The organism is Bacillus cereus group sp. TH152-1LC (assembly GCF_027710505.1).
GTDB lineage: Bacteria > Bacillota > Bacilli > Bacillales > Bacillaceae_G > Bacillus_A > Bacillus_A mobilis.
In genome coordinates, this window is the sequence record NZ_JAQFNK010000004.1 from 287,716 (window position 1) to 403,058 (window position 115,343).

Sequence of the window (115,343 nt, forward strand, 5' to 3'; positions counted from 1 at the left end):
TACCGAAACCTGCTAAAGCTTGTACTTTATTTTCCTCACAAACCGCTTTTAGCGATTCCATATCAACAACACCAAGTTCTTTATATAACTTAGCTACCTTTTTACCACCAAGGCCTGGCAATTTTAATAACGGCAATAAGCTACTTGGCACTTCTTGTTCAAGCTCTTGCAACACTTCAGATGTTCCCGATTCTATATATTCTTGAATCACTGCTGCTGTTCCTTTTCCAATGCCCGGAATCTTCGTGAAATCTTCAATCTCAGAAAGACTACGATCGTCACTTTCTAATGCTGCTGCCGCTTTACGAAATGCAGATATTTTAAATGGATTCGCGCCCTTTAGTTCCATAAACAGGCCGATTGTCTCTAATAATTTAATAACTTGTTTTTTATTTACTTTCATTATTACCCCGCCTTTCTTTCATAGAAAAAAACTCCTCTTTCCGAAAAAAGAGAAGTTATACTCTGCTACCTGTCTGCCATAGTTCCTTCACCTTTTCAGAGAGAATCGGTGTATCGTCTACAATTATTTTGCTAATTGATGATTTTTGTAATGGTGTTTGTATTTGCTCAATCGGAAGGATGTTTCCAACGATAATTAAAACAAACAAAATAATATATACTTCTAAAAATCCGAGGATTGCCCCCGCAAACGCATTGATTTGCTTTAAAACCGGTATTTCTGCAAACATATTTAACAAATTACCAAGTAATGAAAGTGCAATTTTTGTAATAATAAACAATATGATAAACGCAAGCGCTTGATAAAATACTGTCTCAATATTATTTGCATCAATCCATTCTGGAACAGATACGTTTTTATCAAATGGATACGGAATAAATTTCGCAAGTGCTGGCGCTAAATCTTTACAGTACCAGTATGCAACAAGGTATGCGATAATAAAGCTTGTTAACTTTACAAGTTGCAGAATAAACCCTCTGCGTAAGCCGAGGAAAAATCCCATAACAAGCAGTAAAATGATAATAATATCAATCATGTTATTCCATTCCTTTTTTTGTCATACTTTCTTTCAATTTCTCATGTTCTTCTTTTAATTTTATGTAATCGTGTATGACGTTTACCGCCGTCAATACCGCTAGTCTACTCGTGTCAAGCGAAGGATTCTTGGCATTGAGTTCGCGCATTTTATCATCCACAATCGCTGCTACCATGCGGATATGACTTGTACTTTCATCGCCAACAACTGAATATTGTTGACCATAGATTTCTACATTAATTCGACTTTTCTTTCCCTTTTGTTGTGACAACTCACCGGCCTCCAATCACGTACAGAATCCTAAAGTTTATCATACCATGAACCATCATATTATGGAAACAGAAAGAACAATCCGATATGATAAAAATAACAATATAAAAAAGGAGCGACCATCTTGTCAAATTCTATCGTAATACAAACAAGTTCTACAGTAATTGAAGACATGAAACAACAATATAAACAAGCGCTTAGCCCAAAAACCCCACAAGGCGGAATATTCATGGCAAAGGTGCCATCTTGCACGATTACAGCTTATAAATCTGGAAAAGTAATGTTCCAGGGCGGCCGTGCTGAGGCAGAAGCTTCTCGTTGGCAATCTGTCTCTCAAACACCGAAAACAACTGTAAAAAAATCTGTCGATTCACACCGTTATGCACCGCCTGCTTCCATCGGTACAATGTCTATCGTAGGGTCAGATGAAGTTGGTACTGGTGATTTCTTCGGACCGATGACAGTAGTTGCTGTATATGTGGACGCTAAGCAAATTCCACTTTTAAAAGAACTTGGTGTAAAAGACTCTAAAAACTTAAATGACGATCAAATTTCTGCCATTGCGAAACAACTTCTACACGTTGTTCCTTACAGCTCTCTTGTCCTTCATAACGAAAAATATAATGAGCTATTTGATAAAGGAAACAACCAAGGTAAGTTAAAAGCTTTACTACATAATAAAGCTATTACAAACTTATTAGCAAAAATCGCACCTACAAAACCTGAAGGTGTATTAATCGATCAATTCACACAACCTGATACATACTACAAATATTTAGCAAAACAAAAACAGGTACAGCGTGAAAATGTTTACTTCGCAACGAAAGGTGAGAGCGTTCATTTAGCAGTAGCCGCTGCTTCTATTTTAGCTCGTTACTCATTCGTAAAACAGTTTGACGAGCTAAGCAAAAAAGCTGGTATGCCACTTCCAAAAGGTGCTGGTAAACAAGTTGATATCGCCGCTGCTAAATTAATTCAAAAACTTGGTGAAGAACGATTACCTGAGTTTGTGAAAATGCATTTCGCTAATAGGGAGAAGGCGCTTCGCTTATTGAAAAAATAACTACTTTTTAGTATCGACATGATTTGCATGAACTAAACAAGGCGAAAAGAATTGGATTCTTTTCGCCTTCTATGGATGATATATTATTTTTGGCAACCCCTTCTCCATACAGTCACGCCAATTTCTTTTTAAAAATGGGATAATCCATAATAACCCGACTCCTAAAAAGAGCACTGCTGCGATAATTCCAATCGTTATACTCATAGGAGCAGTAGATGCACTGGTAGATTCAGATGGATTAGTAATACTAATAACATCTTTCGTTACTATTAATATGTTCTGTATCATATGTACGATAATTGGTAGGACAAGACTTCTAGATTTTATATACAATAAACACATAACCACTCCAAAAAGAATAGCACTAAATGTTGCTTGCAAATGCAACATACCAAATATAATCGAGGAGATTATTACACTCGTTTTCATATTAAATTTTAAATGTAACTTACGCAATAAATATCCACGGAACAGTATTTCTTCAGCGATAGGTGCAAAAAATGCCACTCCAATACACCGAATCCACACTTGTAATACATCTGCTGTTTCTTTCGTTTTTGCAATACTTGAAGTAGCTAATTCTCCGGAACTAAAACTTAATATTAGGACACCAAGCGCCATAAGGCAACCTAGTTGAAATACTAATAACATGACAACTGGCATAACAACCATTCTAGTAGATATTACAGATGGTTTTGTGAAAAACGTCCTCTGAAAATTTATACTATGCTTTCTGCAATATTTATAAAACAATAAAACTGGTATAACATACAAAACACTGAGCAAACCAATTTCTTGCTTTAACGCCATAGATGCTCCATGAAACAATGGCAATCTAATTAAGCATTCCATAAGGAAAAATCCAACTAATAAGTATAGTAATATATAACGAAATTTCAATCTAAACAATGCATTGTTTGTCAAAGTATTACTCCCTCTCCTCAATCATATAAACATCCTCAAACCTCTTTTTACTTCATCATAACATATAAAATTTACAAAAAAACCCTATTTTTGTTATAATCTAAATATACAGAATTAAGTTACAACAGCGGAGGAGATTCCCATTGCTACTTCTACAAATGATTCTAAATATTTTACTAGGTGATCCACACGAAAGACAGTTTGAAATTAGAGAAAACATTCAGCTACTAAGTGAGCAACGAGAGTTCAACGATTTAATAGAGCGTTATGGCCGGTCTTTCTTATTAAACTTTCGGATTCGAAGGTTTATCCCGCTTTAATGGGCAGTAAGACCCCCACCTCAAAATTCAGTGAAGGCAAAGAAGTTAGGTGTGGGGATCAACTGCCCATAAAAGTCCGATTGGTTCAACTAATAATCAGTGGTGGATGAAGAAAACCCCCACTGATTAAAGTTTCACTTTATCAGGAAACACGATGCCCGCTTGTTAATACATAATCCAGCAAAACTACAACACTTCTGTGAGGAACTTGAATGTATGATTAGAAGAAAAAGATTATTTACATAGGAAGGGAATTCATATGAACGCTTTAAAGGTTAAAAAGTTATTATATGTTTTCGTACATCTCGTTGGCCCGCTTTCGTACCTCACTATTTCTACCATTTGGGGAGCTTTTTTCACTACTAAATCCACATTCGAAAATATATCTGATAATCTTGGTGTGATGGCCATCTACTACGTGCTCATGAGCTTACTATGGGTTTTCTATTTAGATCGATTAGACAAGGATGTAGATAACATTACAAAAGAGATTAATGATAATAAGATATAATACATAAAAAAGGAGAGCCGCCAAGACTCTCCTTTTTATGTTAGCTTCGTTTCTGTTTCTTATTTGATGAAGATACTTTATGAGAACCCGTTTCATGTGTCGTCGTTCCTTGTCCTTCTACTTCTGGAGAACCAAGGCTTGATCTTGAATGGTCTGTTTTCACTTTTTTACTCATTGCACTCACCCCCAAGATTACTTTTTACTTAAGGGTAAAAAACTATTCAACATATTAGTCTGAACAGACGCTCACTACTCTGTTACTCTCGTGTCTGTTTTTCACTAATGTCCCATAGACGTTTTGAAACACCCTTATCCAAGGCGGCTTCAGACATTTTTCCTATTTGCTTATCAGCATAGTAACAGCCACTATGGTCAATAATTCCATTTGATTCTGCTAGCCATATCAAAGTTTCAGCACCTTCCTCGGGCGTACGAGAGAAAGGTTTCATTGCCGCCATAGTTAAGCGAGCAACCAGACCATTGTCCTGGTTAAAATTCGTATTCACTAGCCCCGGATCAAAGCTATAAGCACTAACACCCGTTCCCTCCAATCGCTGTGCCAATTCAGAGGTGAATAAAATGTTAGCTAGTTTTGTTTGCGCATAACGCATTGTAGGACCGCCCATGAACTTCTTAACACCGCGATACAGTTGTTCTGCATCTAGGTCACCGAAATCAATTCCCTTTTTAGCCATTTTGTGACCGTGAGATGCAGTGGTAATGACACGAGCAGGAGCACTTTCTTTTAAACGCTCCAACAACAAATCTGTGAGCAAAAATGGGCCTAAATGGTTTACCGCCCAGGTCATCTCCAAACCGTCCTCCGTAATTTTCCTTGTTTGAAATAAAGCTCCAGCATTATTCACTAATATATCAATTCTCGGACACCTTTCTAAAATGTCAGTGGCTACCCGGCGTATAGATTGTTGGGAAGCCATATCAGCGAAAAATATATCTACCACTGTATTCCCATTCGTTAGATGTTCAAGTTGAGTCATAACATCATTCGCTTTTGCTTCATTGCGTGCAATGATTCCTAGCTTAGCACCGCGTTCTGCAAATACCTTAGCTGCCGCTAATCCAATACCACTTGTTGCACCAGTGATTACTATATACTTGTCACGCAATGACCACTTTGTATGATTTAAAATTTCTCCCATTGCATCAAAACCCCTTCCCTATAAATGTCGCATTCGCTTTACTTATATATGAAGTGGGCAGAAAACTATGAACAACATCTTTTCCAATTGTGAAATACTTAATAAAATTTGGGTTGTAGTTACACCCTTTCCCAATAAAAAAAGCGAGAGCAGCTGCTCTCGCTTTTTTATATTTTAGAATTCAGAAGAACCTGGAGTTCTTGGGAATGGAATTACGTCACGGATGTTAGCCATGCCAGTGATGTACATTAGGAAGCGCTCGAAACCTAGGCCGAATCCAGCGTGTTTTGTACCGCCGTATTTTCTAAGTTCTAAGTACCACCAGTAGTCCTCTTCGTTCATGCCTAGTTCTTTAATTCTATCTACTAAAACGTCCATTCTTTCTTCACGTTGACTTCCGCCGATTAATTCGCCGATGCCAGGAACTAGAAGGTCAGTAGCAGCTACTGTTTTCCCATCTTCATTCATACGCATGTAGAACGCTTTAATGTCTTTTGGATAGTCAGTTACGAATACAGGGCGTTTGAAGATTTCTTCTGATAAGTATCTTTCGTGCTCTGTTTGTAAGTCAATACCCCATTCTACTGGGTATTTGAAGTCAGCACCTGACTCTTGAAGCACTTTAATTGCTTCTGTATATGTGATACGACCGAAGTCAGAGTTGATTACGTTGTTCATGCGCTCTAGAACTGTTTTATCAACGAAGCTGTTGAAGAATTCCATTTCTTCTGGTGCATGCTCTAGTACGTATTTCATTGCATATTTCAGCATATCTTCTGTAAGATCCATTACATCGTCTAATTCAGCGAATGCAATCTCCGGCTCAACCATCCAGAACTCAGCAGCGTGGCGAGTTGTGTTAGAGTTTTCTGCACGGAATGTAGGTCCGAATGTGTATACGTCACGGAATGCTAATGCATAAGCTTCAGCGTTCAGCTGTCCACTTACTGTTAAGTTTGTTTCTTTGCCGAAGAAGTCTTTTGATTCATCAACTTGTCCGTCTTCGCCTTTTGATACGTTGTTTAAATCTTGCGTTGTTACGCGGAACATTTCGCCTGCACCTTCTGTATCACTACCAGTGATGATTGGTGTGTGAACATGTACGAATCCACGCTCTTGGAAGAACTGGTGAATCGCAAATGCTGCGACAGAACGTACACGGAACGTTGCAGAGAATGCATTTGTTCTTGGACGTAAGTGAGCGATTGTACGTAAGTATTCAAACGTGTGACGTTTCTTTTGAAGTGGGTAATCAGAATCTGATAAGCCCTCGATATCAATTTTTTCTGCTTTAATTTCAAATGGTTGCTTCGCTCCAGGCGTTGCAATTACTTTACCTTCTACTTTAACTGAAGAGCTAAGTGGAAGTTTTGCAATTTCTTTGAAGTTTTCTAGCTCTGTATCGAAAACGATTTGAACGCTTTTGAAGAAGCTACCGTCGTTTAATTCGATGAAACCAAATGCTTTTGAATCACGTAAGTTACGAATCCACCCTGATACTTGTACTGTTTGACCTGCGTATTTATCTGTATCTCTATACAGACTTTTTACTAATGTGTTTTCCATAGTGAAATTCTCCTTTGCTGATATATTTAAATACAAAAAAACCTTTCATCCATAAAGGGACGAAAGGTTAAACTTCGCGGTACCACCCAATTTGTCATAAAGACCAACTTTAACTCGTATGTAATACATACTTCCCGGTTTGTAACAGGCCGGATTCCCGTCTAAGTCTACTCTTGAATATAAGATTCAATTTCGGTTAGCAACTCCAAGGTGTTCTTCACATATACCGCCTCATCAGGCTCTCACCGTCCCTGACTCGCTTTGGATTATAGTATATACTACTTTTCCTTATCATCGTCTTTCATTTTGTTAAACTAAAATTAATGTACTACATTCGAGAGAAAGATGCAAGATGCCTTAATATTTATCGGCGATTTTTATCATATATCGACAATCATGCCATAAAAAAATTGCCGGAATTAATCCGGCAATTTCTCATTACTTACGTAACTCCGCACCAAATTTCTCTTCTACCGTTGTTAATACACGGTTATGTGCTTCTGTTACTTCTTCATCTGTTAACGTACGTTCTGCATCGAAGTAAGTCATAGAGAATGCAAGTGATTTCTTGCCTTCTTCCATTTTTTCACCTTCGTATAAGTCGAATAGTGTTACGTCTTTCAGAAGTTCTCCACCAGCTTTAGCAATGACTTGCTTCATTTCGCCAGCTTTTGTTTCTTTCGTTACAACAACAGCCATATCACGTGTCATAGATGGGAAACGTGGAATTGCTGCGTAGTAAGTTCCTTCTGCGTCTGCACCGAATACTTTTACAAGAGATAGTTCGAATACGAATGTATTTTTCACATCTAATTGTTTTTCTGCTTCTGGGTGCAATTGACCGATGAAACCAATTACTTCGCCATCTAATACGATGTCAGCTGTACGACCTGGGTGCATACCTTCACGTTTTGCTGGTGCATAAGTGATTTGGTTTGAAACGCCAAGTACGTCAAATAATCCTTCTAGTACACCCTTCACAACGAAGAAGTCTACTACTTTTTTCTCACCTTGCCATGCATGGTGAAGAGCAAGACCTGTCATAACACCTGCAAGATGTTGTTCTTCTTTCGGAAGTTCTCCTGCTTCTGTTGGTAAGAAGATAGAACCTACTTCGTATAAAGCAACGCTATCGTTTTTACGTGCAACATTGTATGAAACTGCTTCTAACAACTGTGGCACTAAGCTTAAACGAAGTTGGCTACGCTCTTCACTCATTGGAAGTGCAAGATTTACAGGCGCCTTTTCGTTTGGCTCAACCATATATTGTTTCGCTTTGTCAGCACTTGTTAATGAATACGTGATTGCTTCATATAAACCAGCACCTTCTAAGAAGCGACGTACTTTACGACGTTTCGTTTGTGCTGATGTTAATTTACCACGAGTCATTGTTCCAGAAGGTAATGTAACTGGAATGTGGTCATACCCGTATAGGCGACCCACTTCTTCTACTAAGTCTTCTGAAATTGTAATATCCGGACGACGTGCTGGTACATTCACATGGAATGTTCCTTCTACTTCTGTGAATGGGAATTTTAAGTTTGTAAACATTGTACCCATTTCACTTGCAGAAATATTTGTACCTAATACACGGTTTACTTTTTCAGCAGTAACAGATACTGTACGCTCTTGTACTTGTAAGTTATCAGCTTCTACTACACCTTCAAGTGCTTCTCCGCCAGCGTATTTCGCCATTAAAGCAGCTGCGTGTTGAATTGCTTCAAATGTACGTGTTGGATCGATTCCTTTTTCAAAACGTGCACTTGATTCACTACGAAGACCTAAGTCTTTTGATGTACGGCGTACTGTTTGACCTGCAAAGTATGCAGACTCGATTAAAACGTTCACTGTCTCATTTGTAACTTCAGAATCCGCTCCGCCCATTACACCAGCAACAGCTAAAGCTTTTGTTCCGTTTGTAATTACAAGGTGGTGTTCTTGTAATGTACGCTCTTGATCATCTAACGTTTCAATTTTTTCGCCTTCTTTTGCAAGACGAACAACGATTTCTTTTGAACCTAATTTATCGTAATCGAATGCATGTAACGGTTGACCGTATTCCATTAAAATGTAGTTTGTAATATCAACTACATTGCTAATTGGACGAATGCCAGCTGCCATAAGGCGCGTTTGCATCCACATTGGTGATGGACCAATCTTTACGTTCTTCACCATTTTTGCAATATATAATGGGTTTTCTTCTTTCGCTTCTACACTTACAGAAATGTAATCAGAAGTTTTTTCTTCTGCTTCTTGTAGGCTGATAGCTGGAAGTTTTACTTCACGGCCATAAATAGCAGCGACTTCATATGCAACACCTAACATGTTTAAGCAATCTGCACGGTTTGGTGTTAAACCAAGCTCAAGTACTTCATCGTGTAAGTTTAAAATTTCAAGTGCATCTGCACCAACTTCAGCGTCACTTGGGAAGATGAAGATACCATCTGCATATTCTTTTGAAACTAACTTTCCATCAATACCAAGCTCTTGAAGAGCACAAACCATACCGTGAGAAGCTTCACCACGTAGTTTTGCTTTTTTAATTTTAAAGTTACCAGGAAGTACAGCGCCAACTTTTGCAACTGGTACTTTTAAACCTTTTGCAATATTAGCAGCTCCACAAATAATTTGAACTGGCTCTTCTTCACCGATATCGATTAAGCATTTGCTTAATTTATCAGCTTCTGGGTGTTTTTCACATTCTAATACGTGACCAACTACAACACCTTTTACACCTTTATTTAATACTTCAACGCCTTCTACTTCAATACCACTTTTCGTGATTTTGTCTGCTAGTTCTTGTGCTGTTACATCTTTAATATCTACATACTCTTGTAACCAACGATATGATACGAACATACTTATCCTCTCCTTCCCTTACGCTCGTTTGAATTGTTGTAAGAAACGTACATCATTTGTATAGAAATGACGAATGTCATCTACGCCGTATTTCAACATTGCGATACGCTCTGCGCCCATACCGAATGCGAAACCTTGATATTCTTTTGAATCATAACCAGCCATTTCAAGTACGTTCGGGTGAACCATACCTGCGCCTAGAATTTCGATCCAGCCAGTTCCTTTACAAGTGCCGCAACCTTTGCCGTGACACATCATACAAGAAATATCCATCTCTACAGATGGCTCTGTGAATGGGAAGAAACTTGGACGAAGACGGATTTCACGATCTTCACCGAACATCTTTTTCACGAATACTTGCAGTGTACCTTTTAAGTCACTCATGCGAATGTTTTTATCAATTACAAGACCTTCAATTTGCATGAACTGGTGTGAATGCGTCGCATCATCGTCATCGCGGCGATACACTTTACCAGGACAAATAATTTTAATCGGGCCTTTTTCTTTATTATTTTCCATCGTACGTGCTTGCACAGAAGATGTATGTGTACGTAGTAACGTTTCTTCTGTAATGTAGAATGTATCTTGCATATCACGCGCTGGGTGATCTTTCGGTAAGTTCAATGCTTCGAAGTTGTAGTAGTCTTTTTCTACTTCTGTTCCTTCAGCTACTTCATAACCCATACCGATGAATACATCTTCAATTTGTTCAACAACAGCTGTTAACGGATGGTGACAACCTGTTTCAACAGGGCGACCTGGTAGTGTAACATCAATTGTTTCAGTAGCTAATTTCGCTTCAATGACTGCTTTTTCTAAGTTACCAATTTTGTCTTCTAGACGCGTTTGAATCGCTTCACGTACTTCATTTACTAATGCTCCCATACGTGGACGCTCTTCTGCTGATAATTTTCCCATGCCGCGTAATACTTCTGTAATTGGACCTTTTTTTCCTAAGTACGCTACGCGTACGTCGTTTAAGCCTTTTAGCTCTTTCGCTTCTTCAATAAGCTCTAACGCTTTTTGCTTTAGCTCTTTTAAACGTGCTTCCATTTGGAACCCTCCTAATTTTAAAAATAAAAAAACCTCGCTCCCAAAAAGGGACGAGGTAAATTCGCGGTACCACCCTAAATTGACAGAACAAGTCTGCCCACTCATTAGTTATAACGATCAATTCTGACCGGAACGCCTTTACATATATATGGTCCTGGCGTCAACTCCAGAGGTGAATTCACTTCCGTCTACCATAAGAATGCTTTCAGTCTAAGGCATTCTCTCCCTATATGGCGATTTTGTAAGTTACTCTTCTCTATCAACGTTTTTCGTTATTTAACTTTTAATATAATATACTTCAACTTATTATAAGAAGTTTTTTATTTGTTCGCAACTGGGCTTTGCAAATAATACGTTAAAATCCCCGCTGCAACCGCAACATTTAATGATTCTGCCCCGCCGTAAATCGGAATATACAAGTTTTGATCCGTTTTCGCAAGAATTTCTTGGCTTACGCCGCTTCCTTCATTTCCTACAATTAATGCAAAACTACCGACCGGTGTTACTTCACCATACGGAACTCCATTTTCAAGAGCTGTTCCATATACAGGAACGTTTTGTTCTTTTAGCTTGTCTACCCATTCTTCTAAGTTCCCTTTTACAACTGGTAAATGGAAAATAGACCCTTGTGTAGAGCGAAGCACTTTACTATTATATGCATCAACGCATCCTTCTCCAAGCACAACGGCATGAATACCAGCTGCATCAGCTATACGAATAATTGTCCCTAGGTTACCTGGGTCTTGAAGGCCATCTAATAAAAGAAACTTCCCATCAGCAAGAGCTACTTCACTCTCATGTTTCTCACAAACAGCAAATACGCCTTGCGTCGTTTCTGTTTCACGAAGTATTTTTACGATTGCTTCAGGTACGATATACATTTCCACATCATTAACTGTCCAATCTTTCGGAAGATCTGTCTGATCAGAAACGATAAGTTCTGTTACAACTCCTGCTTTTAAAGCTTCCTCGACTAAGTGGAATCCTTCTACAAAAAATAAACCTTTTTTATCGCGCTCTTTTTTCGTCTGCAGTTTTTTCCACTGTTTCACACGCGGGTTTTGTACTGAATCAATGTTTTTCATAATATGTATTTCCCTCTCTTCTTGTCTTATCATTATAGCCTATTTTTCATACATATTTACATAAAAAAGAACAAAAACTAACGTCAGTTTCAATTCTGAAGAAGAGGTGAAAGCAATGAGTTTTAATTTACGTGGTGCTGTATTAGCAAATGTATCTGGAAATTCACAAGACCAATTGCAAGAAACAATTGTCGATGCAATTCAAAGCGGTGAAGAAAAAATGCTTCCAGGTCTTGGTGTTTTATTCGAAGTCATTTGGAAAAACGCTGATGAAAATGAAAAGCACGAAATGTTAGAAACATTAGAGCAGGGACTAAAAAAATAAGCAATTTAAAAATCACCTTCGCATAAGCTAAGGTGATTTTTTCTTCTCCTAAACATTTCTACTTTACTAACGCTACCCCAATGGAGTACAATGTTCAAAATACATTTAAACCGATCGATTTTCTTATAGACACCATTAGATAAAGTGAAACTTTAATTAGTGGGAAAGGGTATTCATCCCCACTAATTATTAGTTGAACCAATCGGGCTTTTACGGGCAGTTGATTCCCCACCTAACTTCCTCGTATTCGCCGAATTTTGAAGTAGGAATCTTACTGCCCGTTAAAGCGGGATAAAAAGGAGTGAATGTTTTATGCAACGTATTACGCTTGAACAAGTTTTTAAACACCACATTACCCAAAAATATGTGAACCGTTCTGGAATGGTCCACGCGATTGCTGTCGCTTACCATGCGTTTCACTTAGCGAAAAAGCATCATGCCTCAGTCGATGCTGCAACAAAAGCTGGTTTCCTTCATGATATCGGACATCACACATGGTACAGTGAGGGAGAATGGGACTATGACTTGTATAAAAAGAATGATATCCATGCGATTAAAGGAGCAGAAAGAGCTCATAAATTGCTTATTAGATTAGGAGAACATCCGAAACTAGCAAAAGAAATTTCTATCGCGATTCTTCTTCATACAGATTCTTTCTTAGTACAGCAAGAAATTGAAAGAACATCTCTTCAAAACATTATTAAATGGGCAGACGAAGCAGATGAAGAACCGGGCGGAGCGCACCATTATAGAACGATTTCTTATGAAAAAGCATTAAAAGCTATTCAACAGTTAGACCGATTGGTAGAACGTGAATTGCAAATAGAGCAATCGAAATCGAATAACACGGCAGAACATAGTTATCAATGAGAAAGAGGAATCACTATAGGGTGATACCTCTTTTATTATTTTATGGAAAATACACCTTTATATTTAAATATTTAAATATTACATATAAAAACAAAATACTTTATAATTAAATATACAAATATAAAGAGGTGATTTTATAAATGCAACCCGCTACACAACTTTCTAATGAACAAAAATACTCTATGTCATGGGGACAATTTATTAGCTCCGTTTTATTCGCTTTTTTCGGAACCGGACTTATTACTGTGTTCCTCGCAATGCCCTTAACAATTTATACAGCCGGTCTTACAGATAAAAAACAAATTGCTCTGTATGAATCGATCGTAAACACTGCAAGCATCGTATTACAACTAGCCGTGTTGTTATTCTTCATTTTTAAATTCGAACCCGCAAAAAAATTACTACTACAATCATTTAACTTTAAAGCACTTAAAGAATGGCGTACATACGTATACTTACTTCTTTTCTTCGCTATAAACATTATACTCAATTACATCTTGTTAAATTATGTGTTCCAAGACGCAACAAAGCAGCAATCTTCCGCATTAAACTTAGATGTTTTTAAGCAGTATCAAATATTATTACTTCTCGGTTTCGCAATACTTACACCAATTTTTGAAGAGCTTATTTTCCGTGGCTTTATACTTCACTTCTTCTCAGAGCGCTTTCCATTTTGGATTGCAGCCATCATAACAATTTTCTTCTTCGGTATCGCTCATACATACTCACTTGGAGTCATGGTAATTACTTTCTTCATGGGATTATTAATGGCTATTTTATGCAAAAAAACAAAATCCATTATTCCAGCTATGCTATTTCATATTATGAATAATATGTTAGCTTTCTTGAGTTAGAAAGAGGTATCATTGCGATACCTCTTTCTACTCTTTTATCACAACTTCAAACTCTTCTTCCGTTAATACTTTTCGATAATCCGTTTTCCTTTCTCCCTCTTCACCAGAAGTAACAACAGGTGTCAGCACAATTTTCGTTACACTATCCTCTAGTTTTTCAAATCGCCAATAACTATTTTCCGATAATGTAAGACCTGAATGTGGTATTAACTCTTTTCCATCTTGATCTTTCGCGATAAATTTCACCTCTAATTTCGTTCCATTCAACATTTTATAGTCCAACTTCGCAGATATAGGAGAAACTTTTAAATCTTCCACTTCTATTTTTTGACCATTTTCTAATTTAAAATGCTTATGGATTGGGATTGTTTTCGTTTCAGCTTTTATTTTGTCTCCAGACGCTTTGAAGGAAAAGCCCCATTCTCCTTTCCATGTTGAATTGCCCTCTTTTAAAGAAATATCCCTATATACAACTTGTACATCACATTCTCCACGAATTTCTAGAGGATTCATTTCATCATCTTTTAAATCTATATTTGAGAAAAATGTATACGTGTACTCATTTATTTTCTTGTCTCCACCACTACCACTGCCATTTAACTGTTTTCCATTTATATAAATATCAGGACTAGGATAAGAACCCTCTAAATTGATTCGACTAGACTTAAACGTACTATTAACAATAATCTGCCCTTCATCTATCATCACTTCATCTAACCGCACTTCTACACCGTTATCATAAACTGTTTGCCCTATTGTCGTTTTATATTCTTTTAAAGGTTCTCCTCTACTGTTTACGTAGTCTTCCATTTTACTTCCGATTAACGGTATATCCGCAATCATCCTTCTCATATCTACAGTCATCATCATAATAAATAATGCCGCAGCCGATGTTACAATCGCTACATTCCGTTTCGTATGAACTTTGTTCTTGTTTATTTTTTTATGAACTCGCTTTTTTATTTTCTGTTTCTCTATGTGAGTTAAGTTAACCTCTTCATATTCATTCTCATCCATTTTTATATCATTTAACATTTCATATGGATCTTTCATTTTCTTCACCTCTTTTCTTATTTATTTCATCCGATTATGTAAAAATAATGACCTTAACTTCTTCCGTCCTCTCGATAGACGATTGTATATAAAAGAAGTTTTCACTCCCATTTTCTCTGCAATATTTTCTACACTATCTTCTTCCACGTAATGCTTCATAAAGATTTCTTTATCATTCTTCTTTAAATGATCTAATATATGTTCCATATCATTACTAATTTCATTTTTAATCGTATCGGTATGCATCGCGATTTCACCTATTTGATCTAACCCTTTTTCATTTACTGTTTTCGCATATTTCCTCGCATAATCGATAGATTTGTATTTTGTAATAGCCGCGATCCAATTTTTTAAAGTATTTTTCTCTTCATCATACTTTTCAATATGATTCCAAATCGCTAATAACACATCATCCATACATTCCTCTTGTACATCTTGAAACGAAGCTAAATGCTTCTGAATAATACTTTTTATAAGTCCACCGTACTGGTCGATAATAAAGTATAATGCTTTTTCATTCCTTTTCCTTAGCTGCATTGCAACGTTCTCTTCTGTAATTTTCATATACACCCTCCTCTCTAACGTTCTCTATATCTATTAATTCGTATCATCACTTCTCATTTCTATCAATTTATACATATTTATTAATAATATCCAAAATAAACCTCATGTAGTAAAATATAACTGATTACATAGAAGGAGATTATATATGTTGAGCTTACTTTGGGTTGTTTATATGCCACTCCTTGTGTTATGTGGATTTTTAGGTGGTATTTTCTTAATGATTACTAGCATGAAACATCGTAAATTATTTGTCGGTTTAATGGGGTTACTTAGCTTCTCCTTTGTCACACTACCTTTTGTTTTTTGGGGCATGGGAGTGGAGAGTAATACAATCCTCCCTATTTCAACTACTTTATATTGGATTCTGTTTTCTTTAACTGGATTATTGGCAGGATTAAGTGGATTACAAGCAAAAATTAAAAGTATACGTAATATGGGATTCATTATTTTTATCGCTGGAATATTAGGGGTTATCTTCTGGTTACTCATGACTGTAGGTGATTCATACTATATATAATATTTTTTTAGAAACCCATAAATCGGAGGTAATACAGAAGTGTTTGGAATATTAACTTGGATGATTTTAGCTCTTACTTTGATGCTATGCGCATTTATCATTGGCATTTTTTTAATTATTGCTGGTATTAAATATCGTAAGTCACTTACTATTATAGCTGGTTTAATTAGCATATCTCTTATCGTTGTTCCTATCATTTGTATAGGTTCTGGAATAGATTTAGAGGAGATCGTTCCAATTTCAGGAACTTTATATTGGAGTTTCTTCTCTTTAGCTGGACTATTAGCTATTATAACCGGAAGGCAAATATCAAGTATTCGTTCTATGGGGACAATTTTGTTTATAACAGGGCTGTGCTCTGTAACTGGTTATCATTTTTTATATCTCACTCTTTAAAAAGACAAAAAAGCAGGGAAATTAATTCCCTGCTTTTCTATTTGGTTTATTGCCTGATGGTAAGAAGAACGATAATACCCAAGCAATCCCTGCGAGTATCGTTGCAATTAAGAAGGCATCGTTAATACCGTTAATTGCAGATAACTTCGAAATTTGTCCAAATAATAGCTGCGTGCTCATCACATCTCCTGCTTGAGCCGATCCAGCTAAGGCTGCTAAACTTTGCCCCATACCGTGTACTTTATCAACTAAAATTGGATTTGACGTTGTTAACATGTTGCCGTAATCTGCTACGTGAGCAGTCGTTTGTTGCGTCATAAGTGTAATTAATATCGCTGTTCCAATTGAACCAGCTACTTGTCTTGACGTATTTTGCGTTGCTGTACCGTGAGAAATTAATTTCATCGGCAATGCATTCATACCAGCTGTCATAATTGGCATCATAATGAATGACATACCAATTGAACGTATAATATAATCCGTCATAATAACGCTATATGGTGTATCCATCGATAACGTTGTGAATTTATATGTCGCAAACGTTGTAATGGCTAATCCAACAATCGCTAACGGACGAATACCATATTTATCAAATAGTTTACCTGCAATAGGTCCCATGATACCCATAATTAATGATCCTGGTAGTAATAATAAACCTGATTCAATCGGCGTAAAGCCGCGAATGTTTTGCAGATATACTGGAAGTAATAACATACCTCCGAATAATGCCATCGTAACGATCGCGTTAATTACTAAAGTAAAAGTAAATACCGGATATTTAAATACTTGTAAATCAAGCATTTTATTGTCTGTTGTTAACTCTCTCCAAATAAATAACGCTAAACCAATTACACCGATAACAAGTGAAATAACAACTTCGGCACTAGTCCAACTATTATTTCCAGCTTCACTAAATCCATACAGTAAGCTACCTAGTCCAATACTTGAACTAATTACACCAAATACATCTAATTTCGTATTAGACACTGGCTGAGCTAGTGTAAAGAATTTTAAAGATAGGAACGTAATAATTAAACCAATTACAAACATTCCGTAGAACATTAAGTTCCAGCTGTAGTTTTCAATAACCCAGCCCGTTACAGTTGGCCCGATAGCTGGTGCTAAAATCATTGCAACGCCTAGTAATCCCATCGCCGCTCCGCGCTTATTAGGCGGGAATAATGTCATAAAGATATTCATACCAACCGGCATTAAAATACCTGCACCGACCGCTTGAATAATACGACCTGTCATCATCATTGTGAAGTTTCCTGATATAGCACAAATGATAGATCCTACCGTGAAGAATAACATGGCTGCTACAAATAATTTACGGTACGTAAATCGTGAAACTAAAAAGGCACTAATCGGTACTAAAATACCATTTACAAGCATGAATCCTGTAATTAACCATTGGGCTGTTGATGTTGACACATTAAATTCATTCATTAGCGGTGGCAACGCAACGTTAATGATTGTTTGGTTTAAAATAGAAACGAACATACCAAGAATTAATACTGTTACAACTGCTTTTACATTTACATTCTCTATAGGCATAGACGTTTGTTTTTTCGGTACTTCTTTTTCTTGTTTTACTTCTTCTTGCTTGCTTGTTTCTAATTCAACTACATTAGAAATTTCTACTTCTTGCTTTTGTTCTATTTCTTTCTCTTCTGTTTCTACTTTACTTACTTCTATTTTACTTACGGCTGGGACTTGTTCTTCTCCCACGTTCGTTTTTTTCTTTCGTAAAAGACGATTTACAAGGAAGAAGACGATTATACAAAATAGTGCATATCCTACAATTGCAATTGAGGACATCTCATCTCCCCCTTACTTATGAATACGAACTGACACATTCATTCCAGGAACAATATTTACTGATTTACTATGATCTAAAGAAATTTTAACTGGTACAACTTGCTTTACTTTCGTATAGTTCGCTGTTGCGTTACTTGATGGTAACATTGAGAATGTATTTGCTGTTGTTAATCCAACTTGTTCTACTTTCCCTGTTAACGTTGTATCTGGGTATGCATCTACATATACATCTACTGTTTGACCTTTTTGAACATCGTCAATCACTGTTTCTTCAATGTTTGCTGTTACCCATAAATTGTTCATATCAAATGCATAAGCAATTGGGCTACCTGCTCCAACGAAAGCATTTGTCGTTGCGTTTGATTGTACAACTGTTGCATTTTGCGGAATTGTTACGTCTACTGTTTGTTCTCCATTTGCTGCCGCTACAGTAACCGCACCTAATTTATCGTTTTCATTGTAGTTCTTACCTACTTCAGCTTTCCAGTCAGTTAATTTACCTGCTACTGGTGAAGCAACCGGAATTACCTTTCCATCAATTTTTGCATTGTCTGTTTTTAAGTAATTTTCCGTTTGGTTGTAATAGTAGTAACCGCCAATACCGCCGCCAACTAGTACAATTAATGTGATAATGTTGATAATTACCATTCTTCGAAACTGATTCATTGCATTCCTCTCCTTATATCGCATATAATTTTTTTCTAAACTATTTACGTCCTTATTGTTTAGACTGTTTAATTGTTAATTATATTAACTTTTAAACAAAAAAATCACACCATCTGCGGTGTAAATCGAAATTTATCTACCTGCGAGCGGTGCTGATTTCTGAAGGACTATCGTTTATAATTATAAATAATTATTTCGAATCTACAACCGACAATTTACGTATGAAATGTCGCTTAAACAACAATATAATACCATCGTGTTGTTTAAGTATGAAAAATTAAACGAGGAGAAGCAAAAATGTCTATTAAAAATACAAATGATCCACGTGTAAAGCGGACGAGACAACTCATACAGGATGCTTTTGTCGCTTTAGTAGGCGAAAAAGGATTTGACGATGTAACTGTTCAACATATCGCAGAACGCGCTCCTGTAAATCGTGCTACATTTTATAGCCATTACCACGATAAATATGACTTATTAGACAAAAGCATTGAAGAAATGTTAGAAAAATTAACAGAAGTTATTAAACCAAAAAATAGAAATAAAGAAGAGTTTCAACTTACATTTGATTCACCACATCCAACCTTTTTAGCTTTATTCGAACATATTGCAGAAAATGTGAACTTCTATAACGTTATGCTTGGCGATAAAGCTGCCGGAAACTACTCTTATAAAATGATGAAAACAATACAAACTCATTTAACGTTAAGCTTATCTATTTCACAACCAGATGATAAAGATCTTATGGTTCCTCGTGATATTTTGATTAGCTATGTGACAGGGGCTCATATCGGGATGATTATGTCATGGTTAAAAAGAGGGATGATATATACTCCGCATTTTATGGCCATGCAATTAACTCGTTTAATTATTTTAGGAGCTCATACTGCCGCTGGATTAGAGAGACCTTTTTAAAACATAAAAAAGCGAAGGAGAGACTCCTTCGCTTTTTCTATTAATTAAATGTAATGTTATGTACAGCCTCTTTATCAAGACGTTTAATAACTTCTACAATTAACTTCACTGCGTTTTCATAGTCATCACGGTGTAACATTGCCGCATGAGAATGAATGTAGCGCGTCGCAATCGTAATTGCCATAGACGGAATACCATTTACAGCAATGTGAATTGCACCTGCATCCGTTCCACCGCCCGCTACTGAATCATATTGATATGGAATTTCTAATTCGTCAGCAACATCTACTACAAAGTCACGTAAACCAGTATGACCAATAACAGACGCATCATATAATATAATCTGTGGCCCATCACCCATTTTACTTTGCGCTTCTTTTGCCGTTACACCAGGCGTGTCACCAGCGATACCAACATCTACTGCGAACGCGATATCTGGTTTAATATAATTTGCAGATGTTTTCGCACCACGAAGACCGACTTCTTCTTGTACAGTCCCTACGCCATATACAACGTTTGGATGCTTTTCATCTTTTAATTGTTTTAATACATCAATTGCAATTGCACAACCAATTCGGTTATCCCATGCTTTTGCCAGTAACATTTTTTCATTCTTCATCACTTGGAATTCAAAGTAAGGTACAACTTGATCTCCTGGTCGTACGCCCCACTCCATTGCCTCCTCTTGGCTAGAAGCACCAATATCGATGAACATGCCTTTAATATCTACTGGCTTTTTACGCGCTTCTGGAGGTAAGATGTGCGGTGGTTTTGAACCAATTACACCTGTTACATCTCCTTTACGCGTTACAATTGTCACGCGCTGTGCAAGCATAACTTGTGACCACCAGCCACCAACTGTTTGGAAACGAAGGAAACCTTTGTCATCAATTTGCGTAATCATAAAGCCAACTTCATCTAAATGACCTGCAACCATAATTTTCGGGCCGTTTTCTTCCCCTACTTTTTTCGCAACTAAACTTCCTAAATTATCAGTAGAAAGTTCGTCCGCAAACGGCTCAATATATTTCTTCATTACTTCACGTGGTTCACGCTCGTTACCCGCAATACCACGTGCATCTGTTAATTCTTTTAGCATTGTCAATGTCGCGTCTAATTTTGTCATTGCCAACACCCTCCTTTTTCTTCAGTCACTTCATTATACAAAAGGAAATTGAAATATTCAAAAATTAAATCAGTATCCTTGTGTTTGGCGCTGATGATTTACTTCGTTTTTATCTAAATATGCCTTTTCAATCTCTTCTTGCTCAAACTCTAGCGCTTGTCCAAGTCGAAGATAGCTTGTAAATAATTCAATATAGTTCGTAATAGATGGTTGATCTGTAAAACGAATCACCTTCGCATATGTGTCTAAGAAAATTTCTACTTGTGTTTTATTCGTTTGTGCACATTTATAGAATAGGAAGTTTTTATCAATACCTAAATCAATTCCGATTGATAAAATAAAATGCAAGCCATCTACGTATTCTTCTAATATTACTTCACGTTCTGATGCTGGTTTGTTGCTCCAATATTTAAAACAACGTGTTTCATTTGCAAGTTCTCCAATTTCTACAAGAAGAGCTAACATTTTTTCTTTTAACAACTTTTTCGGTTGTAAGTCATGCTCTTTCACAATACGGTCATCTAATTCTTTTTGTAATTTAAATAGTTGTAGTAAGTCCATTCTATTGTCCTCCTCCAACATCGCATTTTACGCAACAATGTTGTTTCATCTCAAAGTTCATTATTATTTTTCATTTCTTATTAATAAGTCAGCCATTTATCTCTTTACAAAATAGCTTGTCCTTAATTTACAAATACGTTTCAATCATCACGATTAGATTGTTCACTCCGATTGGTGATAGTTAGTCATTATCCGGGGATTATCCACTGATAAAAAAAATTATTTTATCTGATGAAAGTTCCATATCATCTTTCCATTATAGCAGTGTCGTTTCAGGTAGGAAAGATACTCTTCTTTCCAAAGGGAGATAATTGAAAAAAGCCAGGAGAATCCTCCTGGCTTCATATGTATATTCTTCTATATCGCTATAACTTTTATATTGATTTTGTCATATCGATAACGACATACTTCTCTTTGCATACAAATAAAAAAACCTTAGAAGAAAAATCTTCTAAGGTTTCAACTAATTAATTAGTTAATGTTGTTTTTTGCAACTGTTGCTAATTCAGCGAAAGCTTTTTCGTCATGAACAGCTAAGTCAGCAAGCATCTTGCGGTTAACTTCGATGCCAGCATTTTTAAGACCGTGCATTAAGCGGCTGTAAGAAAGACCATTCATACGAGCTGCTGCGTTGATACGTGTAATCCATAATTTACGGAAGTCACGTTTCTTTTGACGACGGTCACGGAATGCATACATTAGAGATTTCATAACCTGTTGGTTAGCAACCTTGAATAATGTACTCTTAGAACCGTAGTAACCTTTTGCTAATTTTATAACTTTTTTACGACGTTGACGAGTAACTGTACCACCTTTTACTCTTGGCATAATATTACCTCCTAATTGTTCTATATATCAGCCGAACTTATTTTAAGTTGTCAAGCATTTGACGAATGCGTTTGAAGTCACCAGCGCTTACTACACCAGCTTTACGTAGTTTACGTTTAGCTTTTGTAGATTTGTTAGCGAATAAATGGCTTGTGTAAGCGTGAGAACGTTTCAGTTTACCTGATCCAGTCTTTTTGAAACGCTTTGCAGAGCCGCGATGAGTTTTTTGTTTAGGCATAGGTATTTCCTCCTCTATCTATTACTTATCGTTTTTCGGTGCTAAAACTAAGAACATACTACGTCCTTCCATTTTAGGCTTAGATTCAATTGTACTAACTTCAGCACAAGCTTCTGAGAAGCGATCTAAAACACGTTGACCGATTTCTTTATGAGTAATGGCACGTCCTTTAAAGCGAATTGACGCTTTAACCTTGTCGCCTTTCTCTAAAAACTTGATAGCATTACGAAGTTTTGTGTTAAAGTCGTGTTCATCAATTGTTGGACTTAAACGAACTTCTTTCATGCTAATTACTTTTTGATTTTTGCGCTGTTCTTTTTCTTTCTTCTGTTGCTCAAAGCGGAATTTACCGTAGTCCATAATGCGGCATACTGGCGGTTTCGCATTTGGAGCAACTAATACTAAATCAAGATTAAGATTTGCAGCTAAGTCTAAAGCGTCATTACGAGACTTGATTCCAAGTTGATCGCCATTGGCACCAACTAAACGTACTTCACGTGCACGAATTTGCTCGTTAATCATCATATCCTTGCTAATAGTAAGCCACCTCCAAGGTTTTCTCAGAACATATTTTGTAGTCATAGAACCCGACAAAAAAAGTGCGGGCATACGACACCCACACTTGTAAATTCTTAAGTAAGAAATACATTTACCTGTAAACTGCGAATGCGTCCATCAGGTGAGAAGCGGGTGCTTCTACTTGTTCCACAAAACAATATTCTATTATCCTTGATGAGTTTATCATAGGACATGACGTCTGTCAAGAAGACGCGATGTGTTTTACTAACAACAAGAAATATTGTAACAAACAACTAACATACTTGCAATACTTTTTTATGATAAGTATTGTTTGGTTATTTTTTCTAGTTTTTCTCTTTTATAATACATAAGAAAGCCGCGGTATACCGCGGCTCTGCCTTATCGTTTTCCTTCTACTTTAATCATATCAACAAAAGCATCTAATGCGATTGTTTCTGATTTTTGTTCACCGTATTTACGTACGTTTACGCCGTTTTCAGTTACTTCATTGTCACCTACTACAAGCATGTACGGAATTTTTTGCATTTGTGCTTCACGGATTTTGTAACCAATTTTCTCTTCACGAGTATCTAATTCAACACGGATACCAGCACGGCGTAGTTCATCTTGCACTTTCTTCGCATAGTCTAAATGTACTTGCGGAGAAACTGGAATTACTTGCGCTTGAACTGGAGCTAACCAAGTTGGGAATGCACCTTTGTATTCTTCAATTAAGAAGGCTACGAAACGTTCCATAGTTGATACAACACCACGGTGAATTACAACTGGACGATGTTGTTTACCGTCTTCACCAACGTAAGCTAATTCAAAGCGTTCTGGAAGTAAGAAGTCTAATTGTACAGTTGAAAGTGTTTCGTCTTTTCCAAGAGCAGTACGAACTTGAACGTCAAGTTTTGGACCGTAGAATGCCGCTTCACCTTCAGCTTCATAGTAATCAAGACCCATTTCATCCATAGCTTCTTTTAACATACCTTGTGCTTTTTCCCACATCTCGTCATCAGCATAGTACTTTTTAGTATCAGCTGGGTCACGGTAAGATAGGCGGAATGAATAGTTCTCTAAACCGAAATCTTTGTACACTTCTAGAGTTAAGTTTACAACACGTTTTAACTCTTCTTTAATTTGATCTGGGCGAACGAAAATGTGCGCATCGTTTAAAGTCATTCCGCGTACACGTTGTAATCCAGATAACGCACCTGACATTTCATAGCGGTGCATCGTTCCAAGTTCCGCAATACGGATTGGTAATTCACGGTAGCTGTGAATGTCATTTTTATAAACCATCATGTGGTGAGGGCAGTTCATTGGACGAAGAACTAACTCTTCATTATCCATTTCCATTGATGGGAACATACCATCACGGTAGTGATTCCAGTGACCAGAAGTTTCATAAAGCTCTCTGCTTCCTAGTACTGGAGTGTATACGTGATCATAGCCTAAACTTGCTTCTTTATCAACGATGTAACGCTCGATAATACGGCGAATAGTTGCACCTTTTGGTAACCAAAGTGGTAAACCTTGTCCTACTTTTTGGCTATTAGTAAATAATTTTAATTCTTTACCTAATTTACGGTGATCGCGCTCTTTCGCTTCTTCAAGCATACGTAAGTGCTCATCTAATTCTGCTTTCTTAACGAATGCAGTACCGTAAATACGTTGTAACATTTTATTATTGCTATCGCCGCGCCAGTAAGCACCTGCAACGCTTAATAATTTAAATACTTTAATTTTCCCTGTAGATGGAAGGTGAACACCACGACAAAGGTCGAAGAATTCGCCTTGCTCATAGATTGAAATAACCGCATCTTCTGGAAGATCGTTAATTAAATCTAATTTTAACTCATCGCCGATTTCTTCAAAGCGACGAAGTGCTTCTGCACGTGGTACTTCATGACGAACGATTTCTAAGTTCTCGTTCACAATTTTTTGCATTTCTTTTTCGATTTTCTTGAAGTCTTCAACTGTAATTGCTTCTTCCATATCAATATCGTAGTAGAAGCCATTTTCGATTACTGGACCAATACCAAGCTCAAGCTTAGCATCTTTATATAAACGTTTTAACGCTTGTGCTAAAAGGTGGGCTGTTGAATGGCGTAAAATGTATAAGCCATCTTCAGAATCTAATGTAATAATAGAAACTGCACCATCTTCTTCGATTGGTGTAACAAGATCGATCATCTCATCGTTTAATTTTCCAGCCACAGCTTTTTTCTTTAAGCCTGGGCTAATAGAAGCTGCGATTTCTTCAGTTGTTACGCCTTTTGGAAACTCCTTCACAGCTCCATCAGGGAAAGTAATTTTAACTACATCTGCCATCACTGGTCACTCCTCTTTTTTTCAAAATAAAAAACACTCATCCCGTAAAAAGGGACGAGTGTTGAATTCGTGGTTCCACCCTTGTTCCAATTAACCTTATCGTTAATTGCTCAAGTTCAACATAACGGTGTTGTCCGTTAGCAATTACTAGAAAAACCGTTCACTGCTAAAGTTTAGAGGTGGTAAGTAATAATCCCGTACTAGGAAGCTCACACCCTAAGGCTTCCCTCTCTGAAAATCGTAGAAAACTACTCATGTCCTCATCATGACATTTCAATATATTTCATTTATGTAGGTAATTATATGCTCAAAAACTTAGAAAATCAAGGGCGTTACCTTTATTTTTTAAATTTTTCACATTGCGCTCAAACTCATGTAATCCATGTAATTGGACCCGTTCTTGAAATACATTTCGCAAAGTAATAATCATATTATGGTCTTGTTCTTTCGTATATAAATAAATTTTTTTCGGCGAGATAGAAAGAAGTGGTGCAATTACTTTCGTATCAATATATACATCCTTTTGCTTTAATAATTCCTCATCTATATATTGAACCAATTTCTCCTGTTTTAAACGTCTACCTTTATCGTCATAGAAAATAAAGCTTTCATCAAAAATAAGATGCACACAGGACAAACGTGATTTTCGGCTACGCACTTGTTGCCTTAGCGTCTCAATAAACATTTGATATTCTTGTTCCAACTTATACTCATCAATCGACACTTCAGCAAGCTTAGCTACCATTTCCCTATATGTACGAAGGCGAAAACGAACATATGATGAAAACGAGAACGAAAGCGGATCACAAAGCCAGTTATTTAAAGAAGATTTAATATATGATTCAAATGTATGACGTGTTAATTCTTGAGCAATCCCTTTTCTTCTTCCCTTTAAAATCTCTTGTGCCATATGCAATATTTGATGACACTCTTCCTCTTCTTCATAAAAAAACTTTTCTTTTAAGATCGTATAAATCCACTCATTTTGCTTTACATTCACAATGAAATATACCATGACTGGCAATAAAATCTTTTCAATATAATTCGATTCACATACTGGTATGTGAATCACCACTTTTTGTTCCTGTAAATACACACTCGTTTCCTTATATAACAGTTCAGCCCTTTTCAATAGTTGTCTATATACATGCATAGCATCATTTTTTTCTTCGAAGCAAATTTCAATCACTTTTGTCCCCCCTTTTATCCCTGCTCTAAAGGATTGTATCTATACGTTACAAATCCTATAAGAGTCCGTTCCGCGTGAAGTTCACTCTTAGTAGAATTACATTTCCTATCGTTAGAGAATCCACTCGATATGGCTTGCTAATTTTATATATATTAAGGGAGGGAGAAAAAAATGATACAAGCTACAATGAATTTTCCATAAGAACTTTTCGTTTTACAATTCACCTAGTCTAAAAAGTGTTCAAAACGAAAAAAGAGCAAGCTTTTCGGCTTACTCTTTACTTATGACGTCGGTTTTTCCCGCCAATTGGAATTGGCTTCGCTAAATATTTAATTCGTTCCATAATACGTGCTGCTTTCATTTGTTCTGCTTCACCACGCTGTGTATACGTTAAATGATGTTCCAATTCCTTGAAATCAAAGTTAGACGTAAAGAACGTCGGTAAGTTTTCTAACATACGGAATTGCAAAATCGCACCAAGTACATCGTCACGTACAAAGCTTGACATCGCTTCTGCTCCGATATCATCTAGCATTAAAACTTGTACGCGTTTCACCGCATCAATCTTTTCCCCAATCGAATTATCTTGAATCGAACTTTTAATTTCACGTAGAAATTCAGGGAAGTATACGAGCATCGAACTTATTTTCTTTTGAGCAAGCTCATTCGCCATTGCTCCTAACAAATACGTTTTCCCTACACCAAATTTACCGTACAAATATAAACCTTGTACTTTTTTACCAGGTTCATATGTACTTAAAAATTCATTGGCTGCACCAATTGCATCAATACGCGCATCTAAATCTGAAGGATCTAAGTTTTCCATCGTTGCCTGTAAAATGTCATTTGGCATATATACACTTTGAACGAGTTTTTCATATTTCTTTCTCTCGTCATATGCTACTTTTCTCACGCAACGATCGTATTGAATATCAATCATCTTCCCTTGGATACCGAGCTTTGGCTCATATCCTTGCAGCATGTTTTTACACGAACCTAGATCCGGACAATCTGCGCAACCTACACTTTGTCCAATATATTCGTATAACTTCACAAGGCTGCGCTCAATCATAGAAGTTGTTACTTCACCTTGATGTTCGTCTATAAATTCTTTCACACGCGGATGTGCCATTACTTCCGCTTTTAATACTTCATATCTATTTTTAAAATTTTTATTTTCCATTAACTTTGCAAATGAATTTTGAATATGCTCCATTTTCTCACCTCAAAGAGCGTTCATTCTCTTCTATTAATCACGCTTATATTTTTTTAACACTTCTTCTAGTCGTTTTCGTTCATCATCTAACGTACTTGCATCTTTTTTCTTACTTACATCTTTCTTCACTGTTTCTTTCTCTTGTTCTTTCGGCTCTTCTTTCAGCCAATCTGGTACCATTTCTTTTCTTATCGTTTTCTTCGACGTACGGCCTTTTTTCTTTGTCTCAGCCCATTCTTGATATTGACGATTTTCTTCTTTCGCTAACGCCATCGCTTCAGCTACTGTACCGACCTTTTTACGTGCCCAATGCCCAGCAATTTTCTCTACATACGTTTTTGCAAGTTTCATATCTGAGCGTAGCATAACGTAATAAATAAGTACATTCACAACACCTGGCGTTAATTTTTGATTGATCATTACATCTTCAACGATCTGCAAGTCAGCCTTTGTCGCCTCTGCACCACCAGAGATTTCTTTCAATAGTTGTTTTGGTGAGATTTCCTCTAACTGTTTTATTAACATCTCTTCTTGCGTAGAAGGCTCTTTCCCTTCCATCATACGTGCAGCGTGAGGTTGTACTCTTTCACTTAATACAGGTAACGCTTGACCGTTTTCGAACTGATACCAATCACGTGCTCCTTTTCTAAGCCTTTCGATATCAATTGTCTGCATCTCTGTCACCGTACCAAGAACGATATTTTGCATCGATAACACATCTACATCGTACACGTAAGCAAGTGTAATGACACATTCTCGCACTTGATCTGTAATCGCCTTTTTAGGGACAAGAGCGGACAAGCCATCTACAAATAAGGAGAAATCAAAGAAATCATTCCAAACTTTTGGAGCGTCTCCCTTCTCGTTACTTGGCATAGCTGTCGTTTTGGGAATACGAAGATCTTCTTGCGCATGCTCAAGCTGTCCTGGATTAAACGAACCAAACACATCATTGAAAGAACGCGTAACATTTTCATACGAAGCAAAATCAAATTCTTCTTCTAAGAAATATTGCTTTACTTGATTATATTTTGTCCGACTCAATCGATTGTATAAAAAGATGCTTAACACAATATCATCAAAAAATTGTTTCGGAGATAGAGGTGGTTGCAATTCGTATATAAACATTCGAATATCTTTTTCTTTCTTAATATATACCTTCAAAAGCCCAATTGCCTCTAACTTTACTCGTTCCTCATATATTTCGGGAAGGTGCATTTGCATGGTCACCATAAGGGAATGATGTGTATTCTCTTTTCCAAACACACGATCTTGCTCTAACTCTCCCCATAGCGTCATGTACAAGCTAAAAGCTCTACTACCTACTAACGGCTGATACAACATCGTTAACACTTTTCGGTCGTAATTATGCAGTAACCCTTTCGCACTTACTTTATAACGATCAATTGGCAATAGCTCCATCCATGACTGTTTTTCCATTCTTGCTTTTCCTTTCTCTCATCTAATCTATCCTCTACTTCATTCGTTCTATCTTCATTATATAATTTCTTAGCGAAAAAGAGCTATTAGCTTTCGCTTCTAGCTCTCTTATCTCATTCCTTACGGTATGTAAAGAGAATAAAATACAACTTCTACTCTCTTTCTTTTTGCAGTATATCTTTTAATTCTTCAATAAATACATTTAAATCTTTAAATTGGCGATATACAGAAGCAAAACGCACGTAAGCAACATCATCAATATCACGCAGTTCTTCCATAACAATTTCACCAATCATATCACTTTTCACTTCAGATATACCTAAATTACGAAGTTCACGTTCCACACTTTGAGTTACTTCTTCTAATTGTCTTAAAGATACTGGTCTTTTTTCGCACGCTTTAATTAAGCCGCGCAAAATCTTTTCTTTATTAAACTCTTCACGTGTGCCTTCTTTTTTTACAACGATAAGAGGTGACTCTTCTACTCTTTCAAATGTCGTAAAGCGACTTAAACAACTTTCACACTCTCTCCTTCTTCGAATAGAGCGCCCCTCGTCTACCGGACGCGAATCTAACACTCTTGTACCATTATGAGAACAGGATGGACAACGCAATATATTCACTCCTTTACACTATACTCTTTATTTTCCCTCTACTTACTTCATCTGACAATATATATACAATATTATATAACTCATTCTAACTCTCTTACCACTTTAAGTTTACGCACATTATTTTATCATCTCGTTTTCAAAAATAAGATGTGAGACGGGGCGTTAACTTATTCATAAGAGCTCAATTTATCTAACTAACGAGTACGTTATATTTTTCCTTTTTTATAAACTAAAAAAGAGGTGCATTATACACCTCTTTACATTTTAAATCAATTATGTTCTTTTTTAAAGAGCTTTTGTTTCTCTCTGCTTAATTTCGAAGCTACCAGTGCCTCGAGGAAGCTCGATGCTCTCACGCGTTTTCGCGTTTAAACCTTCTGCAATATATTCTGCAGCAACATTTGGATCAATACGATCCCCACAAGTATAAACATCGATACTTGCGTAACCGTGCTCCGGAAAGCTATGAATTGTTAAATGTGATTCCGAGATAATTACTACTCCACTTACACCTTGTGGTGCAAATTTATGGAAAGCCACCTCACGCACTTCAGCACCAGCTCTCAGTGCTGCATCCACAAATAATTGTTCAATATACGGCATGTCATTAAGCTTGTCGAAATCGCAATCCCAAAGTTCAGCAATCACGTGACGACCCATCGTATCCATAGTATCCATTCTACAGTTCCCCCTTGTAAATTTATTCTAACTGTTCGAATTGAAAACTAATTTGCAATTTGGCTTGCTCCACTACCACGGGGGAAAGTTAGTCCAGAGAGGTCCTAACCCTTTAAGTAGTGACTACGTACCTCAGCTCTTAAGTTTACGAGTGTTAGTATACTTTGTTTATTTTCATTTTGCAACAACAGTTTTTTCGATTTTCTGTCATATTTTCCTCTTTACTTTTCCCTAAAAAAAATAAATGATTCACAAATACAGTAATCACAACGTTTCGTGGTATGTCCACTTTCAAAAATATACTTATATAATTTTTTTCCTTTTCAGAAAAAAATAAAAAAAAGAGGGCAAATATTCACTTGCCCTCTCCCTTATTCACTTAAATATGTTGCACATTTTCTTGTTTCGCTAATTCGTCAACAACTAACGTTACAAGATCCACAACACGACGAGAGTAGCCCCACTCGTTATCATACCAAGCAAGTACTTTGACTTTACGATCACCCATTACCATTGTAGATAAACCATCAATAATAGCTGAGTGTGTATTTGTATTGAAGTCAATAGATACTAAAGGCTCTTCGCTGAATTCTACAATACCTTTTAATGCACCGTTTGCAACAGTTTTGAATGCTTCATTAATAGCTTCAACTGTCACATCACGTTTTACATCTACTACTAAGTCAACAAGAGACACGTTTGGTGTTGGTACACGAAGTGCCATACCATGAAGTTTTCCGTTTAAGTGCGGAAGAACTTTTGCAAGCGCTTTCGCAGCGCCTGTCGTTGTCGGAATGATTGATTGTCCGCAAGCACGCGCTCTTCTTAAATCTTTATGTGGGTTATCAATATTTTTTTGGTCATTTGTATAAGCGTGAACAGTTGTCATTAAACCGTTTTCAATTCCAAACTGCTCATCTAACACCTTAACAACAGGCGCTAAACAGTTTGTTGTGCAAGATGCATTTGAAATAACAGTATGTTTTGTAATATCTAATTGGTCTTCGTTCACACCAACTACAATTGTTACATCTTCATTTTTACCAGGCGCTGTTAAAATAACTTTTTTCGCTCCAGCTTCAACATGAAGAATTGCTTTTTCTTTTGAATTAAATTTACCAGTTGCTTCAATTACAACTTCAACACCTAGATCTGTCCAAGGCAATTCCTTTGGATCGCGGTTGTTTAAAAGGCGAATCATTTTCCCATCAACTAATAAATGATCTTCAAATGCTTCTACTGTTCCGTCAAACTTGCCGTGAACTGTATCATATTTAATTAAATGTGCTAACGTTTCAGATGGATAGCTTGCATTGATTGCTACAATTTCGAATGCGCTTTCTTTTATTGCCTGACGAAATACCATTCTCCCAATACGTCCAAATCCATTAATTGCCACACGAGTCATAATATGTTATCCCCCTTGAATGCGTTATACTATTTATCTCCAATCCCAATAATAGTATAACACAAAAAGGGGATATGTCACTAAGCATTTTCATTAATTTCACAATTTTTTAGTCAATAATGTTCCAATTCTTTAAAATCACCTGTAATTGTGTTTTCGTTCCCATAATTGTGCCATCATTATTTATCACTTCATCTGCATTCTTCACTTTTTCTTCTAACGGCATTTGAGATTGAATACGAGCCGTTGCTTCTTCTTCTGAAAAATTATTTCGTTTCATTAAACGTTCTAATTGCGTATGTGGCTTAACTGCTACAACTAAAACACGATCAACGAGACTGGTTAATTTCCCCTCAAACAGAAGAGGAATATCTAACACAACCGCTTGTATACCTTCCTTTATGTACATTTCCTTTTGCGTATTCATTTCCTCACGCACTGCAGGATGAACGATTTTATTTAACTGCAATCGTTTTTCTTCATTATAGAAAACGACACTTCCTAATTTCGGCCGGTCCAGTTCTCCATCTTCTTGTAATACTTCCGTTCCAAACACTTCTACTATTTTGTTATATGCTGGTTTTCCTCGCTCTACAACTTCTCTCGCAATAATATCCGCATCAATAACTGGTATACTCAGTTCACGAAACATTTCTGATACCGTACTTTTCCCGCTTGCAATGCCTCCCGTTAATCCAATTACTACCGTCATCATAATCCTCCTCACAATATAAAAGGCGCGAAACTAATGTTCCACGCCCATACTTACATTTTCCAAATTCCAATAATAATGAGTAATACCCCAGGCAGGAATGTAAATTTTTGTAACCATTTCATATTTGATAAAACCGTTCCAAGTTTCATTCCAATAAATAAAAACAAAGAACTCATAACCGCAACTAATATCGCCATCATAGCAGGTGCATACCCTAATAAAGATGCACCAATTCCAGCACCGAACGAATCTATAGAAAGAGCGATACCAAGAAGTAACGCTTCTCCTGCAGAAATGGTGCCTGATTTATCAAAATCTGCAACAGTCGGTTTCCGTAAAATTTGAATCACTAGCCCGAGCGAAGCAATTTCTAATTTCCAAACCTTTTCCTCTTGCTTCGGTTCTTCTTTCTTCTCACTTCGAAAAAATTGGTATAATACCCAAATTCCTATTCCAATAAGAACAAGCCCACCGATACGCGTTGCGATAACAGGTGAAAATACTTTCGCGATCATATGTCCAATTCCCATTGAAACAAGCATAACAGCCGCTGAACACATTCCGATAATTATAATAGATCTTAGTGGAATTCTTACGCTTCTTAAACCATATGTTAGCCCTACACTACAGCTATCTAAGCTTAATGTAAAAGCTAATAAAATAAGAGATAAATAAAGGTACATCGGTAAGCTCCTCCCTTATACATAGCCCTGCTGTATGTATATGACAAATGCCTATCCGATGTTATCTCTTTTCTATATTCTTGGTTGACAAATTGGGCAGTAATGCGTCCCTCTTCCGCCAACAACTGTTTTTTCTAATATCGTACCGCAAGTTACACACGGTTCTCCCTTTTTTCCGTATACATTTAGAAGTTCTTGGAACGAACCAATTTGCCCTTGCGAGTTGATATACGTTCGAATTGTACTTCCGCCACGCTTCACTGCTTCGCCTAGCGTTGTGACAGTCGCCTCGTAAATTCGTTCAATTTCTTCTGCTGTTAAAGACGACGCTTCTCGTTCCGGATGAATTTGAGAGCGGAATAAAACTTCATCTACATATATATTTCCAAGCCCTACTAAAAGACGCTGGTCTAATAATACAACTTTTATTTTACGATTGGTCTTTTGCAATTTTTCTTGTAAATACTGCGGTGTCAATTCAGCATCAAACGGCTCCGGACCTAGGTCAGCAAGAGGCATTTGATTCAACTCTTCACCTTTCCTAAAGAGATGCATCGTACCAAACTTTCTCACATCTTTATAATGTAATTCAGTTCCATCTGTAAATAAGAAACGGACGTGCGTATGCTTATCAATTGGTTCACCCTCTTGATGCAATAAAAACTTACCTTCCATACGCAAGTGTGAAACAATAACATAATTCGTTACATATAAAAGCAAAAACTTTCCTCTTCGCTTTATACTTTCAATCTTCTCGCCTCTTAGCATTTCTTTAAAGATTTCTGCATCATCCGGTCGTTTTACTATTTTCGGATACGTAACAATGACATCTTCAATCGTTTTTCCTGTTACAAGATTTTCAAGTGTCCGTCTGACGTTTTCAACCTCTGGTAATTCAGGCATTTCATCACTTCCTTATTTTGCGTCGTACCAAGTTGGACCGTAAGAAGAATCAACTTTCAGCGGAACTACAAGTTCAATTGCATGCTCCATTACTTCTGGTACAAGCTTCTCTAATTTTTCAATTTCTTCTTGTGGTGCTTCAAATATCAATTCATCGTGTACTTGCAGAAGAAGACGAGCTTGTAATCCTTCTTCTTCTAAACGATCTGCCATAATAATCATCGCTTTTTTAATAATATCTGCTGCAGTACCTTGAATTGGTGTATTCATAGCTGTACGCTCAGCAAAACTACGTAAATTGAAATTACGACTCGTAATTTCCGGAATATAACGGCGGCGATTTAATAATGTAGCCACATATCCTTTTTGTTTCGCATCTTTTACGATGTCGTCCATGTATTCTTGTACACCAGGGAAGCTTTCTAAATACTTTTCAATAAATTCCGCTGCTGCTTTTCTTGTAATTCCTAAGTTTTGTGAAAGACCATAATCACTAATACCATACACAATTCCGAAGTTAACAGCTTTCGCTTGTCGTCTCATATTTGAAGTTACTTCATCTTTTTCAACGCCAAATACATCCATAGCTGTTTTCGTATGAATATCCATGTCATGTTGGAACGCGTCAACTAGCCCTTTATCATTTGCAATATGAGCTAATACACGAAGTTCAATTTGTGAATAATCTGCCGCGTACATAATCCATCCTTCTTCTGATGGAACAAATGCCTGACGAATCTTTCTTCCTTCTTCTAATCGAATCGGGATATTTTGCAAGTTCGGATCCGTTGAACTCAATCGACCTGTTTGCGTTAATACTTGATTGAAACGAGTATGGATTTTAGACGAATCTTCATGCACAACTTTTAATAAACCTTCAATATAAGTTGAATTTAGTTTCCCTAATTGACGATAATGTAAAATGTTTGGAATGATTTCATGGCGATCCATAAGCTTTTCTAGTACATCAGCTGACGTAGAATAACCTGTTTTCGTCTTTTTAATAACTGGTAAGTTTAAGTTCTCAAACAGAATAACACCAAGCTGCTTCGGTGAATTAATATTAAATTCTGTTCCCGCAAGCTTATAAATTTCCTGTTCCATTTCCTTTAATCTACCTGCAAGTTCTTCTCCCATATTACGAAGACGCTCCGTATCAACTTTTACACCTTTTACTTCCATATCAGCTAATACACGCGCAAGTGGTAATTCTAACTCTGTAAACAGTTCATATTGCTCATTCTTTTGTAACTCTTCTACGAATGTTTGCTTTACATCATATAATACGTGCACTTTACGAGCTACATGCTCCGCTACTACTTCTAGCTCTGGAACAGCACGCTTTGTACCTTTTCCGTAAACTTCTTCATCGGATTTCACGGCATGCGTTTCTTTCATTTTCGCTACAGTACGGAAATCTTTATCCGTATCAGCTGGGTCAAGTAAATAAGCAGCGATTAATAGATCAAAGTCAATCCCTTGCATATCTATATCATTCCATTTAAGTGCCACGATCGCACGCTTCGCATCAAATGTATGCTTTCTCATTTCTCCATCTGCAAGCCACTCTTTAAAAGCATCTGACTTAAGAGCAATGTCTGTCTGAATAAAGTAACAACCATTTTCATTTTGAATACCAAAACCTTGAATGTCCGCTTTATGATAGTTATCTTCTTGTACTTCAACAATAAGCGCACTATCTTGCTGAAGCATTTCTTCTGTAACTTCTTCCACAATATCAAATGTAATATCATCTAATTCAGCTGGAGCCGTTTCTTCTGGCGTAACACCTAATTTATTTAAAAGAGATGTAAATCCTAAATTCTCGAACATTGGAATGACATCACTTGCTTCATATCCTTTATACTCCATATCATCCACATGCACTGTAATCGGCGCATCTGTAATAATAGTTGCAAGATCTTTACTCATAAGAGCTTGGTCTTTATTTGCTTCTAGCTTTTCTTTTAATTTTTTCCCGCTTACTTGCTCTATATTTTCATACACTTCTTCAACCGTTCCAAACTGTGTTAACAATTTAATCGCAGTTTTTTCACCAACTCCTGGTACCCCTGGAATATTATCTGATTGGTCTCCCATTAAACCTTTCATATCGATAATTTGCTTTGGTGATAAGCTGTATTTCTCAAATAAAGCTTCTGTCGTATATTCATCTACTTCCGTAATCCCTTTTCGAGGAATGCATACAAGCGTGTTATCAGAAACAAGCTGAAGTAAATCTTTATCTCCTGAAATAACTTTTACATTTGCTCCTTGTTCACTTGCTTCTTTCGCTAGCGTTCCCATAATGTCGTCCGCTTCATAATTTTCTAATTCATAACGCGGTACGTTGAATGCATCAAGCATCTCACGAATAAACGGGAATTGCTCTGACAATTCAGGTGGAGTCTTTTGACGTCCTCCTTTATAATCACTATACGTTTTATGACGGAACGTTGTTTTACCTGCATCAAACGCTACTAACATATGCGTCGGTTTTTCTTCCTCTAATATTCTCATTAACATCATTGTAAAACCGTAAATTGCGTTCGTATGTATACCTTTGTCGTTATTTAAAAGCGGTAGTGCAAAGAAAGCACGATACGCGATATTATTACCATCTACTAATACGACCTTTTTTTCCAAAGCATAAACCTCCCCATACAAATTTGAAATGATTTTTTTCACAGAAAAAAACCGTTCCTTTCCTCTCTCTATATTAACATGACTAATAGAGAGAAGAAAAATAACGGCTATTTTCTATCATATATACAAACGTTCATTAACATAAAAGGGAAGTGACGAGAACAGCATAACTATTCTCGTCCAAAATTACTCCTTGGATGAAGGGGTTTTCATGTATTATATTAACAGAGCTTTATTAATATTTAATTAAGCCATTGTTAATATATTGTAAACATCCTTCATCCTATTTTTCGGTTGCTGATTTTGGTAAAACAACTGTAAATGTTGTCCCTTCCCCAACTTCACTATCCACTGTAATCGTACCGTGATGTGCCTCAACTAAATGCTTTACAATCGATAATCCAAGGCCTGTACCACCAGTATTCCTACTTCTCGCTTTATCCACTCGATAAAAGCGTTCAAAAATACGCGGAATTTCATCTTTACTAATACCAATTCCCGTATCCGATACCTTTATATAAGCATTATATTTATCTTCTGCTAATTCTACAGAAACAACGCCTCCAGCCGGCGTATATACGATTGCGTTATTCATTAAATTAATAAAGATTTGCTTCAAACGACTTGGATCTCCAATGACCGAGACTCCTTTTAGCGCATTTACTTGTAAAGAAATTTCTTTTTCTCCTGCTTTATTATCAAGCACCATATGAATGTCTTCAAGAAGTCCCTTCATATCAACGGTCCCCATATTCAATTTAAATCCTTGTTGCTCAATCTTTGATAAATCTAATAAATCTTCAATTAACCCTTGCATGCGTTCACTTTCTTTTAAAATAATGTGCAAGAAATGTTCGCAGAATTTTTTATTATCCATAGCACCGTCCAAGAGAGTTTCTGAAAAACCTTTAATAGAAGTAATCGGTGTCTTTAGTTCATGAGAAACATTCGCTAAAAAGTCTTTTCTCATTTGTTCTAATTTCTTTAGCTCAGTAATGTCATGGAATACAAGGACAATCCCTTTCCATTCATGGTTCGTCCCGATAATTGGTGCTCCATATACTTCGAAATGCTTTCGTTCAATTCCAAGCGGCAATAACATTTGTTTACGCACTTTCACTTCTGTCATAAAGATTTCTTCCACGAGCTCTATAATTTCTGTATGATGAAACGACTCATAATATAAACGATCTAAATATTCTTCATCTGTTACGTGGAAAGTCTCCTTATACGAACGGTTTACAAGGTTTATATAACCGCGGCTATCAATTAAAATCATTCCGCTGCCCATATTTTCAATTAACGTATGCAGACGATCTTGTTGCATTTCTTGCTCAAGTGTCATCTCTTGTAAATTACGGGCTAAAATATTAATCGCTTTACTCAGCATTCCTGTTTCATCTGAATGACTTTCATAAGCGCGTGCTTTATAATTTCCCTTCGCTAATTCGATAGCCACTTTCGTAACGGATTCAATTGGTCTAATATATTGCCCTGTAATTTTCATACCTAAAAATACGACTACGAGACAAGCGATCACAAATCCGATAATTAATAATCCCCACGTTTTTTGATGAACAGCTTTCAAAGGCTCAATTGTACTTTTCACCAAAATATACCCTTGTTTCCCTGCTACATCTTGAACGAATACCGCATGGTAAAATTCATTATTCTGATCTGTTTCTTTCGTAATGACTTTATTTCTTTGTTTCGCTGTTTCAGAAGTAAGTTCTTTCATTATCCCTTGGCTAAATGCAGACTGTTCTCCGCCGCTATATTGCACTTTCTTTTTTTCATCTACAAATGCAATAGAAGCCTGGATTTTTTCTTCTAACTTTTCAAATACATATGGATTTTTTAAAACCTCATCAAAACCTTGTTCTTCTGCTAATACTGCAACATACTCTGTCTCTTTTACCATTCTCTCTTTGGCATGTTCTATATAGTAGTTTTCAAACACAGTTTCCAGCAATAAACCTAGTCCAACTAAAATAAAAACAATAAGAGAAACAAATGTAAAAAGAAGCCTGGAACGAAATTTATTCATCCCCTTTTGGCTCCTCTAATTTATATCCTAAACCACGTATCGTTTTAATGTACGTCGGTTTTTTCGTATTTTTTTCAATTTTATCGCGCAAATGGCTAATATGAACGTCAACAATTCGTGTATCACCAGCAAAATCATAGTTCCATACAGCACTTAATAATTGATCACGTGTCAACACGCGACTTTTATTTTTCGCAAGATAAACGAGTAGTTCAAATTCTTTTGGTGTTAATTCAAGCTTTCTTCCTTGGAAATAAGCCTCATAAAATTCCGGCAAAATTTTAAGTTCAGCAATTGTGATGCTCTCTTCATCTGATGTTTCTTTAACTTGTTCTTCTTGTTGCAATTTCGTGCGGCGCAAAATTGCCTTCACACGCGCAACAACTTCCCTTGGGCTAAATGGCTTCGTCATATAATCATCTGCCCCAAGTTCAAGACCTAGCACCTTATCAAATTCATCATCTTTTGCTGTTAACATTAAAATCGGCGTCATAACGCGCTGCAATCGTAATTCTTTACACACTTCCATACCATCCATTTTCGGAAGCATTAAATCTAATATAATTAAATCTGGGCGTTCTGTTGTCGCTTTTTGAAGCGCCATTTCTCCATCCATCGCTGTTATTACTTCAAACCCAGCTTGTTGTAGATTAAATTCAATTAAAGTTAAGATAAACTCCTCATCATCAACTACTAAAATACGATTGTTCATTCTTTTCCTCCAAGTTATAGACTTGAAACCTTCTTCATCCTAGTATTTTCCCCGTTATTCTCATCATACTAGAAAACAAGGTCCCTCTCAATATAATTGTCTATACATGAAGCTCATTTGTACTATCATTATTCCTAAAAACAATTACACTTGGCTTAATTAACTTATTGTTATCCATACTTTATATACTTCTATAGTTTCATTACATTCTACTTCCGTATAAAGTGAAACTTTAATCAGTGGGGGTTTTCTTCATCCCCCACTGATTATTAGCCCTCACCAATCGGACTTTTATGGGCAGTTGATCCCCCACCTAACTTCTTTGCTTTCGCTGAACTTTGAGGTGGGGGTCTTACTGCCCATTAAAGCGGGATGAATATTAAATTCTCGATTTTGCGCTAACAAAAACGCAAGAGCATACGCTACTTTATAGTCTAGCGTTTCATATCCATCAAATACTCTTCCATACATTTCATTCGCGACCCCGTCTGCCCACACTTCAGCTTCTCTTATCGTTTCAAAGATAACGTCTTCTTTTTTCCACTTCACCTTAAAAACCACACCTTTCATTGACTTCGATTACCAATAAATATATTATTAATTTAAATATATAAATAAACAACATACAGAGAGGTCTATTATGCGAATATTACTACCTATTTTAACTTTAGTAGTTACATGTTTCCTTACCTTTAACGTACCGAGCTGGGACACGATTAAAACAGGTTGTTCCGATTTCGCCGAAGGATTCACACAAGGATTCTTCAACTAAAAATAGCGCTAGCCCCCTTATAGAAAGGTATGCTAGCGCTATTCATATTTTCATGTTTTAAAAATTATCTAATGCTTTTTCCATAATAGAAACTGATTTAAAAGGCGGCGTTACTGTTAAAGAGCCCTTTACAACCGTTTCTCCTTTTTCATCATGGGCAGATACAAGCATATCAATTGTATGTTCCTCCTCGGAAACAGCCACAACTTCAAAGTGGATTTGTAACGTTTCATAATGGTGAACATGCTTCACGAACGTAAGGTCCTTCCTTGTAATATGACTACCTGGACCTGGTAAATATTTCGTAACTGCCGTTGTAATCATTCCCGTTAGCATAATGCTTGGTACAATCGGCTTTTCATACGGAGTTTGGGATGCGTAATCATGCTGAATATATAATGGATTGGCATCATTTGTTAACCCTAAGTACAATAACAAATCTTTATCCTCAATTTTTTCAGTGATAGATAATTTCTCTCCTACTGTAATTTCATCCATTCTACGACCAATTTGAACTTTTTTCTTTAACATGTTACAACCCCCTCCGATTTTTTCACCTTATTATCCTACTAAAACCGATACCTAATCCGAAATTTACTATGATGAGGGCAATGTATAGTATAAATCTATAGTTTCATTATAGGATACACCAAATGATAGCGTTTTCATATTATTTCAAAAAAACATTTGAAATAAATAGTAGAAAAAGATTCGGGGCCCCGAATCTTTTTCCGCTTATATTTAATTATTAAACAAGAACCTTCATAACATTACGTACAGATTCTACAGAGCGATCTAACGCTTCTCTTTCATCTCCAAGAAGTTCTAATTCAATAATTTTTTCAATTCCGTTACCACCTAGAATTACTGGTACCCCTAAGTAAAGGTCGCTATAACCATATTCACCTTCAAGGTACGCAATAGCCGGTAATACACGGCGTTGATCTTTTAAAATTGCTTCTGTCATTTCAACTAAAGAAGCAGCCGGTGCGTAATATGCACTACCGTTTCCTAATAAGCCTACAATCTCGCCGCCACCTTTACGGGTACGTTCTACGATTGCTTCTAAACGCTCTTTCGGAATTAACGTTTCTAACGGAATGCCACCTGCATAAGAATAACGTACAAGAGGTACCATATCGTCGCCGTGGCCACCAAGAACAAATCCTGTAATGTCTTTCACAGAAAGATTTAATTCTTGTGCAATAAATGTACGGAAACGAGCTGTATCTAATACGCCCGATTGACCGATAACACGCTCTTTCGGGAATCCTGCTTCTTTAAATACAGAATATGTCATTGCATCAACTGGATTTGTTAATACAACAATAATCGCATTTGGTGAATGTTTTGCAATGTCGCGCGTAATACTTTTCATAATTTTAGAGTTTGTTGCTACTAAGTCATCACGGCTCATACCAGGCTTACGTGCAATACCTGCTGTAATAACGACAACGTCAGAATCAGCAGTATCTGCGTAATCAGATGTTCCAATAATGTTAGCATCAAAACCTTGTACTGGGCTCGCTTCTAACATATCTAACGCTTTCCCTTTTGTTGGATTTTCCAGTTGTGGAATGTCCACTAATACAACATCTGCAAGTTCTTTTTGTGCTAATAAGAATGCTGTTGTTGCTCCTGTAAATCCTGCACCGATGACTGAAACTTTCTTGCGTTTGATTGTCATAATTTACCCCCCGCTTTAATTATGCGTTTTTGATTATCGCTACATCCATGTTTTTAATAAGTTCATTAGCGAACTCAGAACATTTTACTTCTGTTGCACCTTCCATTAAGCGTGCGAAATCATAAGTTACTACTTTTGAAGCGATTGTGTTCTCAACAGAAGCAGTTACTAATTTCGCAGCTTCGTTCCATCCTAAGTGCTCTAATAATAATACACCAGAAAGAAGAACTGAAGATGGATTTACTTTGTCTAAACCTGCATATTTTGGAGCTGTACCGTGTGTAGCTTCAAAGATAGCATGTCCAGTCACATAGTTAATGTTTGCACCAGGTGCAATACCAATTCCACCTACTTGCGCAGCAAGTGCATCAGAGATATAGTCTCCGTTTAAGTTCATTGTTGCAACAACATCGAACTCACGTGGACGAGTTAAAATTTGTTGTAAGAAGATGTCCGCAATAGAATCTTTTACGATGATTTTTCCAGCCACTTCAGCATCTGCCATCGCTTTATTCGCTGCATCTTTACCATCTTTCTCAACGATACGGTCATATTCAGCCCAAGTAAATACTTTGTCGCCGAATTCTTGTTCCGCTACTTCGTAACCCCAGTTTTTGAAAGCACCTTCTGTAAATTTCATAATGTTTCCTTTATGAACTAATGTAACAGAAGAACGTTTTTCGTTAATTGCATATTGAATTGCAGCACGAACAAGACGCTTTGTCCCTTCTTCTGAGATTGGTTTAATACCAATACCAGATGTTTCTGGGAAGCGGATTTTATTAACACCCATTGCTTCTTTTAAGAAAGCAAGAACTTTTTCTGCTTCTGGAGATCCTTGTGCATATTCAATTCCAGCATAAATGTCTTCTGTATTCTCACGGAAAATAACCATATCAGTATCTTCCGGACGTTTTACAGGTGAAGGAACACCTTCAAAATAACGTACTGGACGTAGACATACATATAAATCTAATTCTTGACGAAGTGCTACGTTTAGAGAACGAATACCACCGCCAACTGGAGTTGTAAGTGGACCTTTAATCGCGATTAAATATTCACGGATTAAATTTAAAGTTTCTTCTGGTAACCACTCGCCTGTTTGGTTGAATGCTTTTTCCCCTGCAAGCACTTCTTTCCAAACGATTTTCTTCTCACCATCATAAGCTTTTTCAACTGCTGCTTCTAGTACACGAGATGCAGCTGCCCAAATATCAGGACCAATTCCATCTCCTTCGATAAATGGAATAATCGGATTGTTTGGTACATTCATAACACCGTTAGTTACAGTAATTTTTTCACCTGTTGTCAATGTGATAACCCCCATGTTTGAAATTTCATATGTATGAAACTGAGGGAATAACCCCTCAGTTCAAACCGTTATTCAAATTAAAATATTCTAATCATTACGTCTTTCCGAAAAAATCAGACTTTTGAAAGCGTATTTTCACTATCAAAATAGTGTTTTTCGCTTATCGTTGTGCAATTGGAACATACACTTGATGTGTTGGTCCATTATAATCAGCACGCGGACGGATTAAACGGTTGTTTTCATATTGTTCTAGAATATGAGCTAACCAGCCTGACATACGGCTAATTGCAAAAATAGGTGTAAATAAGTCATGGTCAATTCCTAAACAATGGTATACAGAAGCTGAATAGAAATCAACATTTGGTGGAAGACCTTTTTCTTTTGTTACAATGTCTTCAATTTTGATAGACATATTATACCATTTGTTCTCTCCTAAAAGCACGCATAATCTCTTGGACATTTCGCGTAAATGTTTCGCACGTGGATCACCCTGCTCATATACACGGTGGCCAAAGCCCATGATTTTCACTTTATTTTGAAGAGCATTATGAATATATGATTCTACATTTTCTTCTTCGCCAATTTCAGTTAACATCTTCATTACATTTTCATTTGCCCCGCCGTGAAGAGGACCTTTTAACGCACCGATCGCTGCCGTAATACCAGAATATACATCTGACAGTGTAGCTACACAAACACGTGCAGTAAATGTAGAAGCGTTTAACTCATGATCTGCATGAAGTACAAGCGCCTTATCAAAAGCTTCAATTTCAACTTCATTTGGCTCGCGATCATTTAACATATACAAGAAGTTTGCAGCTAATGATAAATCGTTTCTAGGCTCAACAACATCTAAACCTTTACGAATTCTTGCATAAGCAGCAACTAAAGTTCCTACTTGAGCCTGCAATTTAACCGCTTTCAAATAATTGGAGTTTTCATCCATAATTTCAGCGCTCTCATCGTATAATGATAGCATGGAAATTGCAGTTCGTAAAACAGACATCGGATGTGCGATTTTTAAATCTACTTGTTTCAAATATGTTAAAATCTCACCTGGGACTTTATAGTATTCCGATACAGTCTCTTTAAATTTCGCTAGTTCTTGTTCATTAGGAAGCTTGCGATGCCATAATAAGTACACTACTTCTTCAAATGTAGCATTCTCCGCTAAATCATCAATATTATACCCAACATACGTTAATGTATCATCAATAATAGAGCTCACAGATGATGTTGTTGCTACTACCCCTTCTAAACCTCGAATAACAGTCATGACATTCTCTCCTTTTCCTGAAAATTCTCCCAACCTTGCTCCTTATATCTATTTGCTCCCCTTTTGAATTATGAACGCCCGTTCACTCTTTAGGCAAGCAAAATGCACGATCATGCAAATTTGTTGCGATGTTCCCCTCTTATGTCCATTGTTTACATGGAAAGCATGAGCGTGAATGTCTCCCCGAATCCTCACGCTCAAAACAACAAGTTAGTGAGGAAAATGAATTCCGAAGAGTTTTATGATAAAAACAACATAAAACAATATCATTATAAAATTGTTTTATGTTGTTTTTATTTTATCTGGTGTAAAGTCTCTGCTGTTATGTAACTTTTCAAAGTTTCTAATCCTATTATAAACAATTATCTGACTTTTGTGAACAGAAAGAATTCAAAAATTTTATATTACTATAAAATTCCTTATTTAAACATCTGTATAATACTCATAATTGCATAGGCAATTCCAGCCCCAATTAATGGACCTACAGCAACCCCATTAAATAAAGCAACCGCTATAATTGTACCGAAAACGAGCGCAGTTGTAATATGAGGATCCGTCGTCAATAATTGTACGCCGCCTTTCGCTAACAAAGCAACCGCTACCCCTGAAGCTAACGCAATCCATGCATAATACGATTTCGCCGCTTCTCCAAGTTGTTTAAAACCTATTTCCCCAGTCGCAATCGGTACGAGTACTGCTATTGTAATAATCGTTACACCGAGGTTAATCCCTTTCGTTTGTAGATAAGGAAAGACTTTATCTCCTAGAAACGTAAATTTCAATAAAAATAACACGCCAATGGCTACAGTAAGCGATTGGTTTTTCGCAATAAGTCCTATAATAAGTAGTATGAATAAAAATAACGTTGACTGACTAATCATGTTTGCACTTCCTTTCTGAAAATAATGAACTCATTTCCAAACAAAAATACCTTTAAACCTATCGTTATACATGCTATATCGATGTATATGCAACAATAACCACTTCATTTTTTCATATTTTAAAATGACAAATTGAAACGCTAACCATCAAAAATTTAAGCATGTATACATTTTTAAAAACGGTCGTCTCTCCTTTCTTTTCTAATAAGAAACAGGTAAAATAAAAAGAAGAGAAAATGAAGTTTTTACCATATAGTAGAAGCATCAACACCAAGCTTTTCCGGTCACTCATATACTGAAAAAGCAGGAAAAATCCATCATTCCACTATAACATAAAGTGAAACTTTAATCAGTGGGGCATTTTCCACTGATTATTAGTTGAACCAATCGGGCTTTTACGGGCAGTTTATCTCCATCTAACTCCTTTGATTCAACCGCACTTTGGGTAGGAGATTTACTTGCCCGCAAATAGCGGGGTAAAGTGAAACTTTAATCAGTGGAGCACACTCGTTATAAGTTGAACGAACTAGGATAATCCAAATTGGAATGGGAGGTATACATCTTTGAACCGAAACTTACTATATATGATATTGCGACTCATATTTGTCATTGTAGCAACGGTAGCCGGGTTCTATGCATTACTATATATGTCAGGACTTATCTACCCTTTTATTATCGCTTTCGCATTTGCTTATTTGATTAATCCTGTCGTCAATTTCCTTAATCAAAAACTACAATTTCCCCGCGCACTAGCAGTACTCGTTAGCTTAATTCTCGTATTCGGAGCTATCGTCGGACTCGTTACATATCTTGTAACAGAAGCAATATCTGCCACAACATACTTACTACAACTTGTTACAGTAAAGTTTCCAGATATCGTTGCATTCGCGCAACAATTTGCACTTAATCATATTATGCCTCTCTATGATGATTTAATTTCTAAATTTAATCATCTTGGGGAACCACAGCGCTATACGATTACACAAAACATTCAAAACTTAGGAACCGAAGCAACGACGCAAATGAAAGAACTTTTAACGGCTATTATAAGCGGGTTAACAAATTTCATTAGTGCATTACCAACAACTTTAACTGTACTTGTATTCGTTTTATTAGCCACTTTCTTCATTAGTTACGATTGGCACCGTCTTGCTCAGAAAGTAAGAAAATTTTTGCCCAATCGTGTTCATGGCTATGGAAAAACTATTTTTGTTGATTTAAGAAAAGCTTTATTTGGTTTTTTTAAAGCTCAACTTACACTCGTATCTATGACAACTGTTATTGTACTAATCGGACTGTTAATATTACGCGTACCATACGCCATTACTATCGCGATTATTACAGGGGTTGTAGATTTACTCCCGTATCTAGGAACAGGCGCCGTCTTCGTCCCTTGGGTTATATACGTATTTTTCACTGGCGACACTGCTTTCGCCATCGGTCTTCTCATCTTATACATCGTCGTGATTGTCCAAAGACAAATTATGGAGCCTAAAGTACTTTCATCTAATATCGGCCTCGATCCATTAGCAACACTAATTGCTCTATTTGTCGGCTTTAAACTCTTTGGCTTTTTAGGATTAATCATCGGTCCAGTCACCTTAGTACTACTTAATACATTGCACAAAGCTCGTGTATTCCATGATTTATGGAAATATATTAAAGGCTCACCTTCAAAATAATAGTTTCTAATTCATATACAACAAAACTTACATGTAATCAGTGGGAAATTCCCACTGATTATTCCTTGTACTTATTTTTCATACTTATTACATCCAACAAGAGAATTGCACCCAAAAAGGATCATTCTCTTGTTTTTTTGTATAAAAAACGCATATTTCGAGGTCTTTTTACATATTTATTCCGTTATTTTCATAATTATTACTTACATTTATTACTTTTTATGTAAATGAATAAATATACAAAATAGCGTAAAACGAGACTTAACCTACTAACTCCCCTGCTCTTATTTAACTTTTCCATACCAATTAATTCTTTTTATATACAAAAACAAGTTGGAGTCCACAAAAACTTTCTTGTAGCACACTCATTAAGAGCTACCAACTCCCCAAATCACATATCCAATCAAAAAACACACAACTAATAAGGATTTTGCCCACCACCGATTATGAACTTTCATGGGCAATCCGACTTCCACTTAACTCCTTCGCACCACCAAATTTTAAAACATGATACAACAAAACTTTAATTAACAGAGCTCCATCCCCCTTCCTTTTGCGGGCAAAAAAATAGTGCTTAGATCGCTATAATCTAAGCACTATTTCTGAACGATAATAGTAGAGTTCTTTCTAAACTTCCATTCCATCCATTTCATAACAAATGGCTTCAATAAAGCCCTTGTCACAGGGATAACAAAGATCAAACCTATTATATCCGTTACATATCCAGGAAGCACCAAAAGAATACCTCCTACAAAGATAAAAATACCATCGAGTACTGCCGCCCCTGGCATTTCTCCTCTATTCAACTTAGATTGAATCTCTCCAAGTACTTTAAATCCTTGCCTTTTCGCCAAATAGACACCTACAACACCCGTAAATACAATCATAGCGAACGTAGACCATAAACCTATTACATGACTCGATCCAATTAAGACTGTAATCTCAATCGCCGGTATTAAAATAAACAAGAATAGTAACCACTTCATAGTTCTACACTCCTCTCTCACACCATCACTTTAAACGCCTCACAACGCCCATACACACCATATAAAAGCCGAATACATTTCACATATCAAACCTCATAATAAATAGCTTTTAAAAGCAATTTCAGACGTCTCAAGCTAGTTATACCTCATTTTTGTGTAAAAAAAAAGAGAAGGACTCCGATCCTTCTCTCCGTATTACTTATAGCACTTCCGCATGTCCATTATAAACAATTCCGCGTGCTGCATCAACTGTTACTTCTTGGCCATTTTTTAAAGTTGCTGTTACGCCGTTTACACCAACGATAACAGGAATACCGATTGATACACCTACAACAGCCGCGTGGCTTGTTAGACCGCCTTCTTCTACAACTAGAGCAGCAGCTTTTTCGATTGCAGGAATCATATCTTTATCAGTGCTTGTTGTAACAAGGATATCACCTTTGTTTACGTTCGCTACAGCTTCAGCAGCTGTTTTCGCTACAACTACTTTACCTTTTGCAGCTTTACGACCGATTCCTTGTCCTTTCGCAACTTCTTCACCAACAACGTGGATTTTCATTAAGTTTGTTGTACCTGTTTCAGCAACTGGTACACCAGCAGTGATTACTACAGTGTCTCCAAGTCCAATTAGACCTGCATCCATACCTGTTTGAATTGCAGTATCTAACATTTCGTCAGTAGACGCTGCACGTTTTCCAGCCATAAATGCTTGTACACCCCAAACAAGTGCAAGACGACGTCCTACTTGCTCGTCAGATGTTACAGCTACGATTGGAGATTTCGGACGGTATTTAGAGATCATTTTCGCAGTATATCCACTTTCTGTTGGAGCTACGATTGCAGCTACATCAAGAGCAAGTGCTGTATGCGCAACAGATTGGCTAATTGCATCTGTAATTGTTGGAGTGAACTCTTTAATACGTTTTTTGAACATATCTTCATACTGTAATGATTTTTCAACACGTACTGCAATGTTAGCCATCATTGTTACTGCTTCTACTGGGTATTGACCAGCAGCTGTTTCACCTGAAAGCATGATTGCATCTGTACCATCGAAGATCGCATTAGCTACGTCACTTGCTTCCGCACGAGTTGGACGTGGGTTACGTTGCATAGAATCTAACATTTGTGTTGCAGTAATAACTGGCTTACCTAACACGTTACATTTTTTGATTAGACGTTTTTGTACTAATGGCACTTCTTCTGGTGGAATTTCTACACCCATATCACCACGAGCTACCATTAAACCGTCAGAAACTTCTAAGATTGAATCGATGTTATCGATACCCTCTTGGTTTTCGATTTTTGGTACGATTTGGATGTATTGAGCTTTATGTTCTTCTAATAATTCACGGATTTCTAATACGTCAGATGCTTTACGTACGAATGAAGCTGCGATGAAATCAACTTTTTGTTCGATACCGAAAACGATATCTTTTACGTCTTTTTCAGTGATACCAGGAAGCTTAATGCTTACGTTTGGTACGTTAACACCTTTTTTATTTTTTACAGTTCCGCTGTTAAGAACTTTTGTACGGATGTTTCCGTCAGCTTTTTCGATTACTTCTAGTTCGATAAGGCCGTCATCGATTAGAATACGAGAACCTGGGTCTACATCATCATAAAGACCAGCATAAGATACAGAGAACTTCTCTGCAGTACCTAATACTTGCTCAGTAGAAAGAACTACTTCTGCACCTGTTACAAGCTCAGCTTGTCCGTCTACGAAGTCGTGAGTACGGATTTCTGGACCTTTTGTATCAAGTAAGATACCAACTGTTTTACCAGTTTTCTTTGAAGCTTCACGAATGTTTTTAATACGAGCGCCGTGCTCTTCATGGCTACCATGAGAGAAGTTTAAACGAGCAACGTTCATACCCGCTTCGATTAATTGTTCTAATTTCTCAATACTTTCACTAGCAGGACCTATAGTACATACAATTTTAGTTTTACGCATATTGCACCTCCGAAAATTATGAAACCGTTCCCAAATATCCGACATTAAGCCGATTAGATGGATAATTCTTTAGATAATTGATACATATCTTTATCGATTGTATGCTTTTGAGCTAACGCTTCGATAATATCATGATCAACAAGTTTATTATCTTGAATACCTACACAACGTCCACCTCTACCAGCAATTAACAATTCAACTGCTCTTGCGCCAAGACGACTTGCTAATACACGGTCTTGTGCACTTGGTGATCCACCACGCTGTACGTGACCTAACACAGTTACACGAGTATCAAAGTTTGTTGCTTCTTCAATATGCTTACCGATGTCAATTGCACTTCCAACACCTTCAGCCACAATGATAATACTGTGTTTTTTACCACGTTCACTACCACGCTTCAGACGAGCAATAACATCTTCCATGTCATACTCTTCTTCTGGAATTAAAATTGTTTCAGCACCATCAGCTAAACCAGCCCATAATGCGATATCTCCAGCATGACGTCCCATTACTTCGATAACATATGTACGTTCATGAGATGTAGCTGTGTCACGAATTTTATCAATTGCATCAATAACAGTATTTAAAGCTGTATCGAAACCAATTGTGAAATCTGTTCCAGGAATATCATTGTCGATTGTACCTGGTACACCAACACATGGGAATCCTTGTTCAGTTAATTTTTTAGCACCTTGGTAAGAACCATCTCCACCAATAACAACAAGTCCTTCGATACCGTGCTTCTTTAATTGCTCGATACCTTTTAGTCGTACTTCTGGATCTTTAAACTCAGGACATCTTGCTGTATATAATTTTGTACCACCACGGTGGATAATATCGCCAACAGAACCAAGTTCTAATTTTTCAATATGACCAGAAATTAAACCAGCGTATCCATGGTAAATACCATATACTTCAATATCATGGAAAATCGCTTTACGAACAACTGCACGAATGGCAGCATTCATACCAGGTGAATCTCCACCACTTGTTAATACACCAATACGTTTCATTTGTACTCACCTCATAAAGATTATTTGCCTTATAATAAAATAACACGAAAAAATATAAAAACACAATGGAGAAGATGTGTCTTTTCATAATAAAAACGTGCATTCGCGAAGAGGAACGCACGCTTTTATTATTTTATCCCAATGGAAGCGTTTGAAAACGAAACTTGCCCAATTTTCATATATTTTTCATAACGTTTTTCGATTAATTCATCTTTCGAAATTCCGCTTAATTGTTCAAATGTTTTCTTAAGCATTAAATCTATATTTTCTGATTGTTTTAAAATATTACGATGCGCTCCGCCTTTCGCCTCTGGAATGATTTCGTCAATTACACCTAATTCTTTCAAATCTAATGCTGTAATTTTCATCGCTTCTGCAGCTTCTTTTGCTTTACCAGCGTCTTTCCAAAGAATTGCCGCCGCACCCTCTGGTGTAATAACAGAATACGTAGAATTTTCCAGCATATGAATGTAATCTCCTACTCCAAGTCCTAACGCACCACCACTACCACCTTCACCGATAACAATACAAATAACAGGTACAGTTAAACCCGCCATTTCAAATAAATTACGGGCGATTGCTTCACTTTGTCCACGTTCTTCAGCTGCTTTACCAGGATAAGCTCCCTTCGTATCAATGAAACAAATAATAGGACGATTAAACTTTTCCGCTTGTTTCATTAGACGCAGTGCTTTTCGATATCCTTCTGGATGAGGCATCCCAAAATTACGACGAATATTTTCTTTCGTATCTTTTCCGCGTTGGTGCCCAATTACAGTTACTGGCATCCCCTTATATTTCGCAATGCCGCCGACAATCGCTGCATCGTCGCCAAATAGGCGATCTCCATGACATTCAAAAAAATTAGTAAATAAGTGCTCAATATAATCGAGCGTTGTCGGTCGTTCTGCATGACGAGCAATTTGAACACGGTCCCATACTTTCATATTGCCGTATATATCTTCCTCTAATTTTTCTAACTTGTCTTCCAAAATACGAATCTCCTCACTGAAGTCCATCTGGCTGTTTTTCGTATAGTCTTTCAGTTCACGAATCTTATTTCTTAGCTCAACAACTGGTTTCTCAAATTCTAGCTCTGCCATACAGCCATTTCCCCTCCTTGATGAACTTCTAAAATCTTACGGAGCGATTCTCTCATATCATCACGATGCACCACCGCATCTAATTGACCGTGCTCTAATAAAAATTCTGCCGTTTGGAAGTCTTCCGGTAGTTTCTCACGCACTGTTTGTTCAATTACACGTCTACCAGCAAATCCGATAAGTGCACCTGGCTCTGCAAGATTGTAATCACCAAGTGAAGCGAAACTCGCTGAAACCCCGCCCGTCGTTGGGTGAGTCATAACAGAAATAAATAACCCTCCTGCATTACTATGCTTTTTCAAAGCTACGCTTGTTTTTGCCATTTGCATTAAACTTAATATCCCTTCTTGCATACGGGCACCACCCGACGCAGTAAAGATAATAAATGGAACTTGTAAGTCGTATGCTTTTTCAACTGCACGGGCGATTTTCTCTCCTACAACAGAGCCCATGCTGCCCATTCGAAAACGAGAATCCATTACTGCAACAACAACAAGCATGTCATCAATTGTTCCTTCACCAGTTACAACCGCTTCGTTCAATTCAGTCTTCTTACGATCGCTCTCGAGTTTCTCTTCATACCCCGGAAACTCGAGTGGATTTAATGAAACCATTTCTTTGTCATACTCACGGAATGACCCTTCGTCCAATATACTATCAAGACGTTCCCATGCATTCATAGGATGATGATATCCACAATTCACACATACTTTTAAATTTTTTAGAACCTCTTTCGTATACATGATTTTTTTACATTTCGGACATTTTGTCATAACGCCATCCGGCACATCTTTTCGTACTTGTTCTGAAGGTATTGCAGCGTACTTTTTCTTTTTCACGAATAAATCTCTTAGCACAATTTGACCCCCTTCGTTGAGAGCTAAGGTTAGCGCAAGAAGAAAATTGGGCTAACACCAAAGTTTGATGTTAGCCTTATCTTCTCAATCTGTCTAATAACCTCACTCTTTACGTTTAACTTTAACCGCTACGCGATAGAATGTTTGTCATAACGTGTCATGGTCATTTCGACAAATTTTATACATTACGAGTGAAACTGTATATTCTCTACTAATTCATCGTAAATTTTTAGTGCATCACTTTCTTGTTTTTCTTCCAAAGTAGCATAAAGCTTTCTATACATATCGATAGAATCTCCTGAAACTTTACAAGAAAGAGTTGATACGTAATCATTTACGATCATCCAAATGCGATAAAGTAAATAATTATCGACTTGTTCAATAAGTGTTTTAAAGAACGTTTGATGAAGCATTGGAATTGAGTTTTCATTTTCTTCAAGTACTTTGTTTAATTTACTTAGCACTTTAGAAAATGTTTCTTTCGGTAAATTACATCCAATTCGAATCATATCTTTCTCAAGCAATCGTTTTGTTTGTAATAAATCACGAATTGTTTTCTCATCTTGCAGCAAGAACGGCGCAATCAATTGTACAAGACCGTTATCGTAAAAGTTTCGAATAAACGTCCCTTCACCACGTCTCGTTTCAATCAATCCTACCAGTTCTAAAGCACGCAATGCCTCTCTTACAGAGGAACGCCCTACGTTTAAACGTGAACTTAACTCACGCTCAGACGGCAAACGATCCCCCGCCACCAATCCATCTTCTTCCATAATGGAACGGATTTTTTTTACAATTTCGAGATATACTTTTGTATTTGATGATGTCAATGGAAATTCCTCGCTTATTCTTTACCAATCAGCGCTAATTGTTTTGTTTTCTCAGCAATCTCATTTGGATCTACTTGACGGCGAGCTACTCCTGTCTCCATTGCAGCTTTCGCAACATAAGCTGCCACTTGAGGCGCTACACGCGCGTCAAACGGTGCAGGAATGATATAGTCTGCATTCAACTCATCTTCTGCTACAAGCTCAGCAATAGCCTGTACAGCTGCCATCTTCATTTCTTCGTTAATTTGTGTCGCATGTACGTCAAGTGCACCGCGGAAAATACCAGGGAACGCTAGTACATTATTTACTTGGTTTGCGAAGTCAGAACGACCCGTTCCAACAACAGCTGCGCCCGCTGCTTTTGCCAATTCTGGCATAATTTCTGGAACTGGATTCGCCATTGCAAAAATAATTGCATCGTCATTCATTGTACGAACCATCTCTTCTGTTAATGCACCTTCTGCAGATACACCAATGAATACGTCCGCACCTTGTACAACATCAGCTAAAGAACCTTCGATACGATTCTTATTTGTATATTTTGCAACTTCATCCTTCACAGGATTCATACCTGTAGGACGCCCCTCATAGATCGCACCTTTACGGTCACACATAATAATGTCGCGTACACCATAGCGATATAAAAGTTTAATAATTGCAATACCTGCTGCACCTGCACCATTTGCGACAACTTTAATGTCAGACATTTTCTTTCCAACTAATTTTAGCGCGTTCACAAGACCTGCTACTGTTACGATAGCTGTTCCGTGTTGATCATCATGGAAGATAGGAATATTTGTTTCTTTTTTCAAACGCTCTTCAATAATGAAGCAGTTTGGTGCTGCGATATCCTCTAAGTTAACGCCGCCAAAAGTTGGCTCCATTAATTTTACAGTTTCAACAATTTTATCCACATCGTTTGTATTTAAGGCAATCGGGAATGCATCTACACCAGCAAAGCTCTTGAATAATACAGCTTTACCTTCCATTACTGGAAGAGATGCTTCAGGTCCAATGTTACCAAGACCAAGTACAGCCGTTCCATCAGTCACAACTGCTACCATATTTCCCTTCATCGTATATTCATATACCTTACTTTTATCGTCATAAATTTCTTTACAAGGCTCTGCAACCCCTGGAGAATATGCAAGACTTAAATCTTTTGCATTTTCTACTTTTACTTTTGATACAGTTTCTAATTTTCCTTGATGCACTTTATGCATGTGAAGTGCTTCTTCACGAAGTGTTGACAAACTATCCACTCTCCTCAAATTATTCTAGCTGATATCAATTTCTCCAAGTGGTCTGACCACGAACACTACTACTATAATAATCGAAGTGTAGGGAAATTGTCCATTATATTTTCACAACCACATTTTCTTCCCCGACAATTTCACGAAGTGCTCCTAAACATTCTTCACTTGGATGAATCGATAAACTTCGTGATAATTGTACCATTTTATGTTCCTTTTCATAATAAATTAGTACTTTCGCAAAACCCGAATAGTCAAACAATATTTTAGTAACCTGATTTAACAACTTTTTCTCATACTGAGACGGCAATTTCACGTAAACAGATGCGTCTTTCTTTTCTTCATACACATCCATTTCTTCTAACGGATATAGCCCATTTACAATCCATTGCAACTTATGATTTCTAAGCTCAATCATGCCGTCAACTAATACAATTGCGCCTTCTTGTAACTTATCTGAGAAATGTATATACGTTTCTGGGAAAAGAACTGCTTCCATTTCATCATTTTGATCACAAAATGTAATAAACGCCATCTTTTGAAACTTTTTCGTACGAATTACTCTCACGCTTGTTATATACACGATCGCTCTTTGTACTTTTTTCTTATGCCGCATCGCCTGAGCAAGAGATGGAATTTCTAATTCTTTCGCTAGCTTTACATACTGTGCTGTCGGATAGCTTGATAAATAAAAGCCTAATGCTTCCTTTTCTTTATTTAACTGTTCAATAAAAGGGAGCTCTTCTCCTTGTACGTATTTTGATTTCGGAACAGCATCTCCTAAATCACGTGCAAGATTTGCGTACTCTAACGCTCCTTTAAGACTTTTCCATAAATTCGTTCTCGAAACACCAAAATCATCAAAACATCCAGACCAGACGAACGCCTCTAAATTTCGCTCTGTTACAAACTTTGATGGCATGCGAAGACAAAATTCAAATAAATCTTCAAACATTTTTTTCTCTCGTTCTTCGAGTAATGCTGTCACTGTAGCCATTCCGATGTTTCGAATGGAAAGTAAGCTGTAACGTATCGCATTGCCTTCTATTTGGAAATTGTAACCACTTCTCTGAAGAGACGGCGGCAAAACGTGAAAACCTTTCCGTTTCGTTTCTCTTATATACTGCACAATCTTATCTTCATTTCCAATTGCACTTGATAATAATGCTGTCATAAATTCCAGCGTATAATTCGCTTTTAAGTAAGCAAGCTGATATCCAATCATACTGTAGGCTACCGCGTGACTTCGGTTAAAACCGTAATTCGCAAATCTTACAATTAAGTCGTAAATTTTCTCCGCGGATGTCTCGTCATAACCATTTTGTAAACAACCTTGCACAAAATGCTTACGTTCCTGATCTAAAATATCACGATTTTTTTTACTCACTGCACGGCGTAATAAATCTGCTTCTCCGAGCGAGAATCCCGCTAATTTCGACGCAATTTGCATAATTTGTTCTTGGTATACAATTACACCGTACGTTCTTTCTAAAATCGGCTTTAAGTCCGGATGTAAATATTCAATTTTTCTTTTTCCATGCTTTGATTCAATAAAGGTCGGAATTTGTTCCATTGGTCCTGGTCTATATAACGAGTTAACAGCGACAATATCTTCAAATTCATTCGGTTTTAACCCGCGAAGTACATTTCGCATACCACCTGATTCAAGCTGAAATACACCTGTTGTATCCCCTCTACCTAACAATTGGAACGTCTTTTCATCTTGAAGTGGTAAATTTCTTATATCAATTTGTGTCCCCGTTTTTTTCACGATAAACTTTATAATATTTTCAAGTAACGTTAAATTACGTAATCCTAAAAAGTCCATCTTTAACAAACCAAGTTCTTCTAATGCATCAGCTGGATATTGCGTTACATACACATCGTTATGCCCTTCTTGAATTGCAACACTTCCTGTTAACGGTTCTTGGCTCATAATAACGCCAGCTGCATGAATAGACGTATGACGTGGTAAGCCTTCTACACGTTTTGCAATTTCAAACACACGCTCATGTAACAGATTCCCTTGTATGAACTCACGGAGTGATTGCGATTCCTCATATGCATCTTTTAACGTTATACCAAGCTTTGATGGGATAAGTTTTGAGAATATGTCAATATCTCGCGGCGGAAGTCCCATTACACGCGCAATATCTCTAATTGCCGCTTTTGCTGCAAGCGTCCCAAACGTTACGATTTGTGCAACACGAAGCTGACCATATTTATCTTTCACATATCGAATCATCTCATCACGTCTTATATCCGGAAAATCGATATCAATATCTGGAAGTGTCACACGTTCGGGGTTTAAAAATCTTTCAAATAATAGATCATATTCAATCGGATCAATATCTGTAATTTCTAATACATAAGAAACAAGTGAGCCAGCTGCCGATCCACGTCCTGGTCCTGTTAAAATATGATTTTCATGCGCATACTTCATAAAATCCCATACGATGAGGAAATAATCACTAAACCCCATACTAGAAATAACGTTTAATTCATGATTTAAACGCTCGATATGTACTTCTTTCGGCGTACCATAACGTTTCTGCAACCCCTCTTCACAAACGCGGCGTAAATACATATCATTCGTCTCGTTAGCTGGAACAGGAAATTTCGGTAATTGATTTACATGAAACGGTATTTCTACTCTGCAACGTTCTGCAATTTCTACTGTATTGTAAATCGCCTCTTCTACGTGAGAAAATAGTGCTTCCATTTCATCTGATGATTTTAAATAATATTGATCTGTTTTCAACCTCGGTCTATCTGGATCCGTCATTTTCGATCCACTTTCAACAGATAATAAGCACTCATGAACAAGTGCGTCACTTTGATTGATGTAGCGTACATCGTTTGTTGCAACGACCGGAACATTTATCCTACTCATAAATGCAGGTAATTTCTCTTGCAAAAGCAGTTCATCTTGAATCGCATGATGCTGCAAACTCATATAAAAATTGCTGAACATACTTTGGTACATGCGAGCTACTTCTTCAGCTTCACTCTCTTTGTCTTCTAATAATAATTGTTCGATTTCCCCATCTTTACCTGGTGAAATAGCAATTAATCCTTTCGCATAATGGGCAAGCCACTTTTTCGGAATACCTTCTTTTGACTTCGTCATAATGCTACTAGAAATCTTTAATAAATTTTGATAGCCTATTTCATTTTCAGCAAGTAAAACAAGCGGATAAGATTTCTCATCCTCTTCACTAAAAATAGAAGCTGTTAAGCCGATAATAGGCTGTATACCATGTTTCTTACATGCTTTATAAAACGGAATAACACCATACATAACATTTTCATCCGTAATAGCCAGTGATGAAAAACCAAGTTCTTTCGCCCTGACTACAAGCTCATCAATTTTACAAGCACTTTTTAACAAACTAAAAACGGTTTGACATTGTAAATGCACAAACTTCACTGTTGTACCCTCTCTTTACCAATTTGACTACTTTTATTATAGGTGATGAGGAAAGCGGAAATCAAAACATACTTCTTATACTTTGTCCATATATATGAAGAAGAAAGGGGAATGACGATGGATGTAAGAGAACACACTTTTTTCTCTCTGCTTATTATTAGTTATTTTATTGCCTTTGGGGTTATACTCGGTGGTTCATTAATTGGCGGCTTTGGTGCATTTCTTATCGGAAAACCAACTCTAACCTACATTAATCAATTCGCCCAAAATTTAAGGATTTGGGCACTCGTTGCAGCAATTGGCGGAACATTTGATACTTTTTATAGCTTTGAAAGAAGTTTCTTTGGCGGAGATATGAAAGATATCGTAAAACAAATTCTCCTTATTTTTTTCGCAACGGGTGGTATGCAAACAGGTCTTACTATTATTAAATGGCTGACGCAGGAACATGTATGAGAGTACCAAGTGCCAATACAGCAAAAAAATGGTATTTAGTTTTAGCTGGTGCTGCTGTTGGAGGCGTGTTGAGCTGGTTTATTTTTTTGTACATATACGGTGTTTTTCAAGAAGAACAAGCTAGTAAAATAGCAGAACAACGAGAAATTATAGAAAAACAAGAAGCAAAGCTCCACGTCCTTCTCGAAGATCAAGAAAAATTGAATACAGAAAATAAACGACTCTTAACTATTCAAGAGATTAAAATAAAAATAATTAATCGAGAAAAATACGATTTAGACAATCTTACACTCGAAAACATGACCACTTCTATTCATAATGACCTCCAGCACCTTTTAACGAAAAACATACAAAGTATCGCAAAAAATAAAGACCTGCTCAAAAAAGCAATCGAAAATAAAACGTATAAACATTACGATCGTCTATACCGCTTTAAAGTCAATACAATATCTTTTGATACCGTGCTTGAAATTAGCATTACTATAGAGAAAGAAAAATAAAGAAGGAGGGCTTTAGCGCCGCTCCTTCTTTTTGTCCTACTATATAATCTCTTATCTACACAGCTCACGTAAATCAGCAAAAAGACGATCCGCTTCTTCCCAAGAAGATGCTTTTGCACCAGAAGCCATCGGATGCCCTCCGCCATTATATTGCATTGCTAATTTATTTATCACTGGTCCTTTTGAACGAAGACGAACACGAATCACATCGTCTTCCTCTAAAAATAGAACCCACGACTTTAATCCATCAATATTACCAAGTGCTCCAACAACGCCAGATGCCTCAGAAGGAAGTACATCAAACTTTTCTAATACTTCTTTCGTTAATTTAATGTAAGCTGCCCCTTCTTCTACCATCGTAAAGTTTTGTAAAATGTAGCCGTTCAAACGAGCAATCTTTTCTTTCGTCTTATACATTTCATTGTATAAATCTGTGAATTTCACATCCATATCAACAAGCTCACTTACATAACGAAGTGTTTTCGCTGTTGTATTCGGGAATAAGAAACGACCTGTATCCCCAACAATACCCGCTAAAATAAGACGAGCTGCTTCTTTTGTTATCTGTAATCCTTTATCTTTTCCATAACTGTAAAACTCATAAATCATTTCACTTGTAGAACTTGCTGTCGTATCTACCCACGTAATATCTCCATACGGATCTTCATTCGGATGATGGTCAATTTTAATTAACATCTTCCCTTTTGCGTAGCGTTGATCGTCAACACGTTCTTGGTTCGCAGTATCACATACGATAACAAGTGCATTTTCATATACACTATCTTCAACATCATCCATTACTCGTAAATATTCTAGTGACGGTTCATTGTACCCAACCGTATAAATATTTTTCTCTGGAAACGATTCTTGTAGAATGGTACCAAGACCGCCCTGTGAACCTAACGCATCTGGATCTGGACGTACATGACGATGAATAATAATTGTATCAAACTCTTTAATTGCTGCTAAAATTTGTTCATGCATATGTATAATCTCCTTTTTACTCAACTTCTTCACTTTATCTTCCATTATAACGGAAAGTATTTCATACATGCGAACAATTGCTTTATAATAAAAGTTAGAAAGTTTAGATATTTCTTTTTTCTCCACTATTATTTTTTACAAAGCGATGGGAGTGTGCATTATGCCAGTATTAGTCTTCTGTATTATCGTCTCATTTATGTTGTACCTCTTCTACAAAACAAAATACTTTCGTACAAACCGCCCAATGGAGAAAGGTTGGCTCTCAGGAAAATCCGCAATGGCACTCGGTTCATTCGTCTTATTCTTCGGGATAAATCAATTCTTTTTAGAACTTTCAACAGCTCGTATTATCGTTGGTGTTTTATTTGTTCTATTTGGTAGTGCAAGTGTATTTAATGGATTTCGCCAATACAAACATTTCTTACCATTAGCCGTTGAAGAAGCCGAATCTATCTGAAGCAACGTAAAAAAAGCATCAATATTGTGATGCTTTTTTACGTCCTCTAACTTTCAAAATCATATATGCAACAAACGCAGACGGTATATTAAAGAGATTCCCTTGTACGTGGAAATGTAATTGTTCTTCCTCAAAAGACATTTTTTCATACAGCTCTCGCTGAGATAATCCTGTTCGTTTCTTTTTTTCATGTAAACCTTGTAAGTATAAATATTGAAACGGTATCATCACAAGAAAGTAAAATAGCGCGATTCCACCAAAGAAGAGCACTTCTGATGACATATTGCATACCACCTTCCCGAAATCCATTTTCTTACAATGTAATTATAACATAATATATAACCTAATTAAATCACTATTCTGTCTTCTTTATATAACCGTCTCTCCACATAACTCTTTTTCAGCATACTGGACATATCGTCGGATAAAAGCACCGGGGTCTTTTCTAATAGGCTCGATATCAAGCCTTAACGGAATCTTTCCCGCCATAAAAAAAATTCTTGAGACAATCCCAAGTCGAATGACTGGTTCCGAAATATTTTCCCCATATCCCATCATGAAATTCCCCCATACATCTTCTAACTGTCCCGAAGCAATTAAATGTAATCTGGGAACACCGATATCAAACTCTTTATATCCAAATCCACATTCATCAAAATCAAGTAAATACCAATCCTCTTTGTCTACAAGAACATTACCAAAATGCATATCCCCATGAACAAATTGTTTTTCTCCTAGTTGAGTTGAATTTGTGAGTTCTTGTATTCTTTCTGCAATTTTCATGCATTTATGCTTATCCGCATGCGATAGAAATGAAGCATTTAGTAATCGCTGTAAAGGCTCGTGGATTATCTTTTGCTTACTATATATAGGCCTTTCGTAACCTCTCCAAGTTTGCGGTACTCTTTTGAGCACTTCATTTGTTTTTTCATGAAACATTCGCATTAGTGATCCAAGTTTTTCATAGTCCCTATCCCTTGGTTCTAAAATTTCACTTCCGTTTATAAACCTAAAGACAATAAAACACTGGATACTTCCCTCATCTTTCATAACAGATGTGACCCAATCACCATTTTTATTTGCAACTACTTCTGGTACTAACATTTGTTTTTGCATCGCTATTAACCAATGTATTTCAGCCTCTATTTGCCCGGATGTATAACGTCCTTCTCTATACTGCCTAACTACAAATTTATTTTTGTCCGATTCGAATAGATATGTTTGATTTTCTCCCCCATGCAACAATGAAACTTTCGTAAGATTATTTAAATTATATTGCTTACATAACTGCTCTGTAATGTAAAAATCCATTCTTCTCCCCCTAGTTCATATAGTGAAGCATCGTTTCCCTATTTAATTACACGATTGTTATCTCTTAACGATTAGTAACGTAATCGACTAACAATCAATTTTCTATCCACATTGATACATATCCTTCTATTTTTTCACTTCTCTACCCGAACTCTTACATAGCTTAAGTATTAACTTCAAAACCCAATAAAACAAAATAAAGTTTTAAAAAAACCTAATGGATTAAACCAGCATTCCCATCCACCATAATAAACAAACGTTTCAGCTGGTATACCAAAGTAAAGAAAGTCCGGCTCATTTTCTCCTGATATAGGAATAAAGGCGCCCACACTAGCAAGAGTTAAACTTACAAAATACAGCCTCTTTTTAATAGCATTCATTCTTCTATGCGTTAACACATGCATAATGATGAAACATACGACCACTAAAAAGAAAATGATTCCGTCCATTCGCTTCCTCCTTATCGCTATTCCATTTCCACATCTTCAAATTTTTTAGTCTTTTATTATAAATATGAAATGATACGCTATTTATTTTTGTTTCTATCCTTTTAAATAAAAAAATGGAACAAATCAAAACGATTTGTTCCATCTTTTTATTTATCGATCAACTGCACCATAAGTAATGCTTTCCCGACAACATTACCTTCATGATGTACTTCTACATCCACCTTACCAAATTTACGCCCAATTTCTAATACTTTCGGATGAACCGATACAACATTGTCAATTTGAACTGGCTTCACGAAATAAATTGTTAAGTTCTCAACAATTAAATCACTTTTCTTTTGCGCACGAATAACACGGTTCGTTGCTTCCGTCACAATCGTTGTGAATACACCGTAAGATAACGTTCCGATTGAATTGGTCATTTGCGGCGTCACTGAAAATTGATATAGATGTTCATTTTTTGCTTCTTTCGGTGTCATGAATTGATTCGTTACAATATCATCGATTGTTTCCCCGACTTGTGGTTGACGCTGAATCATTTGCAACGCCTGAAGTACATCTTGACGGCTAATAATACCTTGCAGTTTATTTCCTTCATCGACAACAGGAAGTAACTCAATACCTTCCCACACCATCATACGTGCCGCAGCCGCGACAGACATTTTTCCATTTACCGTAATTGGATGTTTTGTCATCACTTTATCAATTGGTGTTTCTTTCGCTACACCGATCATATCTTTTGAAGTTACAATACCTAATACCTTTTTGTTTTCATCAACAATTGGATATCTTCCGTGCATCGTCTCTTCGTTATACGCATGCCATTGCTGTACTGTATCACCTGGTTTTAAATATAGTGTCTCTTCAATTGGTGTTAAAATATCTTCAACGAGTACTATTTCTTTTTTAATAAGCTGATCGTAAATTGCACGGTTAATTAACGTCGCAACTGTAAATGTATCGTAACTACTTGAAATAATCGGCAGTTTTAATTCATCTGCCAATTTCTTCACATGATCTTCCGTATCAAATCCACCCGTAATCAATACCGCAGCTCCAGCTTCTAACGCTAATTGATGTGCGTTCGTACGATTACCGATAATCAGTAAGTTTCCTGCTTCTGTATAGCGCATCATCGCTTCTAATTTCATTGCCCCGATTACGAATTTATTTAACGTCTTATGTAGTCCTTCTCTGCCCCCAAGTACTTGACCATCGACAATGTTAACAACCTCAGCGTATGTCAGCTTTTCAATATTCTCTTTCTTCTTTTGTTCAATTCGAATTGTTCCGACACGTTCAATCGTACTAACATATCCTTTATTTTCTGCATCTTTAATTGCACGGTAAGCTGTCCCTTCACTTACACTCAAATCTTTCGCAATTTGCCTTACAGAAATTTTATGCCCTACTGGCAGGCTATTAATATGTTCTAAAATTTGGTTATGCTTGGTAGCCAAATGGTTTCACCATACTTTCTTTTCCCTAAATTCTTCATGTGTTGTATTTTCAGTATACTATATTTTCAAAACTGTTACACTCTCTCTTTGTATGTCTGTACTATTTTTTTTATAACAAAATACGCCTTACATTATACTACTTCTTCTATTACAACAATGTAATGGTATTGTCATCTCGTTCGATAGTTTGTCCAGCCGCTTCAATATACAATGAAGACAAGAAATGAAACAAAGGAGCGGATACATGATGAAAAAATTATTAGAAGTTGTAGGTGCTGTATTTTTAGCTTTCGTAGACGGGAAAAAAGTTGCAATGGAATTGAATGAAACACCTGAACAACCACTTCCAAAAAGAAAAGAATCACCAAAACAAGTACAAACTTTAAAAGCTGTCCTACACACGTAAAAAACCCTTCACTTGTCTTTTCAAATGAAGGGTTTCTTTTCTATAGTGTAATACTTTCTCCAGCCGCTAATACTTTCCCTGTACAATTTTGTAGCTTTTCTACAAATTGATGTGGATCTTGTTCAATTACTGGGAACGTATTGTAATGCATCGGTACAACAGTTTTCGCCTCAACCCATTTTGCTGCTAAAACAGCATCTTCTGGTCCCATTGTGAAATTATCACCAATTGGTAAAAATGCCAGATCAATGTTGTTCAGTTCCCCAATTAATTTCATATCAGAGAATAGAGCGGTATCTCCTGCATGGTACACAGTTTTCTCTTCTGCTGTAAATAAAATTCCTGCTGGCATACCTGTATATGTAATCGTCTTATTTTCTTCATCAATATAACTAGAACCGTGGAATGCTTGTGTAAACTTCACTTTTCCGAAGTCAAATTCATGCGAACCACCAATATGCATCGGATGTGTATTCACACCTTGCCAACTTAAAAAGGTCGCTAGTTCAAATGGTGCCACAACAACTGCATTATTTTTCTTCGCAAGCTCTACTGTATCGCCAACATGATCACCATGTCCATGCGATAAAAGAATCGCATCTACTTTAACATCTTCAGCCTTTAAATCTGTTGTAGGATTTCCAGTTAAAAATGGGTCAATTAAAATCACTTTTCCATTCGTTTCAATCTTTACAACTGAATGCCCGTGATAAGATACTTTCATTACTACATTCCTCCCCTATTCACATTCTCACTTTTTATTCTACATGATTTTTAAATTCCCTGTCTTTTCTAACATCTATTTACTTGTCATAACGCTTTCCTCCGATGTAAAGTTATATTTGTAATTAAATATCTCGGGGGTGCCAATCGATGAATGCTAGATTAGAAAATTTAATGCAATGGCTAAAAGAAAAAAACGTAGAAGCTGCGTTCTTAACTTCTACACCAAACGTTTTCTACATGACAAACTTCCACTGTGAACCACACGAAAGACTTCTTGGTATGTTTGTATTCCAAGAAAAAGAGCCTATTTTAATTTGTCCTAAAATGGAAGAAGGTCAAGCGCGTAACGCTGGCTGGGCACATGAAATTATCGGATTTACTGATACTGACAGACCATGGGATATGATTGCAAAAGCAATTAAAGACCGCGGCATCAATGCAAACGCAGTTGCAATTGAAAAAGAACATTTAAACGTAGAACGTTACGAAGAATTAACAAAACTATTCCCAAATGCAGCTTTCAAATCAGCTGAAGAAAAAGTTCGCGAACTTCGTTTAATTAAAGATGAAAAAGAACTTTCTATTTTACGTGAAGCAGCTAAAATGGCGGACTACGCTGTTGAAGTTGGTGTAAATGCAATTAAAGAAGATCGTAGCGAGCTAGAAGTACTAGCAATTATTGAACACGAATTAAAAACAAAAGGCATACATAAAATGTCATTTGATACGATGGTATTAGCAGGTGCAAATTCTGCTCTTCCACACGGTATTCCAGGTGCAAACAAAATGAAACGCGGCGATTTCGTACTATTTGATTTAGGTGTAATCATTGAAGGTTATTGCTCTGACATTACACGTACAGTAGCATTCGGTGAACTTTCTGAAGAACAAACTCGCATTTATAACACTGTACTTGCTGGACAACTACAAGCAGTTGAAGCATGTAAACCAGGTGTTACACTTGGCGCAATCGACAACGCTGCTCGCTCTGTGATTGCAGATGCAGGTTACGGCGACTTATTCCCGCACCGCCTTGGTCACGGACTTGGAATTAGCGTACACGAATATCCAGATGTAAAAGCTGGTAACGAGTCTCCATTAAAAGAAGGTATGGTCTTCACAATCGAACCAGGTATTTACGTACCAAACGTAGGTGGCGTTCGTATTGAAGATGATATTTACATCACAAAAGACGGATCAGAAATTTTAACGAAATTCCCGAAAGAATTACAATTTGTGAAATAAGAAAAAAGGCAGCGTGATTGCTGCCTTTTTCTATTTCCGTTTTAAAACCATCTTCTCTTCATACTTATCATCCCATTTAATCACAATTTCTATCGGTTCATCTTTAGAAAGAGGTGCACAACTTACGCAAGAAGACTTCATTTCAACCTTTGCTCCTTTATGAACTTCTGAAGTTTGTGTCATTGTGCTAAAGGCTCCATTAATAGCAACCTCTAAATTTTTAAATTCTGTATTGCCATCTCCGCCTTTATACTGAAACGTAAACATTCCATCTTCACTGTCATCCTGAATATGCCCTTTATATTGCCCCGTCCAACTTTTGCTCTCGCTAGAAAAAGTAACATACGAAAGTGAACAGCTTCCTAAAAAGAAAATACTAATCAAAAAGACTAATGCTCTCTTCATCATGCCCCTCCATTCAAAAGCATTTATTTATTGTCTATTTCTTCCTCTTATTATACTATTAAAATACAGAATTTTCTAAAATAGGAGGTTTATATGTTACAACAACAGTTAGAAGAAATTCGTAATAATAATTACATAATGGATAACACAATTAACATTGATTCTTTAAGTTCAAATATGCTTAAACACATAGGTGTTACTGATAGCTATTTAAGAGACAAACTTCTTTACTCTACTTTTTACCATCTCATCAAAAAGGACTACATTTCACACACACAATTACAGAAATTATTATTAGAAAGCATCAGCGCAAACTATTTATTTTATAACATTCATTCAGATGACGAAGATGCTGTATTTACCCGTGCATTTACGACATTATTAATGGCGCTCCTTATTGATGCGGATACAAAATATAATTTCTTATCACAGAATGATATTTTAACTGTAAAAGATCACTTAATTCTATATATGAACAATGAACATGATTTCCGTGGATATGTTCAAGACCACGGCTGGGCGCATAGTATCGCTCATGCTTCTGATACATTTGAAGCGCTTGTGAATAGTCCTAAACTGGAAACTTTATATTACGAAGAGATACTACAAACTTTATTAAACAAAGTTTGTGTTCACTCCATCTATTACAAATATGAAGAAGATGAACGTATCGTTTATCCGATTGTCACAATGCTACAAAGTGGTCTAAAGGAAGAAGTACTCATATTAGCCCTTCAGGATTTAGTAGCTCGATTACCCGTCCAAAAACAAACATTACATATTAAATCGTATGAGTACTTATACGGAAATATAAAATCCTTCTTACGCAGCTTATTTTTCAGACTACGCACACTGTCTATATGTGAAGAAACCGAATGCGAAATTGAAAAATTATTACAAGAGCTTCCAAAATATTATTAAAAAAAGAAGGCCACTTAAAAAGTGCCTTCTTCTATTTCACTAATATTTAATTGAAATTTCACGATCCAAACTGAGAAAAGGTGGACAAGAAGCGCAAACGCCATACATGCTCCGCTTAAAAAAGTTAGTATAGGATGCGAATACACGTGCCCTAATCCATAGGATATCGCCACGAAAAACATTGTTATGTAAATATAAATTGCTCCATGTATTTGCCTCATATAAACCTCCTTTTCCCATATTATAACATAAATTTTCTGATTATTCACATTAATAACTTGTGATCAATATTTCTCAACTGTTACACCTCTAACAGCTGCCTTAATATATGGTGCTCCTTGTAAACTTTGTAAATCCTCTGTTTTGCCTGTTACAACTACACCATATATTTGTAAGTCTTTCGGTTCGGTGTTTTTGATTTCATTATAGTTTGTCCTAAAATACTCTTGAAATCCCCCTTTATTTTCACTTAAAGATTTCATAGATCCAAGAAACCCCGCTGAGTTTCCTTTAATATCCTCGTACTCGTCTTCCTTCTTATCAGCATAACTACCCTCAAAACCAAAAATATTCATTGATACCTCTGCATTTAACACCGCTCCCGTTTCAGGTTCTGCTAGTCCGGTATACGTCTCTGCTTTCGTTTCATCATATGTATCTACCCAAAACCACACAGGTCGTATTCCTTCAGGAAGCATTTTCACTACTTCCTCCGCTGTATATGCCTTATCAAAAGATAGAGCTACCTCTGCGACTTTATTCTGCAATTCACTAATTCTCTCTAAATCGTTCACATAGTTTAAATACTTTACAAAAGGTAAATAAAACCGCATTTCTCTTTGCATTGTCTGTCTATTGTAATCTTGTCTTGTCTCAAATTCTGATTGTTTATTTATATTCTCTTCTTCTAAACCGGTATTTCCATTATCATTTTTTTGACTATAACCAAAGATTGAATACTCATAAATTTCATCAATCCATTTAACTGGTTGTCCTTGAATATTTTTATAGGAACTGTACATCATTGTACCGCTAGCTATTCCCATACTTAGTTTTGTATGTCCATTAAAAATAATATTAGGCCCTTGAACACTGTGTCGTAAATATACTCTCTGATCCATTTCTCGCTTATTCTTCTCGTTAAAATAAATTAACAAACTCATACTACCTATAATCAAGACCAATGTCACAACTACTGAAATCACGAGATTTCTCCAAAACTGCTTCCTCTTCGCCTTCTTCATCAAAACTTTCATCTGCTTATCATCCATATTCAAATCAAAGTCCTTCCGACTCATCTTTTCTCCTCCTATACAATTTTTTAAATTGATTTCTTGCACGGTACAAACTTGTTTTCACTGTTTCTTCTTTCATACTTAATAAAATGGCAATTTCCTTATAAGATAGTTCATATTCATATTTCAATAGTAAGATATGACGATAATCCTCCGTCATCGTCCCCAATGTTTCTTGTACCTCACCCTGTAATTCACTTGTTAAAAGCACTTCATCTAACGACTTTTGACCAATAAAAACGACAGATTCAATCGCAATGGGATTTAGTCTTTTTTCTTTCCTATGTAAATCTCGGTGCTGATTTATCGCAACTCTAAAGAGCCACGGTGTTAAATGCTCTAACGGTATTTCCTCCATAAGTAATAAAGCTTTGTACAACGTATCTTGCACAATATCCTCTGCTTCTTTTCTATCTGCTCCAATCTTAATTAAATATCCAAACACAGCTTTTGACTTCTCTATTAATAATGTTTCAAACGTATCATAGCTCATCCTGCTCTCCTTTCTATATACTCAACGTTTGAGAGCGTAAAATGTATACAGCTTTTCTATAATTTTTTTCAAAATAAAAAAGCACATCTATTTTGATGCGCTTCTCTCCAACATACTATTCTATTATTTCATCGCTTCCTTCACAACATCTTGAATCATAACAACTTCTGTTTTCATATCAACAGACTGTACTTCTTCATCAATACATTCATACCAAAACGCTAAGTGCTTTTTATCAATTTCATGATGAGAATTTTCGACAAGAGCGCCAGCTTCTCCTTGCACAGAATACCAATATAAGTACTCCTCTCCATCTCTTATTTCCCGGAAAATTGTCTCAACGTACATCTTTTCGTCGTTTAGTGTCAAAAGCACTTCTTTCATATTGTCATTAAGAAGCCGCATCCATTCATCTACACGATGACTTTTACCTTGTTTCACTTTAAATCTCGTTAACTCCACATTCATTTTTATTCCCCCGTTTTCTTCCGTACAAACAATCTATATTCTATTGGATTATGAAAACTTAATTTACTAGCTAATTTTTGCGAAGGAATATTATCTACATAACAATCCCAGCACGGTGTAATATCATTTTTTATGCAATATTCAATGAACCGCGTTGCAACAGCTTGGGCTAATCCTTTCCCTTGATATGCTTTATGCGTTGCAATATCAATTTCAGCAAATCCATTCCCGCTAAATATCGAAACACATTCAGCTACAATTATCCCATCTTGTTCTATACAAAATCCGAAACCACCGTTCAAAAACGCTTCTTTTGATCCCCAATATTCTTTATAGTACTCCTCTGTAAATTCATTACTTCGTTCTATATCACTTTTATCAATACGCTTCACTTCATATGTATTTTTATTTGCATCTTGTTTTTTCTCTTCAAAGATTTCTCTTTGGAATTTCATTCGTGGCATATTCCGAAGTACATTACTAAAACGCCCTTCAATCATTATTTCCCACTCTTCACTTGAAGCGAAGAGTGTAAATCTCTTCTCTGTTTTTTCAATAGCCATTTTTAAATACATCAATAAATCTCCATTATAATTTTGATCATCCGTATCACCAAATAAATAATAGATACCGTTAGCTGTACGAATGAATCCTGCTGTTAACTTCTCGTTGGCAAAAATCTCACCATCTATCATTTGGTCACATACCGCATAAGCAAACGTCGTCGTTGTTGTATTACTTTCTAAAATCGGAAGGATTTCTCTATACTCGGCTACAGATAATTTTTTCATAATTGCTCCACTTTAATCGTATCAGCTTCTATATTTTCAAAACAAAGATTTACTGTTCTCTTTAATGCTCTCGTTCTATGAATCGTGCATGCTGGAATTAAGATAGAATCATTTGGCTTTAAAACCGCTGTTTCTCCATCTTCAAAATCGATAAGTAATTCTCCCTCTAACACAATAAATAATTCATCCGAATTAGAATGGTAGTGCCAATCATATTCACCAGTAAATACGGCGATTCGTAAGCAATGACTGTTTACATTTGAAACGACGAAATTTTCATGTTGATCTTGAATGTCCTTTGTTAATTCTAATAGATTTACTTTCTCCACATTTATACACCCTTCTTCCGCGCTTTTTTTACACATAATTCTAAATTATCATAAATATCCACTGCTAACAGCAATTTTTTCATATAAAAAAGACCCTCCTCATAAAGGAAGGTCTCAAATGTATCTCTATTATGATAAAGCAGGAGCTTTTTCAAGAAGCTCTTTCGCATCAGCGTATTGTAAACCGTGAGCTTCTGCAACTGCTTCGAATGTTACATAACCATCTAATGTGTTAATACCTTTTAGTAATGCAGTATTGCCTAGGCAAGCATCTTTGTAGCCTTTGTTCGCAATTTGTACTGCATATGGTACTGTTACGTTTGTTAATGCAAGAGTTGATGTACGTGGAACCGCACCTGGCATATTAGCAACTGCATAATGAACAACGCCATGTTTTTCGTAAGTTGGGTTGTCGTGAGTTGTAATACGGTCAGTTGTTTCGAAAATACCACCTTGGTCAATCGCAATATCTACAACGACAGAACCTGGTTCCATTGATTGAATCATTTCTTCTGTTACAAGTTTTGGCGCTTTTGCACCTGGAATTAATACCGCACCAATCACAAGGTCAGATTCTTTTACAGCTTCCGCAATGTTGTATGGGTTAGACATTAACGTTTTTACTTGGTTACCGAAAATATCATCTAGTTGACGAAGACGTTCTGCACTTAAGTCGATGATTGTTACATCTGCACCTAAACCTACTGCAATCTTCGCTGCGTTTGTACCAGCTTGACCACCGCCGATAATTGTTACTTTGCCGCGTTTTACCCCTGGAACGCCTGCAAGTAAAATACCTTTACCGCCTTTGTTTTTCTCAAGGAATTGTGCACCGATTTGTGCAGACATACGACCAGCTACTTCACTCATAGGTGCAAGTAATGGTAAAGAACGATTGTCTAATTGCACTGTTTCGTATGCAATTGATACCACTTTGTTATCAATTAATGCTTTCGTTAATTCTGGTTCTGGAGCTAAGTGCAAGTATGTGAATAAAATTAAACCTTCGTGGAAATAACCATATTCACTTGCAACTGGCTCTTTTACCTTCATAACCATATCTTGATTCCATGCTTCTTCAGCAGTTTCAACAAGTTTCGCACCAGCTTGTACGTATTCTTCATCTGTAAAGCCTGATCCTATACCTGCTCCTTTTTGAACAAAAACTTCATGACCATTGTGTACTAAATGTACTGCTCCCGCTGGCGTCATTGCCACGCGATTTTCATTGTTTTTAATTTCTGTTGGAATACCGATACGCATTATTAGTTCCCCCTTGAGTTATGAAATGACCCCTGAATCATTTTTTAAAGCGCTTTCTACGCTCTTATATTTTAACATAATATCTCAATATTTGACAAAAAATAATACCAGTTTTCCGATAGATTTAATTTTACATTAAAGGACAGTATTATCCGCACCTCTCAGCGTACAGGATAAACTGTCCAATTATTCGAAACTTCACTTTATTTCGCTCTATCGATGTCTATGAATAACATCTACCGCACCAGTTACTTCAATAATTGTACCGGTAATCATATCGGAATCGTCCTCACATAAAAACGAAATCGTTCTTGCGATATCTTCACCTGTTCCAGATCTACCAATTGGTGTGTTTTGTTCTTTCAACTGACGTGCTTCTTGAATTGTCGCTTCTTTCATTTCACCAATAATATCACCAGGACATACCATGTTTGCAGTGATACCATATTCTGCTTCTTCGTAAGCAACTGTTTTCGTTAATGAAACAAGTCCTACTTTCGCTGCTGCAAAAGCTGAACGATAAATCCAGCCCGGTGCGCTATCTGCTCCTTGGAATCCGTAATTAATAATACGGCCAAAGTTTTGCTTTCTCATAACAGGAACGACAAGTTTCAACAAATGAAACACCGCTGTTAAATTACCCTGAATCATCTCATTCCATTCGTCTTCTTCATAATCGACTAACTTTTTCCGTTCAAATACATATGGACCAGCATTATTAATTAGAAAGTCAATTTTGCCAAAACGGCTTATCGCTGCTTCTACTATTTTATGTAAATCTTCCTTTTTCGTGACATCCGCTTGCACGAATTGTAGACGCTCTTCCATATTTTTATATGTTTCTTTCATCGCTTCCATAGCCGCTATATCGCTATGATATGTTACTGTGACTGAATCCCCTTTAGCCAATAGCTTTTCTGTTACTTGCTTTCCTAAACCTTTCGTACCGGCTGTAATGAGCGCGTGTCTCACAAACATGCCTCCTTTTAAATTGCTATACTTCATATGTAACAAGTTCTTGCACCAATTACAACTAAAATGAATTGAAACAGAGTTTTCAAAATTCTGTAACGTTTCGGACAAGCACATTACCAAAATTTGTTTTATAATAAAGTTGTAAACGGTAATAAAAATGATTGGGAGGAATTTACTATGAATAATACATATACAAATATTTTAATCGCGGTGGACGGTTCTAAAGAAGCAGAAAAAGCCTTTAAAAAAGCAATTCAAGTCGCAAAACGAAACGATGCAACATTAACAATTGCTCATATCGTTGATGTAAAAGCATACTCAGCAGTAGAGGCTTATAGCCGCGCAATTGCTGAACGTGCAAATCTATTTGCAGAAGACTTATTAGAAGACTACAAAAAAACTGCGCTTGAAGCTGGCCTTGAAAAAATTGAAACTGTATTAGAATTTGGTAATCCTAAATCTAAAATTTCAAAAGAAATCGCTCCAAACCATAAAGTAGATTTAATTATGTGTGGTGCAACTGGTTTAAATGCTGTTGAGCGTTTCCTAATTGGTAGCGTCTCTGAACATATTATTCGCTATGCGAAATGCGATGTCCTTGTTGTTCGTGGTGATGAGGAGCAAGGTGATCTTTAATTTATTAATAAAACACTAAGTCCATATGTTTTACTGAAGAATAAGGGAAATGAAGCTTGAGGCTCGAATGAACGATAAATACATGTTGTTAAACAATGATAAGAAAATAAAAAAGGAGTGGGTAATCCACTCCTTTTTTTCACGACATGCCTTTCTTCATAGGAATAAATCTTCTCTGTTTTTTCTCTACTCTTACATGGATTTTAAAATCCTCATTTTTCAATTGACTATTTAATAAAGTTTAAACTGTATTCTACTTAATTCTTTGAGCGATTGGATGATTCTCTTTTAGTTGTAACAAATCCCATAAATTCCCGTACAAATCCTTAAATACTGCAACTATTCCATATTCTTGCTCTTTCGGCTCCCTCACAAATTCTATTCCTCTTGAAATCATTTCATTATAATCTCTCCAAAAATCGTCAGTATTTAAGAAAAGAAAAACTCTGCCGCCTGACTGGTTACCGATAAAGGAATCTTGTTCCGGTTTAGATGCTCTAGCCAGTAATATTGTGGTGCCGACTGAACCAGGAGGAGATACCACTACCCATCTTTTGTTTTGCTCTGGCTGATATATATCTTGGACTAATGTGAAATTTAGTTTCTTTGTATAGAACTCTATTGCCTCATCGTAGTCTTTTACTACTAATGCGATATGAACTATTGATTGAACCATTATTATCCCTCCTATTATTACTAAATAAGAAAATTATAGTATAACATTTCTTGCTTTAATCTATCTATTAGCTTAATATTACAAGCTCTTGTTTTTCTTCATTTCACATACTTCACTATAAACACAAGACAAACAATCACTACAACAGCTACTGCCAGCACATATGGCGGTAAGAACTTCAAAGACCATAATGCCATCATAATCGTCGCAACCGTCAAATACGTTTGCTTTGCATCTTCTGTCATTTTTTTACGAAGCAAGAACACATACAAATAACCGATTGGCGGCGTGATAAAGCACAGAACATATATGATTTTAGATTTTAAATACCATTTTTGTTCTCCAAGTTTCTGTATATCTTCTTCTATTCTCTTATGCTCTTGTTCTCTCGCTTCTTCTACAAGCGAATCTTCCTCTTCTCCTCGTTTTCCTTTCATATAAGGAAGAAAGTGCATGAAAAAATAATATGCAAATACGAACGCTCCAAATCCAATATCTAATCTTTCTAATGGAATATGCTCACTAAAAAAAACAGCAATAAGTACTAAAGAAAAACAGTACGTCGTCATCCAAAAGGAACGTTTTCTCTTTTTCCGTTCCATTTCTTTTTTATTTTGTACATGTTTTCTTTTCGAAAGCCATATTGAAATACAGCAATCTACTACAAATAGAATAAAAATAAATATCCCAATGTGTACTGTTTCTACATCCTTAAATGAAAAGATATTTGGGAATGCACCGTGTAATACGATTAGCGTGTACAAAATTAACCCAACAAAATAAATACGTCTCATTTTCCATTCCTTTCTTATTTCCTAACTTTAGGTTAACATACATTTTTTAGAAATAGACGGACAAAATATATATGTTAAAAAAGGAGGATGCTACATGAATGATTCTGAACGTATTATTTTAGATGTGAACGGGAAAGAGCTCGAAATGTTAGATACAATCCGTACACATTTCAAAGAAAGACATGGTGTGGAACTAAGTAATGGTGCATTACTACGAGATTTGATGGATATTGAGTTTATTCGAATTACGGAAGATCGACATAAATATGATTAATTTTAGGCGGTGGAGAAGATTTCTCCACCACTTTTTTGAAAGACAAGAAAATAAATCAATAGGACGAGATAGGCATAAGAAATCCTAGCTATGACTATTTTATTGTTTATTTCCCTACATATGTAGTATATACTGTGTTATGCATCAAACTAAGTAAGAGAACAATTGTTGCAAAATATAATGCAAATGCATAACCAAGAAAGATAATGTTCCTTAACAAACATTTTCATTTCTTCATATTATATGCACGAATAAAAGGTGGTTTATAATTTCAATGTTCGAAAGTATGTATTGGCCCATGGGTCTTTCTATTATGTTTTTAATACTGTTTTTCATGGGTAAGAAAAAAGATACTGCCCTATTATTTTTCTCAGTTTATTTTGGTTCTATGTTAATCGAAAGTTTTTTTGTCACTCAAGGATCTAAAGATACATGGATATATATCGTTTGGCAAATTTGTTATATTGTACCGCTGATCGGACTTACTATTTATATAATTAAGGATATTAGGAAACTTATAAAAGAACGAAAATTGAGGAAAACAAACCAACAATAATTTAGATTCTATAAAAACAAAAAAAGGTACGCTTTCCTCTACTAAGGTTAGCGTACCTTCTTTCCTATCAATCAACTTCCAACAAACTCTCCAACTAATCCCTTCGCCTTCTCCAAAGCTTTTTCAATTTGCTCAAACCCTGTCCCGCCAGCACTGTTACGACGTTTCACAGCTGCATATGGTGAAAGAACTTCATACAAATCTTCTTCAAATAACGAACTCATTTCTTTATACGTTTCAAGTGGTACATCTAATAAATAAATTCCTTTTTGTGTGCAGTGTAGCACTAGCTTCCCAACAATTTCATGAGCTTGACGGAATGGTAGTCCTTTACTTGCTAAGTAGTCAGCAATTTCTGTTGCGTTTGAGAAATCTTGCGTCACAGCTTGCCCCATTTTTTCTTTGTTTACAGTCATCGTTTCTAGCATGCCTGCCATAATATGAAGGCACCCTTCAACTGTTTTTACTGTATCAAACATTCCTTCTTTATCTTCTTGCAAGTCTTTATTGTAAGCGAGCGGTAATCCTTTCATAACTGTAAGTAAACTAAATAAATTACCGTATACTCTGCCTGTTTTACCACGAATAAGTTCCGCCATATCTGGATTTTTCTTTTGCGGCATAATGCTGCTTCCCGTTGCGTATTGATCGCTCATTTCAATAAATTGAAACTCTTGGCTACTCCATAAAATAAGTTCTTCGCAAAAACGTGATAAGTGCATCATGAGCATAGATGAGTTACTTAAGAACTCCAGTATGAAATCACGATCGCTCACTGCATCTAAACTATTTTCATAGATTCCATTAAATCCAAGAAGCTCCGCACTATATTCTCGGTCAATCGGGAATGTTGTCCCAGCTAACGCTCCTGCTCCTAATGGTGAAATGTTAATACGCTTTAACGAATCTTCATAACGATTCACATCACGCTCTAACATCCAAAAGTAAGCGAGAATATGATGAGCAAATGAAATTGGCTGGGCACGCTGCAAGTGCGTATAACCAGGCATAATAGTTTCAATATTATTTTCTGCTTGATGAACAAGAACCGTTTGCAATTGTTTTGTAGCTTTTATAATATGTTCTACTTTTTCTTTTAAATATAAATGCATATCAGTCGCCACTTGATCATTACGGCTTCTGCCAGTATGAAGTTTCCCTCCTACTTCACCGATTTGTTCAATTAACATTTTTTCAATGTTTAAGTGAATGTCTTCCGCTTCAACTGAAAAATGTAATTTATTTTGTTTCGCTTCTTCTAATAAATATTGAAGACCTACCTTTATTTTCTCTGCTTCTTCTTTCGTAACGATGCCTTGCTTTGCTAGCATCGTTACGTGCGCAATACTTCCCTTTATATCTTGATTTACTAATTGTTGATCGAAGGAGATGGACGCTCCGAACTCTTCAACCCATGCTTCCGCTTCTTCTGTAAAACGTCCGCCCCAAAGTTTGCTCACGCTTCCACCTTCTTTTGATTCACTTGGCTGTATACTTTCGTCGGTAAACCGAATAATGAAATGAATCCAACTGCTGCATCATGATTAAATTCGTCCTGGGCAGTATATGTTGCTAGTTTTTCATCATATAAAGAGTACTCAGATTTACGTCCTTCTACAATCGCATGGCCTTTAAATAATTTCACACGCACTGTACCTGTTACATTCTTTTGCGTTTCTTGTAAGAAAGCGTTAAGCGCTTGTTTTAAAGGAGAGAACCATAAACCGTTATAAATAAGTTCTGTTATTTTCTGCTCAATCATCGGTTTAAAATGCGCTACTTCTTTTACGAGTGTTAAATCTTCAAGTTCCTTATGCGCCGTAATTAATGTCATCGCTGCTGGGCATTCGTATACTTCACGCGATTTAATACCAACAAGACGATTTTCTACGTGATCGATACGTCCAACGCCATGTTTTCCAGCAAGTGCATTTAACGTTTTAATTAGTTCTGAAAGTGAATATGCAGTACCATTTAAAGTCGTCGGTACGCCTGCTTCAAAACCGATTTCTACAAACTCTGGTTTATTCGGTGTATCTTCTAAAGCTAATGTCATCTCATATGCATCTTCTGGCGGCGCTGCCCATGGATCTTCTAAAATGCCACATTCGTTACTGCGTCCCCATAAATTTTGATCGATTGAAAACGGGCTATCTAAATTAATCGGAATTGGTACATTGTTTTCTTTTGCATAGGCAATTTCTTCTTCACGTGACCATTTCCATTCACGTACAGGCGCAATCACTTCTAAGTAAGGATTTAATGCTTGAATAGAAACTTCAAAACGAACTTGATCATTCCCTTTCCCTGTACATCCATGTGCAACTGCAGTCGCTCCTTCTTGTTCTGCAATTTCAACTAATTTCTTCGCGATAAGTGGACGTGATAACGCTGAAACGAGAGGGTATTTCCCTTCGTATAACGTGTGCGCTTGCATCGCCATCAATGCATATTCATTTGCAAATTCTTCTTGAACATCAATCATATATGATTTAATTGCACCTACTGAAAGTGCCTTTTCTTTTACAAATGCTAAGTCTTTACCTTCCCCTAAGTCTAAACAAAGCGCGATAATATCATAATTCTTCTCTTGTAACCATTTAATTGCAACGGAAGTATCAAGACCTCCGGAATATGCTAATACCACTTTTTTCTTCTCCATTTTGCATCCCCCTAAAGAATAAATATTCATTTTCTTTTATAATAATTCACACTTTAACACCTTTTACAAAATGTATCAAGAGTCATTTTCAAATTTTTTCAAACAATTCCATCGAGCTTCTTTCTGTTTTCATGTACAATATAAGCAGGACAACGGGGGTGAACTTATGGAAAAATATTTCTTATACGATGATCATCTAGGAATTGAAATTCCTCATTTACAAGAAGATTGGGAAGATATCCCCGAAAAAATGCAGCATGCTATTTTATTGAAATGGGAACAAGTTCGCGGAAAGATTCCTGATCGAATAAAAGAACTCGAGCACTCTATTAATGCAAAACAGCATCATTTAAATAACGAAGAAGACTTCGAAATTTCTTGCAAACTGAATTCAGAAATTGCCGATCTCGCTTCCATCATTAATGACCTTTGGCTTTGGTATCGACTCACTCAAAATGTATCTGAGGGGAAGGCACACCAATGAAAAAAGCATGCCCCTCAATTATTTTGGGTCATGCTTTTTTGTCGTAACACGATTTACAATATATTTCTTGTGCTGTTTTCGCCAAACACACATCAAATGGGCCGACTAATATACTTCTTTCTTTCGGTAACTTTACAAAGGCAACTAACTCTTCTTCATATTGAATCTTTTTCTGACATGAAACACATGTTAATTCTTTTCTTTTAAACATGTCTTTTAGCATATCTTCACTCTCCCCTTCATCTATCTATATTAATATACTCTCATAATAGTTACGACTTGTAAAAAAATGACACATTTCAAAGTGAACGATTCATATACTGTGTACAAAAGGAGGTCTAAAATTTATACGCGCTTTCGTTATTATCGCTTTAACGTTTTTAAGTGTGATTAGCTGGGATACGTTTTTTAAAGATAAAAGTGATGAAAAGAATACAACTGAATAAAAATTCTTCTTTTTTTACTTATTGGACAAACTAAAAAACTGTCCGACTTAGCGAAATAACTTAGACTTTTCTACAAAAATATTTAAACATAACAATTTTTGTAGATCCCCTCCGTTTATTGTCGGTTTCCATCCGCATACATTTTTTGAAAGTATGATATAATAATATAAATCTTGAAGGAAGGGATTTTGATATCATGATCGCTCGAAGGAGCATGTGGCATCGTATTGACGAATCATACACGTAGCGTATTTTTCAGCTCAGATACTTTAGTCTAGCGAAAAAAATACGAGAGTGGGGAAATTATGATTGCCCGAAGGATAATTTGGCAAAAAAAAGACTCTTCTTACACATAGCGTTTTGTTTAGGACTTAATTGTTACTAGCTAAACAAAGAAGAGAAGGATTGCTAAATGAAGAATCCTACTCCACGTTTTGTTTAGTCGTTTTAAGACTTAAACTAAAACGAAGGTAGGGAGAATTGATGGACGAGAGGATTATTCGTTATTTCTTCAGCGACATATAGCGTAGTTAGTTTTTTCGTAAACTAACTGAAAGCTACATGTGAGCTCGTAGTTAGTTTACAACACAAACAGGACTACTAACTACGGAAAGAAGGAATAACGATGAGGAACATCCAAAGTCGACAAATTATTAAAGAAATTTTTATGGTTTTAATCGGTTCATTTATTTTAGCAGCAGCGCTATATCACATTCACTTCCAAAATCACTTAACAGAAGGTGGCTTTGTAGGAATTGCGCTATTCATCCAAAATTTTTATGATATTTCACCATCTATTTCAACTGTAATTATGGATATCCCAATTATTTTACTATGTGCTTCATTTTTAGGTAGAAAAATGGTTGGCTATTCATTCCTAGGTTCGATTTCATTCGGAGTATTTTATTCTCTTATGGAAAATTATTCTCCATTTACGGTCGATTTATCAAACAATTTATTTATAGCTGCAGTAGTTGGCGGTGCATTAGCTGGTATTGGACTCGGTTTTATATTGCGATTTGGCGGTGCAACCGGCGGGGACGATATTTTAACAATTGTATTAAGTAAACGAACTCGTTTTACAATTGGGCAAATTTTCTTCGTCTTTGACGCGATTGTTCTTGCGCTTTCATTATATTATTTAAATTGGACAGAAATTGCTTTTACTATTCTTTCGATTGCCGTACAGGCAAAAACATTGGATTTAATTTATTATCCAAAAGCAGAGAAGAAAACAGAAAAGCAACCAGTATCTATTCCAATGTCCAAAAAGCATGCAACAAATTAAAAAAGCGAAAGGCTTCGGCCTCTCGCTTTTTTTATGCTCTTTTTTCCTTCTCGACTATGTGGCGTACTTGATAAAATCTATTTGCAAATTCAGTAACGTTTCTCGTTAAACGATAATTCACTGTAGACCCAATTGCCATTCCAATTACCGGAATACCTTGGAATAATTTACGACGAAGAGCATAAATCGAAAATGTTTTCAAAATTTGTTTTAACACAACTTCAGTAGAAGCTGGTTGTAACACCGCTTCGTCCCCTTCATAGAAGAACGAATCTTCTTGCTCTAGCTCTTGCAGTAAATTGTACCATGCATATTGCTGAAGTCTTCCTGGTAGTAATGACGCATGAAACACCTTTAACGCAAGCATCATTTCATAAGGCTTGTTCACATCATGCCCAAATGATGTGGCAATAAGTTGGACAGCCTTCACATTTAACGCGATCATAACCGGAAAATCAGCCGTTAATAATAATAAACCTCCAGCACCCGTTGCTCCGCCTTGTACGAATGAATATAAACGATGTCGTGCTGTTTGCTGCTCTGCTATGTATGTTAATTGATCAATAGATAGCGCTTTTAAATCTTCCAGTTGTTCAATCGATTCATCAAATAATCTCGACGTTCCTAAAATACGATTACGCGCATCTAACTGTGATTGTGAACTTTGAATCAATGCATGCAAATGAAAGAGCCATCCATCTGCTTTCGTAAAGAAATCTTTTCGTTTTTTCTCAGGTAATTTCGCAATTGTCGTATGTACCCATTTATCAAACATTTTTTGAAAATCAGTCGCTTCTTGCTCAACTAATTGCGATTCCCATTCTTTTATATTGTCTAAAATGGCTTGTTCTCGCTTCGATCGCATCGTAACAACCACCTCGTTCGATTTTTTTCTATTGTAACATATTTCTGCTTATTCTTTGCAAATATGCTTGTCTATCTTTATTCACATACCATTTTTTAATGACATAAAATATTAACAAAAAGGATGAGATGAACCACATGAATCTATCCAATATAAAAAAAGAATATAATGCAGTATTCAGCTTAGGACAAAATTGCTGGCCTGCTTGGGCTTTATATCAATTCAAATTATCACCATTTTTTGGTGTTATCGATTTTATGCTAAGCCCTTCATTAGAAAAAGTGAATGTATTATTACAAAATCGATTTGACCGTTTTTTACAGTTCGAAAACTTATCCTTCATCTCATTTTGGGATGATGATGCGAAATTAAGGCTCCGTGATAACCTATATGAAATCGACTCCTGCCATGATTTTAAAACAGATGTAAACACACCAACTTCTTGGCCTTCTTATACAGAAATTAAGTTAAACTATGAGCATCGAATTCATCGTTTTCTAACTACAATTGAAACGGAAGAATCCATATTGTTTATTCGAACTGGAGGAACATACGAAGAAGCTCGTTCCTTGGAACACATTTTATCTCAAATAGTTAAACATACATTCTCTGTCCTATTACTCATTCCTGAAGATGTACCAACTGTTGTAGAAGAAGATTGGGGATTACAAAATATTTGCGCTATAAAATGCCCTATTATGGATGTATTTCAGTATAATGAAGCATTTTGGAATGACTTATTTAATGGGATCACGATTAGAACACAGGCTTAAATACACGACACCTTTTATTACAAAACAGATTATAATCAGCCTTATACAAAATAAATAAGGAGTGATTGTATATGTATCCACGTGCAAAAGCTTTTGGTCTTGCTACACATCAAGGTCGCCTTCTCGTACAAGAATATCATACAGGCGATGAAACATTTTACCGACCTCTTGGTGGTTCAATTGAACTTGGTGAAAAATCAGCACATACCGTTATTCGTGAATTTAAAGAGGAACTTCATACAGAAGTGGAAATCACCCATTATTTAGGATGCTTAGAAAACATCTTTCATCTTGATGGAGAAATTGGTCATGAAATCATTCAGCTATATTCTTTACGTTTACTAGGCACATCACTATATGAAATGGAAATAATGAATATACAAGATGAGCAAACAGTATCGTATGCGAAATGGATTCCCATTACAGCTTTCATTCAGAAGGAAAAAGTACTATATCCAGATGGAATTTTAAACTATATCCAAAAGAAAAAAGACGAAACCCTATAGGATCTCGTCTTTTTTTATATAGTATATTAACCAATATCTCCAAGACGTAGTACGTCACGAGCGATCATAACTTCTTCGTCAGTTGGAATTACGATAATTTTTACTGGAGAGTGTGGGAAGCTGATGAATGCTTCTTCACCAAATACGTTATTACGTTTTACGTCGAAGTATACGCCCATGTACTCAAGGCCTTCTAATACGCGCTCACGAATAATTGCACTGTTTTCACCTACACCAGCTGTAAAGATGATTGCGTCTACACCTTTCATACGAGCAGTGTAAGAACCGATGTATTTGTGGATACGGCTTACGAATACATCAAGTGCTACTTTCGCACGGTGGTCGCCTTCTTCTTTCGCAATGATGTCACGTAGGTCACTAGAGTACCCAGTAAGACCTAACATACCACTCTTCTTGTTTAATACGTTAACTACTTCTTCTACTGTTTGGCCTGTTTTTTCCATGATGTATGGAATTAACGCAGGGTCAAGGTTACCAGAACGTGTACCCATTGTTACACCAGCAAGTGGAGTGAAGCCCATAGAAGTATCGATAGATTTACCGCCTTCTACTGCTGCGATACTTGCACCGTTACCTAAGTGACAAGAAAGTAAGCTTAAGCTTTCAAGTGGACGACCTAATAATTCAGCCGCACGCTCAGTTACGTATTTATGAGAAGTTCCGTGGAAACCGTATTTACGGATGCCGAATTTTTCATAGTACTCATATGGTAAGCTGTATAGGAATGCAGATTCCGGCATTGTTTGGTGGAATGCTGTATCGAATACTGCTACTGCTGGTACGTTTGGTAATACTTCTTGGAATGCTTTAATACCAACAAGGTTTGCTGGGTTATGAAGTGGTGCTAAATCGCTTAATTCTTCGATATCAGCTAATACTTCATCAGTAATTAAAACAGAATCAGCAAATTTTTCGCCGCCGTGAACAACACGGTGACCGATACCGCCAATCTCATCTAGAGACTTAACGATTCCGTTTTCAGTTAATTTTTTAAGAAGCATATTAACTGCTACTGCGTGATCTGGAATGTTTGTAATTTCTTTTTGTTTTTCGCCATCTACAGTAATAGTGAAGATACTATCTTCTAAACCGATACGTTCTACTAAACCTTTTGTTAATACTGTTTCACTTGGCATTTCAAATAATTGGAATTTTAAGGAAGAGCTTCCTGCGTTAATCGCGATGATTTTTGACATCTAGTCTTTCGCCCCTTTTTCTCTTGGTAGTTGTGTGGATGTTTCCACAAACCGCTCGATTTTATCTAATTAAATTCACTTCATATGAAAACGTTTCATCATTAGCAAATTTTATACTCACGATTTTAATTTAAACATCGTCCGACATATATTTCAAGTGAAAAAATTGTAACACCAAGAAAAAATATATATTACAGATTTCAAAAAAATTCAGTTAAATCTAGTATATATTTAAAAATATGACATATCATATAAAACTGTACTACATGAATTACTTACCCTGTTACATATACCTAGCCTTATTTATGCGTTGCAAACCAAGTATTTAACTGATCCATAATGTTCTCCATCGCCTTCATGTTGGAGAATTTAGGTAACTCCACTAATAACGCCTGTTTTGGCATCGTTACACTAGGGCCTTTCTTTTGAAGAACAAATATACTTTTTGCATTTTTCTCGTTTTTAAACATGGAAACAGGTAGCTGTAATAACCCCTGAATAAAACATGTTTCTTTAATAAATGCATGTAATTTTGGTGCTTGATCACTTTCAAAGATGAAGTTTGGCACTAGGAAGAATAAGTACCCGCCTTCTTTCGTATGTTTCACACTTTGTTCAATAAATAGATGATGTGCATACGACATTCCTTCATCTGCTTTTAACTTATATTCACTTGCACCGATTTCATTTGGATAGTAACCAATCGGTAAGTCTGAAACGACTGCATCAACCGGATCGATATAAAGTGGCGCTAGTCCATCTTGATGGAAGAATTCGATTGCATGCTTTTGTAAATTCGCATTTACTAAAGCAAGTTTAATTAGCACCTCATCCACTTCTACACCAAACCCACTCATTGCTAGTCCTTCTTTGGCGCTATTAAACACTGTAGTCATTAAGTTACCTGTTCCAATCGCAGGGTCTAACACAGTAATTTCGTTTTGACCTTGCATAAATTTATGGAATAAGTAGCTCATGAACATGCCAACTGCATCAGGCGTCATTTCGTGATTCGCTTGTACGCCTTCTTTCATTCCTTTTAAAATGGCTAACTGAAATGCTTTACGAATTTCTTCACCTTTATATGTTTCTTCATTAAACGTACTATATTCACGATTCAGCCTTTCAATTGCTGACTCAGATAATTCCTCTTGTAAAATTGCTCCTTCAAACAAGTTATCACCTGTTTCTACAAGCGCCTCTAAATATGTTACATCTAATTCTTTACGTAAAACTACCGCAGAAGAATCAAAAATAGAAAATAATGTTTCTACTGTCTGACTCACGTACATTCCTCCTTCTCTCTTTTACACATAACTTATATCATACCACAAAGTGTTTTTTTCCAAAAAGAAAAAGCGACCTCCTGCAAAGAGCTCCCCTTTCAGTTATATGCGATATAACGTTTTTTCTCATATATTGGTACCGTTATGCAGCAATATATGAGAAAAAACGACCTCTTTATAAGAGGTCATTTCCTTCACATTATTTTGCAGATTTAGCTGCTTCTAATGCTGCTTCATAGTTTGGATGGCTTGTACCTTCGCTTACGTACTCTGCGTAAACTACTTTGTCGTTGCTATCTACTACGAATACTGCACGAGCAAGTAAACGAAGCTCTTTCATTACTAAGCCGTAAGCTTCACCGAATGAAAGGTCACGGTGGTCAGAAAGTGTTACAACATTTTCTAAACCGTTTGCTGCACACCAGCGTTTTTGAGCGAATGGTAAGTCAGCGCTAATTGTTAATACTTTCGCGTTTTCAATACCTGCTGCATCTTGGTTAAAACGACGTGTTTGTGCATCACACACACCTGTGTCGATTGAAGGTACAACACTAATTAATTTTACTTCGCCTTTGTATGTTTCTAAACTTACTGGAGATAAGTCGTTTGCTAATACTTGGAAGTTTGGCGCTTGATCGCCAACTTTAACTTCTGTTCCAACTAAAGTCATTGGATTACCTTTAAAAGTTACGTTTGCCACTTGAAAATCCTCCCTTATTTAAACAAAATATGTACAATGTAAATGATAGTTTGTCCCTATCGATAATGCAAATAAAATCGCTTTATTTACAAAAAAATTAAAGAAGCCAATCCATTGATCAGCTTCTTTATTTGTTAAATTTGAAATTCAGGATCGTCTTCTTTTCGTTTATCCATCATTTCCTTCACTTTATCAACAGCTTGTGGCGCTAATTCAATTATTTTATCGATGACGTGTGTTTGCTTATCTAAATGCAATACTTTTACACCGTCTCCATTTATAACAAGAAAAGCAACAGGATTAATAGAAACTCCTCCTCCACTTCCCCCACCAAATGGATGACGGCCTGCTTGTTCTTTACCAAATTCACTTCCACCAGCGGCAAAGCCGAAACTAACTTTCGAAACGGTAAGAATTACACTTCCATCTGCCGCTTTAATCGGATCACCAACAATTGTATTTACATCAGTCATTTGTTTTAAATGCTGCATTGCGGTTGTCATTAAACCTTGAATTGGATGGTCCATTCTATATCCCCCCTATGCTTGAACAGATTTTTCTGTCACACCAGATTTTTGCTTTCTCATAAACATGAGCAATTTCACCGCTGTTTTTACAGTACGGAATATACGAAAGGATGCTGTTAACTCACATCTTGACGCAAATCCTTTCCCTTGAAAAACAGGCGTAATTTCAAATTCAGGTACATCGACAATATGCATATATTGTCCTACAACTCCAGCAGCCATTCCTTTTGTCCCCCATGCATATCCAGTGACAATTCCAGTACTAGCTGCATCACCTGCACCAATTTGCGTATGCCATCTCCAACCATTGATTTTCACTCGTTTGAGAAAATCTTTAACAATAGTATGAACTTCTTGCAGCTTTTTTATCAGCTCCCCCATACTATCAAGTTGCGCTATAATTTTATTATCTAATCCGCCGTCCTCTTCAGCTTTCTCGATCTTTTGTCCTGTCTTCTTCTGTTGCTTTTCAATTCTTTCCAGTACATCGAATGTATATCGAATCATCCATATTTTCACTTGAAACAAACATTGCTTTTCCATTTCTGAATATAAAAATGTCACTTTAAGCTTTATTTTCGACAATAGTATAAGCAAAATAAAAAGGAGAAGAATTATTATTCCAATTACGAACCACTGCATACGTATCATCCTTTCACTCCGTACCCATTATCGACAAGTTTATTCATCATTAAACAGAATTCCATAAGATTGAATATAAAAATTTTTCTAAAAATAAAAAGGGATTTTGACATTTTATATCGAAATATATTATTTGAACATATCATCGAGAACGGACTCTAATGATATGTAGCACGAAAAACAGAAAATTTAACTGCAGTGGAGGGATACATAATGGCAGATCGTCGCAATTTATTTTTCTTTTATGGTGATGACAAAGCAACGCTCGTTGAAAAAATGAACCCAATCTATCGTATTTTAGAAGAGAATGGATTTACCATATTAGATCATCCAAAAAATGCAAACGCTATCGTCAGTGTTGGAGATGATGCAACCTTCTTACAAGCCGTTCGTAAAACTGGTTTTAGAGAAGATTGCTTATACGCAGGGATTTCTACGAAAGATGAAATTTCGTTCTACTGTGATTTCCACATTGATCACATCGATACAGCCCTTCAAGAAATTACAAAAAACGAAATTGAAGTGCGCAAATATCCAACAATTCAGGTAGATGTAGATCACGGTACATCTTTCTATTGTTTAAATGAGTTCTCATTACGTTCTAGCATTATTAAAACATTTGTTGTAGATGTTCACGTTGATGATTTATACTTCGAAACATTTAGAGGGGACGGTTTAGTAGTTTCTACCCCAACAGGAAGTACAGCTTACAACAAATCATTGCATGGTGCAGTTGTTGATCCGCTTATCCCATGTTTCCAAGTAAGCGAACTAGCATCTTTAAATAACAACACTTACCGTACACTCGGTTCACCGTTCATTTTAAATCACGAACGTACATTAACTTTAAAACTAAGACCAGACGGTAACGATTATCCTGTTATCGGTATGGATAATGAAGCGCTTAGCATTAAACAAGTAGAAAAAGCTGTTGTACGCTTAAGCGATAAACAAATTAAAACAGTTAAATTAAAAAACAATTCCTTCTGGGAAAAAGTACAGAGAACGTTTTTATAGCATGAAAAAAACCGCCGCATTATGATAATGCGGCGGTTTTTTATTTCTCTCGCTATCGGTCAATATTGGTAGATTTTGTCGGTAATTCGATATAATTTCACACGTCTTTCCTATACACAATCTTCCCATCAATTACGGTCATTTCTGCTTGTACTTCTTTTATTTCTTCAGCCTCTATTTCAAAAATATTGCGATCTACTATCGTAAAATCTGCTTCATATCCTTTTGCAATTTGTCCTCGCTTCGCTTCTGTTCCGATTGCATAGGCACTTCCTGTTGTAAATAAAGAGACAGCCTCATATACCGTTAATCTCTCTTCTGGCATATAACATACACCGTCAATAAAACTTCTGCGTGTAACAGCGCTATATATGCCTAAAAATGGATTCACTTGTTCAATTGGCGCGTCAGATCCACCATTGCAGTGTAATCCTGCTTCCAATAACGTCTTCCAAGCGTACGCATAACGAAGACGATGCTCGCCTAGTTTTTCAATGACTGATGGGAAATCTGATGAAACAAAAACTGGTTGTATATCAATAATGGCTTGTAAGTTTTTCATTCTCTCAATCAACTCTTCACGAGCGAGCTGACAATGAATAATACGGTCACGTAATCCTTCTGCTGGTGGATATAATTCAAGTGCATCAATGACATATTCTAGCGATAAGTCACCGATTGTATGAATCGCTACTGGCATATGTAAATCTCGTGCTTTTTTCACTAACTCCGCAAGCTCTTTGCGTGAGAAGATCGCAACTCCATTTGTTTCCTGCGCATCTTCATACGGTTCACTTAATAAAGCTGTTCTTCCGCCAAAAGAACCATCAGAAAAAATTTTCATCGCCCCAAATTCAATATAATGCTCATTTTCATATTCTTTTCGTTCATGCGCTACTTCATGGTGAACGAGTAAATGTGCTTTAAATGGCATTTCCTTTGTAACATGAGAAAACGCATTGTGCGTTTTTCTAAAACCACCGTAATAATTTAAATCTTCCGTATGCCCACCAACCAGACCATATTGCCAGCAGTCTTTAATCGCTGTTTGCAAAGCGCTTTGTAAATAAGCTTCATCAATTTCTGGCTGAACATGTTTAATTAACTCTTGCCCTTGTTCATATAAAAGTCCTGTTAAATTATTTGACGCATCACGGCCAATTTTTCCGCCTTTCGGGTCTTGCGTCGCTTCTGTTATGTTCGCTTCTTGCAGTATGTATGAATTCACCCACGTCACGTGACGACAAACACGCTTTAATAAAATGGGGTGTTCTTTCGAAATTTCATCTAAATCTTTCACATGAACATCTTTCGTATCTATAAAGTTATTTTCATTCCATCCTTCTCCAATAACCCAAGAGCCCTTTGGAGCTTCTTCCACTCGCTTCCGCACGAGAGTCAGCACTTCGCTATAAGATGTGCAGTTTGATAAATCTAGACGGAGTAACCTCTCTCCATGCCCAATAAGATGCATATGACTATCAACGAGACCTGGAATCATCGTTTTACCTTCTAAATCATGCAATTTAACCGTAGCATATCGGTCTCCTAACTCTTCTTTACTCCCGACATCAACGATCATACCGTTTTCAACATAAACAGCATCTACTTTTTCATTCTCTTCTCTCATCGTATAAATGGTGCCGCCATACCAAATTTCTCCCATATATCCCATCTCCTTTGTTTTTATTGTATAAAAAAAAGCACCATTTCAAAACATGGTGCTTTTCTAAAAATTACTTTTGCTCAGTAGTAGACGTTGTAATTTGCCATTCAATGCTAAATTTATCTTTTAGTTGTCCGTATGCTGGGCTCCAGAACGTTTCTTGAAGTGGCATAATAACTTCTCCACCTTCTTGTAACTTTTCGAATACTTCTTTCGCTTTTTCTGCATCACTAATTTGAATTGCAATTGTTACTTGAGATCCGATTGCATGCCCTTGACCTGGGAATGTATCAGAAATCATAAGGTCCGTATTACCAACTTTTAAAGTAGCATGTAAAACGCGCTCTTTCGCTTCAGCTGGAATCGGATATTCTGGATTTTCAGGCATGTCACCAAACGTTTGCATGACTTCTACTTTTGCATCTAACGCCTCTTTATAAAACTGTACAGCTTCTTGCCCACTACCATCTAAAACTAAGTACGGATTAATACCTAAAATCATACGGACACCTCTTTTTTTAATTTACAAAATCGAACTTACGTTCGTTTTTATAATACCATACGGTTTACAGTTCATTCAACTATTTTCGAAATTATTTTGATGGAATCTCCATCTCTTGTTTTCTAAGTTCAATACGGCGAATTTTTCCGGAAATCGTTTTTGGTAGTTCATCTACAAATTCAATTTTGCGAGGGTATTTATATGGTGCAGTGAGTTCTTTGACGTGTTGTTGGAGTGCTGGAATTAATGTTTCTTCGTTTTTGTCTATATTCTCTCTTAATACGATAAATGCCTTCACGACACTTCCGCGAATTTCATCAGGACTTGCAACAACTGCGCACTCTCTTACGTAAGGATGTTTTACAAGTGCATCTTCTACTTCAAACGGTCCGATTGTATAACCAGAGCTAATAATAATATCATCACCGCGCCCTTCAAACCAGAAATAGCCGTCTTCATCTTTCTTCGCTTTATCACCGGTAATATAATAATCACCGCGGAATTGCATCGCTGTGCGCTCATCGTCTTTATAATATTGTTTAAAGAGGGCTGGTGTTTCAATGTGAACTGCAATATCACCAACTTCTCCTACCTGCACCGGAATACCTTCCTCATCTACAATATCAACGTGGTTGCCTGGCGTTGGTTTTCCCATTGATCCTGGTCTAATATCCATCCCTTTCATTACACCAACAAGCAATGTATTTTCCGTTTGCCCATAGCCGTCTCTCACTGTAATATTAAAGTGCTTTTGGAATGTTTCAATGACTTCTCTATTTAACGGCTCACCTGCCGATACAGCGCTATGTAACGCTTCTAAATTGTACTGGCTTAAGTCTTCTACTTTTGCCATTAATCTATACTCAGTTGGCGTACAACAAAGCACATTCACCTTATTCTCACCTAATAAATTTAAATACGTTTTTGGTTCAAACTTACCGTGATATACAAATCCTGTTGCTCCTGATCCGAGAGTTGCTACAAACGGACTCCAAATCCATTTTTGCCAGCCTGGACTAGCTGTTGCCCACACAACATCATTCTCTTCAATTCCGAGCCAATTTGGAGCGCTCGTACGTAAATGAGCGTATGCCCACGCATGCGTATGAACAACACCTTTTGGATTTCCTGTCGTTCCTGACGTGTAAGATAAAAAGACCATATCTTCTTTATCTGTCTTCGCCATTTCTAACAGGTCACTTTCTGTTTCTAACGCTGTTTTTAAATTAATCCATCCATCTACTGACTGCTCGCTCAGAACGAATTTTTGAAGAGACTCCATCGCTTCTATATCATCAAACTGGCCAATGTACGGCTCATAACTTACAATCCCTTTTACTTCCCCGTGCTCGATTCGATATTCAATATCTTTTTTACGTAACATTTCCGAACTTGGAATTACGACAAATCCTGCTTTAATTGCAGCGATATACGTCATGTACGCTTCAATTAAACGCGGCATCATGATAAGAAGCTTGTCCCCTTTTTGTAGACCACTCTTTATAAAAGCGTTTCCAATTTTATTCGCACCTTGCATTAACTCAGTGTATGTAACTTCTCGTCTATTTCCTTTATCATCTTGCCAAATTAAAGCAAGCTTCTCTTTATCACCTGTATATTTCTCTATTTCAGAAACTAAATTATAAGACGGCGGCGCCAACAATTCTTCTCTCTTCATACAATATCCTCCTCCATTTCTATGCCTCCCTTATATAATAAAGAATTTTCAGTTAATTTTGAACCCTCTTCTTTTGACAAATTTTTTATGTCTATGTCGAAATAAAGTGAAACTTTAATCAGTGGGGGTTTTCTTCATCCCCCACTGATTATTAGTTGAACCAATCGGACTTTTATGGGCAGTTGATCCCCCACCTAACTTCTTTGCTTTCGCTGAATTTTGAGGTGGGGGTCTTACTGCCCATTAAAGCGGGATAAATGTATAACGGTGCAAACAACAAAAAGAAAGAGCGGGAGAACCCGCTCTTTCTAAGCCATCATATATGGGATTATTTTTGGAAACCGCCTAATTGTTGCTCAGCTAGTGAAACTAGACGTTTAGTGATTTCGCCACCAACAGAACCGTTAGCGCGAGATGTTGCATCAGCTCCAAGTTGAACACCAAACTCTTGAGCGATTTCGTATTTCATTTGATCTAATGCTGCTTGAGCACCAGATACTGCTAATTTATTGTTGCTTGCCATGTTGTATCACCTCCTTGTGAGTATAGAGTGTGATAAACAACATGACTTCATACATGTTTTAGATATGGTAATTTATGGTTTCAGAAAAGTTCTTCGAATTTTTCTTCTTCCGCCACTACTTCTACCGTTTGTAATACCATTGTTTCTTTGTTCGCTACAGCTTCATCGATTAATGGTGTGAAATCGTATTTTGCTTCAAAACGATTCGCTTTTTCACGCTTCGGCTTCGTCGCTGGGCTTGCTGGTGTGAATACTGTACAGCAATCTTCGTACGGACGAATTGAAATATCATATGTGCCGATTTCTTCAGCGATTTTAATAATTTCTAATTTATCCATCGTAATAAGTGGACGAATAACTGGATAGTTTGTTACTTCGTTAATTGTATGCATACTATCTAATGTTTGGCTTGCTACTTGTCCAAGGCTTTCACCCGTCGTGATTGCAAGTGCATTACGCTCTTCTGCGATACGCTCTGTAATACGCATCATCATACGGCGCATAACTGTCATTGAATAGCTAGATGGAATTTCTTTATTAATCGTTTTTTGCACGTCTGTAAATGGAACAAGGTGAAGTGTTACACGTTTACAGTACTTCGTTAACTCTTGTGCTAAATCGATTACTTTTTGTTTTGCACGCTCGCTTGTGAAAGGTGGGCTATGGAAGTGAACTGCTTCCACAGACACGCCGCGTTTCATCGTTAAGTACGTTGCTACTGGGCTATCGATACCACCAGAAAGAAGTACCATTACTTTTCCGCCAACGCCAACTGGTAAACCGCCAGCTCCCATATGCTCACCACACATAATATAGCTGTAACCACTGCGAATTTCTATACGTACATTCACATCTGGATTATGAACATCTACTGTGATATCCTCTGTATTTTCTAAAATGTGCCCACCGATTTCTGGAAGTAACTCCATCGTTTTCATTGGGAAGCGCTTATCAGAACGGTGCACTGTAATTTTAAATGTTTTCACATCGCCTTTTACTTGTAAGAAAGCTGCTAATGCACCTTTTTTAATATCTTCTAATTCTGATGGTACTTTCATCGCTAAGTTAAACTTATGAATACCAAATACATCTTTCAATCTTTCAGAAATTGCTTCATGGTCTTCACCATTTAATTGGATATACATACGATCATGTGTTGCATCGATTTTAATATTTGGGAACTTTTTCAGTTTGAACTTTACGTTATCTTTTAATGTGCTTACAAATTTAGAACGGTTCTTACCTTTAGTCGTCATCTCTCCATAACGAACTAAAATATACTCATATGTCATCATATTTCTTTACCTCATCACTTCATATAATTTTGGCATCGTCTCTTTCACAATACCTTCAAATTGTTTTACTTCTTCCATCGTGTTTTCTGGTGCCAAACTAATGCGAATAGCACTTGCAGCAGCGGCATGCGGTACTCCCATTGACACTAACACTCTGCTCACTTCATTTGCTTTTGAAGAACAAGCAGACTTCGTCGATACATATACACCGTGCTCTTCTAAAGCATGAACGACCACTTCTGGTTTTAAACCAACAAATGATACATTTAAAATGTGCGGTGCTGCATAGGCAAGCGACGTATTGATCGTTACATCTTCCATCTCTTTAAAGAAACGGACAAGCTCTGTTTGTAAATTGTGCAAATGAGCTATCTTTTCTTTCACTTGTTCCATTGTCATGCGAAGTGCTTTCACCATCGCTACAATGCCAGGTAAATTTTCTGTACCAGAGCGATACTTAAGCTCTTGTTGACCACCTGATAAAATTGGATCTAACCTTACGCCATCACGCACATAAAGAAGACCCGTTCCTTTTACACTGTGGAATTTATGTCCAGATATTGAGCAAAGATCAATATGAGAAGCATATAAATCAAGCGGTACTTTTCCTATCCCTTGCACATGGTCCACATGGAATCTTATTTTCGGATAATTCGATAATAACGTTCCAATTTCAGCAACAGGCTGAATTACTCCAGTCTCGTTGTTCACGTGAATAATTGACACAAGAATTGTATCTTCACGAAGGGCCCGATTTACATCTTCTACCGATACAACACCATGTTCATTAACCGGTAAATATGTTACATCAAAACCGAGATCTTCTAATTGTTTATATGCTTCAAACACAGACGCGTGTTCAATATTTGTTGTAATGATATGTTTACCGCGCGAACGATTCCTCATCGCTATTCCTTTAATCGCAAGGTTATTCCCTTCCGTTCCACCTGATGTGAAAATAATCTCAGAAGGTTTAACGTGAAGAAGCTGCGCTGCAATCGTTCTTGATTGTGTTAATAGACGCTCTGCCTCTCCTCCAAGCGAATGAATAGAAGAAGGGTTTCCAAAATATTTTCCAGCAACCGTTACGTACGATTGAAGGGCTTCTGGATATGGCTTCGTCGTCGCACTATTATCAAAATAGATCATCGTTCTTCCCCTTTCAGCGCTATCACATCATATAATCATATCACAAATACGTGTAATTACGCTAAGACTACTCAAAGGTTCCATTTTATCCCGATTGTGAAGGCCGATAACTAGTGAGGATCCCCTTTCACTTTACCTTAAAACGAATAACCTTACTGTATTCCGCTATTCATTATAGCAACATCGTCCCCAAAATTACACAAAAAAACAAACCCTTATGAAAGGGTTTGTTCATTGTCTACATATTCAGCTATTTTTTGAACAACGCCAGGTTCAAGTTGCTCTAGTACAGAAGCCGCTTGTTCTAAAGCTGCATCGTATTGATATTCACGGAATAATTTCTCCGCATAATTTAAGCTCTCTGCAAGGTTCTCATCATGACTGCGGTAACGATTACCGTATTGAATTAATTTTTCAACTAAATACGCTTGTCCAATTAACTCTTCTGTCATTTCAGCTACACCATTAACAGTTGTGTACGCTTCTTCTAAACTGCTATTTACAGCGTTCATATTTAACGGTTTTACTTCTAACTGTTCATATACAGCTTGCATTGCCATTTGTCCTCTTTTTAAATCTTCCATAATGCTTTCTGGAAGACCTGGCAAATTCGACTTTTGCATAAAACGTTTCGTTTCAAAAATGATATTTCGCATTTCTTGCAACTTCTCACGCGCTTCAAATTCCTCTTTACGCATCGTTTGCAGCATTTCTTTATATTCTGCATGAAGTACTTTTAACGTTTCACATTGCTCATAAACCTCTTCTAGTTCCTCACGAATAATAGAGAAGGCAATATCTTGTTCCGCAACACGTAATTGCAGCATTTCAAAACGTTTCGTTAAAATATGCATTTGCTTTTCAATTACTTTTTGAGACTCAATGTCCTTATCTTGTAGCTGATAACTTTGTTTTACAAGTTGTGTTTCTGCTTTTGTTTCAATCGTTTCATTGCGAATTTCTTCTAAGTCTTCATAAACAGAAAGTGTTTTTTGCTCCACATAATGTCTCGCATGTACTTCTTGTTCCAATTGATCATAGAAGCCATCTAAACGCGTTTTTAAGTTTTCTACTTTTTCGGCTGCTTCCGTTATATGAAGCTCCTGTATATCCATTAAACATGTGTGTAGTTGTGTCGTCATATCACGAACTTCTTTAGGGACTTCCAAATACTCTAATACATAACCTTGTCTTACCATATCATTATGTCCGTGTAATAAATCTTCCAGCTGAACTGGTAACGTCGCTTGACACTCTACCAATAAATCTGGAATTTGGTGAATAATGATTTCTAAGCTTGCCAAACCTTCTTCTAAACTAATAACAATTTCTCTCGCTTTTAAATAGTCACCATTATCTGTTGCCTCTTCAAAGCTTTTAAATTTATTAGATTCAGCATCTAGCATCTCTTCGATTTTCTGCTCTGCTGCTCCATACATATGTCTATGAGCAAGAACACTCTTCTTCATACTACGATATGTATCACGTAACTCTTCAATTTCCGAGCTATTTTTTTCATGGCTTTCTAACAATTGCTGTAATTCATTTAAAATGTCTGTAATACGATTATCAGCGTCATCTAAACCACTTATGGATTCATTCATCGCATGCTTTGCTTTTCGGAAGGAGAATTGCGAGGCGAATTTTCGCGCTTGCGCTAAATCTTTGTCTGCTTTCGGAAGGGTTGTTGATACAATCTCATCCCATTCTTCACGCCATTTACCAAACAGTTCTTCTGTTTGACCCGTCATGTTTAAATCTTTCACCCGTTTTAGTTCGTCTGCCACAGGTTTATCTTTTATCTCTTGTTTCCACTGCTCAAGTGCTTCAATATCTTTATATGAACGATTTCTTATCACAAGCTCTATCATGAGCAGCACTAGAATAGAGCTTACTACAATGATAACGATCGTCAGGATAGAATCCATGCAAAAAAGCCTCCTAGTTATATCTCTTTTTTTGTCCGTTCCGTTTATGAAATGGAAGGCATTATGTATAAAAAGGGAATTCCCCTATATTTAACAACTAACAATGTACTAATCATACCATGTAATGGCTTGTTTTTGACCTAGTTTTTTTTAAAATTTCATGTTTCTTTCAATGCAATTGTAATCTTTCTCAATCTTCTGTTTCGATTAGCTTCCATCATCAAATGATTGCAATAACGGGTTCTCTTCCATATGGGATACGAAATAAATTTTGCGTGCAAGTGGTGGTTCAATAGAAATCGCATGCACATTCCCTTGCTTTACCGCTTGCTTTACTGACATTTCTGGAAGTAACGTAATACCAAGTCCAGCCCCGACCATCGCAAGCATCGGTTCTGCATAAGAAGTTTCAAATGCAATGATTGGTTTCGTACCTATCCCCTGAAACATATTCGTAATCATTTTCCTTACATCACAGATTTCTGGATATACGATTAACTTTTCATTTTGCAAATCTTCCATTCGGATCACTGTTTTCTCTTTATAAAGGTGATCATTTGAAACGACACAAACAATTTTTTCTTCTCGCATTTCTTTTATACACGTAGCGCCTTCTACTACTGAATCGACGAACATCGCTTCAATCTTCCGTTCTTTAAAGAGTCCCATTAGTACTTTCGTATGCTCAATTTTCCATTCTACTTCGAGTTCTTCACCTAATACATCTTTACATTTTGATATGTAATGAGCTGCTAAACTTGGCAATATACCTATAGAAATTTTCCGCTTCTCTTGAAAAGTCTTCATTTCGGTTTTCACTTCATATATGTGTTTCAAAATCGGTAACATTCTTGTTATAAATAACTCTCCAGCTTCTGTTAATTCCACTCCTTGCGCGGAACGCTTCAGTAAAGTAACCTCTAAATCCGCTTCTAATCTTTGAATTTGCTTACTAAGCGCGGGTTGAGAAATATGTAAAAGCTTACTCGCCTTCGATAAACTTCGCGTATTCTTTACTTCAAGAAACGATCGTACTGCCTCCAAATCCATCGTACACACCTCTAACAAAAAGTTATAACTGTCATAAAAAATCGATATTTCCTTCTATAAACAATTACTCTTTATACTTATTTCATCAACTTACTATAACGAAATATAAAGGGGAATGAAACTCTTGAACAAAAAACAAATGCTACTCGGATCCCTCCTATGCTTACTTGCCGTAACGGCTTGGGGATTTATGTTTCCTGTCATGGCAAATGCCCTGCAGTTTATTGATCCGTTCTTCTTCACAACTATCCGATACGGATCAGCAGCTATAATTTTTCTTATTTTGTTATCCATTACTGAAGGAAAAACTTCACTCCGCTTAGAAAAAAGAACACTTTCGTTATTCTTTTACGGAACGGTCGGCTTCGCTGGATACGGTTTTCTCGTTTTTTACGGTTAACAACTTGCCGGACCTTCTGGAGCCATCCATGCCGCAATGATTCAGTCTCTTATGCCACTCATCGCTTTATTATTGCAGTGGATAACAAAAAATAAACGCCCACAAAACTACACATTCCTTTGTATGTTCGTTGCATTGCTCGGTGTGATGCTTGTCATTTCAAAAGGAAATATTCACTTATTATTTGGAGCTGCCAGTCACCTCTCAACAAATATACTTATGCTATGCGGCGTTACTTGCTGGGTCATTTATACGAACGGCGGTGCTCGTTTTCAATCTTGGTCACCACTCAGGTATACGACGTTAACTTGTCTATTCGGCTCAATTTCACTCATCGTTATCGTCACTTTCTTCACTTACACAAACGTTGTTACTGTACCTTCACTACGTACAATTATGAACGTTCGTTTTGAACTCTTGTATATGTCGATTATTGCAGGCGTTATCGCTGTATTTTGCTGGAACACAGGAAATCGCTATATTTCATCTATTAACGGCATATTATTTATGAATTTAGTTCCTATACTTGCACTTATCGGTTCCATCTTTCGAGGTTATACAGTCGACAAAATTGAAATTTCCGGAGCCTCTTTAACAATTATCGCGCTATTATGCAACAATGTATGGCAAAGAAAAGAAAGCACAAAAATCCCCACCTCAGTTCGTTAGGTGGGGATTTTTCACATATGAACAGCTCTTGGCCATTCCTGATACATATTCGTTATACATAATGTTTGTTCCATCCATTGTTCAATTTCCTTCGTGTACATTTCTATGAAAAATGTCTCAGACGGAAAAGAATGCAGCACTTCTGATATATATTGCGGATATAAAAACGGCATATTCATCATGCCTTTTAATTGCGTCATAAACATTGTAAAAGATACCTTCTTAAACTCTCGTTTCATTTGTCCTTGCTTTATGATTTGCTCTATATAATATCTTTCTTTAGAAAAGTAAATGGTCATCACTTCGCGAATTAATGTCGTATCCAGTGAAAGCTCTCGGTAGAAGAAACGTGTCAGTTCCCTATTTTCAAATTGATATCGTAAAATCCCGCGCACCATTTGCACCATCACATCTTTAGCCGACAAATACTCTCTCTGTTCAAAGGACGTTTCAATCACATGAATATACCCTTCTAAAAAATCCGTAATAAGCTGCTCTAATAGGCCTTGCTTTCCAGCAAAATAATATGAAATATTCGCTACATTCACATCCGCTCGTTTTGCAATGTCTCGCACCGACGTTCCATCATAACCTTTCGTGTTAAACAACGATATTGCCGCATCAATTACTTTTTGTTTCGTCTGTTTCATGCGCTCACTTCCTCTCACTGAACAGCTATAGTGTAAATTTCTTGACTTTCAAGACAAATTCCTTTAATTTTCTATCGACAAAGTCATGTGAAATACATCGTATTTTGCTAATATTTTACACATCTCGATAAAAAAGGGGCTGTTTCCATGTTTACAAAAGAAAGTTATGCAGGTTCTCGCGTGCAGCAATACGAGACCGTAATTAAACAACTGGATGCATTATTAACCGGCGAATCAAACGTAGTCGCAAACCTATCAAATGCGTCCGCATTATTAAACCAATTTTTAGATCGTGTGAATTGGGTTGGCTTTTATGTAACAGAAGGAAATCAGCTTGTTCTTGGACCATTCCAAGGAATGCCTGCTTGCGTGCGCATTCCATTTGGACGAGGCGTTTGCGGCGTTGCAGCTGAAACAAAAACAACGCAGCTTGTAGCAGACGTTCACCAATTCCCAGGACATATCGCTTGCGATAGTGCTTCGAATTCAGAAATCGTTGTACCGATTGTGAAAGAAGAAACTGTCATTGGTGTACTTGATATTGATAGCCCTGAAAAAAATCGTTTTGATGAAGTAGATCAGCGCTATTTAGAAAAGTTTGTGGAAACACTTTTAAAACATATTTAAAAAAGAAAAGAGCGAGTTATCGATTGCGTACATCACGTACGAAACCGATAGCTCACTCTTTTTTATTGATTCACAGTAGATATTTTCTTTAACGCCTGCTCTAAATCAGACACGATATCTTCCCATGATTCTAAACCGACAGATAAACGTATTAAATTATCATAAATGCCCATTTCTTGTCTTAGCTCAGCTGGAATCGCAGCGTGCGTCATCGTTGCAGGATGCTGAATTAACGTTTCTGTATCCCCTAAACTTACGGCAATTGTAATAAAGTGAAGGTCATTGATAAACGCTTGCGTCTCTTCTTTTCCGCCTTTTACTGAAAAAGAAATCACACCGCCGCCTCGTTTCATTTGGCGAGATGCTAACTCCCCTTCAGGATACCAAACACCTTCTATCGCATCATGATTTTTCAGGAACGATACAATTTTTTCGGCATTATCACAATGGCGGTCCATTCTTACCGCTAACGTCTTTAATCCGCGTAACAATAACCACGCATCAAACGGCGCCATAATACCGCCAATATCTTTTCGCATCGGGCGAATTTTTTCAGCTAACGCTTTCGTTTTACAAATCGTTACACCCGCCACTACATCGCCATGACCGCCAATATATTTTGTCGCACTATGCACAACTACGTCACAACCAAGCTCAAGCGGTCTTTGTAAATAAGGTGAACAAAACGTATTATCAACAACGACAAGTAAGCCATTTCGCTTCGCAACCCGAATCACTTGTTTTAAATCAATTAATTTCATCGTTGGATTAATCGGTGTTTCAACAAAAATAACCTTTGTATTTGGTCGGATTTTATTTTCGACATCATCCTCTGTCTCCATATCACAAAACGAATGCGTAATCATGAACTTCTCTTCTAATACTTCTAAAAAACCGTACGTGCACCCATATAATCCATTTGAACAAATAATATGATCTCCAGCTTTTAGAAAACCAATTAACGTTGCTGAAATAGCTGCCATACCGGATCCGAAAGCAAGAGCTTCTTCTCCTCCTTCTAACACCGCCATACGTTCTTCAAATAATTTTACGGTTGGATTTCCAAGTCTTGAGTAAATATAAGACGGATCCACTCCCGCAAAACTCGCCTCCCCTTGCTGCGCAGTCTCAAATGTAAATGTAGACGTTTGAAATAACGGTGGTGTCAAACTTCCTTTATGTTCCTCAGAAGTATAACCGTGATGAATTAACGCTGTCTCCATACGCTTCTTTTTCATAAAAACATCCCCTTTTATGTTTTTATTACTGCATATTCATCAAAAAAATTAATGAACATTTTTTACTACATTTTATGTAAGCGTTTTATTTGTGTTTCTATCACTTCTTTTATATCGTTTTAAATTCCTTCTTGTTCATTTCCAAAATTTATATGCATAAAACAAAAACGTACTTGCTTGACGAAACTCTGGGTAAAAGATATAATAGCGTTTGTGTAAAATAAAAAGGCAGCCTTGTAATGTGAGTTTATCGTTTGTATTTTGTTCCTCTACGGAGGTGTATCTCGTAACTCCCTGCTGCTGGAGCGAAGGTACATGAAAACAAAATGCCCGTAAATATCGATTACGTCTGTTTTTATTTTACGTAAATAAAAACATTTTTAAAGGAGGAGTCAACTATGGCTCGTTATACAGGTCCAGCTTGGAAACTGTCTCGTCGTCTTGGAATCTCTCTAAGCGGCACAGGAAAAGAATTAGAAAAACGCCCTTACGCACCAGGTCCTCACGGTCCTAACCAACGTAAGAAACTTTCAGAATACGGTTTACAATTACAAGAGAAACAAAAACTTCGTCACATGTACGGCATGACTGAGCGTCAATTCCGTCGCACATTTGACCAAGCAGGTAAAATGCCTGGTAAGCACGGCGAAAACTTCATGATCCTTCTTGAAGCTCGTCTTGACAACTTAGTTTACCGTATGGGCTTAGCTCGCACTCGTCGCGCAGCTCGCCAATTAGTAAACCACGGCCACATCACAGTTGATGGATCTCGCGTAGATATCCCATCTTACCGTGTAAAACCTGGTCAAACAATCAGCGTTCGCGAAAAATCTAACAGCCTTGTTGTTGTTAAAGAAGCGATCGAAGTTAACAACTTCGTACCAGAATACTTAACTTTCGATGCTGATAAATTAGAAGCTACTTACACTCGTCACGCTGAGCGTTCTGAGTTAGCAGCTGAAATCAACGAAGCATTAATCGTAGAGTTCTACTCTCGTTAATGACAAAAAGCCAATCCTGTGGATTGGCTTTTTTCAATTCCCCCATTATTTTTATATCCTACATAACATAAAAATCCCAATACCCTATACTCCCATCTAAAACAAAAAGAATAACCTCCCTGTTTCCATAAAGAACTCTGTTATATTATGAATTTTCACGGAATAACAATAATATTAAAGATTTTTAAACTTTATAACGAGGAGACATTGATATGGAATTCAGAAATGACATAAACAAAATAGCTAACCAAATTTTAGAACGAACAGAGTACATAACTAATGAAGAAATGACCAAGCAATCATTAATTATTCCTTTTCTTCAAAAACTAGGTTATGACGTTTTTAATCCTTTAGAAGTTAGACCTGAGTATGTTGCAGACTTCGGAACTAAGAAGGGAGAAAAAGTCGATTATGCGGTTTTTAAAAATGGGGTTCCAATTATTTTAATCGAGGCAAAATCTGTAACAGAAAATCTCCTTAAACACGATGCGCAACTATCTAGATATTTCAATGCCTTACCTGATGTCAAAGTAGGGGTACTAACTAATGGTGTAGAATACAAGTTTTATACTGATTTAACAAATGACAATGTGATGGATGAAAAACCTTTCTTCACATTCAGCATGGATAATTTAACTAATTTAGATATTGAAACGATTGAAACTTTTACAAAAGAAAATTTTGAAGCTGAAGAAATCGTAAAATATGCTGAAGAGCTTATTTATATGACCAATTTAAACTCTACAATTAAAGAACTATTTAAAAATCCTTCAGATGACTTCCTTCGTTTTCTAATTAGAGACTTTAGCTCAACTAGAATTACAAATAACGTTTTAGAGCGATTCCGACCAATCGTTAAAAAAGCAATTAATCGAACACTATTAGAAATAATCAGTGATGGTTTAACACCAAAAGAAACAAAAACATCGGAGAAAATAGAAACAAGCCTAGTTGCAGCTGCTTCTACCGAAATAATTGAAGACATTAACAAAGAAGACAAAACAGATAGAGTTTTCACTACAGAAAATGAACTAACCGCATTTAACATTGTTAAAGAGATTTTAACTGAGCATCAAAGAGATATCAGTAACCTCAAATATAAAGATACCATTAGTTATTTTTGTATCATGAATCGTGTAATCACAAAATGGTTTATACGTCTCTTCCTTGATGGCGATGCAAAATCCTTAGTTGTAAGACTCGATTTAGAAGCTACGAAACAGCTATGCCCTAATTTTGTGGTTGAACAAGCCCCAAAATCACAGGGAGTGAGTAGAATTTTTATTGATAACGTTAATGACTTAAAAGATCTGGAAGCACTTATTACTTCGTGCTATGATCAAATTTTAGCTAATGTTTAAAAGAGAAAAATGTACGCTTTTTTTCCAACAACCTGACAAAAAGCCAATCCAATGGATTGGCTTTTGAAGTTTATATATAAAATAAAGTTATTTATTTTCCTCTTTTTGAACATATACATAAGCATCTTTCTGCTCTTTATGTATATCAACCTTCGAATTCTCTGCAAGCTGACCCGCGTTTAGCAAAGAAAAAATAATGAGCGCTTCTAGTGACATTTTGTTTTACCACTCCTTTCTAGTTGTTATACATTTATCATACCGCTTACATGTGATTTCCGTATGAACTCGAAAAGGAGATTACAACAAAAAGGTTACAAGAATACGAATGCACGCTATAATAACCATAAAATAGGAGGTTGATTCATTTTGACAATAAATCAAATGGTTCAATTAGGTAGTGCATGTATGTTCTTTATTACTTCCGCACTTATTAATTGGTATCAGGGGAGTAATTTAATAGATGATCCTGATGAATGGAAATATAGCGCTAAGTTTACGAATTACTTTAAAGGCACCGTTTCAAATTACGAAGATATTTATCAAATCGATTTCTTTATATATGCGGCAAAATTTTATCCAACAGCATTTGTTGTTATGCTCATTAGCTTACTTTATCTGCTCATATTAATTCTTCATATTCTATTTACAAGAACTCGTAAGGCAATCTAAATTTATACATAAAAACCCCGAATCATAAACTTTTCAGCCTACAATCCGGGGTACTATTTGTTTTATATTCGTTTCTAATTAGTAACGAATTAAGAAATATTTCTTTTTACCGCGGCGAATGATTGTGAATTTACCTTCGATACGGTCGTTTTCTGTTACAACGTAGTCTAATGCTTGTGTACGCTCACCGTTTACGTAGATTGCGCCGTTCGTTACATCTTCACGTGCTTGACGTTTTGATGGAGAGATTTTGCTTTCTACAAGTAAGTCGATTAATACTGTATCTTCTGCAGTACGTTCTACAGATGGTACATCTTTGAATCCTTGCTCGATTTCGCTTGCAGTCAGTTCTGCTACAGAACCACTGAATAATGCAGCTGAAATTTTAATTGCTTGTTCTAATGCTTCTTCGCCGTGAACAAGTTTAGTCATTTCAGAACCTAATGCTTTTTGTGCTGCACGTTTTTCTGGTGCTTCAGCTACTTGCTTTTCAAGCTCAAGAATTTCTTCATGAGATAAGAATGTGAAGTATTTTAAGTATTTAACAACGTCGCGGTCATCTGTGTTAATCCAGAATTGGTAGAACTCGTAAGGAGTTGTTTTCTCTGGGTCTAACCAAATCGCGCCGCCTTCTGTTTTACCAAACTTCGTACCGTCAGATTTCGTAACTAGTGGAATTGTTAAACCGAATGCTTTCGCATCTTCTTCTGATTTACGGATTAATTCCAGACCAGCTGTAATGTTACCCCATTGGTCACTACCACCGATTTGCAAGCGGCAATTATGGTTTTGGTATAAGTTTAAGAAGTCGTATGATTGTAAAATCATATAACTAAACTCAGTGAATGAAATACCAGTATCTAAACGAGATGCTACTGTATCTTTTGCTAACATATAGTTTAAACCGAAGTTTTTACCGATATCGCGTAAGAATGAAATGACATCTAAGTTACCAAGCCAATCATAGTTATTAGCCATTGTTGCTGGGTTGTCCACGTTTTCGAACTCTAAGAAGTTTGAAAGTTGGTTTTTAATGCTTTCTGTGTAGTAAGCAACTGTATCTTTCGTATTTAATGTACGCTCTGCTTTTTTACCACTTGGGTCACCGATCATACCAGTACCACCGCCAACAAGTGCGATTGGTTGGTGACTAGCTAATTGGAAACGACGTAACATTAATACTGGTAACATATGACCGATGTGTAAGCTATCCGCTGTCGGATCGAAACCACAGTATAATTTAACGCTTTCTTTTTCTAATAATTGCTCAAGTCCCTCAGCATCTGTTTGCTGATTAATTAAACCGCGAAATTCAAGATCTTGTAAAATACCCATATCCTACATACTCTCCTTTAAGTTCATTACTGGCGTGAAGGTTGAAAACATAAAAAAATCGCCCCTTCAAATAAGGGACGATTTTGATTATCGCGTTACCACCCTAGTTGCAGGCCAAAAAAGCCTACCACCTTATTTATATAACGGCTTAGCACCGTCTTTTCCCTTTTGAATACAATTCAATCGAAAAAAGATGCTCTAGGGGCGTAATTCGCGATCATCTATGTGCTGATTTTCACCGACCATCAGCTCTCTAAAACAGGGAAATGATCACTACTTCTCCCTTTCCACGCTCAATTATTCATATACTTTTCTTTATACCATCATTTATATAGGCATGTCAAATAGAGGTCGGGTTTCTCTTCTTTCCAATCCTTTACAACGTCGCAAAGAGTATCGTAATAAGAGAAAGGATTGGAACCCCAACTAATAACGATACATGAAACACAACCGATAAATCATTTCCAATCGTCGCCTCCACAGGATCTTTCGCTGGAGAACCAAGAAATCCAATTAATCGGTCGAAGCGACTTACCGTTTTTGGAAAATCCGGTATTTCTACATGATCACTATCTAAATGTTGCTGTAATTTATATTCATTCTTAAAGGGATTTTCGCTCAATTTCATCCACCTCCAGCAATTGTTTCAATTTCTTTATCCCGTTATGGAGTCTCGACTTCACTGTTCCAATCGGAATATTTAATATCTCCGCAATCTCTTTTTGCTGCATATCATGATAATAAGAAAGAATAAGGACAGCCCGCTGCTCTTCCGGAACTTTCAAAATTGCCTCTCTTACTGTGAGCCGATCTTCGTGAGAAAATTCTTTTTCCTGAATCGGCACTAAAAACGGCAAAAGCGTACGCCACTTTTTTCTTCTATTTAATTTATTAATCATAAGGCGATAACCAATTTGGAATAAATACGTTTTTATTTTTCCTTTTTCAGGTTCATACATATGTTTCTTTCGCTCTAGCATCAAAAACGTATCTTGCACAAGGTCGATACTTAATTGTTCATCTCGGTTAAATCGATATAAAAATGTGTATAGCGCTGGTTTGATTAAAACATATAGTTTTTCTCCCGCCTGTTTATCTCCACTTTGATACGCAAGCATGAGCTCTTCCTCAATCCCAATCTGCGCCATGATTTTTGATCTCCTTTATTCCTTTTAACGTTAATGAAATGCGGGAAATTAAATAGCAACTTGCTACGATAATCCATACTTGGGATTGATTCGTAAAAAATTGAACATACGGGTTTTGTATTGTCTGTCCCGTTGAAACTAAAATATTTAATGCTTGCACACATATACATGCATACACTGCAAGACAAGCCGAAATCGTATCAAATACATTCCAGCGAAAATACACTTTTGTTTTTGTAAAATCAATTTTATATCCTTTTTTCCGTACTATATGTTTTCTATCAAACGGGATAATGATTGAAAACATAACAATCATCATAACCCCAGCTGTAATCATTGATACTTTAAATCCGATTGGCATCGGTAATAGCAAGCCACAAGAAAATACGACTATAATTCCAAGTAAAGCAAAAGTAAGAAGTAATTTATTAGACATAAAAAAGCCTCCCTCATCTATTCTTTCATAAATGTATACAGACGAGGAAGGCACTTCGTTCAAATATTATTTTATTTTTTTAATAATCTTTGCAGGATTTCCACCAACTACTACATTGTCCGGCACATCTTTCGTTACGACGGCGCCAGATGCGATTACCGCGTTGTCTCCAATTGTGACACCAGGATTAATAACCGCTCTTCCGCCAATCCATACGTTATCACCAATTGTAACTGGTTTTCCGTATTCTGATCCGCTTATGCGCTCTATCGGATCAAGCGGGTGTGTTGCCGTATAAATGTGAACACCTGGAGCTAACATACAGTTCACTCCGATTGTCACCGGGCATACATCTAAAATTGTACAGTCAAAGTTCGCGTAAAAATTTTCGCCAACGTGAATGTTATAGCCATAATCACATCTAAAAGAAGATTCAAGATGAATGTTATCTCCAGTCGTTCCGAATAATTCTTTTACGATTTCGCTACGCTCTTTTAATTGTACTTCTGGTGTTTCATTTAATTTTCTCGTTAGTATACGAGCTTGCTCCCTCTCTTGCACCAAAACAGGATCAGCTGGTATGTACATTTCCCCTTGTATCATCTTTTCTTTTTCTGTTTTCATTTCCTTCTCCCCTTTAACTCGTATGTATAAGTTTCGCTTTTATTTTACATCAACAAATATTTTTTTCAACCATAACCTTTTATGCAAGCCAGTCCTTTTTAAATAGCACATAATGGTTTTCCAAAAATATTTTATCGTATTTAGGAAATGAGCGTTTCACTTGTTTCTCTAATTTAAATCCTATTCTCTCCATAGACCTGCATGAATTTATATTATTATCCCAAGCCTGCGCATGAACTTCATCCACTTCTAAAGTTAAAAAGATATAATTATATATTAAATTTCTTGCTTCTCGATTGACACCTGCACGCCAAAATTTACGTGCAATCCGCTGAGCCTCTGAACTTACAATTAACTTTTTATTTTCATTCATCGTTGGCATAGAGATCCAATATGTCCCTATCATTTCCTTTGATTGTTTCATTATAATTGACCAAGCCATAATATCTTTCAAATCTTTATAAGTTTGTAACAGCTCTTTAATCTCATTACTATCTTTCGGGATTGTATTCCCTGTCCAATGATGCATATCAGGATCTTTCATTACCTCATACCACTCGGTGTAATCTTTTTCGGGTTCTATAGAACGTAAATACACTATATTTCCTTCTAAAATCGGTATCTTCATCTACCTTATCTCCTTTATTATTTACAAAAAAAGGCCTGAACGTTATTTCGTTCAGACCTTCCTCTCTTAATCTTCCATCGTTGATAAGTCACCTGTTGGTAAGTTTAACTCCCACGCTTTTAATACGCGGCGCATAATTTTACCACTTCTCGTTTTCGGTAATTTATCTCTAAATTCAATTTGTCTTGGCGCTGCATGAGCTGCTAGTCCTTTTTTTACAAATTGACGAATCTCTTCTTTTAATTCATCAGATGGTTCGTATCCTGCCCGAAGCGCGATAAATGCTTTAATGATTTCGCCGCGCACTGGATCAGGAATACCAATTACACCAGCCTCTGCAACAGCAGCATGCTCGATTAATTTACTTTCTACTTCAAACGGACCAACGCGCTCACCTGACGTCATAATTACATCATCAATACGCCCTTGGAACCAGAAGTATCCATCTTCATCCATATAAGCAGAATCACCTGATACATACCAGTCTCCCGGCATAAAGTAAGATTCATACTTTTGCTGGTTATTCCAGATTCCACGCATCATCGCTGGCCAACCTTTACCAATTGCTAAGTTACCCATTGTGTATGGAGGAACTTCATTTCCTTCATTATCAACAATCGCTGCTTTCACACCTGGAATTGGTTTACCCATTGAACCTGGACGGATTTCCATACAAGGGTAGTTACAAATAACTTGTCCACCTGTTTCTGTCATCCACCACGTATCATGAATACGAAGTCCAAATGCGTTCATACCCCAGCGAATTACTTCTGGATTTAACGGTTCACCAACGCTTAATACGTGACGAACTTGTGATAAATCATATTTTTTAATTGCGTCTTGTCCAGCTCCCATTAACATACGGAACGCTGTTGGCGCACTGTACCAAACTGTTACACCGTAATCTTGCAGCGCTTCATACCACGCTTCCGGACTAAAGCGGCCACCTAAAACAACATTTGATGCCCCAACTAACCACGGTGCGAAAATACCGTAAGCTGTTCCAGTTACCCAGCCTGGGTCAGCTGTACACCAATATACATCGTCTTCTTTTAAATCTAATACCCATTTCGCCGTTTGATGGTGCTGCACCATTGCATTTTGCGCATGAAGCACACCTTTTGGCTTACCAGTAGAACCAGACGTGTAATGTAGAATTAAACCGTCTTCACGGCCTAACCATTCAATATGTAATTCCTTTGAAGCTTGTTCAAATAAAGGATTAAACGATACCGTTTTGCCGCCTTCTTCTACATTATCTCCAACAAGGAAGACTGTTTTTAAGGCTGGTAAATCATTTAATGGTACACGCTCTAACAATTCAGGCGTTGTAATTAACACCTTTGCTTCGCTATCTTCTAAACGATCGCGAACTGCGCCTTCCATAAACGCTTCAAATAGTGGACCTACGATTGCCCCTAATTTCACTGCACCAAGAAGTGCGAAATATAATTCTGGAGAACGCGGCATAAAAATAAAAACGCGATCGCCTTTTTCTACATCGCCATAATTTTTCAGGACGTTTCCTGCTTTATTAGAAAAATCCTTCATTTCCTTAAATGTATACTTCTCTTTTCGCGATCCATCTTGATAATAAAGGGCTACTTTATTTTTACGATCGGATTTCGCATGCTTGTCAATTGCCTCATACGCCATATTTACTCGGCCTGTCTCATTCCAAGTAAAGTTTTTATTAACCTCTTCCCAGTTAAAATTCGCGTATGCCTCATCATAATTCGGCAAATTATTTTCTCCTTTAATGACAGGAAGCGTTTCTACTTTCATACTTTACATCCCCCTCCTATGTATTCTATTATCTATTATAATAACATTATTTAAAATTTTCAGTATATTTGTTGATTTTCAGACAAATTTTTAATGACAAATTTCGATTCACATCGCATATATTATAAAGTACGATATGAATAGATTCACAAACCCTCAAGGTGGTGAGCAATACATTGATTCATAAAAAAATATATAATGCTAGAAACTTAAAAACAGCGAAAGGCACTTTAATTATTGAAGGTCCTGTCTCTACACATAACTTAGAAATGTATGAATTTCATCCAGACTTAATTGCGTTTCGTCCTGCCGAGCAGCAATATAAAGCAATTGTCGAAATTTCTAAACTACCAGAAGCTCGTCTCATTATTGCTAGACATGACCAAACGATTGTTGGATATGTTACATACTTGTATCCTGATCCACTCGAACGATGGTCAGAAGGAAAGATAGAAAACTTAATTGAACTCGGGGCGATTGAAGTTGTCCCTGCCTTCCGCGGTTGCGCTGTCGGAAAGAACTTATTAGAAGTTTCAATGATGGACGACCATATGGAAGATTACATTATATTGACGACTGAATATTATTGGCACTGGGATTTAAAACAAACAGGCTTAAATGTTTGGGAGTACCGAAAAGTAATGGAAAAAATGATGAATGCTGGTGGCTTACAATGGATGGCTACAGATGATCCTGAAATTTGTTCGCACCCTGCTAACTGTTTAATGGTCCGCATCGGTAAACGCGTTGATACGGATTCTATTCAAGCATTTGATCGTCTACGTTTTCACAATCGTTTTATGTATTAATAAAGGGGGCAACTGGAATGATTGTAGAAGAAATTATGAATCAAGATGTGGTGACACTACACCCAAACGATACAATCGAAACAGCAATCCGAACGATACGCACGAAAGGCATTCGGCACATTCCAATTGTCGATCAAAATAATCATGTCGTAGGCATTATTTCTGATCGGGATGTAAGAGATGCAAGTCCGTCTATTTTAGATGAACAAGTTTCACTCGATATGCTGAAGCAACCACTTGAACTTATTATGAAACATCCTGTTATGACTTGCCATCCTCTCGATTTCGTTGAGGAAATTGCCACTTTATTTTTCGAAAATAAAATTGGCTGTCTTCCTGTTACAAAGGCTGGAAAGCTAGTTGGAATCATTTCTGAATCTACTGTGCTGCACACGTTAGTGAAATTAACAGGAGCACATCAACCGAGTTCACAAATTGAAATTCAAGTAAAAAACGAACCTGGTATTCTCGGAAAAGTCGTTGCTATTTTTAGTGAGTTACAAATCAATATCGTGAGCGTTCTCGTCTATCCAGCAAAAGATGAGAATGATAAAGTACTCGTTTTCCGCATTCAAACGATGAATCCGCTAAAAGTGATTGATGCACTTGAAGCAGAAGGCTACCGCGTATTATGGCCAAATATTATGGGGATGCAAGCATGAGTAGCGCGTTTATTTATTCGGATGACTTTCGGGGCTATTCGTTTAGCCCTGATCATCCTTTTAACCAACTGCGCGTCACACTTACGTATGATTTATTACAAAAGGGTGGTTTCATCTCTCCTTCCCAAATCATCTCACCACGGATGGCTACAGATGAAGAGATCGCCTACGTTCATACAGAGGAGTACATAAATGCGGTAAAACGTGCTGGAGAAGGTAAGTTAGAAAAATCAATCGCGATGACATATGGACTCGGAACAGAAGATACACCGATGTTTCCAAATATGCACGAAGCAAGTGCATTACTCGTTGGCGGTACGTTAACAGCTGTCGATGCTGTTCTTTCCGGGAAAGTAAAACATGCACTTAATTTAGGTGGCGGCTTACATCACGGATTCCGCGGCAAGGCATCTGGCTTTTGTATTTATAACGATAGTTCTATCGCCATGAAATATATTCAGAAAAAATACGGTTTACGTGTTTTATATATTGATACAGATGCTCATCACGGTGATGGTGTACAGTGGTCTTTTTACGACGATCCTAACGTATGCACCATTTCACTACATGAAACTGGGCGTTATTTATTCCCTGGAACTGGTGCTGTAAATGAACGCGGACAAGGAAATGGCTACAGTTATTCTTTTAACGTTCCACTCGATGCTTTTACAGAAGACGAATCGTTTTTAGATTCATATCGAACTGTCGTAAAAGAAGTTGCCGCCTACTTTAAACCGGATATTATTTTAACGCAAAATGGCGCTGACGCACATTATTACGACCCACTTACACACCTTTGCGCAACGATGAATCTTTATCGTGAAATACCGAAGCTCGCTCGCGAAATCGCTAACGAATATTGCGAAGGCCGCTGGATTGCTGTCGGTGGTGGTGGCTATGACCACTGGCGCGTCGTCCCAAGAGCTTGGGCACTCATTTGGCTCGAAATGAACAACATCCAAAACATCTCAGGTTATCTCCCTACAGAATGGATTGACGCTTGGAAAGGACAAGCCGAAACAGAACTTCCCCTCACATGGGAAGACCCAAACAACATGTATAAACCTATCCCCCGCAAACCAGAAATTGAAGAAAAGAATGCATTAACTGTAGCGAAATCTCTTGAAATAATTCGGAATAATATGACAAAATCTTTATACTAAACGAAAAGGAGGCTCGTTTTTGAATAGCCTCCTTTTATTTATAGCTTGCTAGTATTGTCGTTTTCTGTCGGTAAGTCGATATATTTTGATAATCGCTGATATATTTCGAGTTGCGCCGATATATCTTAAGATTCGCTGATATATTTTATTTCACAATTAATCGGTCCAATTTTTATGAGAAAAGGTGTGATATTATGTGGAAGCAACAAATGGTCCCTACAAAACGTGGCACATTTGAACTCTTTACAAAAGGAAATGGCGAACCACTTTGCATTACACATCACTATTCACAATTTAATGAAACTGGTGATTACTTTGCGGATGTTTTCACTGCTACGCATCGTGTATTTCTTATTAATTTACGAGACGCTGGTAAATCCGCAAAAGCCAATTCAGAAAACGAATTAAGTATGGTTGAAACGGTTCACGACTTAGACGCAATACGAGAAGCATTACAACTCCCAACATGGCATTTCGCTGGTCATTCAACAGGTGGTATGCTCGGACTTTTATATGCGATTACATATCCAAATTCCTTACAATCATTAGTCGTCGTTGGAGCCGCAGCAAGTAACTATACCGAAACACCATTGTGCATTTATCACCCATCACATCCACAGTTTCATTATATGCAACAGCTCATCGAAAACTTAAAAACCCCTCTCCTTACAAGTGAAGAACGGAAAGAGCTATCTACTAAGAGAACAAAATTATCATTGTATAAACCAGAAAACTACAACTCTTATTTTTGTAAACCAATCCAAAAAACGATGTCTACTAGCCGGATGAACGCTTTCGCCAATGAATATCCGTCATTTGATTTAAGAGAATCTTTACCTTCCATCCAAACAAAGACTCTCATTATATGCGGAAGACATGATGTACAGTGCCCGATTCAATATTCTATTGAGATGCATAAGGGTATACGTAATTCTATCTTCGTTCCATTTGAGAACAGCAACCATTATCCTTTTTTAGAAGAAGCTGCTCAGTTTACTTCTACTACTCAAACATTTTATAAATCGTTCCTCTATTATTAAGGAAAGCTCGCAGTTTCTATAAGACTATGAGCCTTTTTCAAAAGAAATATTTCACACTAAAAACAACAAGCAGAACAAAAAAATCATTAAACCTACATCAATGAATATCGACTTTTTATCTCCTTCTTTTATACTCATCATAAAATTAGAAATTATTTTAATTCCAAAAAAGACCATCATAAACAACCCACCAAAATGATCATTCGTAGAATCTTCATCATAAAACATTTGTATTGAACCAATAATTAATAAGATAAGTATGATATTGGTTCCAATCTTTAAAGCCTTGGTTGATTTATTATCTTTTCATGTATCTCCCAAAATGTAGCACGCCC

At 36.7% G+C, this 115,343-nt stretch carries 122 protein-coding genes, 2 pseudogenes and 5 other annotated features (1 of these 129 running past the window's edge); of the genes and pseudogenes, 33 read left to right on the forward strand and 91 right to left on the reverse strand.

Annotated elements, in window-relative coordinates; translation table 11 throughout:
- The 3 genes in view from polX to zapA are tightly spaced (at most 55 nt apart) and all read right to left on the reverse strand, a layout consistent with a single transcriptional unit that may run on beyond the window.
- Window positions 1–403, reverse strand: the 5' end (the start) of a protein-coding gene (polX, locus tag PDL00_RS13565; protein WP_242257347.1) for a DNA polymerase/3'-5' exonuclease PolX. 1,316 nt of this gene lie to the left of the window's left edge; the window shows 403 of its 1,719 coding nt (coding positions 1–403); it begins with the start codon at window positions 401–403; its stop codon lies off the left edge, out of view.
- A gap of 55 nt (window positions 404–458) precedes the next feature.
- On the reverse strand, window positions 459–998 hold the full coding sequence (locus PDL00_RS13570) for a CvpA family protein (RefSeq protein WP_242257348.1): 540 nt from the start codon (window positions 996–998) through the stop codon (window positions 459–461).
- Between the two features lies 1 nt (window position 999).
- Window positions 1,000–1,269 (reverse strand): cell division protein ZapA, encoded by a 270-nt coding sequence (zapA, locus tag PDL00_RS13575; protein WP_000082701.1) that lies wholly within the window; start codon window positions 1,267–1,269, stop codon window positions 1,000–1,002.
- 123 nt (window positions 1,270–1,392) lie between these two features.
- Here zapA and rnhC point away from each other — a divergent pair, with 123 nt between their 5' ends.
- Window positions 1,393–2,331, forward strand: a complete 939-nt coding sequence (gene rnhC, locus PDL00_RS13580) for a ribonuclease HIII (RefSeq protein ID WP_242250849.1) — start codon at window positions 1,393–1,395, stop codon at window positions 2,329–2,331.
- A gap of 69 nt (window positions 2,332–2,400) precedes the next feature.
- Here rnhC and PDL00_RS13585 read toward each other — a convergent pair whose 3' ends face one another.
- A complete protein-coding gene (locus tag PDL00_RS13585) occupies window positions 2,401–3,255 on the reverse strand; it encodes a CPBP family intramembrane glutamic endopeptidase (protein WP_242250850.1) in 855 nt (284 codons plus the stop codon).
- 143 nt (window positions 3,256–3,398) lie between these two features.
- Here PDL00_RS13585 and PDL00_RS13590 point away from each other — a divergent pair, with 143 nt between their 5' ends.
- Together PDL00_RS13590 and PDL00_RS13595 are read left to right on the forward strand one after the other, a co-directional pair.
- The gene (locus PDL00_RS13590; RefSeq protein WP_162230575.1) at window positions 3,399–3,575 is read left to right on the forward strand and encodes a hypothetical protein; all 177 of its coding nucleotides are present in this window, start codon (window positions 3,399–3,401) and stop codon (window positions 3,573–3,575) included.
- 259 nt (window positions 3,576–3,834) lie between these two features.
- On the forward strand, window positions 3,835–4,086 hold the full coding sequence (locus PDL00_RS13595) for a hypothetical protein (protein ID WP_242250851.1): 252 nt from the start codon (window positions 3,835–3,837) through the stop codon (window positions 4,084–4,086).
- A 40-nt stretch (window positions 4,087–4,126) separates the two neighbouring features.
- Here the strand turns inward: PDL00_RS13595 and PDL00_RS13600 are convergent, their stop codons facing one another.
- The 6 genes from PDL00_RS13600 to PDL00_RS13625 all read right to left on the reverse strand — a co-directional run bounded on the left by PDL00_RS13600 (window position 4,127) and on the right by PDL00_RS13625 (window position 11,842).
- On the reverse strand, window positions 4,127–4,261 hold the full coding sequence (locus tag PDL00_RS13600) for a YuzL family protein (RefSeq protein ID WP_078179650.1): 135 nt from the start codon (window positions 4,259–4,261) through the stop codon (window positions 4,127–4,129).
- 82 nt (window positions 4,262–4,343) lie between these two features.
- Complete coding sequence (locus PDL00_RS13605) at window positions 4,344–5,246, reverse strand: SDR family NAD(P)-dependent oxidoreductase (RefSeq protein ID WP_242250852.1); 903 nt, start codon at window positions 5,244–5,246, stop codon at window positions 4,344–4,346.
- A gap of 174 nt (window positions 5,247–5,420) precedes the next feature.
- Entirely contained in the window at window positions 5,421–6,812 is a 1,392-nt protein-coding gene (gene asnS / locus PDL00_RS13610; RefSeq protein ID WP_270729547.1) for an asparagine--tRNA ligase, read from the reverse strand.
- Between the two features lie 52 nt (window positions 6,813–6,864).
- Window positions 6,865–7,116: a binding site (T-box leader), on the reverse strand.
- Window positions 7,117–7,250: 134 nt separating this feature from the next.
- Complete coding sequence (gene pheT, locus PDL00_RS13615) at window positions 7,251–9,671, reverse strand: phenylalanine--tRNA ligase subunit beta (protein ID WP_270729549.1); 2,421 nt, start codon at window positions 9,669–9,671, stop codon at window positions 7,251–7,253.
- 18 nt (window positions 9,672–9,689) lie between these two features.
- The gene (pheS, locus tag PDL00_RS13620; RefSeq protein WP_000388220.1) at window positions 9,690–10,724 is read right to left on the reverse strand and encodes a phenylalanine--tRNA ligase subunit alpha; all 1,035 of its coding nucleotides are present in this window, start codon (window positions 10,722–10,724) and stop codon (window positions 9,690–9,692) included.
- Between the two features lie 43 nt (window positions 10,725–10,767).
- Window positions 10,768–10,996: a binding site (T-box leader), on the reverse strand.
- A gap of 48 nt (window positions 10,997–11,044) precedes the next feature.
- A complete protein-coding gene (locus tag PDL00_RS13625) occupies window positions 11,045–11,842 on the reverse strand; it encodes a TrmH family RNA methyltransferase (protein ID WP_270729552.1) in 798 nt (265 codons plus the stop codon).
- An 82-nt stretch (window positions 11,843–11,924) separates the two neighbouring features.
- Between PDL00_RS13625 and sspI the strand changes: the two genes are divergently transcribed.
- The 3 genes from sspI (at window position 11,925) to PDL00_RS13640 (ending at window position 13,858) form a co-directional block, all read left to right on the forward strand.
- Window positions 11,925–12,134, forward strand: coding sequence for a small acid-soluble spore protein SspI (sspI, locus tag PDL00_RS13630; protein ID WP_000009509.1), 210 nt, complete (start codon window positions 11,925–11,927; stop codon window positions 12,132–12,134).
- Window positions 12,135–12,446: 312 nt separating this feature from the next.
- Window positions 12,447–13,004 (forward strand): HD domain-containing protein, encoded by a 558-nt coding sequence (locus PDL00_RS13635; RefSeq protein ID WP_226604793.1) that lies wholly within the window; start codon window positions 12,447–12,449, stop codon window positions 13,002–13,004.
- Between the two features lie 140 nt (window positions 13,005–13,144).
- Window positions 13,145–13,858, forward strand: a complete 714-nt coding sequence (locus PDL00_RS13640) for a CPBP family intramembrane glutamic endopeptidase (protein ID WP_270729556.1) — start codon at window positions 13,145–13,147, stop codon at window positions 13,856–13,858.
- Window positions 13,859–13,885: 27 nt separating this feature from the next.
- Here PDL00_RS13640 and PDL00_RS13645 read toward each other — a convergent pair whose 3' ends face one another.
- Window positions 13,886–14,911, reverse strand: coding sequence for a DUF4179 domain-containing protein (locus tag PDL00_RS13645; protein WP_242250856.1), 1,026 nt, complete (start codon window positions 14,909–14,911; stop codon window positions 13,886–13,888).
- A gap of 21 nt (window positions 14,912–14,932) precedes the next feature.
- A complete protein-coding gene (locus PDL00_RS13650; RefSeq protein ID WP_088028340.1) occupies window positions 14,933–15,475 on the reverse strand; it encodes a sigma-70 family RNA polymerase sigma factor in 543 nt (180 codons plus the stop codon).
- 145 nt (window positions 15,476–15,620) lie between these two features.
- Between PDL00_RS13650 and PDL00_RS13655 the strand changes: the two genes are divergently transcribed.
- Together PDL00_RS13655 and PDL00_RS13660 are read left to right on the forward strand one after the other, a co-directional pair.
- Window positions 15,621–15,992, forward strand: a complete 372-nt coding sequence (locus PDL00_RS13655; RefSeq protein WP_242250858.1) for a DNA-binding protein — start codon at window positions 15,621–15,623, stop codon at window positions 15,990–15,992.
- Between the two features lie 39 nt (window positions 15,993–16,031).
- The gene (locus PDL00_RS13660) at window positions 16,032–16,388 is read left to right on the forward strand and encodes an ammonia permease (RefSeq protein WP_242250859.1); all 357 of its coding nucleotides are present in this window, start codon (window positions 16,032–16,034) and stop codon (window positions 16,386–16,388) included.
- A 21-nt stretch (window positions 16,389–16,409) separates the two neighbouring features.
- On the opposite strand, the gene PDL00_RS13665 is transcribed toward PDL00_RS13660, so the two are convergent.
- Window positions 16,410–18,209: a DHA2 family efflux MFS transporter permease subunit gene (locus PDL00_RS13665; RefSeq protein WP_270729559.1), complete on the reverse strand. Its 1,800-nt coding sequence runs from the start codon at window positions 18,207–18,209 to the stop codon at window positions 16,410–16,412.
- A gap of 12 nt (window positions 18,210–18,221) precedes the next feature.
- Window positions 18,222–18,875, reverse strand: coding sequence for an HlyD family secretion protein (locus PDL00_RS13670; protein WP_016080108.1), 654 nt, complete (start codon window positions 18,873–18,875; stop codon window positions 18,222–18,224).
- A 297-nt stretch (window positions 18,876–19,172) separates the two neighbouring features.
- Between PDL00_RS13670 and PDL00_RS13675 the strand changes: the two genes are divergently transcribed.
- Window positions 19,173–19,790 (forward strand): TetR/AcrR family transcriptional regulator, encoded by a 618-nt coding sequence (locus tag PDL00_RS13675; RefSeq protein WP_000023655.1) that lies wholly within the window; start codon window positions 19,173–19,175, stop codon window positions 19,788–19,790.
- A 40-nt stretch (window positions 19,791–19,830) separates the two neighbouring features.
- Here the strand turns inward: PDL00_RS13675 and PDL00_RS13680 are convergent, their stop codons facing one another.
- The 19 genes from PDL00_RS13680 to PDL00_RS13770 all read right to left on the reverse strand — a co-directional run bounded on the left by PDL00_RS13680 (window position 19,831) and on the right by PDL00_RS13770 (window position 40,199).
- Window positions 19,831–20,916, reverse strand: coding sequence for a M42 family metallopeptidase (locus tag PDL00_RS13680; protein WP_270729561.1), 1,086 nt, complete (start codon window positions 20,914–20,916; stop codon window positions 19,831–19,833).
- Between the two features lie 69 nt (window positions 20,917–20,985).
- Window positions 20,986–21,477: a dUTP diphosphatase gene (locus tag PDL00_RS13685; protein WP_000365057.1), complete on the reverse strand. Its 492-nt coding sequence runs from the start codon at window positions 21,475–21,477 to the stop codon at window positions 20,986–20,988.
- Window positions 21,478–21,948: 471 nt separating this feature from the next.
- Complete coding sequence (rplT, locus tag PDL00_RS13690) at window positions 21,949–22,305, reverse strand: 50S ribosomal protein L20 (RefSeq protein WP_001138364.1); 357 nt, start codon at window positions 22,303–22,305, stop codon at window positions 21,949–21,951.
- Window positions 22,306–22,342: 37 nt separating this feature from the next.
- Entirely contained in the window at window positions 22,343–22,543 is a 201-nt protein-coding gene (rpmI, locus tag PDL00_RS13695) for a 50S ribosomal protein L35 (protein ID WP_001125946.1), read from the reverse strand.
- A 21-nt stretch (window positions 22,544–22,564) separates the two neighbouring features.
- A complete protein-coding gene (infC, locus tag PDL00_RS13700; RefSeq protein ID WP_000973214.1) occupies window positions 22,565–23,068 on the reverse strand; it encodes a translation initiation factor IF-3 in 504 nt (167 codons plus the stop codon).
- Window positions 23,069–23,130: 62 nt separating this feature from the next.
- Window positions 23,131–23,251: a sequence feature (ribosomal protein L20 leader region), on the reverse strand.
- A 210-nt stretch (window positions 23,252–23,461) separates the two neighbouring features.
- Window positions 23,462–25,399 (reverse strand): threonine--tRNA ligase, encoded by a 1,938-nt coding sequence (thrS, locus tag PDL00_RS13705; RefSeq protein ID WP_000786073.1) that lies wholly within the window; start codon window positions 25,397–25,399, stop codon window positions 23,462–23,464.
- 47 nt (window positions 25,400–25,446) lie between these two features.
- Window positions 25,447–25,675 (reverse strand) — a binding site (T-box leader).
- Window positions 25,676–25,706: 31 nt separating this feature from the next.
- On the reverse strand, window positions 25,707–26,588 hold the full coding sequence (ytxC, locus tag PDL00_RS13710; RefSeq protein ID WP_242250861.1) for a putative sporulation protein YtxC: 882 nt from the start codon (window positions 26,586–26,588) through the stop codon (window positions 25,707–25,709).
- A 277-nt stretch (window positions 26,589–26,865) separates the two neighbouring features.
- Window positions 26,866–27,804 (reverse strand): primosomal protein DnaI, encoded by a 939-nt coding sequence (gene dnaI, locus PDL00_RS13715; protein ID WP_270729565.1) that lies wholly within the window; start codon window positions 27,802–27,804, stop codon window positions 26,866–26,868.
- A 33-nt stretch (window positions 27,805–27,837) separates the two neighbouring features.
- Window positions 27,838–29,244, reverse strand: coding sequence for a replication initiation and membrane attachment family protein (locus PDL00_RS13720; protein ID WP_270729567.1), 1,407 nt, complete (start codon window positions 29,242–29,244; stop codon window positions 27,838–27,840).
- Window positions 29,245–29,396: 152 nt separating this feature from the next.
- On the reverse strand, window positions 29,397–29,858 hold the full coding sequence (nrdR, locus tag PDL00_RS13725; protein ID WP_001203687.1) for a transcriptional regulator NrdR: 462 nt from the start codon (window positions 29,856–29,858) through the stop codon (window positions 29,397–29,399).
- A 285-nt stretch (window positions 29,859–30,143) separates the two neighbouring features.
- The gene (gene speD, locus PDL00_RS13730) at window positions 30,144–30,527 is read right to left on the reverse strand and encodes an adenosylmethionine decarboxylase (protein WP_002003660.1); all 384 of its coding nucleotides are present in this window, start codon (window positions 30,525–30,527) and stop codon (window positions 30,144–30,146) included.
- Between the two features lie 388 nt (window positions 30,528–30,915).
- On the reverse strand, window positions 30,916–31,944 hold the full coding sequence (locus tag PDL00_RS13735; RefSeq protein ID WP_061677050.1) for a glyceraldehyde-3-phosphate dehydrogenase: 1,029 nt from the start codon (window positions 31,942–31,944) through the stop codon (window positions 30,916–30,918).
- Window positions 31,945–32,053: 109 nt separating this feature from the next.
- On the reverse strand, window positions 32,054–32,656 hold the full coding sequence (gene coaE / locus PDL00_RS13740; RefSeq protein ID WP_270729570.1) for a dephospho-CoA kinase: 603 nt from the start codon (window positions 32,654–32,656) through the stop codon (window positions 32,054–32,056).
- Window positions 32,657–32,709: 53 nt separating this feature from the next.
- Window positions 32,710–33,342: a sporulation membrane protein YtaF gene (gene ytaF / locus PDL00_RS13745; RefSeq protein WP_000281742.1), complete on the reverse strand. Its 633-nt coding sequence runs from the start codon at window positions 33,340–33,342 to the stop codon at window positions 32,710–32,712.
- 72 nt (window positions 33,343–33,414) lie between these two features.
- Window positions 33,415–34,245, reverse strand: coding sequence for a DNA-formamidopyrimidine glycosylase (gene mutM, locus PDL00_RS13750; protein ID WP_242250865.1), 831 nt, complete (start codon window positions 34,243–34,245; stop codon window positions 33,415–33,417).
- A 12-nt stretch (window positions 34,246–34,257) separates the two neighbouring features.
- Complete coding sequence (polA, locus tag PDL00_RS13755; protein ID WP_270729572.1) at window positions 34,258–36,891, reverse strand: DNA polymerase I; 2,634 nt, start codon at window positions 36,889–36,891, stop codon at window positions 34,258–34,260.
- A 283-nt stretch (window positions 36,892–37,174) separates the two neighbouring features.
- Window positions 37,175–38,938: a sensory box histidine kinase PhoR gene (gene phoR, locus PDL00_RS13760; protein WP_242250867.1), complete on the reverse strand. Its 1,764-nt coding sequence runs from the start codon at window positions 38,936–38,938 to the stop codon at window positions 37,175–37,177.
- The gene (gene phoP / locus PDL00_RS13765; protein WP_242250868.1) at window positions 38,931–39,650 is read right to left on the reverse strand and encodes a two-component system response regulator PhoP; all 720 of its coding nucleotides are present in this window, start codon (window positions 39,648–39,650) and stop codon (window positions 38,931–38,933) included. Before phoP ends, phoR begins: the two co-directional genes overlap by 8 nt.
- Window positions 39,651–39,941: 291 nt before the next feature.
- Window positions 39,942–40,199, reverse strand: coding sequence for a hypothetical protein (locus PDL00_RS13770; protein WP_242250869.1), 258 nt, complete (start codon window positions 40,197–40,199; stop codon window positions 39,942–39,944).
- 91 nt (window positions 40,200–40,290) lie between these two features.
- On the opposite strand from PDL00_RS13770, the gene PDL00_RS13775 reads away from it, so the two are divergent.
- Window positions 40,291–40,422 (forward strand): hypothetical protein, encoded by a 132-nt coding sequence (locus tag PDL00_RS13775; protein ID WP_076540620.1) that lies wholly within the window; start codon window positions 40,291–40,293, stop codon window positions 40,420–40,422.
- A 57-nt stretch (window positions 40,423–40,479) separates the two neighbouring features.
- Here PDL00_RS13775 and PDL00_RS13780 read toward each other — a convergent pair whose 3' ends face one another.
- The 5 genes from PDL00_RS13780 to PDL00_RS13800 all read right to left on the reverse strand — a co-directional run bounded on the left by PDL00_RS13780 (window position 40,480) and on the right by PDL00_RS13800 (window position 45,578).
- Complete coding sequence (locus PDL00_RS13780; protein WP_000914190.1) at window positions 40,480–40,953, reverse strand: MaoC family dehydratase; 474 nt, start codon at window positions 40,951–40,953, stop codon at window positions 40,480–40,482.
- A gap of 217 nt (window positions 40,954–41,170) precedes the next feature.
- A complete protein-coding gene (gene mdh, locus PDL00_RS13785; protein WP_270729578.1) occupies window positions 41,171–42,109 on the reverse strand; it encodes a malate dehydrogenase in 939 nt (312 codons plus the stop codon).
- 19 nt (window positions 42,110–42,128) lie between these two features.
- The gene (gene icd / locus PDL00_RS13790) at window positions 42,129–43,421 is read right to left on the reverse strand and encodes an NADP-dependent isocitrate dehydrogenase (protein WP_000206899.1); all 1,293 of its coding nucleotides are present in this window, start codon (window positions 43,419–43,421) and stop codon (window positions 42,129–42,131) included.
- Between the two features lie 160 nt (window positions 43,422–43,581).
- Entirely contained in the window at window positions 43,582–44,730 is a 1,149-nt protein-coding gene (citZ, locus tag PDL00_RS13795) for a citrate synthase (protein WP_002073260.1), read from the reverse strand.
- A gap of 386 nt (window positions 44,731–45,116) precedes the next feature.
- Window positions 45,117–45,578, reverse strand: coding sequence for a DUF441 domain-containing protein (locus tag PDL00_RS13800; protein ID WP_270729582.1), 462 nt, complete (start codon window positions 45,576–45,578; stop codon window positions 45,117–45,119).
- A gap of 563 nt (window positions 45,579–46,141) precedes the next feature.
- Between PDL00_RS13800 and ytvI the strand changes: the two genes are divergently transcribed.
- Window positions 46,142–47,260 carry a sporulation integral membrane protein YtvI gene (gene ytvI / locus PDL00_RS13805; protein WP_242250870.1) on the forward strand — a complete coding sequence of 373 codons (1,119 nt, stop codon included), beginning with the start codon at window positions 46,142–46,144 and terminating at the stop codon, window positions 47,258–47,260.
- 596 nt (window positions 47,261–47,856) lie between these two features.
- Here the strand turns inward: ytvI and PDL00_RS13810 are convergent.
- From PDL00_RS13810 to dnaE, 8 genes are all read right to left on the reverse strand, one after another.
- Entirely contained in the window at window positions 47,857–48,246 is a 390-nt protein-coding gene (locus PDL00_RS13810) for an FxsA family protein (RefSeq protein ID WP_097818355.1), read from the reverse strand.
- A gap of 199 nt (window positions 48,247–48,445) precedes the next feature.
- Complete coding sequence (pyk, locus tag PDL00_RS13815) at window positions 48,446–50,203, reverse strand: pyruvate kinase (RefSeq protein WP_061677039.1); 1,758 nt, start codon at window positions 50,201–50,203, stop codon at window positions 48,446–48,448.
- 53 nt (window positions 50,204–50,256) lie between these two features.
- Window positions 50,257–51,216: a 6-phosphofructokinase gene (pfkA, locus tag PDL00_RS13820; RefSeq protein WP_000821162.1), complete on the reverse strand. Its 960-nt coding sequence runs from the start codon at window positions 51,214–51,216 to the stop codon at window positions 50,257–50,259.
- Window positions 51,217–51,344: 128 nt separating this feature from the next.
- Entirely contained in the window at window positions 51,345–52,319 is a 975-nt protein-coding gene (gene accA, locus PDL00_RS13825) for an acetyl-CoA carboxylase carboxyl transferase subunit alpha (RefSeq protein ID WP_000818786.1), read from the reverse strand.
- Window positions 52,307–53,176, reverse strand: coding sequence for an acetyl-CoA carboxylase, carboxyltransferase subunit beta (gene accD, locus PDL00_RS13830; RefSeq protein ID WP_000942872.1), 870 nt, complete (start codon window positions 53,174–53,176; stop codon window positions 52,307–52,309). The genes accA and accD overlap by 13 nt, the downstream gene beginning before the upstream one ends.
- Window positions 53,177–53,361: 185 nt before the next feature.
- Entirely contained in the window at window positions 53,362–54,006 is a 645-nt protein-coding gene (locus PDL00_RS13835) for a FadR/GntR family transcriptional regulator (protein WP_242250871.1), read from the reverse strand.
- A 14-nt stretch (window positions 54,007–54,020) separates the two neighbouring features.
- Window positions 54,021–55,229 carry an NAD(P)-dependent malic enzyme gene (locus PDL00_RS13840; protein WP_168216092.1) on the reverse strand — a complete coding sequence of 403 codons (1,209 nt, stop codon included), beginning with the start codon at window positions 55,227–55,229 and terminating at the stop codon, window positions 54,021–54,023.
- 133 nt (window positions 55,230–55,362) lie between these two features.
- A complete protein-coding gene (gene dnaE, locus PDL00_RS13845; protein WP_270729590.1) occupies window positions 55,363–58,689 on the reverse strand; it encodes a DNA polymerase III subunit alpha in 3,327 nt (1,108 codons plus the stop codon).
- Window positions 58,690–58,731: 42 nt separating this feature from the next.
- On the opposite strand from dnaE, the gene PDL00_RS13850 reads away from it, so the two are divergent.
- Window positions 58,732–59,145: a YtrH family sporulation protein gene (locus PDL00_RS13850; RefSeq protein WP_073516695.1), complete on the forward strand. Its 414-nt coding sequence runs from the start codon at window positions 58,732–58,734 to the stop codon at window positions 59,143–59,145.
- Window positions 59,142–59,645, forward strand: coding sequence for a sporulation membrane protein YtrI (gene ytrI, locus PDL00_RS13855; RefSeq protein WP_270729592.1), 504 nt, complete (start codon window positions 59,142–59,144; stop codon window positions 59,643–59,645). The genes PDL00_RS13850 and ytrI overlap by 4 nt, the downstream gene beginning before the upstream one ends.
- Before the next feature lie 51 nt (window positions 59,646–59,696).
- Here ytrI and PDL00_RS13860 read toward each other — a convergent pair whose 3' ends face one another.
- On the reverse strand, window positions 59,697–60,629 hold the full coding sequence (locus PDL00_RS13860) for a DHH family phosphoesterase (RefSeq protein ID WP_242250873.1): 933 nt from the start codon (window positions 60,627–60,629) through the stop codon (window positions 59,697–59,699).
- Window positions 60,630–60,789: 160 nt separating this feature from the next.
- Here PDL00_RS13860 and PDL00_RS13865 point away from each other — a divergent pair, with 160 nt between their 5' ends.
- On the forward strand, window positions 60,790–61,086 hold the full coding sequence (locus PDL00_RS13865) for a YtpI family protein (protein ID WP_098706814.1): 297 nt from the start codon (window positions 60,790–60,792) through the stop codon (window positions 61,084–61,086).
- An 18-nt stretch (window positions 61,087–61,104) separates the two neighbouring features.
- Here PDL00_RS13865 and PDL00_RS13870 read toward each other — a convergent pair whose 3' ends face one another.
- The 4 genes and pseudogenes from PDL00_RS13870 to PDL00_RS13885 all read right to left on the reverse strand — a co-directional run bounded on the left by PDL00_RS13870 (window position 61,105) and on the right by PDL00_RS13885 (window position 64,306).
- Window positions 61,105–61,368, reverse strand: a complete 264-nt coding sequence (locus tag PDL00_RS13870) for a DUF3949 domain-containing protein (RefSeq protein ID WP_073516697.1) — start codon at window positions 61,366–61,368, stop codon at window positions 61,105–61,107.
- An 87-nt stretch (window positions 61,369–61,455) separates the two neighbouring features.
- A complete protein-coding gene (locus PDL00_RS13875; RefSeq protein ID WP_270729597.1) occupies window positions 61,456–62,397 on the reverse strand; it encodes a phosphotransferase enzyme family protein in 942 nt (313 codons plus the stop codon).
- Window positions 62,398–62,523: 126 nt separating this feature from the next.
- Window positions 62,524–62,846 (reverse strand): annotated as a pseudogene (locus PDL00_RS13880) (hypothetical protein).
- Between the two features lie 146 nt (window positions 62,847–62,992).
- Window positions 62,993–64,306, reverse strand: coding sequence for a CBS domain-containing protein (locus tag PDL00_RS13885; RefSeq protein WP_061677030.1), 1,314 nt, complete (start codon window positions 64,304–64,306; stop codon window positions 62,993–62,995).
- 244 nt (window positions 64,307–64,550) lie between these two features.
- Here PDL00_RS13885 and PDL00_RS13890 point away from each other — a divergent pair, with 244 nt between their 5' ends.
- Window positions 64,551–64,712 (forward strand): hypothetical protein, encoded by a 162-nt coding sequence (locus PDL00_RS13890; protein ID WP_000976299.1) that lies wholly within the window; start codon window positions 64,551–64,553, stop codon window positions 64,710–64,712.
- Window positions 64,713–64,752: 40 nt separating this feature from the next.
- Here the strand turns inward: PDL00_RS13890 and PDL00_RS13895 are convergent, their stop codons facing one another.
- The gene (locus tag PDL00_RS13895; protein ID WP_242250875.1) at window positions 64,753–65,436 is read right to left on the reverse strand and encodes a metal-dependent hydrolase; all 684 of its coding nucleotides are present in this window, start codon (window positions 65,434–65,436) and stop codon (window positions 64,753–64,755) included.
- A gap of 149 nt (window positions 65,437–65,585) precedes the next feature.
- Between PDL00_RS13895 and pepQ the strand changes: the two genes are divergently transcribed.
- On the forward strand, window positions 65,586–66,683 hold the full coding sequence (gene pepQ, locus PDL00_RS13900) for a Xaa-Pro dipeptidase (protein WP_270729601.1): 1,098 nt from the start codon (window positions 65,586–65,588) through the stop codon (window positions 66,681–66,683).
- A gap of 30 nt (window positions 66,684–66,713) precedes the next feature.
- Here pepQ and PDL00_RS13905 read toward each other — a convergent pair whose 3' ends face one another.
- Window positions 66,714–67,088, reverse strand: coding sequence for a hypothetical protein (locus PDL00_RS13905; RefSeq protein ID WP_270729603.1), 375 nt, complete (start codon window positions 67,086–67,088; stop codon window positions 66,714–66,716).
- A gap of 93 nt (window positions 67,089–67,181) precedes the next feature.
- On the opposite strand from PDL00_RS13905, the gene PDL00_RS13910 reads away from it, so the two are divergent.
- Complete coding sequence (locus tag PDL00_RS13910; RefSeq protein WP_270729605.1) at window positions 67,182–68,009, forward strand: DUF2785 domain-containing protein; 828 nt, start codon at window positions 67,182–67,184, stop codon at window positions 68,007–68,009.
- Window positions 68,010–68,023: 14 nt separating this feature from the next.
- Here PDL00_RS13910 and PDL00_RS13915 read toward each other — a convergent pair whose 3' ends face one another.
- The 8 genes from PDL00_RS13915 to PDL00_RS13950 all read right to left on the reverse strand — a co-directional run bounded on the left by PDL00_RS13915 (window position 68,024) and on the right by PDL00_RS13950 (window position 73,653).
- Window positions 68,024–68,230, reverse strand: a complete 207-nt coding sequence (locus PDL00_RS13915; RefSeq protein WP_001248905.1) for a hypothetical protein — start codon at window positions 68,228–68,230, stop codon at window positions 68,024–68,026.
- 63 nt (window positions 68,231–68,293) lie between these two features.
- Window positions 68,294–69,307, reverse strand: a complete 1,014-nt coding sequence (locus tag PDL00_RS13920) for an anti-sigma factor (protein ID WP_242250878.1) — start codon at window positions 69,305–69,307, stop codon at window positions 68,294–68,296.
- A complete protein-coding gene (locus tag PDL00_RS13925; RefSeq protein ID WP_270729607.1) occupies window positions 69,288–69,797 on the reverse strand; it encodes an RNA polymerase sigma factor in 510 nt (169 codons plus the stop codon). The genes PDL00_RS13920 and PDL00_RS13925 overlap by 20 nt, the downstream gene beginning before the upstream one ends.
- Before the next feature lie 123 nt (window positions 69,798–69,920).
- Window positions 69,921–70,265, reverse strand: a complete 345-nt coding sequence (locus PDL00_RS13930; RefSeq protein WP_242250880.1) for a DUF6176 family protein — start codon at window positions 70,263–70,265, stop codon at window positions 69,921–69,923.
- Window positions 70,266–70,267: 2 nt separating this feature from the next.
- Window positions 70,268–71,056 (reverse strand): GNAT family N-acetyltransferase, encoded by a 789-nt coding sequence (locus PDL00_RS13935; protein WP_270729609.1) that lies wholly within the window; start codon window positions 71,054–71,056, stop codon window positions 70,268–70,270.
- A complete protein-coding gene (locus PDL00_RS13940) occupies window positions 71,053–71,385 on the reverse strand; it encodes a cupin domain-containing protein (RefSeq protein ID WP_270729611.1) in 333 nt (110 codons plus the stop codon). Before PDL00_RS13940 ends, PDL00_RS13935 begins: the two co-directional genes overlap by 4 nt.
- A gap of 129 nt (window positions 71,386–71,514) precedes the next feature.
- Window positions 71,515–72,648, reverse strand: a complete 1,134-nt coding sequence (gene ald / locus PDL00_RS13945) for an alanine dehydrogenase (RefSeq protein WP_061677019.1) — start codon at window positions 72,646–72,648, stop codon at window positions 71,515–71,517.
- A 213-nt stretch (window positions 72,649–72,861) separates the two neighbouring features.
- On the reverse strand, window positions 72,862–73,653 hold the full coding sequence (locus PDL00_RS13950) for an SDR family oxidoreductase (protein WP_270729685.1): 792 nt from the start codon (window positions 73,651–73,653) through the stop codon (window positions 72,862–72,864).
- A 147-nt stretch (window positions 73,654–73,800) separates the two neighbouring features.
- Between PDL00_RS13950 and PDL00_RS13955 the strand changes: the two genes are divergently transcribed.
- The gene (locus tag PDL00_RS13955; RefSeq protein ID WP_063260721.1) at window positions 73,801–74,259 is read left to right on the forward strand and encodes a universal stress protein; all 459 of its coding nucleotides are present in this window, start codon (window positions 73,801–73,803) and stop codon (window positions 74,257–74,259) included.
- Window positions 74,260–74,512: 253 nt separating this feature from the next.
- Here the strand turns inward: PDL00_RS13955 and PDL00_RS13960 are convergent, their stop codons facing one another.
- On the reverse strand, window positions 74,513–74,935 hold the full coding sequence (locus PDL00_RS13960; RefSeq protein ID WP_270729614.1) for a VOC family protein: 423 nt from the start codon (window positions 74,933–74,935) through the stop codon (window positions 74,513–74,515).
- A gap of 98 nt (window positions 74,936–75,033) precedes the next feature.
- Complete coding sequence (locus PDL00_RS13965; protein ID WP_270729615.1) at window positions 75,034–75,729, reverse strand: hypothetical protein; 696 nt, start codon at window positions 75,727–75,729, stop codon at window positions 75,034–75,036.
- 94 nt (window positions 75,730–75,823) lie between these two features.
- Between PDL00_RS13965 and PDL00_RS13970 the strand changes: the two genes are divergently transcribed.
- Window positions 75,824–76,003, forward strand: coding sequence for a ProA domain protein (locus PDL00_RS13970; RefSeq protein WP_242250886.1), 180 nt, complete (start codon window positions 75,824–75,826; stop codon window positions 76,001–76,003).
- Window positions 76,004–76,630: 627 nt separating this feature from the next.
- On the opposite strand, the gene argH is transcribed toward PDL00_RS13970, so the two are convergent.
- Window positions 76,631–78,019, reverse strand: a complete 1,389-nt coding sequence (argH, locus tag PDL00_RS13975) for an argininosuccinate lyase (RefSeq protein WP_270729616.1) — start codon at window positions 78,017–78,019, stop codon at window positions 76,631–76,633.
- Window positions 78,016–79,221 carry an argininosuccinate synthase gene (locus tag PDL00_RS13980; RefSeq protein WP_097845525.1) on the reverse strand — a complete coding sequence of 402 codons (1,206 nt, stop codon included), beginning with the start codon at window positions 79,219–79,221 and terminating at the stop codon, window positions 78,016–78,018. Before PDL00_RS13980 ends, argH begins: the two co-directional genes overlap by 4 nt.
- A gap of 166 nt (window positions 79,222–79,387) precedes the next feature.
- Here PDL00_RS13980 and PDL00_RS13985 point away from each other — a divergent pair, with 166 nt between their 5' ends.
- Window positions 79,388–79,705, forward strand: a complete 318-nt coding sequence (locus tag PDL00_RS13985; RefSeq protein WP_063245305.1) for a hypothetical protein — start codon at window positions 79,388–79,390, stop codon at window positions 79,703–79,705.
- Between the two features lie 28 nt (window positions 79,706–79,733).
- Here the strand turns inward: PDL00_RS13985 and PDL00_RS13990 are convergent, their stop codons facing one another.
- Complete coding sequence (locus PDL00_RS13990) at window positions 79,734–79,928, reverse strand: hypothetical protein (RefSeq protein ID WP_000910292.1); 195 nt, start codon at window positions 79,926–79,928, stop codon at window positions 79,734–79,736.
- 848 nt (window positions 79,929–80,776) lie between these two features.
- On the opposite strand from PDL00_RS13990, the gene PDL00_RS13995 reads away from it, so the two are divergent.
- On the forward strand, window positions 80,777–81,439 hold the full coding sequence (locus PDL00_RS13995; RefSeq protein WP_073516718.1) for a YitT family protein: 663 nt from the start codon (window positions 80,777–80,779) through the stop codon (window positions 81,437–81,439).
- 31 nt (window positions 81,440–81,470) lie between these two features.
- On the opposite strand, the gene PDL00_RS14000 is transcribed toward PDL00_RS13995, so the two are convergent.
- On the reverse strand, window positions 81,471–82,304 hold the full coding sequence (locus PDL00_RS14000) for an EcsC family protein (RefSeq protein ID WP_001256871.1): 834 nt from the start codon (window positions 82,302–82,304) through the stop codon (window positions 81,471–81,473).
- 137 nt (window positions 82,305–82,441) lie between these two features.
- Here PDL00_RS14000 and PDL00_RS14005 point away from each other — a divergent pair, with 137 nt between their 5' ends.
- Both PDL00_RS14005 and PDL00_RS14010 read left to right on the forward strand, forming a co-directional pair.
- A complete protein-coding gene (locus PDL00_RS14005) occupies window positions 82,442–83,077 on the forward strand; it encodes a DUF1796 family putative cysteine peptidase (RefSeq protein ID WP_242250889.1) in 636 nt (211 codons plus the stop codon).
- 71 nt (window positions 83,078–83,148) lie between these two features.
- Window positions 83,149–83,583 (forward strand): NUDIX hydrolase, encoded by a 435-nt coding sequence (locus PDL00_RS14010; RefSeq protein WP_270729623.1) that lies wholly within the window; start codon window positions 83,149–83,151, stop codon window positions 83,581–83,583.
- Between the two features lie 26 nt (window positions 83,584–83,609).
- On the opposite strand, the gene ackA is transcribed toward PDL00_RS14010, so the two are convergent.
- The 5 genes from ackA to PDL00_RS14035 all read right to left on the reverse strand — a co-directional run bounded on the left by ackA (window position 83,610) and on the right by PDL00_RS14035 (window position 87,964).
- Window positions 83,610–84,800, reverse strand: coding sequence for an acetate kinase (ackA, locus tag PDL00_RS14015; protein ID WP_270729625.1), 1,191 nt, complete (start codon window positions 84,798–84,800; stop codon window positions 83,610–83,612).
- Window positions 84,801–85,099: 299 nt separating this feature from the next.
- A complete protein-coding gene (locus tag PDL00_RS14020) occupies window positions 85,100–86,086 on the reverse strand; it encodes a class I SAM-dependent methyltransferase (protein WP_000084362.1) in 987 nt (328 codons plus the stop codon).
- Window positions 86,087–86,285: 199 nt separating this feature from the next.
- The gene (tpx, locus tag PDL00_RS14025) at window positions 86,286–86,786 is read right to left on the reverse strand and encodes a thiol peroxidase (protein ID WP_000024525.1); all 501 of its coding nucleotides are present in this window, start codon (window positions 86,784–86,786) and stop codon (window positions 86,286–86,288) included.
- Window positions 86,787–86,920: 134 nt separating this feature from the next.
- Window positions 86,921–87,313 carry a GerW family sporulation protein gene (ytfJ, locus tag PDL00_RS14030; protein ID WP_063260710.1) on the reverse strand — a complete coding sequence of 131 codons (393 nt, stop codon included), beginning with the start codon at window positions 87,311–87,313 and terminating at the stop codon, window positions 86,921–86,923.
- A 12-nt stretch (window positions 87,314–87,325) separates the two neighbouring features.
- On the reverse strand, window positions 87,326–87,964 hold the full coding sequence (locus PDL00_RS14035; RefSeq protein WP_063260709.1) for a DUF2953 domain-containing protein: 639 nt from the start codon (window positions 87,962–87,964) through the stop codon (window positions 87,326–87,328).
- Window positions 87,965–88,168: 204 nt separating this feature from the next.
- Here PDL00_RS14035 and PDL00_RS14040 point away from each other — a divergent pair, with 204 nt between their 5' ends.
- Complete coding sequence (locus tag PDL00_RS14040; RefSeq protein WP_071724291.1) at window positions 88,169–88,972, forward strand: NAD kinase; 804 nt, start codon at window positions 88,169–88,171, stop codon at window positions 88,970–88,972.
- Window positions 88,973–89,069: 97 nt separating this feature from the next.
- Here the strand turns inward: PDL00_RS14040 and PDL00_RS14045 are convergent, their stop codons facing one another.
- The 8 genes from PDL00_RS14045 to PDL00_RS14080 all read right to left on the reverse strand — a co-directional run bounded on the left by PDL00_RS14045 (window position 89,070) and on the right by PDL00_RS14080 (window position 98,763).
- Window positions 89,070–90,638, reverse strand: coding sequence for an amidohydrolase (locus tag PDL00_RS14045; RefSeq protein ID WP_270729629.1), 1,569 nt, complete (start codon window positions 90,636–90,638; stop codon window positions 89,070–89,072).
- Window positions 90,639–90,708: 70 nt separating this feature from the next.
- Window positions 90,709–91,140, reverse strand: coding sequence for a VOC family protein (locus PDL00_RS14050; RefSeq protein WP_088097996.1), 432 nt, complete (start codon window positions 91,138–91,140; stop codon window positions 90,709–90,711).
- Between the two features lie 91 nt (window positions 91,141–91,231).
- Window positions 91,232–92,818 (reverse strand): acyl-CoA synthetase MbcS, encoded by a 1,587-nt coding sequence (gene mbcS, locus PDL00_RS14055; RefSeq protein ID WP_242250892.1) that lies wholly within the window; start codon window positions 92,816–92,818, stop codon window positions 91,232–91,234.
- A 328-nt stretch (window positions 92,819–93,146) separates the two neighbouring features.
- A complete protein-coding gene (locus PDL00_RS14060; RefSeq protein ID WP_000157912.1) occupies window positions 93,147–93,341 on the reverse strand; it encodes an alpha/beta-type small acid-soluble spore protein in 195 nt (64 codons plus the stop codon).
- An 80-nt stretch (window positions 93,342–93,421) separates the two neighbouring features.
- Entirely contained in the window at window positions 93,422–94,636 is a 1,215-nt protein-coding gene (gene thiI, locus PDL00_RS14065; RefSeq protein ID WP_242250893.1) for a tRNA uracil 4-sulfurtransferase ThiI, read from the reverse strand.
- A 6-nt stretch (window positions 94,637–94,642) separates the two neighbouring features.
- Window positions 94,643–95,785 (reverse strand): cysteine desulfurase family protein, encoded by a 1,143-nt coding sequence (locus PDL00_RS14070; protein WP_242250894.1) that lies wholly within the window; start codon window positions 95,783–95,785, stop codon window positions 94,643–94,645.
- Between the two features lie 215 nt (window positions 95,786–96,000).
- Window positions 96,001–97,713, reverse strand: coding sequence for a septation ring formation regulator EzrA (gene ezrA, locus PDL00_RS14075; protein WP_270729635.1), 1,713 nt, complete (start codon window positions 97,711–97,713; stop codon window positions 96,001–96,003).
- 207 nt (window positions 97,714–97,920) lie between these two features.
- A complete protein-coding gene (locus PDL00_RS14080; protein WP_270729637.1) occupies window positions 97,921–98,763 on the reverse strand; it encodes a LysR family transcriptional regulator in 843 nt (280 codons plus the stop codon).
- Window positions 98,764–98,887: 124 nt separating this feature from the next.
- Here PDL00_RS14080 and PDL00_RS14085 point away from each other — a divergent pair.
- A pseudogene (locus PDL00_RS14085) lies at window positions 98,888–99,832 on the forward strand (DMT family transporter).
- 11 nt (window positions 99,833–99,843) lie between these two features.
- Here the strand turns inward: PDL00_RS14085 and refZ are convergent.
- Window positions 99,844–100,482, reverse strand: coding sequence for a forespore capture DNA-binding protein RefZ (gene refZ / locus PDL00_RS14090; protein WP_061679867.1), 639 nt, complete (start codon window positions 100,480–100,482; stop codon window positions 99,844–99,846).
- Window positions 100,483–100,629: 147 nt separating this feature from the next.
- Between refZ and PDL00_RS14095 the strand changes: the two genes are divergently transcribed.
- Window positions 100,630–101,109 carry a GAF domain-containing protein gene (locus tag PDL00_RS14095; RefSeq protein WP_048531757.1) on the forward strand — a complete coding sequence of 160 codons (480 nt, stop codon included), beginning with the start codon at window positions 100,630–100,632 and terminating at the stop codon, window positions 101,107–101,109.
- Between the two features lie 62 nt (window positions 101,110–101,171).
- Here PDL00_RS14095 and megL read toward each other — a convergent pair whose 3' ends face one another.
- A complete protein-coding gene (gene megL / locus PDL00_RS14100; RefSeq protein ID WP_270729642.1) occupies window positions 101,172–102,347 on the reverse strand; it encodes a methionine gamma-lyase in 1,176 nt (391 codons plus the stop codon).
- Window positions 102,348–102,745: 398 nt separating this feature from the next.
- Here megL and rpsD point away from each other — a divergent pair, with 398 nt between their 5' ends.
- The gene (gene rpsD, locus PDL00_RS14105; RefSeq protein WP_000135322.1) at window positions 102,746–103,348 is read left to right on the forward strand and encodes a 30S ribosomal protein S4; all 603 of its coding nucleotides are present in this window, start codon (window positions 102,746–102,748) and stop codon (window positions 103,346–103,348) included.
- A 212-nt stretch (window positions 103,349–103,560) separates the two neighbouring features.
- Complete coding sequence (locus PDL00_RS14110; protein WP_000395711.1) at window positions 103,561–104,709, forward strand: type I restriction endonuclease; 1,149 nt, start codon at window positions 103,561–103,563, stop codon at window positions 104,707–104,709.
- 87 nt (window positions 104,710–104,796) lie between these two features.
- On the opposite strand, the gene PDL00_RS14115 is transcribed toward PDL00_RS14110, so the two are convergent.
- Window positions 104,797–104,925 (reverse strand): hypothetical protein, encoded by a 129-nt coding sequence (locus PDL00_RS14115; protein ID WP_000050940.1) that lies wholly within the window; start codon window positions 104,923–104,925, stop codon window positions 104,797–104,799.
- A 150-nt stretch (window positions 104,926–105,075) separates the two neighbouring features.
- On the opposite strand from PDL00_RS14115, the gene PDL00_RS14120 reads away from it, so the two are divergent.
- Window positions 105,076–105,378, forward strand: a complete 303-nt coding sequence (locus tag PDL00_RS14120; protein WP_063260697.1) for a YjdJ family protein — start codon at window positions 105,076–105,078, stop codon at window positions 105,376–105,378.
- 78 nt (window positions 105,379–105,456) lie between these two features.
- Here the strand turns inward: PDL00_RS14120 and tyrS are convergent, their stop codons facing one another.
- From tyrS to acsA, 7 genes are all read right to left on the reverse strand, one after another.
- Window positions 105,457–106,713 carry a tyrosine--tRNA ligase gene (tyrS, locus tag PDL00_RS14125; protein WP_270729646.1) on the reverse strand — a complete coding sequence of 419 codons (1,257 nt, stop codon included), beginning with the start codon at window positions 106,711–106,713 and terminating at the stop codon, window positions 105,457–105,459.
- 70 nt (window positions 106,714–106,783) lie between these two features.
- Window positions 106,784–107,012 (reverse strand) — a binding site (T-box leader).
- Between the two features lie 77 nt (window positions 107,013–107,089).
- Window positions 107,090–107,335 carry a hypothetical protein gene (locus PDL00_RS14130; protein ID WP_088048001.1) on the reverse strand — a complete coding sequence of 82 codons (246 nt, stop codon included), beginning with the start codon at window positions 107,333–107,335 and terminating at the stop codon, window positions 107,090–107,092.
- Window positions 107,316–107,861, reverse strand: coding sequence for an RNA polymerase sigma factor (locus PDL00_RS14135; protein ID WP_097818395.1), 546 nt, complete (start codon window positions 107,859–107,861; stop codon window positions 107,316–107,318). The genes PDL00_RS14130 and PDL00_RS14135 overlap by 20 nt, the downstream gene beginning before the upstream one ends.
- Window positions 107,842–108,297 carry a hypothetical protein gene (locus tag PDL00_RS14140; RefSeq protein ID WP_000066455.1) on the reverse strand — a complete coding sequence of 152 codons (456 nt, stop codon included), beginning with the start codon at window positions 108,295–108,297 and terminating at the stop codon, window positions 107,842–107,844. The genes PDL00_RS14135 and PDL00_RS14140 overlap by 20 nt, the downstream gene beginning before the upstream one ends.
- A 66-nt stretch (window positions 108,298–108,363) precedes the next feature.
- The gene (locus tag PDL00_RS14145; RefSeq protein ID WP_098130571.1) at window positions 108,364–108,921 is read right to left on the reverse strand and encodes a maltose acetyltransferase domain-containing protein; all 558 of its coding nucleotides are present in this window, start codon (window positions 108,919–108,921) and stop codon (window positions 108,364–108,366) included.
- A gap of 79 nt (window positions 108,922–109,000) precedes the next feature.
- Entirely contained in the window at window positions 109,001–109,549 is a 549-nt protein-coding gene (locus PDL00_RS14150; protein WP_270729654.1) for a GNAT family N-acetyltransferase, read from the reverse strand.
- A gap of 66 nt (window positions 109,550–109,615) precedes the next feature.
- Window positions 109,616–111,334: an acetate--CoA ligase gene (gene acsA / locus PDL00_RS14155; protein WP_270729656.1), complete on the reverse strand. Its 1,719-nt coding sequence runs from the start codon at window positions 111,332–111,334 to the stop codon at window positions 109,616–109,618.
- A gap of 176 nt (window positions 111,335–111,510) precedes the next feature.
- Here acsA and acuA point away from each other — a divergent pair, with 176 nt between their 5' ends.
- The 4 genes from acuA (at window position 111,511) to PDL00_RS14175 (ending at window position 115,008) form a co-directional block, all read left to right on the forward strand.
- On the forward strand, window positions 111,511–112,143 hold the full coding sequence (acuA, locus tag PDL00_RS14160) for an acetoin utilization protein acetyltransferase AcuA (RefSeq protein ID WP_061680131.1): 633 nt from the start codon (window positions 111,511–111,513) through the stop codon (window positions 112,141–112,143).
- 17 nt (window positions 112,144–112,160) lie between these two features.
- Window positions 112,161–112,805, forward strand: a complete 645-nt coding sequence (locus PDL00_RS14165; RefSeq protein WP_000634568.1) for an acetoin utilization AcuB family protein — start codon at window positions 112,161–112,163, stop codon at window positions 112,803–112,805.
- Window positions 112,802–113,968, forward strand: a complete 1,167-nt coding sequence (gene acuC, locus PDL00_RS14170; RefSeq protein WP_270729660.1) for an acetoin utilization protein AcuC — start codon at window positions 112,802–112,804, stop codon at window positions 113,966–113,968. The genes PDL00_RS14165 and acuC overlap by 4 nt, the downstream gene beginning before the upstream one ends.
- Window positions 113,969–114,162: 194 nt before the next feature.
- A complete protein-coding gene (locus PDL00_RS14175) occupies window positions 114,163–115,008 on the forward strand; it encodes an alpha/beta fold hydrolase (protein WP_270729661.1) in 846 nt (281 codons plus the stop codon).
- Between the two features lie 51 nt (window positions 115,009–115,059).
- On the opposite strand, the gene PDL00_RS14180 is transcribed toward PDL00_RS14175, so the two are convergent.
- The gene (locus tag PDL00_RS14180) at window positions 115,060–115,284 is read right to left on the reverse strand and encodes a hypothetical protein (RefSeq protein ID WP_242250908.1); all 225 of its coding nucleotides are present in this window, start codon (window positions 115,282–115,284) and stop codon (window positions 115,060–115,062) included.
- Window positions 115,285–115,343: the final 59 nt, after the last annotated feature.

What these genes read in the sequence shown, in the direction of transcription:
- PDL00_RS13570 (WP_242257348.1), bottom strand. Translation starts at nt 998, where the DNA reads ATGATTGATATTATTATCATTTTACTGCTTGTTATGGGATTTTTCCTC.
- PDL00_RS13595 (WP_242250851.1), top strand. Translation starts at nt 3,835, where the DNA reads ATGAACGCTTTAAAGGTTAAAAAGTTATTATATGTTTTCGTACATCTC.
- PDL00_RS13600 (WP_078179650.1), bottom strand. Translation starts at nt 4,261, where the DNA reads ATGAGTAAAAAAGTGAAAACAGACCATTCAAGATCAAGCCTTGGTTCT.
- PDL00_RS13605 (WP_242250852.1), bottom strand. Translation starts at nt 5,246, where the DNA reads ATGGGAGAAATTTTAAATCATACAAAGTGGTCATTGCGTGACAAGTAT.
- asnS (WP_270729547.1), bottom strand. Translation starts at nt 6,812, where the DNA reads ATGGAAAACACATTAGTAAAAAGTCTGTATAGAGATACAGATAAATAC.
- pheT (WP_270729549.1), bottom strand. Translation starts at nt 9,671, where the DNA reads ATGTTCGTATCATATCGTTGGTTACAAGAGTATGTAGATATTAAAGAT.
- pheS (WP_000388220.1), bottom strand. Translation starts at nt 10,724, where the DNA reads ATGGAAGCACGTTTAAAAGAGCTAAAGCAAAAAGCGTTAGAGCTTATT.
- PDL00_RS13625 (WP_270729552.1), bottom strand. Translation starts at nt 11,842, where the DNA reads ATGATAAGACAAGAAGAGAGGGAAATACATATTATGAAAAACATTGAT.
- sspI (WP_000009509.1), top strand. Translation starts at nt 11,925, where the DNA reads ATGAGTTTTAATTTACGTGGTGCTGTATTAGCAAATGTATCTGGAAAT.
- PDL00_RS13635 (WP_226604793.1), top strand. Translation starts at nt 12,447, where the DNA reads ATGCAACGTATTACGCTTGAACAAGTTTTTAAACACCACATTACCCAA.
- PDL00_RS13640 (WP_270729556.1), top strand. Translation starts at nt 13,145, where the DNA reads ATGCAACCCGCTACACAACTTTCTAATGAACAAAAATACTCTATGTCA.
- PDL00_RS13645 (WP_242250856.1), bottom strand. Translation starts at nt 14,911, where the DNA reads ATGAAAGATCCATATGAAATGTTAAATGATATAAAAATGGATGAGAAT.
- PDL00_RS13650 (WP_088028340.1), bottom strand. Translation starts at nt 15,475, where the DNA reads ATGAAAATTACAGAAGAGAACGTTGCAATGCAGCTAAGGAAAAGGAAT.
- PDL00_RS13655 (WP_242250858.1), top strand. Translation starts at nt 15,621, where the DNA reads ATGTTGAGCTTACTTTGGGTTGTTTATATGCCACTCCTTGTGTTATGT.
- PDL00_RS13665 (WP_270729559.1), bottom strand. Translation starts at nt 18,209, where the DNA reads ATGTCCTCAATTGCAATTGTAGGATATGCACTATTTTGTATAATCGTC.
- PDL00_RS13670 (WP_016080108.1), bottom strand. Translation starts at nt 18,875, where the DNA reads ATGAATCAGTTTCGAAGAATGGTAATTATCAACATTATCACATTAATT.
- PDL00_RS13675 (WP_000023655.1), top strand. Translation starts at nt 19,173, where the DNA reads ATGTCTATTAAAAATACAAATGATCCACGTGTAAAGCGGACGAGACAA.
- PDL00_RS13680 (WP_270729561.1), bottom strand. Translation starts at nt 20,916, where the DNA reads ATGACAAAATTAGACGCGACATTGACAATGCTAAAAGAATTAACAGAT.
- PDL00_RS13685 (WP_000365057.1), bottom strand. Translation starts at nt 21,477, where the DNA reads ATGGACTTACTACAACTATTTAAATTACAAAAAGAATTAGATGACCGT.
- rplT (WP_001138364.1), bottom strand. Translation starts at nt 22,305, where the DNA reads ATGCCAAGAGTAAAAGGTGGTACAGTTACTCGTCAACGTCGTAAAAAA.
- rpmI (WP_001125946.1), bottom strand. Translation starts at nt 22,543, where the DNA reads ATGCCTAAACAAAAAACTCATCGCGGCTCTGCAAAGCGTTTCAAAAAG.
- infC (WP_000973214.1), bottom strand. Translation starts at nt 23,068, where the DNA reads ATGATGATTAACGAGCAAATTCGTGCACGTGAAGTACGTTTAGTTGGT.
- thrS (WP_000786073.1), bottom strand. Translation starts at nt 25,399, where the DNA reads ATGGCAGATGTAGTTAAAATTACTTTCCCTGATGGAGCTGTGAAGGAG.
- dnaI (WP_270729565.1), bottom strand. Translation starts at nt 27,804, where the DNA reads ATGGAGCATATTCAAAATTCATTTGCAAAGTTAATGGAAAATAAAAAT.
- PDL00_RS13720 (WP_270729567.1), bottom strand. Translation starts at nt 29,244, where the DNA reads ATGGAAAAACAGTCATGGATGGAGCTATTGCCAATTGATCGTTATAAA.
- speD (WP_002003660.1), bottom strand. Translation starts at nt 30,527, where the DNA reads ATGGATACGATGGGTCGTCACGTGATTGCTGAACTTTGGGATTGCGAT.
- PDL00_RS13735 (WP_061677050.1), bottom strand. Translation starts at nt 31,944, where the DNA reads ATGACTCGTGTGGCAATTAATGGATTTGGACGTATTGGGAGAATGGTA.
- coaE (WP_270729570.1), bottom strand. Translation starts at nt 32,656, where the DNA reads ATGACGGTAGTAATTGGATTAACGGGAGGCATTGCAAGCGGGAAAAGT.
- ytaF (WP_000281742.1), bottom strand. Translation starts at nt 33,342, where the DNA reads ATGTACCTTTATTTATCTCTTATTTTATTAGCTTTTACATTAAGCTTA.
- mutM (WP_242250865.1), bottom strand. Translation starts at nt 34,245, where the DNA reads ATGCCTGAATTACCAGAGGTTGAAAACGTCAGACGGACACTTGAAAAT.
- phoR (WP_242250867.1), bottom strand. Translation starts at nt 38,938, where the DNA reads ATGAATAAATTTCGTTCCAGGCTTCTTTTTACATTTGTTTCTCTTATT.
- phoP (WP_242250868.1), bottom strand. Translation starts at nt 39,650, where the DNA reads ATGAACAATCGTATTTTAGTAGTTGATGATGAGGAGTTTATCTTAACT.
- PDL00_RS13775 (WP_076540620.1), top strand. Translation starts at nt 40,291, where the DNA reads ATGCGAATATTACTACCTATTTTAACTTTAGTAGTTACATGTTTCCTT.
- PDL00_RS13780 (WP_000914190.1), bottom strand. Translation starts at nt 40,953, where the DNA reads ATGTTAAAGAAAAAAGTTCAAATTGGTCGTAGAATGGATGAAATTACA.
- mdh (WP_270729578.1), bottom strand. Translation starts at nt 42,109, where the DNA reads ATGACAATCAAACGCAAGAAAGTTTCAGTCATCGGTGCAGGATTTACA.
- PDL00_RS13800 (WP_270729582.1), bottom strand. Translation starts at nt 45,578, where the DNA reads ATGATTAGTCAGTCAACGTTATTTTTATTCATACTACTTATTATAGGA.
- PDL00_RS13810 (WP_097818355.1), bottom strand. Translation starts at nt 48,246, where the DNA reads ATGAAGTGGTTACTATTCTTGTTTATTTTAATACCGGCGATTGAGATT.
- pyk (WP_061677039.1), bottom strand. Translation starts at nt 50,203, where the DNA reads ATGCGTAAAACTAAAATTGTATGTACTATAGGTCCTGCTAGTGAAAGT.
- pfkA (WP_000821162.1), bottom strand. Translation starts at nt 51,216, where the DNA reads ATGAAACGTATTGGTGTATTAACAAGTGGTGGAGATTCACCTGGTATG.
- accA (WP_000818786.1), bottom strand. Translation starts at nt 52,319, where the DNA reads ATGGCAGAGCTAGAATTTGAGAAACCAGTTGTTGAGCTAAGAAATAAG.
- PDL00_RS13840 (WP_168216092.1), bottom strand. Translation starts at nt 55,229, where the DNA reads ATGCATAAAGTGCATCAAGGAAAATTAGAAACTGTATCAAAAGTAAAA.
- ytrI (WP_270729592.1), top strand. Translation starts at nt 59,142, where the DNA reads ATGAGAGTACCAAGTGCCAATACAGCAAAAAAATGGTATTTAGTTTTA.
- PDL00_RS13860 (WP_242250873.1), bottom strand. Translation starts at nt 60,629, where the DNA reads ATGCATGAACAAATTTTAGCAGCAATTAAAGAGTTTGATACAATTATT.
- PDL00_RS13865 (WP_098706814.1), top strand. Translation starts at nt 60,790, where the DNA reads ATGCCAGTATTAGTCTTCTGTATTATCGTCTCATTTATGTTGTACCTC.
- PDL00_RS13870 (WP_073516697.1), bottom strand. Translation starts at nt 61,368, where the DNA reads ATGTCATCAGAAGTGCTCTTCTTTGGTGGAATCGCGCTATTTTACTTT.
- PDL00_RS13875 (WP_270729597.1), bottom strand. Translation starts at nt 62,397, where the DNA reads ATGGATTTTTACATTACAGAGCAGTTATGTAAGCAATATAATTTAAAT.
- PDL00_RS13890 (WP_000976299.1), top strand. Translation starts at nt 64,551, where the DNA reads ATGATGAAAAAATTATTAGAAGTTGTAGGTGCTGTATTTTTAGCTTTC.
- PDL00_RS13895 (WP_242250875.1), bottom strand. Translation starts at nt 65,436, where the DNA reads ATGAAAGTATCTTATCACGGGCATTCAGTTGTAAAGATTGAAACGAAT.
- pepQ (WP_270729601.1), top strand. Translation starts at nt 65,586, where the DNA reads ATGAATGCTAGATTAGAAAATTTAATGCAATGGCTAAAAGAAAAAAAC.
- PDL00_RS13905 (WP_270729603.1), bottom strand. Translation starts at nt 67,088, where the DNA reads ATGAAGAGAGCATTAGTCTTTTTGATTAGTATTTTCTTTTTAGGAAGC.
- PDL00_RS13910 (WP_270729605.1), top strand. Translation starts at nt 67,182, where the DNA reads ATGTTACAACAACAGTTAGAAGAAATTCGTAATAATAATTACATAATG.
- PDL00_RS13915 (WP_001248905.1), bottom strand. Translation starts at nt 68,230, where the DNA reads ATGAGGCAAATACATGGAGCAATTTATATTTACATAACAATGTTTTTC.
- PDL00_RS13920 (WP_242250878.1), bottom strand. Translation starts at nt 69,307, where the DNA reads ATGAGTCGGAAGGACTTTGATTTGAATATGGATGATAAGCAGATGAAA.
- PDL00_RS13925 (WP_270729607.1), bottom strand. Translation starts at nt 69,797, where the DNA reads ATGAGCTATGATACGTTTGAAACATTATTAATAGAGAAGTCAAAAGCT.
- PDL00_RS13930 (WP_242250880.1), bottom strand. Translation starts at nt 70,265, where the DNA reads ATGAATGTGGAGTTAACGAGATTTAAAGTGAAACAAGGTAAAAGTCAT.
- PDL00_RS13935 (WP_270729609.1), bottom strand. Translation starts at nt 71,056, where the DNA reads ATGAAAAAATTATCTGTAGCCGAGTATAGAGAAATCCTTCCGATTTTA.
- ald (WP_061677019.1), bottom strand. Translation starts at nt 72,648, where the DNA reads ATGCGTATCGGTATTCCAACAGAAATTAAAAACAATGAAAATCGCGTG.
- PDL00_RS13950 (WP_270729685.1), bottom strand. Translation starts at nt 73,653, where the DNA reads ATGAAGTATAGCAATTTAAAAGGAGGCATGTTTGTGAGACACGCGCTC.
- PDL00_RS13955 (WP_063260721.1), top strand. Translation starts at nt 73,801, where the DNA reads ATGAATAATACATATACAAATATTTTAATCGCGGTGGACGGTTCTAAA.
- PDL00_RS13960 (WP_270729614.1), bottom strand. Translation starts at nt 74,935, where the DNA reads ATGGTTCAATCAATAGTTCATATCGCATTAGTAGTAAAAGACTACGAT.
- PDL00_RS13965 (WP_270729615.1), bottom strand. Translation starts at nt 75,729, where the DNA reads ATGAGACGTATTTATTTTGTTGGGTTAATTTTGTACACGCTAATCGTA.
- PDL00_RS13970 (WP_242250886.1), top strand. Translation starts at nt 75,824, where the DNA reads ATGAATGATTCTGAACGTATTATTTTAGATGTGAACGGGAAAGAGCTC.
- PDL00_RS13980 (WP_097845525.1), bottom strand. Translation starts at nt 79,221, where the DNA reads ATGGAGAAGAAAAAAGTGGTATTAGCATATTCCGGAGGTCTTGATACT.
- PDL00_RS13985 (WP_063245305.1), top strand. Translation starts at nt 79,388, where the DNA reads ATGGAAAAATATTTCTTATACGATGATCATCTAGGAATTGAAATTCCT.
- PDL00_RS13990 (WP_000910292.1), bottom strand. Translation starts at nt 79,928, where the DNA reads ATGCTAAAAGACATGTTTAAAAGAAAAGAATTAACATGTGTTTCATGT.
- PDL00_RS13995 (WP_073516718.1), top strand. Translation starts at nt 80,777, where the DNA reads ATGAGGAACATCCAAAGTCGACAAATTATTAAAGAAATTTTTATGGTT.
- PDL00_RS14000 (WP_001256871.1), bottom strand. Translation starts at nt 82,304, where the DNA reads ATGCGATCGAAGCGAGAACAAGCCATTTTAGACAATATAAAAGAATGG.
- PDL00_RS14005 (WP_242250889.1), top strand. Translation starts at nt 82,442, where the DNA reads ATGAATCTATCCAATATAAAAAAAGAATATAATGCAGTATTCAGCTTA.
- PDL00_RS14010 (WP_270729623.1), top strand. Translation starts at nt 83,149, where the DNA reads ATGTATCCACGTGCAAAAGCTTTTGGTCTTGCTACACATCAAGGTCGC.
- ackA (WP_270729625.1), bottom strand. Translation starts at nt 84,800, where the DNA reads ATGTCAAAAATCATCGCGATTAACGCAGGAAGCTCTTCCTTAAAATTC.
- ytfJ (WP_063260710.1), bottom strand. Translation starts at nt 87,313, where the DNA reads ATGGACCATCCAATTCAAGGTTTAATGACAACCGCAATGCAGCATTTA.
- PDL00_RS14035 (WP_063260709.1), bottom strand. Translation starts at nt 87,964, where the DNA reads ATGATACGTATGCAGTGGTTCGTAATTGGAATAATAATTCTTCTCCTT.
- PDL00_RS14040 (WP_071724291.1), top strand. Translation starts at nt 88,169, where the DNA reads ATGGCAGATCGTCGCAATTTATTTTTCTTTTATGGTGATGACAAAGCA.
- PDL00_RS14045 (WP_270729629.1), bottom strand. Translation starts at nt 90,638, where the DNA reads ATGGGAGAAATTTGGTATGGCGGCACCATTTATACGATGAGAGAAGAG.
- PDL00_RS14050 (WP_088097996.1), bottom strand. Translation starts at nt 91,140, where the DNA reads ATGATTTTAGGTATTAATCCGTACTTAGTTTTAGATGGTAGTGGGCAA.
- mbcS (WP_242250892.1), bottom strand. Translation starts at nt 92,818, where the DNA reads ATGAAGAGAGAAGAATTGTTGGCGCCGCCGTCTTATAATTTAGTTTCT.
- PDL00_RS14060 (WP_000157912.1), bottom strand. Translation starts at nt 93,341, where the DNA reads ATGGCAAGCAACAATAAATTAGCAGTATCTGGTGCTCAAGCAGCATTA.
- thiI (WP_242250893.1), bottom strand. Translation starts at nt 94,636, where the DNA reads ATGATGACATATGAGTATATTTTAGTTCGTTATGGAGAGATGACGACT.
- PDL00_RS14070 (WP_242250894.1), bottom strand. Translation starts at nt 95,785, where the DNA reads ATGATCTATTTTGATAATAGTGCGACGACGAAGCCATATCCAGAAGCC.
- ezrA (WP_270729635.1), bottom strand. Translation starts at nt 97,713, where the DNA reads ATGGATTCTATCCTGACGATCGTTATCATTGTAGTAAGCTCTATTCTA.
- PDL00_RS14080 (WP_270729637.1), bottom strand. Translation starts at nt 98,763, where the DNA reads ATGGATTTGGAGGCAGTACGATCGTTTCTTGAAGTAAAGAATACGCGA.
- refZ (WP_061679867.1), bottom strand. Translation starts at nt 100,482, where the DNA reads ATGAAACAGACGAAACAAAAAGTAATTGATGCGGCAATATCGTTGTTT.
- PDL00_RS14095 (WP_048531757.1), top strand. Translation starts at nt 100,630, where the DNA reads ATGTTTACAAAAGAAAGTTATGCAGGTTCTCGCGTGCAGCAATACGAG.
- megL (WP_270729642.1), bottom strand. Translation starts at nt 102,347, where the DNA reads ATGAAAAAGAAGCGTATGGAGACAGCGTTAATTCATCACGGTTATACT.
- rpsD (WP_000135322.1), top strand. Translation starts at nt 102,746, where the DNA reads ATGGCTCGTTATACAGGTCCAGCTTGGAAACTGTCTCGTCGTCTTGGA.
- PDL00_RS14110 (WP_000395711.1), top strand. Translation starts at nt 103,561, where the DNA reads ATGGAATTCAGAAATGACATAAACAAAATAGCTAACCAAATTTTAGAA.
- PDL00_RS14115 (WP_000050940.1), bottom strand. Translation starts at nt 104,925, where the DNA reads ATGTCACTAGAAGCGCTCATTATTTTTTCTTTGCTAAACGCGGGTCAG.
- tyrS (WP_270729646.1), bottom strand. Translation starts at nt 106,713, where the DNA reads ATGGGTATTTTACAAGATCTTGAATTTCGCGGTTTAATTAATCAGCAA.
- PDL00_RS14135 (WP_097818395.1), bottom strand. Translation starts at nt 107,861, where the DNA reads ATGGCGCAGATTGGGATTGAGGAAGAGCTCATGCTTGCGTATCAAAGT.
- PDL00_RS14140 (WP_000066455.1), bottom strand. Translation starts at nt 108,297, where the DNA reads ATGTCTAATAAATTACTTCTTACTTTTGCTTTACTTGGAATTATAGTC.
- PDL00_RS14145 (WP_098130571.1), bottom strand. Translation starts at nt 108,921, where the DNA reads ATGAAAACAGAAAAAGAAAAGATGATACAAGGGGAAATGTACATACCA.
- PDL00_RS14150 (WP_270729654.1), bottom strand. Translation starts at nt 109,549, where the DNA reads ATGAAGATACCGATTTTAGAAGGAAATATAGTGTATTTACGTTCTATA.
- acsA (WP_270729656.1), bottom strand. Translation starts at nt 111,334, where the DNA reads ATGAAAGTAGAAACGCTTCCTGTCATTAAAGGAGAAAATAATTTGCCG.
- PDL00_RS14165 (WP_000634568.1), top strand. Translation starts at nt 112,161, where the DNA reads ATGATTGTAGAAGAAATTATGAATCAAGATGTGGTGACACTACACCCA.
- acuC (WP_270729660.1), top strand. Translation starts at nt 112,802, where the DNA reads ATGAGTAGCGCGTTTATTTATTCGGATGACTTTCGGGGCTATTCGTTT.
- PDL00_RS14175 (WP_270729661.1), top strand. Translation starts at nt 114,163, where the DNA reads ATGTGGAAGCAACAAATGGTCCCTACAAAACGTGGCACATTTGAACTC.